This window comes from Serratia sp. 121840015-1 (genome assembly GCF_053627655.1).
Window position 1 is genome coordinate 2,415,872 of record NZ_JBSEYF010000001.1, and the last position, 115,343, is coordinate 2,531,214.

The window sequence follows — 115,343 nt, forward strand, 5'->3', positions numbered from 1 at the left end:
CCCTGTATCGCTCCACCCCTTACCTGCCATGTCCTTATTATCTTCTGAAGGTTCACGATTCAAACGAACGGTAGAGGAGCCAGAGTAGTCAGAGGCAAAGACACTCGCCAGTACACTCTCAAGTCCGTCAGGCATGACGTTTTTTTTAATTGACTCAAGTGTTATTAGTTGCGAGTTTTCGGTAGAAAGACTCTTGGCAAAAGCAAGGGAAAAACGAGCTTCAACTCCAACCCACAAAGCCAACAGACTAACTTCCTTTAAAAAAAAACGTCTATTCATACACGTCTCCTGGTCATTCAATAAGCATTTTTATTAAGAAAGCCACGTGAAATAGTCATAATCAGTATTTTTATATCTAACATCAACGTCCAGTTATTAATGTAGAACAAATCATACTCTATCCTCTTTGTCATCTTTTCTAACGTATCTGTTTCGCCGCGCCAACCACAAATCTGCGCCCATCCAGTAATTCCAGGTTTAACTTTGTGTCTCAACATGTAACCATGAATCAACTTCCGAAACTCCTCGTTATGCGCAATGGCATGGGGTCTGGGGCCAACGAGCGACATCGAGCCGTAGAAGACATTAAAAAGTTGTGGTAATTCATCAAGGGAAGTTTTACGCAAAACACGGCCAATGACGGTCACTCGCCGATCGTCAGGAGTAGCCTGTCTGAAATTTGTATCATCGGATGAGCAATGCATCGTCCTAAACTTCAAAACATTAATTTCTTTACCTTCAAGGCCATAGCGTTTTTGCTTAAAGAGGATAGGCCCAGGTGAGGTCGCCATAACGGATAAAGCAATAAGCACCATTAATGGCGAGAAGAAGATTATTAGTAACATTGAAGCAAATACGTCAAAACAACGCTTAGTTAGCATATTGACACCATTAAATGACGTATCATAAACAGAAATTATTGAAACCCCCTCTATTTCAGTATTGACAGCTCTGAGAAGACCATAAGAAATCGCATTAGGTATATAGTTTACGCTACATGTTGTATTTGATAGTTTTGATAATATCCTTTTGAGCTCTTCGTCATTGTAATAGTCTGTAGCAATATATACGTGATTAACTAGACCTGTCTGAACATCAGCAAACAAGTTATCTTCATTCCCTAAACGATTAATCAGATTATCACCAATGTGTTCAGTCCCTGAGTTATTGTAAAATCCATGAAGAGAGAACCCGAGCCATGGGTAGCTATTAAAGTGCTGAGACAAACGATATGCACTTTCAGACTCACCAAAAATACCGACTTTCTTTATACGCATGCCTTTTTTTCTTAAGAACAAAAAAAGCAATCTAATGAATATAGCCGAAGTCAGAAAAAGCAATAACGAAGTAAAAAACCAAACAAGAGAAAAAGAGACTAGCTTCGGTTTAATATCATAGAAAAAATAGAAACATGTACCACATAAGATTAGCGCCAGTGAAAAATTGACACCAACGCGATAAATGTTTACCAGCAGATGCTCTCCTCTCCATGTGGTGTATGCATTATTTACGTCAGAAATGAATTGGAATGCAATGATAACAAACAAAACAATTAACAGGCTTACATCTTCACTACCAAAAGTGGTTGCAAGCTGCCAGCCCAGAAACACAGAGAATAAATCAAGAAGCCGTTGAAAAACAGAAATAACGGATGTATTAGTCTTTGTTTTTGACTTGGAGTTTGAAAAACTGTCCATAACATACCTTCAATAAGCCACCTTAAAAAGTATAGGAATCATTTTTAGCATTGTCTAACACAAGCTTTTTTTTATGTGACTTTGTCGGTGTTATCAGACAAAAAAAACCACTCAGAGCAACATTCCAGTATAAGCACACAAATTACATGCACTGATAAATAAATATTCTCAGAGTGGTTTTTAAAAAATAAAAAAACAATCAATACCATCAAGCTAGTAGGCGCCATCCCTTTTAAGCACGACAGATATCGTCTTAAAAAGAATTACAACATCATTCCACAAAGCCCAATTTTTTACGTACCAAGCATCGAAGTAAACACGAGTATCATAGTCAATATCATTCCTGCCACTAACTTGCCAAAGGCCAGTCATTCCTGGCTTTGCCATATAGTAATAGTCAACATCGCCAGCATAGCGTTCAAGTTCTTCTTCGACCACAGGTCGGGGTCCTACCAAACTCATTTCTCCAACAAACACATTCCAAAGTTGGGGTAATTCATCCAAACTGGTCTTTCTGAGAAAATGACCTATACGTGTAATTCTTGGATCATTCTTAAGTTTGAAATCCTTTTTCCACTCCGCTTGTGCTTCGGGATCGTTAGCCAATAAATTCTCCAGTACCTCTTGTGAGTTTACCACCATCGAGCGAAACTTCAAACACTTAAACTTCTCCCCATTATGACCAACCCGTTCGTGGCCATATATTGAACGCCCCCCATCCCGAGAAACTTTATATGCAATGAGCAACAGAAGAGGTGACAAAAGTAACATAATTAACAAGGAACCAATGATATCGAAGGTTCTTTTGATAATTCGAGATGTGCGCTTGGCTAAATTATTATTTACTCTGAGAATCATAACCTCATGGCTAAAAATAAATGACATGTCCGTGCCATACAAAGGAACACCTCGTAAAGTAGGGATCACGGAAATTGAACGACAATTGTTTTTAGCTAAGTTTTTTAACCACCAATCACGAAGGAGGTTTTGCTCAAACTCTAGGGCCACAATAAATTGAGTATTGTCAGCATCAGTAATGCTCCAGAGTTCCGATTCACTCTTTATTACGGGTATGCAAAAATACTCGTTATCACAGGACTCATCCACACAGACAAAGCCAACAACATCAAAACCCAGATTGCCCTCACTCTGTAAGGCTGCATAAGCCTCAAATGCATTTTTACCCGAGCCTATAATGATTGTCTGTTTTTTCCATAAACCAATAGCATTAAGCCATTTTTTAACAACCACACGGCCAATGGGTACAAGTATCAGAATGGACACCCACGTGATGAGCCAGAGATATCGAGAAAAATTCCATTTTGAAAATGCAACGAGCGCTAAATCCAGAACCGCAAAAATGATTAGCGTTCTGAATATCTCTTTTAACTCGAACCAAAATGGTTTCCTGTAAGTATAATGCCTCAATCTTGTCCAGAACCATAATACACACAGTATAGAAAAGATGAAATGAGCGAAGACCCTTACTCCCATTTCCCCTTCAGGAACGAACTCATAAAAATTCCCAAAGGTGTTTGCTATAAAATAATAGGCAATTAATATGGAAATATTGAAAAATAAAAGATCTGAGAGCGCTAGTGAAATTTTAGAAATGAAAGCGGAAGCAAAACCATTAGATAATTTCATAGAAAAGCCTACACCAAGCCTGATGAATATTCATATAGATACCCCTTAAATTCATTTAAATGAATGCGCTAAAAATAGCGCACTCCGCAGATTATTTTTTTAAATTTATTAACTACATTTTTGACTGATTTTGCACTCAACAAACTCTTTGAACTGTTTATCAAAAACTGCAGTGGAAAAACGCTCTGCGTTATCACGACACGCGCTTGGAGATATATTCATCGACTCAAATCTATTCACCGCGTCAATGATATCCTCCACGCATTGTTTCTTAAAGAATACCCCCGTCGCATTATCACCATCAGCAATGATTGTTTCCGTTGCGCCGCCCTTTCCATATGCAATAACGGGAGTGCCGCATGCCTGAGCCTCCAATGGGGCAATACCAAAATCTTCTTCAGCAGCAAAAACAAACGCTTTTGCTCTACCCAGGTGATCCTTTAGAACCTCAAAGTTCTGATAGCCCATGATAGTGATATTTTTTCCAGCAATCGATTTGATCAATTTATGCTGTGGACCATCTCCAATCACAATAAGCTTTTTTTCAGGCATCTCATTAAATGCCTTGACAATCAGATCAATTTTTTTATATGGCACCTGCCTAGAAGATGTCATATAGAAATCATCTTTGTTAAAAACTGTTGAGAAATCATCGACAAAAACAGGCGGATAAATAACATCTGAATCACGACGATAGCATTTGTTAATTCTGTGTTTTATAAAGTTTGATATCGCAATGAAATGATCTACACCATAACTGCTTCTAATATCCCAAAGGCGGATTTTGTGCAAAAAATAACGTGCGAAAAACGATTTAACCCCAGATTCTAGATTAGACTCTTTCAAATACTGGTGCTGAAGGTCCCAAGCATATCTAATAGGGCTATAACACATGCAGATATGTAACTGATCTGGGCCGGTTATAACCCCTTTTGCCACAGCATGCGAGCTTGAAATAATGACATCATATTTTGAAAGATCGAATTGCTCAACAGCAAAAGGCATTAACGGTAAATACCCTCTGTATTTTTTCTTCGCAAAAGGAAGTTTTTGCACAAAACTCGTAACAACTTTTTTATTTTGTATGAAGTCCCTTTTTTCTAAAAAATCCACCATAGAGAACACATCAGCATCAGGATACACTTTGAGCATTCTTTCGAGGACTCTTTCCGCACCGGCATAAGTGACTAACCAATCATGGACAATAGCAATTTTCATAGTTTTCACATTTACGAGTTAAACATTTTATCTAACGTATGATGTAATATACCTGAAGGGGCAAAATTAATCATATTTCTAAGTTTTGCATTATCCCCACGCAAAATTTTTATTTCATTGCTACGAACAAACGCAGGGTTAATTCTCACCTCCATACGGTGCCCACTGATAGACTCCATATCCTCGATTATTTTTTTCAAAGAGGTCGAATTACCAGAACATAAATTAACAACCGTAGAGGTATGCTCGCTTTCAAAAAGCTTTAAGTAACAAGTTGCAATTTCTGAAACATCAGAAAAATCCCGTTCAACATCAATATTCCCAAGCTCAATTACATCACAATTCCGTTTGAAATGTGACACAATCTTCGGGACAAGAAAGTTTATTCCCTGACCAACCCCTGTGTAATTAAAAGGCCTGGTGACAATAACAGGGATTTGAGAATACCATCCCTTTAGCATGCTTTCCATCGCAAGTTTACTAGAGGCATAGTGGTTAACGGGAATAGGCTCAATGCTCTCATCAATAGTGGAAACCGTAGGGTTGCCATAGATATTAGCTGAACTTGAAACTATCACTTTCTTTATATCTATACCAGAAAGCTTTATCGCTTCGATAAGATTGAGAGTCCCAACCGTATTATTTAAATAAAAAACGCTGGAGTCACCCTCACCTACAAATGCACTTCCAGCTAAATGAATTATTCCATCAGGTCTGTATTTTAATAAAGTTTCACACAGGCTATCTTTGTTTAGGATATTAAATAAAACTTCTTTATCTAATACAGGGGTGCTGCGCACCCCTACCAATACTTGATAACCCGCCGCTTCAAAAGCCGAGACCACATACTTTCCAGTGAATCCATTACCCCCAGTGACGAGTATTTTCATTTAGCGTACCTTTAGAAAGAATAGCCTTTAGTGTTTCTCTGCAGGTCTGCCTCTACCATCATTTTGGCGAGCTCTTCAAGTGTTGTCTTCGGCTTCCATCCTAAATCATTTTGAGCCTTAACTGGATTACCGATCAAAAGCTCAACTTCAGCAGGACGATAGAATTTAGGATTGATTGTTACTATCGTCTTATCGGTATTCTTATCTACGCCAAACTCATCTTCGCCTTGACCGAACCATTCGATATCCATGCCCGCTGCTTTAGCACACAGTGAAACAAAATCACGAACAGTTTCGGTACGATTAGTGGCAAGCACGTACGTATCAGGCTTGTCAGCCTGCAGCATGAGGTACATACCTTCGACGTAATCTTTAGCGAACCCCCAATCCCTTTTAGCGTCTAGGTTACCTAGTTCAATTTTATCCAATAGTCCCAACTTAATCTTCGCGATGCCATCTGAAATTTTTCTCGTAACAAACTCTTGGCCACGAAGTGGAGATTCATGATTGAACAAAATACCACTTGTCGCGAAGATATCGTAGGACTCTCGGTAGTTAACTGTCATCCAGTGTGCGTACAACTTAGCTACACCGTATGGGCTACGAGGGTAGAACGGTGTAGATTCAACCTGTGGAATTTCTTGCACCTTGCCAAACATTTCTGACGTAGATGCCTGGTAGAAACGGATTTTTGGGTTAACAATCCTAATGGCCTCAAGTAAGTTCAGAGGACCAATCCCTGTAATTTCAGCGGTAGTTACTGGCTGTTGGAAAGAAACACCAACAAAACTCTGGGCAGCCAGATTGTACACCTCGGTAGCGCCCGTTTCCTGTAGTAGACGAATGCTGGCACTAAGATCGGTCAAGTCATACTCAACTAAATGGAGATTCTTATTACTTTCAATGCCAAGCTCTTTTATTCTCCAGAAATTTACTGAGCTCGTTCTTCTATATGTACCGTAAACAGTATATCCCTTGCTCAGAAGTAACTCAGCCAAATATGCGCCATCTTGACCTGTAATACCTGTAACAATAGCTTTCATTTTATTTCCTTAATGATATAAAAAATTGAATTACTTCCTTTGAATTCCACCAGGAAGGATCCAATACTCTGCGTTCCAAAACCTGATATGCACCCCAACCAACAAACAAACAAAAGACGATAGAAAGTCCCACAGAGAGGTAGAAGTTAAGACCTAAAACCATCAAGACTTTAATAATAAAGGGCATAGAGATCGCATGCGATAGATAAATGGAATAAGATGATCCACCAATCTTTTCTAAAATGCTTCCTTCATTGAAGTTCACATGAAGAGATAAAAATATAATAAAAAAGCAAGGAATGCCAAAATTTACAAACCGTAAATTGGTATCGGCTACGCTCATAACACAAATCAGCAATATTAATATGATACAGAATGCATACCAAGGCATCTTAAAACTATGGTGATAACCCTTTGAATAATAAAGATAGAGTAATGCGCCTAGAAGAAACTCAAAAACCACATCATTCTTATAAAAATCATTCAACTCCATAGAGTAAGAAGATAGATATACAAACAAGATTAACACTGAAACGAAAATAAATCTTAGCTTACTCAGTAAAACAATCGAGAAAAAGAATACAATATAAAAATACATTTCGTAGTTCAAAGTCCAACCCAATGATACGAGAGGAGGAATATTATCTTTCATTGGAATAAAAAGGAGAGAATATACAAAATGAGTCACTTCAAATGTCGAGCGGTCAAACTTATCTGGAAATAAAATCAACAACGTAGCAAAAACAAATGTATAAAACCAATAGTTAGGAACTATCCTCAACAAACGGCTTTTCATAAAAGAAATCGCGCCAGGATATCCAACTTTGTTCTTTGCCGAGTAAAATATAATAAATCCACTAATGATAAAGAATAAATCAACACCTGACTGTCCTGCGTTGAATACCGGACCGTTCAAGTTTTTAGCGACAAAATTTTCTGTGGAGTGAAAAAAAAGAACCAGTAATACTGCTACACCACGCATAATTTGTATCGCAGTAAGTTTATTTGATTTCATCATAAATTCACTTTACAGGCGCATCCATTAAAACTGAGTAAAGCTTATTCCTCCTAACCTCCAGCTCAGTTTCCTCATAGTTTTGGCTTTTCTGCAAGTTCTGTTCTGAAAGCAGAACGCAATAATCTGGATTATCAATAAGATTTATTATTCTTTTCGCCAACTCATCAACATTATCCAACCCGAACAATTCAGAAGCATTGACAATCTCCGGTACGCCACCAATAGGTGTTGAAAGACAAGGTAGACCTCTCGCCATGGCTTCAATAACACTTCTAGGCAGCCCCTCTTGGCGAGTCGGAAGTGCAAATATATCAAAACTGTCAAGGTACTTGAACACATCAGATTTAGTAGAGACTGCGCCTGGAAACACGACACGATCGACAATGTCTAATTTCAAAGCGAGTTCTTTAAGAACTGCCAACTCCTTCCCATCTCCGACAATGGTACATTTGAGCTGAGCTCCCGCAGTCAAACACTTCTTCACCGCTCGCAAGAGGACATCTCCACCTTTATGGGGAGTATCTAGCCGTGCGATAAGACCAACGTGCCATATGTCACCACGAGGGAACACACGAATTTCTTGGTCCACAATATCGGATGACTTCAATGAAATGGAAGAGTAATTAGTGCTGAAAGCCGCATTTTTAGCTGGGTATTTATTCTGAAGATAACTCGATGTCACATATGAAATAACATAGGCATTTTTTACAAGCATTTTGAATGTGATATAAGAAAACTGCTGTAGAAAAAACCTTAACTTATGTTTGTAAGAGCCCTTAGCAAAATCATCCCAAGGATCAGAAACAACCTCAATACCATAGGCAGTATCGTTTTTCATGAACCAATCTTGGATCACAGAGGAAAGAATCGTCGGACCACGGACAATGACTTTATCAACTATATTGATCGAATTAAGTAACTCTTTTCTTAAAACACTAAAAACTTTTATCAGTTGCCCAATTCCCTCAAAACCGGTAATAGGGATGGGCTTCACATTTTCAAGTGTAATTTTCACCCAACCATCCGGCACTTTATTAACTTTAGTGACTCGGCATATAGGCCTAACTACGGAAAAAACCGCCAAGTATCGAATCCAAAAACTATCACCGTATGTTTGTTTACTTACCCAATAATCGCCATTCGCATCTGACAGCATTCTGTTATTACAAATCACGCCCAATACCTGGTTACTTTTCATCCTGTTTATACCTAGTTAAGGAAATTGCCATAAATAAAAGCAAAGTCATTGAGTATGGATCATGGAATAGATCGTCATACATCAAGATAAATGAGAATAGTAAGAAGAATGATAAGCCATATTCAGCGAGTATCTTTTTCATTCTATACAGGATAAGAAGAGTAAAGACCAAACCATTCTCTGCCAGAGAACCTAAAATAAATGAATTAGCATGTGTTTTAACTTCTTCTACACCATTGCCTGAGTCGCCCCAGATAAATACATCAGTCAGCACTGGAAACTGTTTAAATCCTTGGCCCAATATTGGAGACTGATAAAACATCTTCAAAGCACTTTCCCACAGTTCCAAGCGCAATGTGAATGATGTATTATCCGTCAGTGAATAGTTTGAATCCAAACGAAGCCAACCAGCTAAACCTGAATAGTCAATATAGCTAGATATTGCTATCACAGCTAAAACTGAAAAAGTAGCTAAAAGTGTTATCTTTATACCGCGCACATATAACATAACAAATGCAATACTTGCTATAGCAAAGTTGCCGCGACTATTCGTTAAAACTAAGGCAAGAGTTATAACTGCAGCCACTAATATTTGAACTCTAGTATTATCCCTCTTCCCATAGAAATACAAAAGCGGGAAGAAAGAAAGGAAAAATGAGTTAATATTAGGATGTAAAAACACACCTGGGGCACGAAAGCCATCGCCATACTTAAAGTTAAATTCCTGCCATGACTCAAGATAGATTGTTGAACCAAAGAACTGCAACACAGAAACAAAAAGAAGGAAGAAATACAGTATCTTAACTTCGATAGGTATCTTTCCAGCATCGTAGTTATGCTGATATTTAATGAAAAAGGCTATACCCCAAATTAAATATTCAAAATACCGAACCATTCCAACTATAGTGGGAAGCTGCACACCATGTCTAATTGAAGAGTTGATCGAAATCAAACAACAAATAAGCACATAACTAATAATAAAAATGAAGGATTTGGTACGAATAGAGTGTGGGATGTTAACCACCACATAAAAGAACGTCATCGCGCTAAATAGATCTATAAAGTAAATATCGCCATTGCCGATATTGATCTTTATGCAACCTAGCACAAACGCAGTAATTACATATATTCCCCACCAAGATATTTTAATGTTCAACATATTTTTTCTTTAGCTTCGACATGTAGACAGATGAGAAAAGGACAAGAAGAAGAGTTTCAGAAAATAACGTTATACCTACGGCCCCAGCCACTCCGTATATTGGTATAAAGACAAGTCCCAATACCGCATTAAGAACTGCAGTTATAATAGACATATAGGCTCTTAACTTCTGGTAACCCATTGCCGTTATCCCATCTGCGAAAACGTAGTGGATACTCATAATTATTGGGGCTGGCAATAACAAATAGACCATGTTTTTAGCATTTGCATATTCATCCCCGAAGAAAGACAGTATAATCGGCAGAAAAATAACTATCCCAATACCAATCAGCGAAGACATTGCTACACAGAGCGCGATAAGTCTTTTAATTTTTTCCCTAAGGGCAGCCTTATTTTCCAAGGAACCCAGATGATATAGCGTAGGAGCTTGAATAGATAAAACCGCAGAAACAGGTACAAACACCAGGCTGATCAACTTATATGCAATATTGTAATTCGCAACGTCTCTCAGGTTGTTAGCAGCCCCCAAAATGACCTTATCCGAATCGGTATAAACTGTTTTAGCCGTTGTTGCCAATGAAAAGTAAACCGCTTCTCTCATCATATGTATAGCTTTCTGGAATTGAAGCTTCAAGTTTGATTTGACGCTTCTTAATTCCTCCCAGCACATCACTGGCAAAATGAAAACTAATGACGAAATAAAATTAACATAAATAAAATCATCAGAACCCCCCCACCAAAATACAACAAAGACAATTAGCAATTTAAAAACAATAAATGCGACCGGGAATAAAGAGAATGCCAGTTTATTTCCCTTCGCCAAATACATTTGTGATAGTAATTCTATTTGCCTGAATACGAACAACTCCGCGATTAGTACCAATGCAACTGTGGAATAGTTGGTTTTATACAACCAGGCAGCAACAGGAGTTAATACCAAGGTGCCAATCGCGAGTAACAAGGCACCTAAATAGTAGTAACTTCTAAACAAACTAAAGTCTTTATCTGAAGCGTGAACTTTTATTATGCAGGGGCCAATACCAAGAATAATAAGCGGACTTAAGATGTTACACAATGCGGACACAGAGGCCCACAAACCAAACTTATCGGCACCGAGCATTTTAGCTGCAATTGTAAAATACAGAAACTGAAAACCTAATTTTACAAATTGGCATACTATATTGACTATACTTCCTTTCATCAGACTACCCGTTGCTACCCTGTTAGGATTATGCGAAAGTTTCCTGAGCGGTTTTTTCCCAGCTATAAGATGCTGCTTTCTTACCGCATGTTTTTTTCAAAGCGGCTAATTTTTCAGCATCGTAATATAGTTGACGAATCGCCATTGCGATTCCCTCGCTTGACTCCTCGACTATTACACCTAACTCCGAGCTTACTACCTCTGGTATCGCACCCACGTTAGTTGCTAAAGAAGGCACTCCACATGCGGCAGCTTCAAGAAAAACGAGACCGAAACCTTCTACCTTTCGAACATCGGTCCGCGCAGCTAAAACAAACAAGTCAGACTCACGATACTTAGACTTAACTTCATCATCATTTAAATTATCGAAAATGTTGATATGGACACGATGTTTCTCTGCCAGTCCATTAAGCTGCTTTTTATAGCTATCGTCTCCTCTTCCGATAATGTTGTAGGTTATTTTCTCTGCCAATTCGGATTGAGAAATAGCCTTAATGATTAGGTCATGCCCTTTCCTCGAGTCCAGTCTGCCGACAGTAACTAAAACAAAATCCCTCGCTGCATCAACCTCATCAATCGATGCTACATGGCCGACCTCAACTTCTTTCCGCCACGACTCATCAATACCCAGCAATACAGTTTTGCATGGTAACACTTCACTTTCAGGGAAGTTCTCAACCATGATCTTTCTTGTATATTCACTGATAGGATACAGAGCCGTGACATCTTTAAATGGCGACAGTATTTTTACAAATGGAGATATGCGGCCATTTTTAAAATTAAGGATCTCACTCCCATAAACCGTGCTCGTGAATTTTATTTTTTCTTTCCAGGGCATAAATTTATTTCTAAAACATACCGCCAGCCAAAAGGGCCAATCGGCCACATGAACTCTGTCATAGTCACTAGGCTGGATTGCTGCTACTTCTCTTATAATCTTAGGAAACTCCTTCCATGTAAATTTCCCACCAGAATATCGATTTATCGTTAGCGTTCCTAGATCTTTTGACTCTTCCTTTTGATAACTTGGCGCGATAAGCTCAACCGAAATATCTCCCGGTTTATGTTGAACAAGCATTTGAGTATAACGAGAAATCCCTCCATTGAAGGGACTGTACTCATTGGTCAAAACTAACACTTTTTTCATTAGTGCTTATCCTTACCTTTGTTGTCACTTTTATATTCATATTGGTAATAACCATAATTTGAATAGTAAGAGCCCAACTTTCTGACCATCGCGTTAAGAATGACGCCTTTGATTTCAACTCCATTTTGCTCAAAACGACGAATACTCACTTCAACTTCTTTGACGGTGTTGACATCAAAACGGGCAACCATTAATGAAGTCCCAACATGGTGCCCAATAATTGCTGCATCAGTTACAGCCAGAATAGGTGGAGTATCGACCAGAACAAAATCATAATTTTCGCTTGCCCAAGCCAATAACTTTTCGAAACGCTCGCTCATCAACAATTCAGATGGATTCGGCGGGACTTTGCCTCGAGGCAAAACATCTAAATTAGCAACAGTAGAATGAACGACAGTTTGAGCAGGGCTGACTTGTCCGGCAAGTATCGTTGAAAGACCATTGTTCGCATTAACGCCAAAGATATCGTGAATATATCCTTTACGCATATCGCTATCGATCACCAGAACTTTCTGACCCGACTGGGCAATAGTTGCAGCTAAGTTTACGCTAACGAAAGTCTTACCAATAGACGGACTCGCACCAGAAATCATTAGAATATTGTTTTTTGCATCGAGCATTGCAAAGTGCAAACTTGTTCTCAAACTCCTGATAGCTTCAACAGCCAAGTCTGCAGGATTCCCTGTCGCCAAAAGCTCATTTGAGCGCGTGTTGAGTTTTTTTCCACGCAACTTCAGCTCTTTATCCCTCGCGCTTTGCCATTCGGACAGTGGAATGCTTGCGTAAACGTTCACTCCATTGCTTTCCAGCTCTTCTGCACTGTCAATGCCTTTATGAAGCAACATTTTGACCAACACCAACGTTATCGAAGAAACAGCTCCCAAAATGATAGCGAACAGGATAACGAAGATTTTCTTTGGTTTTACCGGTTTCAGCTGCGTATCCGCATAGTCAACAATCCTTACGTTGCCTACCGTACTCGCTTTATTGATACTTAGTTCTTGCTGTTTGTTTAACAGCTGCATGTAAACTTCTTGCCCAGCCTGGACATCGCGCGTTAGGCTCAGAATTTCCTGCTGCGTTTTTGGCATATTGCTAACGCGTTTATTCAGCCTAGCCTTTTCTTTTTCTAATGTTGCTCTCTTCTCATTCAGTGCTCTGTATGCCGGGTGTTCTTTCGTATACAACTTAGAGATTTCGGCTTCTTTAAAGGTTAATTCATTTAACTGCGACTCCACCGCCACCATCGTATCCAATACAGACTTGGCTTCTAGAGATAAATCTACAGAGTCGTTCTGCTGACGAAATTGGTTCAGTTTGTTTTCTGCTAAATCGAGGTTTTGTCGAACCTGCGGTAGCTGTGCCTTAAGAAATTCCAGGCTTTTACCCGCTTCTTCGGATTTCCTCTCGACATTCTGTTGCAGATAATTATTGATAATACTGTTTAAAATTTTTCTGATTTGAACGGAATCATCACCCGTTAGACTCAAGGCCAGTATTCCTGTATCTTTCCCTTTATCCGCAACAGTTAATCTATCCACTAAATCATTGATGGCATCCAGGCGAGGTCGTTTTTTAAGCGTGAAGCCAGTACCATCGCTTCCACGGAAATCGCTGACCAGTATGCTCACGCCATGCCCTGTAGCCAATTTTCCCACAACGCCTTCGAGTATCTTATCGCCCGAGTATGATAGTTCATAAGCATCGTGGCTCTTGAACGTAAGATCTAACTTCTCGTCCAGCAAATAATCTGGAACGTGTAAACTGCTTAACGCGACTTGAGGCCTTTCGGAACTACTTTTAGTTAAACGTGAAAAACCTTTCCCAAATACAGGGAAATAGTTTGGTTCAACCTCGGTATCTAAATTCATTTCATCCAGAGTTTTACCGATTACCATCCTTGACTTTATTAATTCAATTTCTGTCGCAGAGACTGGTTGGCTATCAGGAAGGACTTTGGAGATATCATTCAATATTGAGCTACCCATATTTTGCTCAACTTGAACCAGGGCATCGGCCTGATATATCGGAGTGGCGAATACAACATAGATCAACCCGACGACAGCAAATATAGTTGTTATACCTGTAATCAACCAGCGATGGTCAATTAGCGTCCCGATCAAGCGACCTAAATCTATATCTTCGTTCTTCGCTACGTTTGGGGATACCGCCCCCTTATTTTTTTCTAACATCATAGGCCTTATAAATTATTTATTCAGCGCCTGAGCCCACTTTTCAGCAGACTCATCGAGAAGTTTATAAATGTGCTCAAATGCTTCTTTGCTTTGTCGATAGGGGTCGGCAATTTCTTTTTTGCCTATCCAATGGCCAAAAAGCATTGTTTTTCCGCGGACCTCGGGTTGTATATGGCTTACTGCATCAATATGTTTCTTTTCCATCACCAAAATAAGATCATATTGTCTGCATAACGTAGCAGTTAGTTGCTGAGCAACATGTCCCTCTAAGGAGAGATTGTTTTCTGAAGCAACCTCGATGGCCGTATCATCTGCGGAATGCCCCTTCAAAGCACCAAGCCCTGCAGAAGCTATTTTTTTTTGTGGTAACTTTTGCTTAAGAAGCCGCTCCCCAATAGGGGAGCGGCATATGTTGCCAACACATACAACTAAAATAGAATCAAACATATATTAGTTCCATTGTTTGATAAACCGCACCGTTTCGGTCATATCGTGTACGCCAGTGATTGTCGGCACCAATTGCATTACCACACGATTCCAGCGAACGACAGGCGCCGTTGTCACATAGACAATATCGTAGGGTTGCAGCTGGAACTCTGTCCCCATAACAAGCGCAGAAGCATCAGAGGCGTTCAACTGATAAATATTGGCAATCTTCTTCCCTTCACTTCCACGCAAAGGTCGAATTACGAATACGCCTGTTGCATCTGACATTGCCTGATCCATCCCCTCTGCATTACCCAATGCTTCAGTTAAGGTCATCCCGCTACGGTCCATGCGCAGTGTCGACTGCTTTTTCACTTCCCCCATGACGAATACTTTCAGATCGTCATTGCGCGGGATATACAAGATATCGCCCGGGTACAGTAAATGGTTCTGCGTGAGATCACCTTTCTGCATCAATGCCTGCAGGGATATACGGTGTTCTTTGCCATTGTGTGTCAATACCACATTTCGCCAGTCCGCATTAGCGCTCAGCCCCCCCGCAGCATTCACTGCGTCCATAATCGTCAATGGAACGTTAGTGATAGGTTGTTGGCCTGATTTCTCCACTTCACCAGTTACATAAACTTTCTGCGAACGGAATGCGGCGATGCTGACGTCAACTTGCGGGCTCTCGATATACTGAGCGAGACGGCCGGCAATATCACTGCGCACCTGACTGACTGTTTTTCCTGCAACTTTCACTTTGCCAATGTATGGATAGAAAATTGTTCCGTCCGAGTTAACCCAGTTGCCGGTATCACTGGCACTGCGGTATTGCCCCGCAGGCGTCGTCAGCTCTGGGTGATCCCAAACGGTCACCATCAGCACATCGCCAACGCCAATGCGGTATTCGTAATTTTGCAACTCGCGTTCTAACGCGGAATTAGGCTGCGCAACCACGGGTTTCGACCGTAGCTTCTCGATAAGGCCAGGGGTCATCGGGTAAATATTAACCAATTTATCAAGATCAAAATCGCTATCTTGCTGTTTTACGACGTCTTTGCCACTGGTTGAAAGATGAGAGCCCGGCACGATAGTACAGCCGCTGACCACACTGATAGATACCAGAAGCGGTATCAGTTTCCATTGTTTTTTTGCCATCGAGTTATCATCACTTTCAAAGTAAAAAATGCATGTAATGCCAAGTCCCAGGCCAACCCAACCATGGCGCCTACCGCGGCACTCAGCGAAATGAGTTATCAATGCTCACACGAAGACATCCTAAAACGCACTTTCATTGAGCAAGTGTTGAATTCAGATTTGTTAGACTGAAAGCCTAGGAGCATTATTGCATAGTTCTTAAATAAAAAGAGCAGCATAAGCACCGTCGTTTTTGCCTAAACATAGCGGAAGCCGGTCAGATATCGCTCCAAACCAGCCATCATGAGAGTAATTGATAAACGCTACAGAGAGAGTTGTTCAGCCCACTCACGGAAGGCCTTACCCTGCGTTGGATGGCGTAAGCCATATGTCACGAATGCCCGTAAGTAACCCATCTTTTCACCGCAGTTAAACGACTCGCCAACCAACTCTGTGGCTTCTACCGTCTGATGTTTCAGCAATTCGGCAATCGCGTCCGTCAACTGAATGCGTCCCCAGGCACCCGGCTCGGTTTTTTCCAAAATGGGCCAGATAGTGGCTGAAAGCACGTAGCGCCCAACGGCTGAATAGTTGGACTTCAGTTGAACATCACTGTCCGGTTTTTCGATAATCGCGGTAATGGGTGAAGATTCACCTTGTCGCAACGCATTGTTCTGGCACTCCACAACGGAATAGTCGCGCAAAACATGCTCATCCACGGGTTGGATCAATACCTGACTCAAACCCGTCTCTTCGAAGCGGGAAATGAGGTGAGCCAGATTATCTTTTTTCAGATCGGCTTTAGCATCATCAAGCAACACATCCGGCAACAGCACCACGAAAGGAGAGTCTCCGATCAATGGCTTGGCGCAAAGTACCGCATGACCCAGCCCCTTTGGTTGCCCTTGCCTAATATGCATCAACGTTACGCCTTTCGGCGTTATTGATTGGACTTCATCCAACAACTGGCGCTTAACGCGAGCTTCGAGCATCGCTTCCAATTCAAAGGACGTATCGAAATGGTTTTCTATTGCATTTTTAGATGAATGCGTAACCAGAATGATCTCTTTGATACCTGTCGCTACGCACTCATTAACAATATATTGAATCAAAGGCTTATCGACGATCGGCAACATCTCTTTAGGAATCGCTTTGGTCGCCGGTAGCATATGCATGCCCAGACCAGCGACAGGAATGACAGCTTTCAACTTCGTCATGCTCGTCCTCTTCAATCTTGTGAACGTACTCAGCCACATGTTAGTTGTTATTCAAGGCCAGCTTCAACCATTGCGAAAAATCTTCACCTTCTGTGGCATGGCGTAGACCGTATTGCACAAAGGCCTTCATATAGCCAAGTTTATCGCCGCAGTCGTGTGATTTACCGCTCATATGGAAGGCTTCCACTATTTGCTCATCCATCAGCATGGCGATAGCGTCGGTCAACTGGATCTCATCGCCCGCGCCTGGAGGCGTCTTCTCGAGCAACGGCCAAATAGCGGCGGAGAGCACGTAGCGCCCCACAACCGCCAGGTTAGATGGCGCTTCCTCGCGTGCGGGTTTTTCCACCACTACCGACATCGGCGCACTTTCGCCTGCAACCAGTGCTACTCCTGCACAATCCACTACACCATATTTTGACACATCCTGCTCTGGTACCGGTTCAACCATGATTTGGCTGCACCCTGTAGCTTCAAAGCGTTGGATCATTTTAGCCAGGTTTTCTGTACGAAGATCCGCGGTTGCATCATCCAACAACACATCTGGCAGCAAGACGACAAAAGGAGAATCCCCTACCATGGGTTTCGCGCACAATACCGCATGCCCGAGCCCTTTCGCTTGCCCCTGACGCACCTGCATCACGGTCACATCCGGCGGGCAAATGTTTTGCACTTCAGCCAGCAGCTGGCGTTTTACACGCGCTTCCAGCACGGCTTCCAACTCGAAAGAAGTGTCAAAATGGTTTTCAATCGCATTCTTCGAAGAGTGGGTGACCAGCACGATATCCTTAATGCCGGCGGCGACACACTCATCGACAATGTATTGGATAAGTGGCTTATCGACCACCGGCAACATTTCTTTAGGGATCGCCTTGGTTGCCGGCAACATACGAGTTCCTAAACCCGCCACTGGGATCACAGCTTTCAGTCTTTTCTGCATTTCCACTTCCACAAGCAACTTTATGATTTATATAGTATAAATCACACATTTTAGGTAAAGCATAGCAACGCAAACAATTCGATCAGACACGCTACCGCCCTTGGCTTATAGCTACCAAAACGCTGTTATGAAAATCCCTGTGCAATCCAATGAACGCTAAGTACGCTTCTGTACATGACTAAAGTGCACGTATCACACATTGGTATTTCGCAGCTTGAAGAATAACGAGAATCTATGCCCTTATAACCAAAAAACTCGAGTTATCTTCGCTTATATGGCTAAGATTCTTATACTATTGACTTGCTGATACAAGCCTTAGATACCCGTGGTTAGGTGTTTTCAGAATAAGACTACTAACTCGCTGGAGCCATGCAAATAATAGCATAAGAAACCTATTTCAATACTTTGATATTATTGACATTTAAAGCATGTGTCTTTTATGAACAGCCCAGTTAGCATTCTCATGCACCGTTTCTCCGTTATGCCAGCTACACCTGAATGTGCTTTGAAATATTGGGTACTTTTTCTGCCAAAATAACCTGTTTTCATCCCCTTCCTCTGATTAAAGTTGAATTTTGCCGCCCCAGCGCCCATCATTCCCGTGCGGCATAAGCCGTAGAACTTACAGGTGAAATTGGGCGTATGGAATGGATCGCTGATCCAACAATTTGGGCCGGCCTGGCCACATTGGTCGTGCTGGAAATCGTTCTGGGTATAGACAACCTTGTCTTCATCGCCATTCTGGCGGACAAACTACCAAAACAACAAAGAGATAAGGCTCGTGTCGTCGGTCTGTTGCTGGCGCTGGTCATGCGCCTGGCGCTGCTCGCTTCCATCTCGTGGCTGGCGACGCTGACCAAACCGATGTTCATCGTCGCGGAGCACCCCTTCAGCGGCCGCGATCTGATCATGCTGGTCGGCGGGATATTCCTGCTGTTCAAGGCCACCATGGAGCTGAACGAACGGCTGGAGGGCAAGGATGAAGAGCAGCACGGCGCACGCAAAGGCGCGCGTTTCTGGCCGGTGGTGGCGCAGATCGTGGTGCTGGACGCCGTTTTCTCGCTCGACTCGGTGATCACCGCAGTCGGCATGGTCGACCACCTGGCGGTGATGATGATCGCGGTGTGTATCGCCATCGGCCTGATGCTGCTGGCCAGCAAGCCGCTGACGCGCTTCGTCAACGCTCACCCGACTATCGTTATCCTGTGCCTGAGCTTCCTGCTGATGATCGGCTTCAGCCTGGTGGCGGAGGGCTTCGGCTATCATATTCCGAAAGGTTACCTCTACGCGGCGATCGGCTTCTCGGTGATGATCGAAGCATTGAACCAACTGGCACAGTTCAACCGCCGGCGCTTCCTGTCGAAGGTGCGGCCACTGCGCGAGCGCACCGCCGAGGCGGTACTGCGCATGCTGAGTGGTAAACACGAAGAAGCGGAGGTCGACAGCCACTCCGCCAACCTGCTGGCGGACAGCGACAGCGAAAACGGCGAGATCTTCAATCAGCAAGAGCGGCGCATGATCGAACGCGTGCTGGGCATGGCGCAGCGCACGGTCAGCAGCATCATGACTTCGCGTCACGACGTCGAATACCTCGAGCTGAACGATCCGCAGGAGAAACTGACGCAATTGCTGGAGCGTAATCAGCACACGCGCATCGTGGTGGTGGAAAGCAGCGCCAGCGACGAACCGCTGGGCGTTATCCATACTATCGACGTCCTCAAACAGCAGTTGGCGCAGGCGCCGTTGGATCTGCGCGCGCTGATACGCCAACCGCTGATCTTCCCGGAACAGCTCACGCTGTTAAGCGCCCTGGAACAGTTCCGCCAGGCGCAGACGCACTTTGCCTTTGTGGTCGACGAGTTCGGTTCCGTCGAAGGTATCGTCACCCTGACGGACGTGATGGAAACCATCGCCGGCAATCTGCCGGAGGCCGGCGAAGAGGTGGACGCACGCCATGACATTCAGCAAAACGAAGACGGCAGCTGGATTGCCAACGGCTATATGCCGCTGGAAGATCTGGTGCTGTACCTGCCGATGCCGCTGGAAGAAAAACGCGAATACCACACGCTGGCGGGGCTGCTGATGGAACACAGCCAGCGTGTGCCGCAAGAAGGCGAGCAAATCAAGATCGGTGACTATCTGTTCGAACCGCTGGAGGTTAACAGCCACCGCATTCTGAAAGTGAAGATCACCCCGCCTCCCCCACCGGAGGACTACGAGGTTTAGCATTGAGGCCGGGCATCGCCCGGCCTTTCTTTTACTGGGGAACCAACAGCTCGGTCGCCACGATCACCACCACCAACCCGACAATCACCGGCACCGAAGTGCGTTTCACCACCTCGAACGGCGAGATTTTCGCCATGCCGGAAACCGCCACCACCACGCCGGAGACCGGCGACAGCGTGCGGCCAAGGTTAGACGCCTGCAGCATCGGGATCACCAGATAGGCCGGATTCACACCCATCTGCGCCGCCAGTTTCGGGATCAGTTCGACAAACGCATAGAACGGCGCATTGCCGGAACCGGTAGTCATGGCCGCCAGCATGGTGATCACCACCAGCACCAACATCATGATCAAACCGCCGGTGCCGAACGACTGCGCCAGCCCGATCAAGCCGCTGATAAAGCCAACGGTGCTCAGCCCCTGCGCGAATACACCCGCGGCCACCAGCAGCATCACCACGCTGGCGAAAGCGTCCGCCATGCCGCGATAGGCCACTTCCAGGCCGCTGAATACCTGTTTGGCGCTGAAACTGCGCACAAACTCGATCACGGCCGCCAACAGTATGCACCCGACCAGTACAGTAATGATATGCAGCTCCGGCCCCCATTTTCCGTCGAAAATCAGCACGCCGAGGATCGGCGTAAACGGCAAAATCGCATAGAACCCCGGCGCGTGGGTGTTGATTTCGCTGACGTCCATGATGTGATGCTTTTCATTGTTCTTTTTGTCGAGATAGCGCTGCCAGAAAAAGTGCGCCACGGCCATGCAGACGATGGCGGCAATCGAGATCGGCAGCGTGGTTTTGAACGCGAAGTCCACCAGCGGCATCTCCGCCGCCTTGGCCGCCAGCACCACGTCGCCAGAGGTGGGCGCCAGAATAATCGCCGCCGGCGAAGCGCAAATGGCCGCCGCCGCCCCGCGGCTGATGCCAACGTTCACCATCAACGGGAACAGCGTCGCCATCAGCAATACGCCGAGGCCAGTGGCGGAAGAGACCGCCAATGACATCAGGCAAGCGACAAAATAGGCCGCCACCATCAGCAGATAAGGCGAGTTGATCATCTGCAACGGGCGCGAGGCCAGCTTGACGACCACGTCGTTGGCGCCGATATGCGTCATGTAAGCGGCGAAACCACACAGCATCATGATCATCATGCCCAGATCGCCGCCGCGGCTCATCAGCAAGATCTTGACGTATTCGATAATATCGGTCGCGCGCCAGCCGGTAGACGCGGCGCCGGACGGCAACAGCGTTTTCCCCATTAGGGCGCTGATACCGAGCAGCAGTAACCCGCCCACCATCAAGACGCCGGTGGCGGAATACCCCTTGATGATGTAACGGCCCACGCCCGCCGCCACTACGGCGCCAATAAGAAGCTCTATCATGTTTCCTCAACTCGTCATGTTTTCGCGCTCAGGCGCATAGTCATAGCAGAACAGTCCCTTACTCTGCACAAACTGCGCGCGAGTCTTCATGACCTTCATCAAGGTAACGGAGAGAAATTATCGCGGGAAACATCGAGATTTACGCGGGCCACAATGCGACCCGCGTCAGAGGAGATTACAGCTTGTCGAGCAGCTTCTTCAGATCCTGGCCTTCGCGCGAATCCTTGTTCTTTTCAGCCCATTTGTTCAACGCATCCTTGGCCCGATCCTGCAGCGTTTTGCGCAGCACTTGATCGACCTGCAGTTGATAATTCAGCTGTTGCCAAGGCCCATAGACCCGCAGCGGGATCGGCGTTTTTTGCAGTTGCTCAATCAGCTCGCCGCGCCCTTGCCAACCGCCGGTGACGCGCACGTTGAGCGCCATGTCGCACTGTTTGCCCGGCATATCGATGCTGCCGGCGCCGGTCAGCGCCAGCAAAGGCGAATCCGCCGTCAGGCCGCTAAGTTTGACCGTGCCCTGACTCAGGCTGGCCTGCGCCGAGACGCTTTTGACTTCGGTATAGCGCTGATAGCTGTCTTGCCCACGTACGCTGTTATCATTACGCGCCACCGCCTGCTGAATCAGCTGCTGAATATTCAGGCCGTGCAGCTGCGCATCCTGCATCGCCAGCTGCGCCGTACCGCGCCAGCGGCGCTCAAATGCCTGTGAAGAGAGGCGATCGCCGGTCAGATCCCCTTTCATGCTGAACTTGCCGGTGAGCATCTGCGGCATATCGAATGCCTTGAGCACCGTGCCAAGCTCAACCTGATTCAGCACCGGTTGCACGCTTATCACCGGTTTATTGCCGCGCGCGTCGAGCGTTCCCGGCAAGGAGAAATCTCCGCCGGCCAATTGCCCGGCAAGCTTGTGCAACGTCAGCAGGCCGCGTTGGTTGTCCGCCGTAACGGCCAACTGGGCAACGTTCATACCGCGATAGGTTACCTGTGCCGCCTGCAGGTTCAACTGTGCAGTGAAATCGCGCAGCGCCTCCAGGTTTTGCTGCCGATCGTCAACCTGGCTGGCGATCACCGGCGCGGAAGTCACGGCGGGCTGCTCGGCGGTCGTGGTGCTGGATTGCCAGCCGGAAAGCGCGTCGAGATCGAGGTTTGCCGAATTGAGGTTCACCACATAGCCGGGCACTGCCCCCAGCGTGGCGCTGATATCGCCGGTCAACTGACTGTTATTGGCGCTGACGTTCAGCTGGCTGACGGCAATCTGCGCCGGCGTCTGCTGATAGACCACCTGCGCATTACCCTCTCCCTGAATACCGCCGTTCAGAATATCCGCGCCCGCCAGTTGGTAATTGAACTGGGTCACTTTGGCGCCAATCTGGAGTGGGAACTGCTGCAGATCGACATCGGCCGCCATGCTGAAGGTCAGGTCACGCTGATCGCGGTTGACCCGGCTGGAAAGTTCCAGCTGCGCCTGGCGTTTCTCCGTTTGTTGCAGGGTGAGATTGATATCCCGGACATTGATTTGTTCGTTATCGGCACGCTGCCAAATCAGCAGGCTGTCCACCACCCGAAGGTTATCGATATCGAACTTCCAGGCCGCGTCTGCCGCGTCAGTACCGCTACCGGCGGGTGCGATCGGGGCGTCCACCTGCGAGTGCTCTTCGCTGTCGGGCGTGAGGCGGATAACCGCGTTTTTCAACATCACCTGCTTCACAAACAGCTGATGCGACAGCAGCGGCAACAGTTTGACATCGAGGCGCATGTTTTCCGCACTCACCACCGGCGCTTTGGCACCCGGTGCGGTTAGCGTCATGCGGCCGGCCAAAATGCTGAGCTGCGGCCAGATGTGCCACCGCAGGTCGCCTTCGAGCGTCAGCTGGTAGCCGCTCTTCTGCTCGACTTTTTTGACCATGTAGCCGCGAAAATCATTCGGATTGACCAGCAGTACCAGCGCGGACATCCCCGCCACCACGACCACCAGTAAAATCGCCAATGTCGTCAGTAATCTTCTCATGCCACCCTCTTGTCAGCGCCACACCGACGGTGCATCCCGCGCCGTTAGTCCTTGTCGATTCGACTGGCTACTGCGCCCTGCTGATCGCGATATTTTGCGTCCTGGCGGCTGTTGTATGGCCGGGCCGCCGGGCCGGACAACGGCTCAAAGCTCAAGGCGCCAATCAGCATCCCCGGCCGCAGCGCCAGCGGCAGCTTGCCGGAGTTGTAGAACTCCAGCACGATGCGCCCATGCCAGCCCGGATCGATACGGTGCGCGGTCACGTGCACCATCAGCCCCAGGCGCGCCAAAGAAGAACGGCCGTCGAGCCAACCCACCAGATCGTCCGGCAACGTCACGGATTCGAACGTCACCGCCAGGGCCAGCTCGCCGGGATGGAGGAAGAACGCCTCGCCTTCCGGCAGGACAATCTCGTCGCTCATCACGCGATCCAGCGCGGCGCTGACTTCGTCTTTCGGCCCGCTAAGATCGATAAAAGGCGCGGTATGGCCACTGAACACGCGGAACTGATTGCCCAAACGGACATCTACTGTGGCCCCGTTGATGCGTTCGAGCGGCGGGCGCGGGGAAATCACCAGTTTCTCGCTATCCAGCCAGGCTTCTATATCGCGGTCGCACAGTCTCATGTCTTTCTTCTCCATCAAAACGCGTCACTAAACAAAAATTGCCACACAACGGGCGAAAGGTCTACGCCGGGGTGCAAATAGTTGGCCACCGGCCGGAAATGTGCATTTCCGGCCATTAAGCGGCATTATTCAAAGAATTGGCTGATTTTGGCTTTCAGAATATCGATCGCGATGCGGTTCTTGCCGCCGCGCGGGACGATGATATCGGCGTATTGTTTGGAAGGTTCGATAAACTGCAGGAACATCGGGCGCACGGTCTTCTGGTATTGCGCCATCACCGAATCCATCGAGCGGCCGCGCTCGTTGACGTCGCGCTTCATGCGGCGCATCAGGCAGATATCCAGCGGCGTGTCGACGAAGATCGAGAAGTTCATCTCCTGGCGCAGGCGGATATCCGTCAGCAGCAAGATCCCTTCCAGAATAATCACTTTTTTAGGTTCGAGATGGACGGTTTCTTTCTTGCGCGTGTGTTCGGTGTAGCTGTACAGCGGCAGTTCGATCGCCTTGCCGGCCTTCAGCATCTGCAGATGCTGGAACAGCAGATTGTGATCCATGGCGCTCGGGTGGTCATAGTTGGTTTTGACCCGTTCTTCCATGGTCAGGTGAGTCTGGTCTTTATAGTAACTGTCTTCTGGAATAACGCCGATGTGCTCATCGCCGACTTGTTCGCGGAGTTCGCGGTACAACGTGCTGGCAATAAGGCTTTTTCCGGAGGCAGATGCGCCAGCTATACCAATAATGACGCACTGATGCGGATTGTCAGTCATAAAATTAAAGACCTGATTTCGTAATGTGAAGGGGGGAACTAAAACGCGACAATTATAGGGAGTCGTCGGGGTTTGCGCCACTGTATATTGCGCGACGGCGGGCGAATTCGGGCTATCGCGCCGTATCGGCAACGCGCATTTTAAGAATCTCACGGCTAGGGCAATGCCCGGCAACAGGTTAAACTCCAGCGCTGACTTCTGGACCCCGTAGTCTTTCATCGGAGATTGATGTGCTGGATTGGTATTTTTTGACTTTTTTCGGCGACAGCATGCTGCTGCTACCCTGCGCGCTGATTCTGTTTTTGTTGCTGCTCGCGTCTTCCGCCACCCGCGCGGCAGGCTGGCAGTGGGCGTTGATCTTCGGCTTCACCGGCGGGCTGGTCTGCCTGTCCAAACTGGCCTTTATGGGCTGGGGTATTGGTAACGCAAGTTATGATTTCACCGGATTCAGCGGCCATTCGGCCCTCGCAGCCAGCATCTGGCCGCCGCTGCTCTGGGCATTGACCGGCCGATTTTCCCATCCGGTGCGCAGCCTCGCGCTATTGACCGGGTGGATATTGCCTTTCACCATCGGCGTGTCGCGGCTGGAAATTCGCGTTCACTCAGTATCCGAGGTGATCAGCGGATTGATTTTAGGCTACCTGGCCAGCGCACTGTTCCTGTGGCTGCAACGCGCCAAGGCTCGCCCATGCCTTTCCTGGCCACACCTGGCCATCGCGCTGGCCTTGCCGTTGGCACTGATGGGACAGCGTCAGCCGGCCCCCACCCAGGGGTTGCTGGAACATATCGCCAAAACGCTGGCGCAAATCGAACGTCCTTATACCCGCGCGGATTTGCACAACCCTGCTCGCATCCCATAAAAAAACCCGGCGTTTAAGCCGGGCTCTTGCCTTGCCATAGGCAGATTACAGCGCGCGGAAAGCAATCTCCGTCGGGATCGCCTCGCCCTGCCAATACATCTGCGCGGCCACGCGGCCGGCGAGCTGGCGATACATCTCGGCGAATTCGCTGTCCGGGCGGCTGATCACCGTCGGCGTACCGCGATCCAGGTCTTCGCGCAGCGAGATATGCAGCGGCATCTGCCCCAGCAGACGGCTGTGGTATTTCTGCACCAGCTTTTCAGCGCCGCCGGTGCCGAAGATCGGCTCATGGTGACCGCAGTTGCTGCAGATGTGCACGCTCATATTCTCCACGATGCCCAGCACCGGCACATGCACTTTCTCGAACATCACGATGCCCTTGGCGGCATCCAGCAAAGCGATATCCTGCGGGGTGGTAACCACCAGCGCGCCGGTCACCGGAATGTTCTGCGACAGCGTCAGCTGGATGTCGCCGGTGCCCGGCGGCATGTCCAGCACCAGGTAATCCAGATCCGGCCACAGCGTATCCTGCAGCAGCTGCATCAGCGCCTTGCTGGCCATCGGGCCGCGCCACACCATGGCGTTATCGTCGGTCACCAGGTAACCGATGGAGTTGGTCGCCAGGCCGTGCGCCACGATCGGCGCCATGTGCTGACCGTCCGGCGAGGTCGGCCGCTCATGTTCGGTACCCAGCATGTTGGGGATCGACGGGCCGTAAATGTCGGCGTCCAGAATACCGACCTTGGCCCCTTCGGCGGCCAGCGCCAGCGCCAGGTTGACGGCGGTGCTGGATTTCCCCACCCCGCCTTTGCCGGAGCTGACGGCGACGATGTTGCGCACGCCTTTGATGCCGGCCTGGCCGTTGGCGCGTTTCAGCGTCGTGATGTCGTGTTTCAGCTTCCAGTCGATAGCGGAAGCGCCGGTCACGCGCAACAGCTCGGGGCCGACGCTCGCCTGCAGCGCCTCAAAACCGCTCTGCCAGGCAAACGGCATCGTCAGTTCGATATGCAGTACATCGTCCAGCAACGCGCAGTGATGAATGGCCTTCAATGCGGTCAGGTTGTTTTTCAACGTCGGGTGTTCAAAGGCGGCCAGTACACCGGTCACCAGGGCGCGCAGAACTTCGGGGTTGGTCTGCTCAGGGGATTTTGCGTTCATCCCGGCTCCTTGATTTTGAATGAGTAGCTTCCGGCTAAGCATATCAGAACTGCGCTGCCGCTGGCGCATATAACCTGCAAGAAACCGCCCTAGCAGCGAAGGGCGCGATCGGTTAACATCGAAGGCCCTTTTATTCATTACAGAAAGCAAGTTCTCACTATGGCTCAAGTCGCGAAAAAATTATTGGTGACGTGCGCGCTACCGTACGCAAATGGTTCCATCCATCTCGGCCACATGCTCGAGCACATCCAGGCGGATATCTGGGTGCGTTACCAACGAATGCGCGGCCACGAAGTGCATTTCATCTGCGCGGACGACGCGCACGGCACGCCGATCATGCTGAAAGCGCAGCAACTGGGCGTGAAACCAGAAGAAATGATCGCGGAGATGAGCCAGGAGCACCAACAGGATTTCGCCGGCTTTGGCATCAGCTATGACAACTACCATTCGACCCATAGCGATGAAAACCGTGAGCTGTCCACCCTGATTTACAGCCGCCTGAAAGAAAACGGTTTTATCAAGAACCGCACCATTTCTCAGCTGTACGATCCGGAGAAAGGCATGTTCCTGCCGGACCGTTTCGTGAAAGGCACCTGCCCGAAATGCAAATCGCCGGATCAATACGGCGATAACTGCGAAGTGTGTGGCGCCACCTACAGCCCGACGGAACTGATCGATCCGAAGTCCGTGGTTTCCGGCGCGACGCCGGTGATGCGCGACTCCGAGCACTTCTTCTTCGACCTGCCAGCCTTCAGCGAAATGCTGCAGGCGTGGACGCGCTCCGGCGCGCTGCAAGAGCAAGTAGCGAACAAGATGCAGGAGTGGTTCGAATCCGGCCTGCAGCAGTGGGACATCTCCCGCGATGCGCCTTACTTCGGCTTCGAGATCCCGGATGCGCCGGGCAAATACTTCTACGTCTGGCTGGACGCGCCGATCGGCTACATGGGCTCCTTCAAGAACCTGTGCGACAAGCACGGCGATCTGGACTTCGACGAGTTCTGGCGCAAAGATTCCACCACCGAGCTGTATCACTTTATCGGCAAGGACATCGTCTACTTCCACAGCCTGTTCTGGCCGGCGATGCTGGAAGGCAGCAACTTCCGCAAACCGACCAACCTGTTCGTGCACGGCTACGTGACGGTGAACGGCGCCAAAATGTCCAAATCGCGCGGCACCTTCATCAAGGCCGGCACCTACCTGCAGCATCTGGACGCCGACTGCCTGCGCTATTACTACGCCGCCAAGCTCTCTTCACGCATTGATGATATCGATCTCAATCTGGAAGACTTCGTGCAGCGCGTAAACGCCGACATCGTCAACAAGGTGGTGAACCTGGCGTCACGTAACGCCGGCTTTATCAACAAACGCTTCGGCGGCAAGCTGGCCGACAGCCTGGCCGATCCGGCGCTGTACCAGACCTTCGTCGACGCGGCGCAGAGCATCGCCGAAGCTTACGCCGGCCGCGAGTTCAGCCGCGCGATCCGCGAAATCATGGCGCTGGCCGATCTGGCCAACCGCTACGTGGATGAGCAGGCACCTTGGGTGGTGGCGAAGGAAGAAGGCCGCGACGCCGATCTGCAGGCCATCTGCTCGATGGGCATCAACCTGTTCCGCGTGCTGATGACTTACCTGAAGCCGGTGCTGCCTTCGCTGACCGAACGCGCCGAAGCGTTCCTCAACGCCGAGCTGAGCTGGGACGCAATCCCGCAGCCGCTGCTGGGCCACCAGGTGAACGCATTCAAAGCGCTGTTCAACCGCATCGATCTGGACAAGGTCAGCGAAATGGTCAACGCCTCGAAAGAAGACATGGCCGCCGCCAAGCCGGTGACCGGTCCATTGGCCGATGATCCTATTCAGGAAACCATCACCTTCGACGACTTCGCCAAGGTGGACATGCGTATCGCCCTGATCAAGAGCGCCGACTTTGTCGAAGGCTCCGACAAACTGCTGAAGCTGCAGTTGGATCTGGGCGGCGAATCACGCCAGATCTTCTCCGGCATTCGCTCCGCTTACCCGGATCCGAAAGCGCTGGAAGGCCGCCTGACCATCATGGTCGCCAACCTGGCGCCGCGCAAAATGCGCTTCGGCGTTTCGGAAGGCATGGTGATGGCGGCGGGCCCCGGCGGGAAAGAGATCTTCCTGCTGAGCCCGGACAGCGGCGCGCAGCCTGGTATGCAGGTCAAGTAACCGCACCGGCGCGTTACATCAAGGGTCGAGCTTGCTCGGCCCTTTTTTAATGCCTCAAACCCGACGTTATAAGTAGTAAGAAAAAGTCATAACCGCTCTGATTCCCTCGCCTGCCGCATCTCGCTATGATGCTCCGCAACAACAAATAGACGTCCAGACAGAAAGACTGCTGTAACAGATCTTCACCGGGACCGTTTATCCGCTTTTTTGGAGCCTATAATAATGAAAAATCTCAAGACTTCGCTGCTCGCCCTCAGCCTGCTGGCTGCCCTGCCGCTGCAGGCGGCGGAAAACGCCGCCGTGCCGGCCGCCATCGCTCAGCATCAGGGGCCGGTGCGCATCGCGGTAATCCGCAACCTCGGATCCGACGACAACACCACGCAATTTTTGGCGGGCGCCATTCAGGAAGGACGCAAGCTGGGCTTCAAGGTGGACACCTTCCTCAGCAACGGCGACGACGCGCGCTTCCAGGACTTCGTCAACCAGGCTATCAGCCAGAAATATGACGGCATCATTCTCTCGCAGGGGCGAGCCCCCTACTCCACCGAGTTGGTCAAACGTATCGCGGCGGCCGGCATCGCCGTCGCGGCTTTCGATACCGACGTCAGCGGCAGCGTTCCCGGCGTCACCGTCTCGCAGCAGGACGACGCTTCGCTGGCCAACGCCTCCTTCGGCCAGCTGGTGAAGGATTTCAACGGCCAGGCCAACATCATCAAACTCTGGGTAGCCGGCTTCCCGCCAATGGAACGCCGCCAGGCCGCCTATCAGCAGCTGCTGAAACAGCATCCGGGCATTCACGAGCTGGAATCGATCGGTGCGGTCTCATCCGACGTACAGGGCGATACCGCCAATAAAGTGGGCGCGGTGCTGGCGAAATACCCGAAAGGCAAGATCGACGCCATCTGGGGCACCTGGGACGCCTTCACCCAGGGCGCTTACAAGGCATTGAAAGAGAACGGCCGCACCGAGATCAAGCTGTACAGCATCGATATCTCCAACCAGGACTTGCAACTGATGCGCGAAGCCGGCAGCCCGTGGCAGGTCAGCGTGGCGGTGGATCCGAAACTTATCGGCGCAGTCAACCTGCGCCTGGTGGCCAACAAGATCGCCGAGGAAAGCACGCCGGACAGCTATCAGTTCAAAGCGACGGTCATTCCGCAAGCGCTGTTGCTGGCGCAGCCGGGGCCGGTCAACGTCGCCGGGCTGGCGAAGATCATCCCCGGCTGGGGCAGCAGCAGCGACTTCGTGCAGCCGTGGTTCGCCACGCTGCAGGCCGAACACGGTAAATAATGCTGTTTTTCACGAGGCTGCCGACGCAGCCTCTGTTTTTAAACTAATTTTCGGCTTTCCCCTTCCGTCCTCGCCAAAATACGCTATGTTATCTGCATTGCCCAATAACTGTATGCATACACAGGCTTCGAATGAAGGGATTCCCCTCGCTGATTAACATGCTGCTGGCCAGTTCGCTGGTGTTGACCATCGGCCGCGGCGTGACGCTGCCGTTCATTACCATCTATCTCACCGAGCATTTCCATCTGCTGCCGAAGAGCGTGGGCGTGATCCTGGGCGTCAGCCTGACCCTCGGCATCCTTGCCAGCCTGTACGGCGGCTATCTGGTGGACAAATTCAGCAAGAACCGCCTGATCCTGCTGTCGATTTTATTGTTTGCGCTGAGCTTCTTCGCCCTTCCCTGGATCCCGCGCCCCGGCGGCGTGATCGTGGTGCTGGCGATCCTGCATACCTGTTATTCTGTGCTGAGCATCACCATTAAGGCCTGTTTCGCCGACTGGCTGCCGGTCGAGCAGCGCATCAAGGCTTTCTCAATCAACTACACATTGGTCAACGTCGGCTGGGCGATCGGCTCTGCGCTCGGCGTTCTGGTGGCCGGGCTTAGCCCACTGCTGCCGTTTTACCTGTCGGGCGGGTTGGCGCTGGCGACGGTGGCGACGCTAAGCCTGCGCTTGCGCGGTCGGGAACAGCGCGCAACGCCAGCCGCCGCCCCCGCGGCGCTCCCCAACTTCCGCCAGACGGTGACTATCCTGCGCAGCGATCGGCGGCTGATCTACTTCACTCTCGGCAGTACCCTGGGTGCCGTCGTGTTCGGTCAGTTCACCGGCTATCTGTCGCAATACCTGATCACCGTCTCCAGCGCCGAGTTCGCCTACAAAATCATCGGGCTGGTGATGATCGTCAACGCCAGCATCGTCATCGCCCTGCAATACCTGCTCAGCCGCGGCATGCGTCAGGAAAACATGCTGCGCTGGCTGGCGCTGGGCACGCTGTTTTTCATCGTCGGGCTGCTCGGTTTTATGGTGGCCGGCCAGGCGGTCTGGCTGTGGCTGGCGGCGATGGCGGTGTTTACCCTCGGCGAAATCATCGTTATCCCGGTGGAATACATGTTCATCGACTTTATCGCGCCGCCGCACCTGAAAGGCAGCTACTATGGGGTACAGAACCTCAGCGCGCTGGGCGGCGCCATCAACCCGGTGCTGTGCGGGGTGCTGCTCAGCTATGCTGCGCCGCCGTTGATGTTCGTGATGCTGATCGTCGCCGCGCTGCTCAGCCTGCTGTTTTTCTTCCTCGGCCACCGGCTGGCGGAACACGCGGCGACAACCGCCGAAGACACGCGCTGAGCCCGCGCGTAGCAGCCATTGCGGGCTGTCAACCCGCCGATCGGGCATGGCATCCATAGCGAGAATTCATGGTGCGATCTGTGGCATGGCTCACAGTTTAATTGTATGATGAATGCATCAGTTAAATGGGAAAAGACAATGGCCAACGTGCTCACACTGTGCTGGAAATACCTGAGAGCCCTGCTCCTCATCTACCTTTGTCTGTTCGTCGGCAATGCGCTGGCGGCGCTGCTGCCGTTCGCCATTCCCGGCAGCATCCTCGGCATGCTGCTGCTGTTCGCCCTGCTCTCTACCCAGATTCTGCCGGCCAAATGGGTTAAACCCGGCTGCCACTTGCTGATCCGCTACATGGTGCTGCTGTTCGTGCCGATCGGCGTCGGGGTGATGAAATACTATGACCAGATCGTCGCGCATCTGGGCCCACTGGTTATCTCTTGCCTCATCAGCACGCTGATGGTGCTGGTGGTGGTCGGCTATACCTCACACTATTTTCACCGCGAGCGCCGCATCGCCGGTAAGCCCGATGACACGGAGGGCAACCCATGATCCATGAAATCTGGTGGTCGCTGCCGCTGACGCTGGCGGTCTATTTCGCCGCGCGCTGGCTGGCGCGCAAGCTGAACATGCCGCTGCTCAACCCGCTGCTGGTTTCCATGGCGGTGATCATCCCGTTGCTGCTGCTCACCGGCATCCCCTATGAGCGCTACTTTCAGGGCAGCAAAATCCTCAACGATCTGCTGCAGCCGGCGGTCGTCGCGCTGGCCTTCCCGCTGTATGAACAGCTGCACCAGATCCGCGCGCGCTGGAAGTCGATTATCGCGGTGTGCTTCATCGGCAGCCTGACCGCCATGATCAGCGGCGGCGCCATCGCCCTGTGGCTGGGTGCCACCCCGGAAATCGCCGCCTCTATCCTGCCGAAATCGGTCACTACGCCGATCGCGATGGCCGTCGCGGACTCGCTCGGCGGCATTCCGGCGATCAGCGCGGTCTGCGTCATTTTCGTCGGTATCCTTGGCGCCGTGTTCGGCCATACGCTGTTCAACCTGTTGAAAATCACCACCCACTCGGCGCGCGGTCTGGCGATGGGTACCGCATCCCACGCGCTGGGCACCGCACGCTGCGCGGAGATGGACTACCAGGAAGGCGCTTTCGGCTCGTTGGCGCTGGTGATCTGCGGCATCATCACCTCCCTGCTGGCACCGTTCCTGTTCCCGGTGCTGCTGCACCTGTTCGGTTGAACAGGGTGAAACTTGCGATACATCTCGCATTTATGTATCTCATTGCATTAATTTCATCAATTAAGAGACATTAATCACACTTTAATGTCTCTGGCCTGCCTAGAATGTTATCCCGTTAACCTGTAGAGAGACTTTCTATGCATCCGCGTTTTCACACCGCGTTCAGCGCACTGCCCGCGACACTGCAATCCGCCCTGCGGCCCTATCTGGACGCGCCTGACTTTCCGGCGATGTTCACGGCCGAGCAAGCGGCGGCGATCCGCACAGGCTGCGGGTTGGACGATGACGCGCTGGCATTCGCGCTGCTGCCGCTGGCGGCGGCCTGCTCGTTAACCCCGATATCGCACTTCCACGTCGGCGCCATCGCGCGCGGGCAAAGTGGCAACCTCTATTTCGGCGCCAATATGGAATTCAGCGGCGCACCGCTGCAGCAAACCGTGCATGCAGAACAATGTGCGGTTACCCATGCCTGGCTGCGCGGCGAGCCGGCGCTGGCCTCGGTCACCGTCAACTACACGCCGTGCGGCCACTGCCGTCAGTTTATGAATGAACTGAACAGCGGCGGCGAACTGCAGATCCGTCTGCCGGGCCGCGCGCCGGCCACGCTGGCGGACTATCTGCCGGACGCCTTCGGCCCGAAAGATCTGGATATCGCTTCGCTGCTGATGGACAAGGTCGATCACGGCCATCGGTTGGCGCTGGACGATGCGCTGACGCAGGCGGCGCTGGCTGCGGCCAATCAGAGCCACGCACCGTACAGCAACGCCCACAGCGGCGTGGCGCTGGAAACACAGGACGGTAACCTCTACGCCGGCCGCTATGCAGAAAACGCCGCCTTCAACCCGAGCCTGCCGCCGCTGCAGGCCGCGCTGATCCTGCTGAACCTCTCCGGCGGCGATTGCCTGAACATCCGCCGCGCCGTGCTGGTCGAACCGCAAGAGGCAATCCTCAGCCAGTGGGACGCCACCCGCGCCACGCTGGCGGCACTGGGCTGCCAAAACGTCAGCCGCGCCGCGTTCTAAGCGCACCACGGCGGAGCCATCCGGTTCCGCCGCTAACAGCCCCGCCCGCCAAATACAATGCCCCAACGCCGCCAGAGAGACTTTCTTTAGTTAAAAAATCATTTGATTGTCGATAATTACGCCAACCTGGTTCATCATCTGGCAACAAATGCTGTACATCTTCTCTTTATCTCTTAGGATCGTCGGCAATAAAGTTATCTGATACGTGAAGAGTAAAACTGATGGAACTAGAATACGAAAGCAAACGCCCGCTCTACATCCCTTACGCCGGCCCGATTCTGCTGGAATTTCCGCTGCTGAACAAAGGCAGCGCTTTCACCGAGGAAGAACGTAGCCACTTCAACCTGCACGGCCTGCTGCCGGAAGCGGTGGAAACCATCGAAGAACAGGTGGAACGCGCCTACCGTCAGTACCAGGATTTCAAGAACGACAACGACAAGCACATCTACCTGCGCAACATCCAGGACACCAACGAAACCCTGTTCTACCGCCTGCTGGACTCGCACCTGAGCGAGATGATGCCGATCATCTACACCCCGACCGTCGGCGAGGCCTGCGAACACTTCTCCGATATCTATCGCCGCGCGCGCGGGCTGTTCATCTCCTACCCGAACCGCGATCGCATCGATGACATGCTGCAAAACGCCACCAAGCAGAACGTCAAGGTGATCGTGGTCACCGACGGCGAGCGTATCCTCGGCCTGGGCGACCAGGGCATCGGCGGCATGGGCATCCCCATCGGCAAGCTGTCGCTGTACACCGCCTGCGGCGGCATCAGCCCGGCCTACACGCTGCCGGTGGTGCTGGACGTCGGCACCAACAACCCGCAGCGCCTCAACGATCCGCTGTACATGGGCTGGCGCCATCCGCGCATCTCCGGCGAGGAGTACCACGCCTTCGTCGAAGAGTTTATTCAGGCGGTCAAACGCCGCTGGCCGAACGTGCTGCTGCAGTTCGAAGACTTCGCGCAGAACAACGCCACCCCGCTGTTGAACCGCTATCGCGACGAGATCTGCTGCTTCAACGATGACATCCAGGGCACCGCCGCGGTCACCCTCGGCAGCCTGATCGCCGCCAGCCGCGCCGCCGGCAGCCAGCTGCGCGATCAGACCGTCACCTTCCTCGGCGCCGGTTCCGCCGGCTGCGGCATCGCCGAGCAAATCATCGCGCAGATGAAGTCCGAAGGCTTGAGCGAAGACGAAGCGCGCGCCCGCGTATTCATGGTCGACCGCTTCGGCCTGCTGACCGACAAACTGCCGAACCTACTCGATTTCCAGAGCAAGCTGGTACAGAAGAGCGACAACCTGGCCGGTTGGGAAACCGCCAGCGACGCCATCTCGCTGCTGGACGTGGTGCGCAACGCCAAGCCGACCATTTTGATCGGGGTGTCCGGCCAGCCGGGGCTGTTTACCGAAGAGCTGATCCGCGAAATGCACAAGCACTGCGAACGCCCTATCGTGATGCCGCTGTCCAACCCGACCTCGCGCGTGGAAGCCCGTCCGGAAGACATCATCAACTGGACCGACGGCGCCGCCCTGGTGGCAACCGGCAGCCCGTTCGCGCCGGTGAGCTATAAAGAGCAGCTGTACCCGATCGCCCAGTGCAACAACTCCTACATCTTCCCGGGGATTGGCCTCGGCGTGCTGGCCTCCGGCGCCACCCGCGTCACCGACGCCATGCTGATGGCCGCCAGCCGCGCGCTGGCGGACTGTTCGCCGCTGGCCACCGACGGCCACGGCGCACTGCTGCCGAATATCGACGATATTCAGGGTGTGTCGAAGTGCATCGCCATGGAAGTGGGCAAAGCGGCGCAGCTGCAGGGCGTGGCGATCGTCACCTCCGAAGACGCGCTGTCGAAAGCCATCGAGCACAACTTCTGGCGGCCGCAGTACCGCAGCTACAAGCGCACCTCGTTCTAACTGGCGCGCTAAATTGACCCAGCCCGGCTCCGCCGGGCTTTTTTGTGCGGCAAAACCGCCTAAAAATGCGGCGTTGCGCGTGCTTCAGGCGGTTCGCGTCTTGCGTCGATCGGTCAGGTAAAGTAGCCTTGATCCATCTTTTTCAGCCCGGCGCGCGTAAGGCAACAACATGTGGAAACGCCTGATCATCAGCCTGTTCATCATCATTGCGGTGTTGATGGGTTCGGCTATTGCGCTGGATCGCTGGATCAGCTGGAAAACCGCGCCTTACGTCTACGACGAACTGCAGGAATTGCCGCACCGCCAGGTCGGCGTGGTGCTCGGCACCGCCAAGTATTACCGCACCGGGGTGATCAACCAGTACTACCGTTACCGCATTCAGGGGGCGATCAACGCCTATAACAGCGGCAAGGTGAAATACCTGCTGCTGAGCGGCGACAACGCCCAGCAAAGCTATAACGAGCCGATGACCATGCGTCGCGATCTGATCGCCGCCGGCGTGGCGCCGAGCGATATCGTGCTGGACTACGCCGGTTTCCGTACCCTGGACTCCATCGTGCGCACCCGCAAGGTGTTCGACACCAACGATTTCATCATCATCACCCAGCGTTTCCACTGCGAGCGCGCGCTGTTCATCGCCCTGCACATGGGCATTCAGGCGCAGTGCTACGCGGTGCCGTCGCCGAAAGACATGATGACGGTCCGCGCCCGCGAGATCTTCGCTCGCCTGGGCGCGCTGACCGATCTGTACATCCTCAAGCGCGAACCGCGCTTCCTTGGCCCGCTGATCCCGATCTCCGCCATGCACACCGTGCCGGAAGACGCCCAGGGCTATCCCGCAGTTTCACCGGAACAGTTGGTGGAGCTGGAGCACAAGCTGAAAGAAGAGAAGCAGAAAGCCAAACAGCCCTGACGCGGCAAACGCCCAAAACAAAGGCCGGCAATAAGCCGGCCTTGTGGTCTGCGAGGCGATAAATCTACTTCTTCTTGGCGTATTTCAACGAGTCCAGCGCCACGGCGAAGATGATGATGCTGCCCTTGATGATGTACTGCCAGTACGGGTTGATGCCGATATAGGTCAGGCCGTAGTTGATGACGGTGAAGATGATCACCCCGGTCACCACGCCCCACACCGTACCCACCCCGCCGGCGAAGGAGACCCCCCCCACCACGCAGGCGGCGATGGCATCCAGCTCGTACATAAAGCCGAGGTTATTGGTGGCGCTGCCGATGCGCCCCGCTTCCAGCAGGCCGCCGAAGGCGTAGAACACGCCGGACAGCGCATAGATCATGATCAGGTTCAACGGCACGTTGACCCCGGACACCTTGGCCGCTTCCGGGTTGCCGCCGATGGCGAAGATGTTCTTGCCGAAGCGGGTCTTGGTCCACAGGATCCAGACGAATATGATGGCGATCAGCGCATAGAAGGTAATGTACGACAGCTTAAAGTCGCCGAAGCGCAAGAAGCCTTGGGCAAAGGTGGAAAACTTCGGATCGAACCCCGCGACCGGCGAAGCGCCGACCGAATCGTAATACAGCGAGTTGATGCCGTAGACGATGATCATGGTGCCCAGCGTAGTGATGAACGGCGTCACGTTGAGATAGGCGATAATCAGGCCGTTAACCAGGCCGATCACCGCGCCGACCGCACACACCAGCAGGATGACCAGGGGAATCGACCAGGTTTCCATGTGCGGGAACACCTTGTTGACGTTATCCATCGACTGCAGCAGCGTGGCCGCCACCACCGCCGCCAGCCCCACCTGCCGCCCGGCGGACAGGTCGGTGCCCTGGGTCACGATCAGCCCCGCCACGCCCAGCGCGATGATGATGCGCACCGAAGACTGCGTCAGGATGTTACTCAGGTTCATCAGGCTGAGGAAAGTCGGATCCTGAATGATGATGATGGCCAACAGCACCAGCAACACCACGTAAATGCCGCCTTCCTTGAAATAGGTAAATAAGGTTTTTTTATTTAGCGCGTTCATAATTCCGATCCTTAAAGGTGCAGGGAGGCGAGACGTAAGATTTCATTTTGCGAGGTCTGTTTGGTGTTAACGATGCCCGCAACCTGACCATTGCTCATCACCAAAATACGGTCGGTGATCCCCAAAAGCTCCGGCATTTCGGACGAGACGATAATGATCCCCTTGCCCTTCTTCGCCAGTTCGGTCATCAGCTGATAAATCTCGAACTTGGCGCCCACGTCGATGCCGCGCGTCGGTTCATCCAGCATCAGGATCTCCGGCTGCGTCAGCAGCCAGCGGCCGATGATCACCTTCTGCTGATTGCCGCCGGACAGCGAGCCGATATGGGTGTGATGCCCCGGCGTTTTCACCCGCATGGCGTCGATAACCCACTGGGTGTCGCTCTTCATCCGCGCGTTATCCAGCAGGCCGAGCTTGTTTTTATAATTGCGGATATTGGAGATCAGCGAGTTGAAGCCCACGTCGAGGTAGGCATAAATCCCGGTGGAACGGCGTTCTTCGGTCACCAGCGCAAAACCGTGATTGATCGCTTCGTTGGCGCTGTGGTTGTCGATCGCCTTGCCGTGCAGCTTGATGGTGCCCGCCACCTTTTCGCGAATGCCAAACAGCGTCTCGACGATATCGGTGCGCTTGGCGCCCACCAGCCCGGCGATGCCGAGGATCTCGCCTTGGTGCAGATCGAAGGACACGTCGCGGATCGAGGGCTGGCGCAGCGACGTCAGGTTCTTCACCTCGAGGATCACCTCACCCGGCGTGTTCTGCCTGTCGGGGAAGCGCTGGCTGAGCGAACGGCCGACCATCATGGCGATGATCTTGTCCATATCCAGCCCTTCCAGCGGCTGGGTGGCGATCCACTGCCCGTCACGCAGCACCGTTATCTCGTCGCACAGCTGGAAGATCTCTTCCATCTTGTGCGAGATATAGACGATGCCGCAGCCGCGCTCTTTCAGTTTGCGGATGATGGTGAACAGGTGATTGACCTCTTTTTCCGTCAGCGAAGAGGTCGGTTCATCCATGATGACGATTTTGGCGTCGTAGGAGAACGCCTTGGCGATCTCGATCATCTGCATCTGCGACACCGACAGGTTGCCCACCTTTTCACGCGGGTTGATGTCGATATCCAGCTCGTCGAAGATCGCCTGGGTGTCTTTGAGCATTTTTTCCTGATCGACGAACAGGCCTTTGGTCGGGTAGCGCCCCAGCCACATGTTGTCCATCACGGTGCGCTGCAGCACCAGGTTCAGCTCCTGGTGCACCATGGAAACGCCGTGCTCCAGCGCTTCTTTCGAACTCTTGAAATCGATCTCCCGGCCCTGAAACACAATGCTGCCGCTGTCTTTTTTGTAAATGCCGAACAGGCATTTCAGCAACGTCGATTTCCCCGCGCCGTTCTCCCCCATCAGGGCGTGAATCGAGTGCGGGCGGACGCGTAAATTGACATTGTCCAAGGCTTTGACGCCGGGAAATGACTTACAGATATCCGTCATTTCCAGCAGAAATTCGCGTGAGCTATCGGCCATAAATACACCTGGCTTAACGATCTTGCAGTCGTAAACATCCCCGCCAGCGGTATTCCTGGTGTTGGCGCCGCCGGCGGGGTCTTAGCGGGATCTCAATTCTTATTTAACAAACTGAGACAGGTTGTCTTTATCTACGCCGACGTAAGGAATACGCACGACTTTATTTTCGATTTTATATTGGGTGCCTTCGGTGGCCGGCTTGCCCGCCGCCAGGTTCTTCGCCAGCTCGAAGGTGGCTTTCGCCTGGTTGTCGGCATCGTTCAGCACCGTGCCCGCCATCGCGCCGGATTTCACCAGCGCCAGCGCTTCAGGCAACGCATCGACGCCAAACACCGGGATACTGGTCTTGTTGTGCGCTTTCAGCGCTTCCACCGCGCCCATTGCCATGGCGTCGTTGTTGGCGATCACCACTTCGATCTTGTTGGCGTTCGGGCCGGAGAGCCAGGCGTCCATCTTGTCCTTCGCCTGCGCGGTATCCCACATCGCGGTATCCATCTGCAGCTGCTGGGTCTTGATGCCTTTTTCGTTCAGCGTTTTCACCACGTAGGTGGTGCGCGCTTCGGCATCCGGGTGGCCCGGTTCGCCCTTCAGCAGCACATACTGGATCTGGCCGTCTTTGTTCAGATCCCAGGCCGGATTGGCTTTCCAGTGTTTGGCGATCAGCTCGCCCTGGATCACGCCGGATTCTTTGGAATCGGTGCCGACGTAATACGCCTTGTCGTAGCTGTCCAACGCCTTGCGGGAAGGTTCTTTGTTGTAGAACACTACCGGGATATCGTTTGCGCGCGCCTTATCGATAACCACCGGCGCCGCGGCCGGGTCGACCAGGTTGATCGCCAGCGCTTTCACGCCCTTGGCCAGCAGCACGTCGATCTGATCGTTCTGCTTGGACTGGTCGTTCTGCGAGTCATTCATCAGCAGGGTGACGTCCGGTGAAGCCTTGGCGTCTTTCTCAATAGCCTTGCGCACCACCGACATGAAGTTGTCGTCGTACTTGTAAATCGTGACGCCAATACGGGTGTCAGCATGGGCTGCGGCGCCAAACATCATGGCTGCGGCCATGGCGGCCAGGGTGAAAACCTTCTTATTCATTGTCAGTCTCCGGTTCTGTGTAGGGTATTACTCGTCTTTGAGCCAATGGTCACCGGCAGTGCGCACACCCCAGGCCAGGCGATTTCCACTCAACACCTGTCGTCCGTGGATCTTGTTATTTCCGAGAAATGCTGTGTCAGCGCGAGGTAAAGGTTGCAGCGGCAAGGGCCTTTGCGCCGGAAAACGCCTAGAGCATAGACGGCGCGATGTTAATATTCTGTGAATTTTCTCACAGATTGAAAACGGTTACACAAGATTAAATCGTCAGAGAGTGACCGTCGCCTCACTTTGCCAGGGGGCGACAGAATGGCGCCGTACCAGCGTCGGCATGAACAGATGAGCGGCCTGCGGCTCCGCCAGGCCTGCTGCGCCCTGCAACGCCAGCTCGGTCGCCAGCGTGGCCATCGAGACGATCGGATAGCGCACCGTGGTGAGCTTGGGGCTGGTGTAACGCGCGATGGGGATGTCGTCGAAGCCGATCAGCGAGAAATGCTGCGGCACTGTGATACCGTTTTCTTTCAGCACCGCCATGGCGCCGGCGGCCATGGCGTCGTTGTAGGCGAACACCGCGCTCAGCTGCAGGTTACGCCCCAGCAGCTCCACCATCGCCGCCTCGCCGCCCTGCAGATCCGGCGAACCGTAGGCGCGCCAGTTGTCGGGCGTGGCCAGCCCGGCGGCGGCCATCGCCTGCGCATAGCCCTGCTGGCGCAGCGGCCCGTCTTCGATCGGGTGATTGGAGCCCAGATAACCGATGCGCCGATGGCCCTGCGACAGCAAAAGACGCATCGCCATTTCCGCGCCGCAGACGTTATCCAGCCCGACGCAGCGCGGCTCATAGCCGGGGATAATCCGGTTGATCAGCACCATGCCCGGCACCTGCTCCAGAAAGCCGATCAGCTCGGCGTCGCTCAGGGCTTTGGCATGGACAATCAGGGCATTACAGCGCTGGCGGATCAGCACTTCGATCGCGTGGCGCTCTTTGTCCGCCTGATGATAGCTGTTGCCGATCAGCAGGTATTTGTGGTGTTTCTGCGCCACCGTGTCTACCGCTTTCACCAGCGCGCCGAAGAACGGGTCGGAGACGTCCATCACCACCACGCCCAGGGTATCGCTGCTTTGGGTCGCCAGCGCCTGCGCGTTGGCGTTGGGGCGATAGCCCAGCTCCGCCACCGCCTGCAGCACCTGCTCACGCGTCTCCTTGCTGGTCAGCGCGCTGTGGTTCAGCACGCGGGAGACGGTTGCCACGGAGACCCCGGCGCGTTTCGCCACGTCGCGAATGGTGATCGGATGAACTGGAGGCATGCGGGATCCTGAAATCGGGGTAGTGGCCGGTGGCGCTATCCTACCCCGATTGGCCCGCTGCTCGCGTGAATTACGTCACAGGAAAGAAAACGTTTACATACATTTTTTTAACCTGCCGGCTGGCGCTCACTTCTGCGTTTTGGGTTCCGCTGCGCCGGCGGCCAGCTGCGTCAGCTTGCGCCACAGCCATTCCATCGGCCCCTGAGCGAAGTAACGCAGCCACAGTGCGGAAAACGCCAGGTTGGCCAGCCAGACCAGCGGCACGAACGCCAACAGCTGCAGCCGGTCGAACTGCGCATAGAGACCGAAGCGATAAAACAGCGTGGTGCAGATCAGCGTTTGCAGCAGGTAGTTGCTCAGCGCCATGCGCCCCACCAGGGTCAGCCAGTGGGCGATGCGCATGCGCGACAGCGCGGGCCAGAAACCGTAGCACAGCGCCAGATAGCCCATGGCCTGCAGCGGGGCGCCCAGCTCACGCGGCACCTGCAGCAGGAAACCGCTCCAGCGATAGTCCCAGTGGACCTGCCATTGCAGCGCCACCGCCGGCAGCTGGATCAGCACCGAAAGCGGCAGCAGCCACGCCGCCTGCCGCAGGTAATAACCGGAGGAATAACTGCCGCGCAGCCAGCCGCTGCGCATCAGCCCGGCGCCGAACAGCATCAGCCCCGCCAGCTCCCAGCCATACTGCGCGCCGATGGCCAGCAGGCTGGACGAGAGCAGATCGGCGCGGCTGCGCCAGGCTTCGAAACCGCCCTGCAGCTTCCAGAACTTCTCGTACTGCAGCTCCGCCACACCCGGCTGCCAGAAGCTGCCCGGCTCACCGTGCGAGACGAAGCCGAGCAGCAGCAGCACCGCTACGCCGATCAGATAGAGCACCACGCCGGTTTTCAGCAGTTGGAAGGTTTCTTTGGCTTCGCGGATCATGCGCCAGCACACCAGGCCAATCAGCCCATAGGCCAGCAGAATATCGCCGTCCCACAGGAAGATGGCGTGCGCGAGGCCGAACAGCACCAGCCACGACAGCCGCGCGCGGATCCAGCTTTTGCCGCGCCGCAGCAGCATTTGCAGCCCGGCGCCGAACAATAGCGCGAACATCGCCAGGAACTTGGCCTGGGCGAAGAGATCGAGCAGCGCCCAGGTCCAGGCGTCGCGCGACGACGGCATGCCCAGATAGGCCGGGTTGAGATAGGCGGCCTTCGGCAAGCCGAAGGCGCTGATGTTCAGCAATAAAATGCCGAGAATGGCGATGCCGCGCACGCAGTCCAGCGTGGCAATGCGCGGCAGAGGGTGACTGTTCATTTTTTATCGCTGTCTTCCGCTCATGAAAAAGGCGCCCGCAGGCGCCTGTTGTCGTCGTGCGGGTCGCCCCGCAACGCCATCACCCCTGGTGATGACGCACCGCGCGCAGGAACTCCTGGCGGGTATTCTGGCTGGACTTGAACAGCCCCCCCAACGAGGTGGTGGTGGTGGCGCTGGTCGCGTCGCGGATGCCGCGCGCCTTGACACAATAATGGACCGCATCGATCGATACCGCCACGTTATTGGTGCCGAGCAGCGTCTGCAGCGCCACCAGGATCTGCTGGGTCAGGCGCTCTTGCACCTGCGGACGCTGAGAGAAGAACTGCACGATGCGGTTGATCTTCGACAGGCCGATCACCGAGTCTTTCGGGATATAGGCCACGGTGGCCTTGCCGTCGATGGTCACGAAGTGGTGCTCGCAGGTGCTGGTCAGCGTGATATCGCGCACCGTCACCATCTCATCCACCTTCATTTTGTTCTCGATGACGGTGATTTTCGGGAAGTTGGCGTAGTCCAGCCCGGAGAAGATCTCGTCGACATACATTTTGGCGATGCGATGCGGCGTCTCCGCCAGGCTGTCGTCGGACAGATCGAGATTCAGCAGCTGCATGATTTCGGTCATGTGCTCTTTGATGCGGCGCTTGCGCGTTTCGCGATCCAGCACTTCCCCGCGCAGCGGTGTCTCCAGACCACGCTCTTCCAGCGCCGCATGCACCAGCGCGGCTTCTTTACTTAATGATGTCATGTACTTGTTCTCCTGCGGACGGAACCCGCCGGCGGCCTGGTAGGGCGTGCGGCCGGCGAATTGCTTGCTCTCGTGACGGCAGAGTTTTCGTGATGGATAACGTGAACCCGGTCAAGATTTTGCCCCCACTGTAGATGAGAGCGCGGCGATTATCCAGTGATTGTGCTTCATCCGCAGGTGAAATATTCGCATTTAGCACAATCAGGCCGGCTGCGGGATTCCACGCTTTTTGTATGGATTTTAATCAGCGCATCGCCGTTTTTTGCGCCAACCGCCGCGCCGGGGTATTCACCACCAGCGCACCGGCCACCAACAGCGCCGCCACCGCCACGTACAACGCCGGCTCCAGCCGATGGGTCATGGCGGTCGACAGCGCCGACAGCATCGGCCCGACCAGCTGGCCGATCGCATAACCGGTGGTCAGCAATCCGGCCATGTAGCGCGCATGGCGCGGCGCCAGTTCACTGCCGTGCTGAAGGGCGAGCTGCACCACACAGAGAAAACCGCCGCCGGTCAGCAACGCTCCGAGTGCCAGGCCGGCCACGCCCGGCACCACTTCGGCGCTCAGCACGCCCAGCGCCTGTATCCACAGCGTGATCGCCAGTCGGGTCTGGGTGGTCAGCCGATGACGGGTCAAAATGCCGATAACGATCCCCAGCACCGCCGCACCGCCGAACACCGGCCAGACGAACTGCGCGAACAGGCTGCCGGGAAAACGTGCCGCCGCCATCTGCGACAAGAACGTCGCCGGCAGGATGTAGCCGAACCCGGCCAGGCTGTAGCTCCACACCAGGCGTTTGAGCGCCGGCGTCAGCAGCAGCGGCTCCGGGGCCACATCCGGGCGATGCAGCTCGCCGCTGCGCGGCAGAAAGGCGCTAATTCCTCCGACCAACACCAGCGCCAGCCCGCCATACACCAGCCAGGCCTGCGCTGCCGTCAGCCCCAGCGTGTTGATGCCCACCGCCAGCATGCCGCTGAGGAAGATACCGGCGCCTGGCCCGGCGAACACCGCCGCGCTCAGCGCCGGCCGGCCGTAGTGCGCCAACAGCTCGTTGGTCCAGGCCGCCACCAGCACCATCGCCCAGCCGCTGGCCCAGCCGATGACGAAGCGCAGCGCACCGTGCGTCCATTCATCCTGCGCCAGCGCCGACAGCAGCGTCAGCGCCATCGCGCCCCATACGCCCAACCACAGGCGCCGCTCGACGTGGCGCGTGGCGCGCATCGCGTCGTAGGCGCCGCACAGGTAGCCCAAATAGTTGATCGCCGCCACCAGCCCGGCGCCGGTGAGGCTGAACTGGTGCTCCGCGATCATCAGCGGCACCTGGGGAGTGAAAGCGAAGCGGCCAATGCCCATCGCGACGATCAGCGCGGCAAAACCGCTCAAGGCAATACGTAAAGCCATACCGGCATCCAAAAGGTTAAAAGAAAGTTGCCAGTATCATGCCGCAGTATTAAACTCACAAAAACTGAATAATAGTTATCAAGTTCATCACGAAACGAGAATATTATGGACCTGACCCAGCTTCGCATGTTCTGCTGCGTGGCGGAAACCGGCTCGGTCGCCCGCGCCGCCGAGCAGCTGCACCGCGTGCCGTCGAATTTGACCACCCGGCTGCGCCAGCTTGAGCAGGAGCTGGGCGCCGATCTGTTTATCCGCGAAAAACAGCGCCTGCGCCTGTCGCCGATGGGCCATAACTTTCTGTGCTACGCCAACCGCATCCTGGCACTGAGCGATGAGGCGATGAGCATCACCCACGCCGGCGAACCGGCGGGCAACTTCGCCCTCGGCTCGATGGAGAGCACCGCCGCCACCCGCCTGCCCTCGCTGCTGGCGGCTTACCACCAGCGCTTCTCGCAGGTTTCGCTGTCGCTGACCACCGGCACCTCCGGCGAAATCGCCGATCGGGTGCGCGCCGGCACGCTGGCCGCGGCGCTGGTCGACGGCCCGGTACCCTATGACGAGCTGAACGGCTGCATCGCCTATCCTGAACATATGGTGGTGATCTCCTGTCTCGATCACGCGCCGATCCACAGCGCCAAAGACGCCAATGGCGAAACGCTGTTCGCCTTTCGCGCCAGCTGCTCCTACCGCCTGCGGCTGGAGGCCTGGTTCAAGCGCGAAGGCGCGCGGCCGGGGCAAATTATGGAGATCCAGTCCTATCACGCCATGCTGGCCTGCGTCGCCAGCGGTGCCGGGCTGGCGATGATCCCGCATTCGGTGCTGAGCCTGCTGCCGGGCCATGAGCGGGTTCGGGTTCATACCCTGCCGCCGGACGTGGCCGACACCGCCACCTGGTTGCTGTGGCGCCGCGACGCGTTCGGGCCGAACGTGCGCGCGCTGAAAGAGTTGATTATTGAACAGACGGAAACCGCCGCTGTTGATGAAAGCACCCCCAACGATTTATCAGACGTTGTCGATATCGCCTGATTTAAAAAGAAAACCACTGAGGAGACTATGATGGAGATGATCAAAACCCGCGCCGCCGTTGCCTGGGGCCCGAACCAGCCGCTGAAGATCGAAGAAGTCGAGCTGATGCCACCGCAAAAAGGCGAAGTGCTGGTGCGGATCGTCGCCACCGGCGTTTGTCACACCGATGCCTACACCCTGTCCGGCAAAGATCCGGAAGGCGTGTTCCCGGCGATCCTCGGCCACGAGGGCGGCGGCGTGGTGGAAGCGGTCGGTGAAGGCGTCACCAGCGTGGCGGTCGGCGATCACGTGATCCCGCTCTACACCCCGGAGTGCGGCGAGTGCAAATTCTGTAAATCCGGCAAGACCAACCTGTGCCAGGCGATCCGCGCCACCCAGGGCAAAGGGCTGATGCCGGACGGCACCACGCGCTTCTTCAAGGACGGCAAGCCGATCTTCCACTACATGGGCACGTCCACCTTCTCCGAGTACACCGTGGTGCCGGAAATCTCACTGGCGAAAATCAACAAGGAAGCGCCGCTGGAAGAAGTGTGCCTGCTGGGCTGCGGCGTGACCACCGGCATGGGCGCGGTGATGAACACCGCCAAAGTGCAACCGGGCGACACCGTGGCGATCTTCGGCCTGGGCGGCATCGGCCTGTCGGCGATCATCGGCGCGCAGATGGCCGGCGCGGGCCGCATCATCGGCATCGACATCAACACCAGCAAGTTCGATCTGGCCCGCAAGCTGGGCGCCACCGATCTGATCAACCCGAAAGACTATGACAAGCCGATTCAGGAAGTGATCGTCGAGCTGACCGACGGCGGCGTCGATTTCTCCTTCGAGTGCATCGGCAACGTCAACGTGATGCGTTCCGCGCTGGAGTGCTGCCACAAGGGCTGGGGCGAATCGGTGATCATCGGCGTCGCAGGCGCCGGCGAAGAGATCTCGACCCGTCCGTTCCAACTGGTCACCGGCCGCGTCTGGCGTGGTTCGGCGTTCGGCGGCGTCAAGGGCCGTTCGCAGCTGCCGGGCATCGTCGAGCGCTATCTGGACGGCGAATTCGCGCTGAACGACTTTATCACCCACACCATGGGGCTGGAGCAGATCAACGAAGCGTTCGATTTGATGCACGAAGGCAAATCGATCCGTTCCGTCATCCACTTCGACCAATAAGCCAGGAGGCAGAGATGACGTTGTCATTGGAACTTCTCGAAGAGCACCGCATGTTCGGCGGCTGGCAGCAGCGCTATCGCCACGCGGCGCAGAGCCTGAATTGCAACATGACATTCAGCATCTACCTGCCGCCGCCGCGCGATGACAACCCGCCGCCGGTGCTGTACTGGCTGTCGGGGCTGACCTGCAACGACGAGAACTTCACGTTGAAAGCCGGCGCGCAGCGCATCGCCGCCGAGCTGGGTCTGGTGCTGGTGATGCCGGACACCAGCCCGCGTGGCGACGAAGTGCCGAACGACGAAGGCTACGATCTGGGCCAGGGCGCCGGGTTCTACCTGAACGCCACCCAGGCGCCGTGGGATCGCCATTTCCGCATGTACGACTACATCAGCGCCGAACTGCCGGCGCTGATCGAACAGCACTTCAGCGTCAGCGATCGCCAGTCGATCTTCGGCCACTCGATGGGCGGCCACGGCGCGCTGATGATGGCGTTTCGCAATCCGCAGCGCTTCCGCTCGGTATCGGCGTTCGCGCCGATCGTGAACCCGTGCCAGGTGCCGTGGGGCCGCAAGGCGTTCACCGCCTATCTGGGCAGCGACGAAAGCCAGTGGCTGCAGTACGACAGTTGCCATCTGCTGGCCAGCGGCGCGGAAAAAATGCCGGTCCTTATCGACCAGGGCGACGACGACCAGTTCCTGGCCGACCAGCTGCAGCCGGCGCGGTTAGCGGAGCTGGCGCGCCAGCGCGACTGGCCGCTGACGCTGCGCATTCAGCCGGGGTACGATCACAGCTACTTCACCATCGCCACCTTCGTGGAGGATCACCTGCGCTTCCACGCCGAGCACCTGTTCCGCTGATAAAAAAATCCGGGCGGTTAAACCGCCCGGATTTCTTCAAAAGCCATCATTGCCATATCCATACCTCATCCCTGTAATATACGCGGGTCAAATTTTCATCAATTATACTCGTAAACAGGGGTATGCCAATTCAGCGATACCCTCACCCCTTCAGTTTCGGATCGAGCGCATCGCGCAATCCGTCGCCCAACAGGTTGAAGGCCAGCACGGTGATGAATATCGCCAGGCTGGGGAAGATCGCCACGTGCGGCGCGATCACCATATCGGCGCGCGCCTCGTTGAGCATCGCCCCCCACTCCGGCGTCGGCGGCTGGGCGCCCAGGCCCAGAAACGACAGGCTGGCGGCGGTGATGATCGAGGTGCCGATGCGCAGGGTGAAATAGACCACGATCGAAGACAGGGTGCCCGGCAGAATGTGCCGCAGGATGATGGTCCAGTCCGAGGCGCCGATGCTGCGCGCCGATTCGATATAGGTCAGGTGCTTCAGCACCAGCGTATTGCCACGCACCAGGCGGGCGAAGGCCGGAATGCTGAAGATCGCCACCGCAACGATCACGTTGGCCATGCCGCTGCCCATGATCGCCACCACGCCGATCGCCAGCAGAATGCCGGGAAACGCAAACAGCACGTCGCAGACGCGCATGGTGAGGCGATCCCACCAGCCCTCATAGTAGCCGGCCAGCAACCCCAGCAGGGTGCCGATCGCCCCGCCCGCCAGCACCGAGAACACCCCGGCCGCCAGCGAAATGCGCGTGCCCATCAGGATGCGGCTGAAGATATCGCGCCCGAGGGAGTCGACGCCCAGCCAGTGCATCAGCGAAGGCCCTTCGTTCAGCCGGTCGTAATCGAAATAGTTTTCCGCATCGAACGGTGCCAGATAAGGCGCCAGCAGCGCCGCCGCAATCAGCAGCAGCACCAGCAGGCCGGCGACCAGCGCCGCCCGCTGGCGACGAAAACGCCGCCAAAACTCGCCCCACGGCGTGCGTACCGCGTTGGGGTCGATAAGCGGCATCGCCTTCAGTGCGGCGTTGCGCCGCCAATGCTTAATCATGCCGCGCCCTCATTGATAACGAATCGCCGGGTTGATCGCCGCGTACAGCATATCCACCAGCAGGTTGATCAGGATGAACTCCAGCGAGAACAGCAGCACCTCAGCCTGGATCACCGGGTAATCGCGCATCTCCACCGAGTCCACCAGCAACCGCCCCAACCCCGGCCAGTTGAACACCTTCTCCACCACGATCGAACCGCCTAGCAGGAAGCCGAACTGCAACCCCATCATGGTCACCACCGGGATCATCGCGTTGCGCAGGCCGTGTTTCATCACCACCACGCTTTCCCGCACGCCCTTGGCGCGCGCGGTGCGCATGTAGTCCTCCTGCAGCACCTCGACGAACGAAGCGCGGGTGAAGCGCGCCATCACCGCCGCCACCGCCGCCCCCAGGGTGATCGAAGGCAGAATGTAGTGCCGCCAGCTGTCGGCGCCCACCGTCGGCAGCCACCCCAGCTCGACCGAGAACACCTGCATCAGCAGCATGCCGAGCGCAAAGGCCGGGAACGAGATCCCCGACACCGCCAGCGTCATGCCGAGGCGATCCGGCCAGCGGTTGCGCCACACCGCCGACACCACGCCGATCGCCAGGCCGAACGCCACCGCCCACAGCATGCTGGTGACGGTCAGCCAGAAGGTCGGCATAAAGCGCGAGGCGATCTCTTCGCTCACCGGGCGTTTGGACACCATCGAGATGCCGAAGTCGCCCCGCAGCGCGTTGACGAAGAAGTGCGCGAACTGCTGCGGCAGCGGCTTATCCAGCCCCAAATCCTTGCGCACCAGCTGCACCACCGCCTCGTCGGCCTCCGGCCCCGCCGCCAGCCGCGCCGGATCGCCCGGCAACAGGTGGACGAACAGGAACACCAGCACCGCCACGATCAGCAGCGTCGGGATCAGGCCCAGCAGTCGTTTCAGAAAATAATTGAGCATCTCATTCCTTCCCCCGCCCGCCGCCGCTTGGCCGCAGGCGGGGATGGGCGCCTTATTTCAGATCGGCGTTATCAAAGTTGAACGAGGTATCCGGCATCACGTAGAAGCCGCTCAGCTGTTTGCTGTTGGCCGACAACAGACGTTCGGTCGCCAGGAAGATCCAGGGCGCGTCGGTCCAGATGCGATCCTGCGCGTCCTGATACAGTTTCTGCTTCTCGGCGCGATCGGTGGTCGCCAGCGCGTCGGTCAGATCCTTGTCCACCTGCGGATTGCTGTAGAACGCGGTGTTAAACTGCTTCGGCGGCGCCGCCTGGGTAGAGAACAGCGGCGACAGCGCCCAGTCCGCTTCCCCGGTCGAGGCCGACCAGCCGGTGTAGAACAGCCGCACGCCGGTGTCCTTCACCCCGACGCTCTCCACCTGCGCCGCACGCTGCCCGGCATCCATCGCCGTCACCGTCACTTTCACCCCCACCTGCGCCAGCTGCTGCTGGGTGAACTGCAGCACCTTCTGCGCGGTGCTGTGGTTGTGGGAAGACCATAGCGTGGTGGTGAAGCCGTTCGGGTAGCCGGCCTCTTTCAGCAGCTCGCGCGCCTTGGCCGGATCGTACGGCCACGGCTTATAGCGGGCGGCGAAGTCAATGGCCGGCGGCACCGGCCCTTCCGCCGGCACCGCGTAACCGGCGAACGCTACCTTGATCAGCGCGTCCTTGTTGATGGCGTAGTTCAGCGCCTGGCGTACCTTCGGGTTGTCGAACGGCTTTTGGGTGACGTTCATGCTGATGTAACGCTGCAGGATAGACGGGGCGGCCACCACGTCCAGCTTGGCGTTGCCCTCCAGCACCTTGGCCTGCTCGTAGGGGATCGGGAAGGCGAAGGTCGCCTCGCCGGTCTGCAGCATCGCCGCGCGGGTGTTGTTATCCACCACCGGGCGCCAGGTGATGCTGTCGAGCTTCGGCAGCCCCGGCTGCCAGTAGCCGTCGAACTTCTTCACCTTGACGAAATCGGTCTGGTTCCAGGTCACGAACTGATACGGCCCGGTACCGACCGGGTGGAAACCGATCTCTTTGCCGTATTGCTTCAGCGCCGCCGGCGAGATGATCGCCGCCGCCGGGTGCGCCAGGTTGTTGACGAACGCCGAGAACGGCGCCTTCAGCACGATCTTCACCGTATCGGCGTCCACCGCCTCGATTTTGTCGATCATCTTGAACAGGTTGTAGCGCTTGAGGTGGCTGTCCGGGCTGCTGGCGCGATCGAGGTTTACCTTCACCGCCTCGGAGTTGAACGCGGTGCCGTCGTGGAATTTAATCCCCTGGCGCAGTTTGACCGTGTAGGTCAGGCCGTCTTTGCTGACCTCATAGCTGTCCGCCAACACGTTCACCAGCTTCATGTCCTTGTCGAAGCCGAACAGCCCCTGATAGAAAGACTTGGCCACCGCCTGCGACAGCGTGTCGTTGGCGTCGTAAGGATCGAGGGTGGTGAAATTGGAGGCCACGGCGATCACCGCGTCCTTCGCCGCCCAGACCGGGCCGGTTCCCGCCGCCAGCAGTACGGCGGCCAACAGCGCATTGCGTTTGAATGTGTGCTTCATGTCGCTTGTCTCTCCTGAGGTCTTTAAAAAGCACCGGCGATCGGGTGGCGGGCGACAAAGTGCCCGGCGCCAACCTGCACCAGCGGTGCGGTAACGGGTTCATCGCCCAGCGCGCGCACCGGGCTCGGGATCTCATCGGCCGGCAGCGGCTGCCGTTTGTGGGCATGAGCGGGATCGGCCACCGGCACCGCCGCCATCAGCTTGCGGGTGTAGGGGTGTTGCGGATTGTCGAACACCGCCTGCCGTGGGCCAATCTCGACGATCTGCCCGAGGTACATCACCGCCACCCGGTGGCTGATGCGCTCCACCACCGCCATGTCGTGTGAAATAAACAGAAAAGCGATGCCGAACTCGCGCTGCAGATCGAGCAACAGATTGACGATCTGCGCCTGAATCGACACGTCCAGCGCCGAGACCGCCTCGTCGGCGATCACCACTTTCGGGTTCAGCGCCAGCGCACGCGCGATGCAGATACGCTGGCGCTGGCCGCCGGAAAATTCGTGCGGGTAGCGGCGCGCATGCTCCGGCAGCAGGCCGACGCGCTCCAGCAGCCAGGCCACCCGTTGCTCCGCCTCCCGGCCGCGCATCACGTTGTGCACCAGCAGCGGCTCCATGATGGAAAAACCGACCGTCAGGCGCGGATCGAGCGAGGCGTAGGGATCTTGAAAGATGAACTGAATATCGCGCCGCAGGTGCTGCAGCGCCGGCCCCTTCAATTGGTCTATCCGCCGCCCGGCGAAGGTGATGGTGCCGCTCTGGCTGTCCACCAGCTTCAGCAGAGAGCGCCCGGTGGTGGACTTGCCGCAGCCGGACTCGCCCACCAGCCCCAGCGTCTCGCCGGGGTAAAGATCGAAACTGACGTTTTCCACCGCGTGCACCCGGCGAGTGACCCGATTGAACAGTCCACCGCGCAGATCAAAGCGCGTAACCAGATGCTCCACTCGCAGGATCGGCGTAGCGTCTGGCGGTACGGTATCCTGCGGCGCCGTATCCTCCTCGCTGCCCGGCAGCGGAAACTTCGCCGGCAGCGGCCGATCGGCCATCGCCCCCAGCTTCGGCACCGCCGCCAACAGCGCCCGGGTATAGGCCTGTTGCGGCGCGGCAAACAGCTCGCGCACCCGATTCTGTTCCACCTGTTCGCCGCGGCGCATCACCAGCACCCGATCGGCGATCTCCGCCACCACGCCCATGTCGTGAGTGATGAAGATCACCCCCATCTGCATCTCATGTTGCAGCACGCGGATCAGCTGCAGGATCTGCGCCTGAATGGTGACGTCGAGGGCGGTGGTGGGCTCATCGGCGATCAGCAACGCCGGCTTGCAGGAGAGCGCCATGGCGATCATTACCCGCTGGCGCATGCCGCCAGAAAGCTGGTGCGGGTAGCGCCCCAGCACCTCTTTGGCCTCCGGAATACGCACCAGATCGAGCATGCGCAGCGCCTCCTGGCGCGCGCTGCGGTGGTCCATGCCCTGATGCAGGCGCAGCGATTCGGCGATCTGCTCGCCGACCGGAAATACCGGGTTGAGCGAGGTCATCGGCTCCTGGAAGATCATCGCCATGTCGGCGCCGCGCACCGTGCGCAGCGTGCTCTGCGAGGCGCGCGCCAGATCAAGCAGCGCGCCGTCGCGCCGGCGCAGCGTCATGGCGCCGCCGACGATGCGCCCGCCGCCCTGCTCCACCAGCCGCATCAGCCCCAGCGAAGTCACCGATTTGCCGGAGCCGGACTCACCGACGATCGCCAGCGTCTCGCCGCGATCGAGATCGAACGACAGGTTACGCACCGCTGCCACGGCGCCGTCCGGTTGAGGAAAGCTGATGCTCAGATCGCGCACCGTCAGCACCCGCTGCGGCGGCAATGACAACCCGTTGCCGGCGGGCTGGAGTGAAACGTCGGTCATGCACCCTCCCGGTGAACGCTTAGCGGTAAATCCCGACGGACGGCGCATCGCCGACATAGCCAAAACCGCGATACATCCCCTCGCAGTTGAACGGCAGCGCGATATTGCCGTGGCGATCGACGGCGATCATGCCGCCGCTGCCACCGAGCGCCGGCAGCTTCTCCATCACCACCCGATCGCTGGCGGCCTGCAGGCTCAGATCGCCGTATTCGATCAGGGCGGAGACGTCATAGGCCGCCACGCCGCGCATGAAGATTTCACCGGTGCCGGTGCTGGAGACCGCCACCGTGGCGTTGTTGGCATAGCAGCCGGCGCCGATGATCGGCGTGTCGCCTACCCGCCCGGCCTGCTTGTTGGTCATGCCGCCGGTGGAGGTGGCGGCGGCGAGGTTGCCCAACGCATCCAGCGCCACCGCACCGACGGTGCCGAATTTCCGATCGGGATCGAGCGGCTCGCCGGCCTGCGCCGCACCGTCGTGATCGAGCAATACCCGGCCCTGCTCCGCCTGGGCCCGGTGCAGCTGATCGAAACGTTCCTGGGTAAAGAAGAAATCGGGGGTGACCAGTTCCAGGCCGTGGGCCGCGGCAAACTTCTCGGCGCCTTCAGCGGCAAACAGCACGTGTTCGCTGTTTTCCAGCACCGCGCGCGCCGCCAGCACCGGGTTGCGGATGCGGCTGACGCCGGCGACGGCGCCGGCATCGCAGGTGCGGCCGTCCATCACGCAGGCGTCCAGCTCGTGGGTGCCCTGATGGGTGAACACCGATCCTTTACCGGCGTTGAACAGCGGGCACTCTTCGAGTAGCCGCACCGCTTCGGTCACCGCGTCCAGCGCGCTGCCGCCCTGCGCCAATATCGCCTGCCCGGCGGCCACGATCTCGGACAGCGCCTGAATATACTGCCGTTCTTTTTCCGCACTCAGCGCCGCCCGGGTAATTGCGCCCGCGCCGCCATGAATGGCAATCACTGGTTTGCTCATTTGCCTGACACCCTGTGTTAATCCCGCCGTTGCGCAGCGAATAAGCTGAGCGCGGTATCATTATTATTCAGTCTTTTTCGACTCTATTTAACCCGACAGTGGAAGTACAGCATAACGTCCACGCCCCGCTTTTAGCGTAGCGCGCTTAGACCGTTTCGCACCTTGAAATAGCTTATTGGAATAAAAACAGCAGGTTATAAAAAACGGCAAATCGCCGATCCTGCGGCTGAGATTATTGGTAATTTCGCGTGCGGAAATAGCGGCATGGCGTAAGGAAATAAACGTTCGCGCTGAATAACGCTTATTGCGGCGCCCGGCCTGCTGTTTTTTCCCCGGCCGGGCGCAGATGATCCAACGATTAAAAGCCTGATCCAGGCTGTTGTAAAAAGGCCTCTTCTTCCGGCGTGCTGGTGCGCCCCAATATCGCATTGCGATGCGGGTAGCGGCCGAAACGATCGATGATCGCTTTATGCCGCAGCTCGAACTCCAGCTGGTCGCCGTTGTTGAGCTCGGTATACAGCACCAGCGCCTGCTGGTGGATCAGCGGCGATTCCGAATGCATGAACGGCAGATAGAGGAAGCCACGCTGCTCGCGGCTCAGCCGTTCGCACTCGCCGCTGCGGATCGCCTCCTGCGCCAGGATCAGCGCCATGCCGTCGCAGGCGAACGACTGTGGCGTGCCGCGGAACAGGTTGCGGCTGAACTGATCGAGCACGATCACCTCCGCCAGGCGCCCTTCGATGGTATCGCGCCAGTGTGCCAGCTCGCCCGCCGCCGCTGCCCGCCAGATTTCGCCGAAACGGCTGTGCAGCAGACGATCGAAATCGTCGTCCTTTTTAAACCACATGATCGGTTCGATCTCCTCGAACCAGAACTCGATAACCTGTTTATGCATCATGATTCTCCTCTGTTTTGCGCAGTTTATACCCGTTCGCCCCGGCGCCGCAGTACGAAAGATGGCAAGCATAACCCGTTCTCCCCCCCGGCGTTCTCTGCCATAATACCCGCACTTTGTCGCTAATTTAGCGCACCCTGATTACGGAGTTCCCTTTATGGATCATTGCCATACTTCCGATCTCATCTCCCTGGAGCAAGCGCTGGAAAAAATGCTCGGGCAGATCGCCCCGCTGCAGCAGACCGAATCCGTTGCCCTGACCGCCGCCGCCGGCCGCATCACCGCCGCGCCGGTGGTCTCGCCGCTCGACGTGCCGCCGTTCGCCAACTCGGCGATGGACGGCTATGCGCTGCGCCTCGCCGATCTGGCGGCCAATGCGCCGCTGCCGGTCGCCGGGAAGGCCTTCGCCGGTGCGCCGTTCGACGGCCAATGGCCGGCTAACAGCTGCGTACGCATCATGACCGGCGCCCCGATCCCGGCCGGGGCGGACGCGGTGGTCATGCAGGAACAGGCCGAGGTGAGCGACCAGGGCGTGCGTTTTACCGCGCCGGTTGAAGCCGGCCAGAATATCCGTCTGGCGGGTGAAGACATTCGCCGGGGCGCGAGCGTGTTGCCGGCCGGCGTGAAGCTGGGCGCCGCGCAGCTGCCGCTGCTGGCTTCGCTTGGCGTCGCCGAGGTGCAGGTAATGCGTAAGCTGAAGGTGGCGGTGTTCTCTACCGGCGACGAACTGCAGCCGGTCGGCCAGCCGCTGCAGGCGGGCCAAATCTACGACACCAACCGTTTCGCGGTGCGCCTGATGCTGGAACAGCTGGGCTGCGAGGTGCTCGATCTCGGCATTATCCGCGACGATCGCGATGCGCTGCGCGCCGCCTTCGAACGGGCGGACAGCCAGGCCGACGTGGTGATCAGCAGCGGCGGCGTCTCGGTCGGCGAGGCCGACTACACCAAACAGATGCTCGACGAGCTGGGCCAGGTTAGCTTCTGGAAGCTGGCGATCAAACCCGGCAAACCCTTCGCCTTCGGCAAGCTGGGCCACGCCTGGTTCTGCGGCCTGCCGGGCAACCCGGTTTCCGCCGCCCTGACCTTCTACCAGCTGGTGCAGCCGCTGCTGGCGAAGCTGGCCGGCCACAGCGACTGGCGCCTGCCGCCGCGCCTGCGGGCGCGCGCATTGACGCCGCTGAAGAAATCGCCGGGCCGCCTCGATTTCCAGCGCGGCGTGTTCAGCAGCAACGCCGCGGGCGAACTGGAGGTCAGCACCACCGGCCACCAGGGCTCACACGTCTTCAGCTCCTACAGCCAGGGCAACTGTTTCATCGTGCTGGAGCGCGAACGCGGTTCGGTGGCGGTAGGCGAAACGGTGGAGATCGAGCCGTTCAACGCCCTGCTGAGGAGCTGAGCATGCTGCCGGAATTGACCGACGCCGAAGCGCTGCGCTACAACCGCCAGATCGTGCTGCGCGGCTTTGACTTCGACGGCCAGGAGAAGCTGAAGGCCGCCCGCGTGCTGATCGCCGGGCTGGGCGGGCTGGGCTGCGCCGCCGCGCCTTACCTGGCGGCGGCCGGCGTCGGCCATCTGGTACTGGTGGATTTCGACACCGTCTCGCTCTCCAACCTGCAGCGCCAGATCCTGCACCGCGACGCTCGCATCGGCCAGAGCAAAGTCGCCTCCGCCAGGCAGGAACTGAGCGCCATCAATCCACATATCCGCATCGACGCGATCGACGGCCGTTTGGAAGATGAGGCGGTTGCGGCAGAGATCGCCGCCTGCGATCTGGTGCTGGACTGCACCGACAACGTGGCGGCGCGCGACACCCTGAACCGCCTGTGCCACGCGCAGCAGAGGCCGCTGGTTTCCGGCGCGGCGATCCGCATGGAAGGCCAGCTCAGCGTGTTCACCTATCAACCGGGCGAGCCCTGCTACCGCTGCCTGAGCCGGCTGTTCGGCGACAGCGCTCTCACCTGCGTCGAAGCGGGCGTGATGGCGCCGCTGGTCGGCACTATCGGCACCCTGCAGGCGATGGAAGCCATCAAGCTGTTGGCCGACTATGGTCAGCCGCTGCGCGGCAAGCTGTTGATGTTCGATGCGATGAGCATGCAGTTCCGCGAGATGAAACTGCCGAAGGATCCGCACTGCGAGGTGTGCGGCGGGGAATGACGGATAAAAAAAGGGCGGGATAATTCCCGCCCTGATGCGTTGCCGCGAGGGTTACACGATGCCCTGGCTGCGCAGATAGTCTTCGTAGTTGCCGGTAAAGTCGATCACCTTGTTCGGGGTGATTTCCAGAATGCGCGTCGCCAGCGAGCTGACGAACTCACGGTCGTGGGAGACGAAGATCAGCGTGCCTTCGTACATCTCCAGCGCCATGTTCAGCGATTCGATGGATTCCATATCCAGGTGGTTGGTCGGTTCGTCCATCACCAGAATATTCGGGCGCTGCATCATCAGCTTGCCGAACAGCATGCGGCCCTTCTCGCCACCGGACAGCACCTTCACTTTCTTCTTGATGTCGTCCTGGCTGAACAGCAAACGGCCCAGCACGCTGCGCACCGCCTGCTCGTCGTCTTTTTCCTGCTTCCACTGGCTCATCCAGTCGAACACGGTCAGGGTATCGTCGAACTCGTATTCGTGATCCTGCGCGTAGTAACCGATGCGGGCGTTTTCCGACCACTTCACGGTGCCGCTGTCCGGCTGCGCGTCGCCCACCAGCGTTTTCAGCAAGGTGGTTTTACCGATGCCGTTGGCGCCCAGCACCGCAACCTTCTCACCCACTTCCACCATCAGGTTCAGCTTGCTGAACAGCGGGCCGTTGTCGAAGCCCTTGGTGAGCGCTTCCACTTCCAGCGCGTTACGGAACAGCTTCTTGTCCTGATCGAAACGGATGAACGGGTTCTGGCGGCTGGAGGCCTTCACTTCTTCCAGCTGGATCTTGTCGATCTGGCGGGCGCGCGAGGTGGCCTGCTTGGATTTGGAGGCGTTGGCGCTGAAGCGGCTGACGAACGATTGCAGCTCGTTGATCTGCGCCTTCTTCTTGGCGTTGTCGGCCAGCAGACGTTCACGCGCCTGGGTGGCGGCGGTCATGTATTCGTCGTAGTTGCCCGGGTAAACGCGCAGTTCGCCGTAGTCCAGATCCGCCATGTGGGTGCAGACCATGTTCAGGAAGTGACGGTCGTGCGAGATGATGATCATGGTGCTGTTACGTTCGTTCAGCACCTGCTCCAGCCAGCGAATGGTATCGATGTCCAGGTTGTTCGTCGGTTCGTCGAGCAGCAGGATTTCCGGATCGGAGAACAGCGCCTGCGCCAGCAATACGCGCAGCTTCCAGCCCGGCGCGATTTCGCTCATCGGGCCGTAGTGCTGTTCCACCGGAATACCGACGCCAAGCAGCAGTTCGCCGGCGCGCGCTTCGGCGGTGTAACCGTCCATCTCGCCGTAGGCGACTTCCAGATCGGCCACTTTATAGCCGTCTTCCTCGCTCATCTCCGCCATGGCGTAGATGCGGTCGCGCTCTTCCTTCACCGCCCACAGCTCGGTGTGGCCCATGATCACGGTGTCCAGCACGCTGTATTGTTCGAAGGCAAACTGATCCTGACGCAGTTTACCCAGGCGCTCGTTCGGATCGAGGAACACGTTGCCGCCGGTCGGCGCCAAATCGCCGCCGAGGATTTTCATAAAGGTGGACTTGCCGCAGCCGTTGGCGCCGATCAGGCCGTAACGGTTGCCGCCGCCGAATTTAACAGAGATGTTTTCAAACAACGGCTTGCTGCCGAACTGCATGGTGATGTTGTTGGTGCTTAACACAGCGCTCGCTCTTTATACATAGGGAATGTGATTTGGCGCGCATTATGCCACAACGGGGTGCAGAGATCGCGGGAAGTTTTGGTGACATTTTGAGCGGCGCCGACGGATGAATCATACCTGCGTTGGATAATACCGATGAAAGTCACGGGGAGGCTTCGCTCAGCAAACCGTACAATAGCTCGAACAAATTCACAAAACATATTAATTATCGGTATTAATTAAAATAAAAAATGAAATACATTCTCGCCAGATACCGCACCAGGTAAGAATAAATCGCACCTGAATACCTCTTGAGAATCATTGATACAGTCAACACACTTCTATTTAATTCTATTTCTTGCCGACTATCGCCACATATTCTGCTATACGCGACATTTTGTGACCCCCTTCTTAAATGCCAGGATTTTTTCGATTATTAATGCGCTACAGCTCACTAAATCGGCACTAAATCACCTCACTGCCACACGTTATAAATTCAAAAAAAACATATAAATACAAAATCTTAAAAAAATCAAACCCGCGTTATCCCGTTAACCGCCCTCATATTGCACAGGGTTGTACATACAAGTATATGTAAAGGAGACGTTGCCATTCTGTTGCCGCTTCGGGCGGCGGTTATCGCCGTCCCGGATAATGCCACCACGGCCAGAAAATAATAACAACACACCGTCCACCTATCGCGAGAGATAACGATGAACACTGCTGAAAAAACCTTGCCCAAAAGCCAAACGGCAGAGAAAGGCGCGGTAAATTACAAAGTCATTGTCGGCGCCAGCCTGGGCAACGGCCTGGAGATTTTCGACTTCACCGTATACAGCTTCTTTGCCGCCATCATCGGCAAACTCTATTTTCCCAGCGACAGCGCCTACGGCTCTTTGTTGATGTCGGTGGCGGTGTTCGGCGTCGGCTTTATCATGCGCCCGCTGGGCAGCATGGTGCTGGGCGCCTATGCCGACCGGGTCGGCCGCAAGGCCGCCATGCTGATGACCATCGTGCTGATGGGCGTCGGCACCGCCCTGATTGCCTTCGCGCCAACCCATGCGCAAATCGGCGTTCTGGCGCCGGTGCTGATCGTAGTCGGTCGCCTGATTCAGGGCTTCGCCGCCGGCGGTGAAGTGGGCTCAGCGACCACGCTACTGCTGGAGTCCGCCGGGGCCAATCAGCGCGGCTTTTTCGTCAGTTGGCAGGCGATCAGCCAGGGCGTCAGCGCCCTGCTCGGCGCCTCTTGCGGGCTGGCGCTCACCTATTTTCTGTCGGAAGAGGCGCTGTATGCCTGGGGCTGGCGCGTGCCGTTCATCATCGGCCTGCTGATCATTCCGGTCGGCGTCTATATCCGTAAGCACCTGGAAGAGACCTACAGCGGCGAACAGCCGGATCGTGCGCGGGTACCGCTGAATCCGGTATGGGATCTGGTGAGCAACCATGCTAAAGACCTATTGCTGGGTGTGCTGGTCATCATGTCCGGCACCGTGATGGTTTATGTGGTGCTGCTTTACATGCCGACCTACATGATGCAGACCTACCGCATCGCCGGCCCGACCGCCTATCTGTTCAGTTGCATCGCCTCCGTGGTGCAAATCGTGGCGGTCTATTACGCCGGGCGCTATGTCGATCGGATCCAGAATTACAAAAGGCCGCTGCTGTTCTCGATCTTTGCGGCACTGATCCTGATTTACCCAACCTTCTGGTTCCTCAGCGCCACGCAAACCCTGTGGCTGGCGATCGTCTTCCGCATCCTGCTGATCGGCGCGCTGGGCATCAACATGCTGTCCAGCACCATGCTGATCGTCTCGGCGCTGCCGCGCCACGTGCGCGCCACCGGCACCTCGATGATCTACGCCTTCGGCGTGACGCTGTTCGGCGGCTCGGCGCAGCTGATCGTTACCTGGTTGCTGGATGTCAGCGACAACCCGCTGGCGCCGGCGTGGTACGTGACCGGCATGCTGACCGTCAGCCTGATAGCCACTCTGCTGTTCCGGGAGCGCCACACCGAGTAAGGCCCATGGGTGGCCGGTCAGCGCAGCTGCTTCTCCAGCCACGCGCGCATGTCCGCCACCACCCGCGCCATCTCGCTGGCGCCATTTTCACGCCGCATCACATGGTCCAATCCAGCGTAATTGACATAGGTAATGTTCGTTTTGCCGGCGGCCCGCAATTCGTCGATCATATTGTCGACCGCCCCCGGCGAAACGGCGCGATCCTGGTCGCCCTGCACGATCAGCACCGGCGTCTTGATGCTGCGCAGGGTGGCGAGCTGATCGATGTTCAGCATGCCATGCCACCAGGCATAGCCATGATCGCTGGCGTTCAGGGGGAACGGCGGCGCCGTCATCACCTGCTGCAAAAATGCGTTCAGCCCGGCCACCTCTTCCTTCGGCGCGTCGGCAGCGCTGTGGCGCACGTCGTCGATAAACCAGCGCCCGCCACCGCTGAACGCGAGGGTGGCATCAATCCGGCCCGAGGAGGCCGTCACCAGATTGGCGATCACCGCCCCTTCGCTGCCTCCCAGCACCGCGACCTTTTGATAGCCGTTGCGCGCAATCACCGCCTGCAGCACCTGGGTGACATCGCTCACCCGCCGCTGCGGCGTGTCATGCTGCACAAAAGCGTCCGGGCAATCCTGCCGCGGGACTTCTTCGCGGTACGGCAACCGGTCGTCGATGCCGTATTTCTCCACCGTCAGCAGGTCTGCGGCGGGGAACACCTGCCGCAACGGCGCCAGCAGGCGGATATGCCGTACGCTGTTGCAATCCGATCCTTGCAGGATCACCAACAGCGCCGCCGACGATTGCCCGGGCACCGCGGCGTCCAGATAGTAATGAATACTCGAACCGTCTTCCCTGGGCAGCGTCAGCGCCGCAGGTTGCGCCATCGCCAGCCCGCTCCACAGCGCCAATGCGCTCAGCATACCCGTCGCCAGTCTCATTACTTGCTCCTCTTCCCTGTTACGTTCGGTTAATTCGCCTTTTCTGGTCTACGCTTCATGCCAACCACTTTTCTGACAGGGAAGCGCTACCATGCCGCACCTCTATAACACCGCGCTGCTGATCGGCGCCGCGCTGAGCGCCATCGCCGCGCTGCTGCATATCTGGGTGATCGCCGCCGGGCCGCGCGGCTACCGGCTATGCGGCGCCGGCGATCGCTTCATTAAGGCGGCGGAAGCGGGTAAAAAGTTCCCGGCCGTCGTCACCGCCGGTATCGCGCTGGTGCTGTTTATTTGGTCGCTGTATGCGCTTTCCGGCGCGGGCCTGATCGCGCCGCTGCCGCTGCTGCGGCCCGCGCTGTTTATCATTACCTTCATCTACCTGCTGCGCGGCGTCGCCGGCCCCTTCGCCCTTCGCGATACCGGCCGCAGCCAGCGCTTTATCGTCGTCAGCTCGCTGATTTGCCTCGGCTTCGGGCTGGTGCATCTGCTGGGGATGACGCAGCGCTGGGGGGCGTTGGCGTAACGCCCTGTTCCTGCAAGACGGCAATAAACGCCTGCGCGGCGGCGCTGCGGTAAGCGCCTTTGCGCTGCAGCCACACCGCCTGCCGCACCGGCATGGCGTTGGCCAATGCCACTTTTTTCAACTGCCGATTCTCGCGCGCAATGGCGGCCGGCAGCAGCGTGGCGAGCTGCCCGCGCCGCACGATCTCGACGATGGCGCCCAGCGCGTTGGCCTCCACCGCCACCTGCGGCCGAAATCCCAGCTGCGTGCAGTAGCGATCGATAAACTGCCGCGTGGCGAAGTCGCCGCTCAGCAAGGCCAGCGGCAGATGTTGCCACTCCGCCAGCGTCAGCGGCCGGCGATGAGACGCCAGGGGATGGTCGGCGCCGACCATCAGCTCCAGCGTCTCGCTGAACAACGCCGCCGCTTCCACCTCCGCCGACTGCGCCATCTCGAAGGCGATGCCCAGATCCAGCCTATCCTGCGCCAGCAGCGCCTCAATTCGCTCTTGCGCCATCTCCTCGATGCTCAGGGTAATCCCCGGGTAGCGGCGGTAGAACGCATCGATCGTCGGCCCCACCAGATAGGCGGTGAAGGTCGGCGTCATCGCCAGCCGCAAATGGCCGCGCGCCAGCGTCGCCACGTCATGGATCGCCCGCGCGCCGGCGTCCAGATCTTGCAGCGCCAAGCGCGCATAGCGCATCCACGCCTCACCGGCGTCGGTCAGGCGCACGGCTCTGCCGCTGCGATCGAACAGCGGCGCCCCCAGTGTGTCTTCCAGCTGCTTGATCTGTTGAGACAGCGTCGGTTGCGAGACGTGCAGCGCTTCGGCGGCGCGGGTGAAGTTGCCCTGTTCGGCAACGGCCAGAAAATAACGGATGTGTCGCAGCAGCATAGCGCCCCAGCTATTAGTAAAACCTATAGCTGGCATTATAAATGGGTCTTAGACCCTATAGCCAGAAGCGTTCATCATGCCGCCATCGCATAACGACACCCAATGGAGAAACGGATGAAAGAGGTGATTGAAGGCTTCCTGAAGTTCCAGCGCGAAGCCTTTGTTGAACGCACGGCGCTGTTTCAGCAGTTGGCGACCCGCCAAAACCCGCGCACCCTGTTTATCTCATGTTCCGACAGCCGCCTGGTACCGGAGCTGGTCACCCAGCGCGAGCCGGGGGATCTGTTCGTGATCCGCAACGCCGGTAACATCGTGCCTTCTTTCGGCCCCGAACCCGGCGGGGTTACCGCCTCGGTCGAGTACGCCGTCGCCGCGCTGGGCGTGGAGGATATCGTGATCTGCGGCCATTCCGACTGCGGCGCGATGACCGCCATCGCCACCTGCCAGTGCCTGGAGCACCTGCCGACGGTCGCAGGCTGGCTGCGTTACGCCGATTCCGCGAAGGCGGTCAATCAGGCTTATCCGCACGCCTCCGACGAGGCCCGGGTCGCGTCGATGGTGCGCGAAAACGTCATCGCCCAGCTCAACAACATCAAAACGCACCCTTCCGTCGCCCTGGCGCTGGATCAGGGCCGCCTGACGCTGCACGGCTGGGTCTATGACATCGCCAGCGGCGCTATCGAGGCGCTGGACGGCGAAACCCGCCGCTTCGTGCCGCTCGCCACCCATCCCGACGTGACCGCCACCCCGGCGATCGCCCGTTTTTAAGCCAACAAAAGGAGCTAACATGACACACTCTCTGCACAACGCCGCCCCGCGCGAAGAGCTCACTGACACCATTATGGCCGCCAAGATCCGCCATAACCTGACTTTCGACGCGCTGGCCGAGGGCACCGGTCTCAGCCTGGCGTTCGTCACCGCCGCGCTGCTGGGGCAGCATGCGCTGCCGGAACCGGCGGCGCGCACGGTAGCGGCCAAGCTGGGGCTGGACGAAGAGGCGGTGCTGCTGCTGCAAACCATCCCGCTGCGCGGCAGCATTCCCGGCGGCGTGCCGACCGATCCGACCATTTATCGCTTCTATGAAATGCTGCAGGTTTACGGCTCCACGCTGAAAGCGCTGGTGCACGAGCAGTTCGGCGACGGCATCATCAGCGCCATCAACTTCAAGCTGGATATCAAAAAGGTCGCCGATCCGGACGGTGGCGAACGCGCAGTGATCACCCTGGACGGCAAATACCTGCCGACCAAGCCTTTCTGATTGGCCTTGCGCCGGCGGCCCGCGCCGCCGGCAAATTGACAGCCAACCGGCCATTGGCTACATTAACTGCGCTGAAACGCCGTCCTGGCGTTTTTCACTGCCCGAGGCCTGTATGTTGGAGATTGTAACCACCCGATAGTCGCTTCCTTGCCGTATGGCGAGGGACTCTGACGTATCCGACGCGCGTTTGCGCGGGGATGCGCGTATCTGGGGTTATTACAGGATCTCCCAACATGAACATTTCCAAAGCGGAACAACGCGTGCTGCACGTGTTGGCCAAAGGCGGCTATATCGCCTTCACCCGCAACGACGCCGGTCGCGTCACCCACGTCGAATGCTACACCCGCGAAGGGCTCGGCCTGGCCGACTGCTCACTGGCCGTCTTCACCAAACTCAAAACCAAACGCCTGATCCTCTCTCGCCAGGGGCGCCCTTATCGCGTCACCTTCGCCGGGCTCAAGGCCGTGCGTGCGCAGCTGGATAACCGTTAATCATCGATACCGGCCGGGCAGGTAGCCCGGTCGGCTCAGCCTTATTTAATCAGGATACAACCATGAACATCACTTTACGCCACGAAACGCCGGCCGACGTCGACGCCATCGCCACCCTGACCGCCGCCGCGTTCCTGCATGCCGAACACAGCAGCCACACCGAGCAGTTTATCGTCAACGCGCTGCGTGCGGCAGGCGCTCTCACCCTGTCGCTGGTCGCTGAGCACAATGGCACACCGATCGGGCACGCGTCCGTCTCGCCGGTCACACTCAGCAACGGCACCGCCGGTTGGTACGGGCTGGCGCCGGTGTCGGTGCTGCCGGCCAGTCAGAACCGGGGGATCGGCAGCCGGCTGATCCGCCAGCTATTGGCCGAGCTGCAGGAACGGCACGCCGCAGGCTGCGTGGTGCTGGGCGATCCGAACTATTACGGCCGTTTCGGCTTCCAGGCGCAGACCGCGCTGACCCTGCCGGACGTGCCGCAAGACTACTTCCGCGCCATCGCCTTCCAGGGCGCGCTGCCGTGTGCGGAAGTCGCCTTCCACAACGCGTTTAACGCCGAATCCTAACCTTGTTGCCGGCGCCGTCATGGCGCCGGTTTTCAGTTCTGTTCGCCATAACGCAAAACGGTCATCCCTTCCTCTTCCGTCGGGGAAACAAAGTACTGTGCCAGGCGCTCAAACTCCGCTTCGCTCAGTGTAAACGGATGCTCGCCGCGCGCGTTTCTCAGTGTTATCCGGCTCAGGCACTGCGCATGGCTGACGTCGAGAAAATGCAGGCAGTGCGCGACGCCGGCTTCCTCCGCCAACGCTTTGGCCCAGCGCCGCCTGTCCGGCGTATTCATCGGGAAATCGAGCGCCACGGACCAGCCGCCGCGCAGCAACTGAACGAGGTGCCCGCCCAGCGCCCGCCGTAACCGTTCGGAACAGCGCGCATAGTCTTGCAAGCTGGCCATCTCCTGTTCATACAGCGTCGCCAGCCACGCATCTTCGACCAGCAACAGCGTTTGCGGTTGCTGCGCCAAACGCTGCGCCAGCGTCGATTTGCCTGCGCCGGCCTTGCCGCACATCAGGTGTAAAACTGCAGGGTAGGTTTTCATGCCGTTCTCCGGTCGTTGCCGGAAGGGGATAAAAAAACCCGCCTTGCCGGCGGGTTTTTTATTGGCGACACACGCGCTATCCCACCACACGAAGCATGGTGATAATAATTTGCGCGAATGGGCGATAGGATCTTTTCATAACTAAGGAATATGACAACCGTGCGCCGTTGTCAATTCGCCGTCATCAATCCCTGTTCTCGCACAAACTCGGTGAATAAACTCACTTTCTGCTGCACATGCCGGCGCGTCGGGTAAACAGCGAAGACCTGATGCGCTTCGGCAATCTGTTCAGGGAACAGCCGCACCAGCCTGCCGGCGGCGATTTCGGGATCCGCCACGAACGACGGCAGCGAACCGATGCCCAGTCCCGCCACCAGCATGTCCCGCAGCATCAGGCTGTTGTTGGCGATCAATCGGGGAGTGAACGTCACGCTCAGGCCCTCCTCGCCGGCGGTGAACTGCCACTGCCCCGGCCTTTCCGCCAGGGAATAGGCCAGACAGCTGTGACGCGGCAAGTCATTCGGCGTTTGCGGCACGCCGTGCTGCGCCAAATAGCCGGGTGCGGCGCAAATTCGCTGGTGCACTTCACCCAGTGCCCGGGCACTGAGGGAAGAATCCGGCAGCCGTCGGCGAATGCGCAAGGAAATGTCGAAACCGGCCGCCACCACGTCCAATACCCTGTCGTCCAGCGTCAGTTCCACCTGCAGCTGCGGGTAGCGTTGCATAAACGGCGGCAGCAGCGGCGACAGCACCGTCAGGCCGAACGAGAGCGGCGCATTGACCCGCAGCGTGCCGGAGACCTGCTGCGCACTGGCTGCAACCGTCTGCTCCAGCGCGTCAAACTCGCCAAGCAACCGACAGGCTTCCTGGTAATAGAGCTGCCCGGCTTCGGTCAGGCTCATGCTGCGGGTGGTGCGCACCAGCAACAATGTCCCCAACCGGTTCTCCAACTGCTTAATCTGCTTGCTCAACGCCGCCGGCGTGATCGCCAAATCCTCCGCCGCCTTATAAAAACTGTTGCGCTCAACCACGCGGCGAAAGGCGCGCATCGTCAGTAACACGTTCACATTATGTCCCATTGGTTAATTATGAATTCAATAAAACACAGATTATTAACCTCAACAACCTCAGTAGACTTTATTCAACCGCTTCCCTGAGTGGGAAGTGAATTTAATCTACTGATAATCATGGAGTTAATAATGAAAAAGACCCTGTTCGCCCTGATGCTCGGCCTGAGCGCCGCCGCCGCCCCCGTCGCCGCGTTGGCGCAATCCCCCGCCGCCGACAGCCGCCAGGCGGGTTATGTGCAGCCGCTGACGGCCGAGAACAGTCTGCTGCTGCTGGTCGATCTACAGGACATGTTCGGCATGACCATTTCCTCTATCGACCAAACCAACCTGGTCAATAACGCCGCCGGCATCGCCAAGGCCGCCAAGGTGTTTAACGTGCCGACCATTCTGGCCTCGGCCAACGCCAAAAGCTTCGCCGGGCCGGTATTCCAGCAGGTGACGCAGGCACGCCCGGACCTGCAGGTGTACGATCGCACCGCCATCAACGTCTGGCAGGATCGGCGCGTGGTGGATCTGATCAAACAATCCGGCCGCAAGAAAATCATCATCGGCGGGCTGTGGACCGCCAGCTGCGTGATGCTGCCGGCGCTGTCCGCCCTGGGCGAGGGATATGAGGTTTATATTCTGTCGGACGTCACCGGCGACATTACGCCAGACAGCCAAAACAACGCCATGCAGCGCCTGATACAGGCGGGCGCCACGCCCATCAACTGGGTGGCGTTGATGCTGGAATGGCAGCAGGACTGGAGCCGCAAAGCCACGGCGGGAGGCGTATTGCAGATCGCCCGCGACCACGGCGCTGCCTGGGGGATGGGCGCCAGCTACGCCGGGGCGATGAAGGTGGGCAGCGAAGCGAAATAACGGGCGAAGAAAGCCCGCCGGCGGCGGGCTTTCTTCAGGTGCGGTGATAGCCACGGCTATCCTGCGGCGCCTGGTCGCGTCTCTCCAGCCCGTAGTCCCGCACCACCTCCGCCACCCGCAGCCGATACTGCGCCAGCACCTCGCCACGGCCGCGCGCCTGCGCCGCCCGGTGCTGCTCGAGATTGCGCCACTGCTGCACCGCCGCCTCGTCGCGCCAGAAGGAGAGCGACAGCAGGCGCGCAGGATCGGCCAGGCTTTGAAAACGCTCGATGGAAATGAATCCATCGATCTGCGCCAGCAGCGGCTTCAGCTCCGCCGCCAGCGCCAGATAGGTATCACGCTGCCCGTCGGCGGCCTGCAGTTCAAAAATCACGGCGATCATTATCGTTTCCTCTCAACGGTAAAATTCCGGTACGCGCGCATTGTAGGAATGGCGCCACCGCACCGATTCCAACGCCCGCTCATCAATATTCAGCGAACACAGATGCGCCACGCCGCAGCGCGCGATAATCCTCGCCCAGCGTTCGCCCGGGCAGCGGTGTGCCCCTGCGCCGAAGGCCAGTTCGCCGTCGGTGCCGAGCAACAGCAAGACGGTCTGCCCCACGCGCAGCGTACAACCGGCAAGCTGCGTCTCGCGTAAGACGAAACGGCGCGTGTTTTGGATAGGTGGCGTCAGCGCCCGCACCCGATCCAGCGCGGTGTCCACTTCGCCGTTCTGCCGTGCCAGCAAATACGCCTGCCCGAGCCAGCCCGCCGTCGCCTCACAGGCCTGAAACAGCAGGCCGAGCGCATTGGCCGACACAAGCCGGGCGTCGCCGATCTCCCGCACCAGGGCCTGGCGCAGCACGCCATTCCCCGTCGCCAGCCGGGCACAGAGCCGCTGCGCCGCCGCAATGCCGCGTGCCAGCTGCTGCTGCGTGCCGCCGGGCGCGATACAGCGGACAAAGTCCAGGCTGTCGTCGATAAGATGTTGCCACTGCGCTTCAGGCACGCCCAACAATGCGCCGAGGGTGCAGACCGGCAACCCGTAGTTAAAGCGGGTGATCGCCGCCGCCTCGGGGGCCTTTGACGCTAACCGCGCCGCGCACAGTGCCGCGGTTTGCTGAATCAGAGTATCGTCGCAGGAAGCTAACGCCCGCTGCAGCGCCGCCTTAAGCGTGCGATGCTCCTCGCCGTCGCGCATTCGCGCCAGCCCGGCGAAAAGCGGCGCCATCGGCGTCTCCAGCAAGGCCGCCGGCACCGGCTCATCGGCCGGCCGCACGCCGAGATCGGCATTGAGCAGCGCTTCCCTCACCCACTGCGGCGTAGTGGCCACCCAACATTGCCATGCGCTATCCCAGCTCAGGGGCGGCAAGGCGCGATAGTGCATCTGCGGCTCGGCGGCGAGCGCGGCGGCATAAGGACATACGGACATGGTTTTCTCCCTCGGTACCAGATGGCGATAACCACAGGCTAGCGCTGGACGCGCAGTCATACTTCGCCTAACCTCGAAGTATGCATAACATCGACATAGAAGATCGTTTAGCGGCGTTGAGCGCCGCCATCGCCGACCGCACCCGGGCACGCATGCTGTGCCTGTTGATGGATGGGCGCGCCTACACCGCCACCGAGCTCAGCGCGGCGGTCGAGGTCGCCCCGTCCACCGCCAGCGCGCATCTGGCGAAACTGCTGGAGCAGCGGCTGATCGCCTGCGTCAAACAGGGGCGCTATCGCTATTTCCGGCTGGCCGGTCAGCCGGTGGCCGAAGCGCTGGAAGGCCTGATGGCGCTGGCGGGCGTACCGCGCCCGTCGGTGAAAAGCAGCACGCCCACCACGCTGCAATATGCCCGCACCTGCTACGACCACATGGCGGGCGAGGTGGCGGTGAAGCTGCACGATCGGCTGCATGCGCTGAGCTGGCTGAGCGGTGAGGAAGACTACCGGTTAAGCGACGTCGGTCAGGCCGCGCTGGCGCGGCTGGGCGTCGATTGCTCCCCCGCCCCCACCCGCCGCCGCTTCGCCTGCGGCTGCCTGGACTGGAGCGAACGCCGATCTCACCTCGGTGGCGCACTGGGCGCCGCGCTGCTGGCCGCCTTTATTCAACGCGGCTGGATCGTCCGCCGGCTCGACAGCCGCGAGCTGCAGCTGACCCCCGCCGGTAAAAAAGCGCTGGCCGCACATTTTGAGCTCACGGTGTAACCCGGCGGCGGGGTAGTTTTACTGCAATACTCAAGGGGTACGCTTAAGTGACCCCGCCAACCCGAGGAGTTTCCATGCTCGATTCCACCCAATTCCCGATCGTCAAACGCTGGCCGACTCAGCACCCGGAACGGCTGCAGCTCTATTCCCTGCCGACGCCGAACGGCGTCAAAGTGTCCATCATGCTGGAAGAGATCGGCCTGCCTTATGAAGCGCACCTGATCGACATCGGCAACAACGAAACCTGGACGCCGGAATTTCTGGCGCTGAACCCGAACGGCAAGATCCCGGCGATCATCGATCCCGATGGCCCCGGCGGCCGACCGCTGCCGCTGTTCGAATCCGGCGCCATTCTGCTCTACCTGGCGGAAAAGAGCGGCCGTTTCCTGCCGCAGGATCCGGCGCAGCGTTATGAAACCATTCAGTGGGTGTTCTTCCAGATGGCCGCCGTCGGCCCAATGTTCGGCCAGCTCGGTTTCTTTCACAAATTCGCCGGGCGCGAGTATGAAGACAAACGGCCGCTGGAGCGCTACAAGAACGAATCGAAACGCCTGCTCGGCGTGCTGGAAACGCGCCTTGAAGGCCGCGACTGGATCATGGGCGCGGACTACACCATCGCCGATATCTCGCTGCTGGGCTGGGTGCGTAACCTGATCGGCTTTTATGAGGCGCGCGAGCTGGTGGCGTTCGACAGTTTCCCGCGCGTCGCGCAGTGGCTGGAGCGAGGTCTGGCGCGGCCGGCGGTGCAGCGCGGGCTGTCTATCCCGGCGCGCGCGGCCTGACGCCAAACGGGGTGGCCGCCGGGCCATCCCGTCTTTCGCTGTCATAAAATTGTCATCCCTCTGCTCTACTCTCCTTACGTAACAATTTGATGTTATTTACATTGTTGTATTACGACAAGGAGCTTACCCCATGCAACCTGCTGTATCCCTGATCGCCGGCGCCGTGCTGTCCGCCCTGCTCTGTTCTTCCGCCATCGCGGCGGAAACCTCGGCCAATGCCGATGGCCTGACCGAGCGCGCCGCGCGCGGCACCCTCACCGAGCCGGGCGGTGCCCGTCGTCTGGCCGGCGATCAGACCGCCGCGCTGAAGGCGTCGCTGTCGGACAAAACGGTGAAAAACGTGATCCTGCTGATCGGCGACGGCATGGGGGATTCCGAGATCACCGCCGCGCGTAACTACGCCGAAGGCGCAGGCGGTTACTTCAAGGGCATCGACGCTCTGCCGCTGACCGGGCAATACACCCACTACTCGCTGGACAAGAAAACCCACAAACCGGATTACGTAACCGACTCCGCCGCTTCCGCCACCGCCTGGGCCACCGGGGTAAAAACCTATAACGGCGCGCTCGGCGTGGACGTGAACGGCAAAGACCAACCAACGCTGCTGGAGATCGCCAAAGCGGCCGGCAAGGCCACCGGCAACGTCTCCACCGCCGAACTGCAGGACGCCACGCCGGCGGCGCTGGTGTCGCACGTCACCTCGCGCAAATGCTACGGCCCGGAGGAAACCAGCGACAAATGCGCCGCTAACGCGCTGGAAAACGGCGGCCGCGGCTCCATCACCGAGCAGCTGCTGAAAACCCGCGCCGACGTCACGCTGGGCGGCGGCGCGAAATCCTTCAACCAACTGGCGAAAAGCGGCGAATGGCAAGGAAAATCTCTGAAGGACCAGGCGGCAGCGCAGGGTTACCAGTGGGTGAGCAATGCGGATGAACTGCAGGCCGTTACCCTGGCCAATCAGCAAAAACCGCTGCTGGGCCTGTTCGCCGACGGCAACATGCCGGTGCGCTGGCTGGGGCCGAAAGCCAGCTATCACGGCAACCTCGACAAGCCGGCGGTAACCTGCGAAAACAACCCGGCGCGCACCGCGGCCACGCCAACGCTGGCGGCGATGACCGAAAAAGCGATCGCGCTGCTGAAAGACAACCCGAACGGTTTCTTCCTGCAGGTAGAGGGCGCGTCGATCGATAAGCAGGATCACGCCGCCAACCCGTGCGGGCAGATTGGTGAAACCGTCGATCTGGACGAAGCGGTGCAAAAAGCGCTGGCCTTCGCCCGCGCCGACGGCAACACGCTGGTGATCGTCACCGCCGACCACGCGCACTCCAGCCAGATCGTCGCCGCCGACGCCAAAGCGCCGGGCCTGACCCAGACCTTGACCACCAAAGACGGCGCGCCGATGACCCTCAGCTACGGCAACTCGGAAGAAGAATCGCAGGGGCACACCGGCACCCAGCTGCGCGTCGCGGCCTATGGCCCGCACGCCGCCAATGTGGTGGGGTTGACCGATCAGACCGATCTGTTCTTCACCATGCGCGATGCGATGGGCATCAAGTAACCGCCTTGTGAATCCTGGCCGCCCGCAACGGCGGCCATTTATTATTGGTTACCGATGCGTATTTGCAATTTAACCGCAATTATTGTGTGATAACGAAATAACGTTTAATTGCGCGACAATTAACCCCTAAAAATAACGCGGTTATACGGCCTTTCTCCCCTCTCTGTTTATTCCTGCGACAGCAACCGGCCGTTTTTTGCTTATATTCATTTTTTTTAGTTACAAAAGTAGTTTTTAACATTCTCGCAAACAATAATACCCCGCCAGTAACGTGAACCGATCAATTTGCATCCGGACGGCCTGCAATAGTTCACTTTTCGTTAAAAACCCTATTAACAAAAAGGCATTATCGCTGCCTATCGGCTCACGCCGGGCGGTCGGCTTCATTATTTTCCAGGGTAACTCCCGCTAAATTCTTTCACCTGCAATGAGTAGAATTTACACACAAGAGATTTAATTCAATGAGAAAATTACTCGTCCTGATTTTCAGTCTCAGCCTGTTTAGCGTTACGCAGCAGGCAGCGGCTGAAGAGAAGAATAAAACCGTCGACGTGGTGTTGATCGGCGGCGGCATCATGAGCGCGACCTTGGGTACCTATCTGCATGAGCTGGAGCCGACCTGGACCATCGACATGTACGAGCGCATGAACGGCGTGGCGGAAGAGAGCTCCAACGGCTGGAACAACGCCGGTACCGGCCACTCCGCCTTCAGCGAAATGAACTACACGCCGGAAAAAGCCGATGGCACCATCGACATCAGCAAGGCGGTGAAGGTCAACGAGTCTTTCGAAATCTCCCGCCAGTTCTGGTCTTATCAGGTGAAGAACGCTGTCCTGAAAGATCCGAAATCCTTCATTAACAGCGTGCCGCACATGAGCTTCGTGTGGGGTGACGACAACGTCAACTTCCTGCGTAAACGCTACGCGGCGCTGCAGCACAGCACCCTGTTCCGCGGCATGGAATACTCCGAAGATCCTGCGCAAATCAAACAGTGGGCGCCACTGGTGATGAACGGCCGCGATCCGGCGCAGAAAATCGCCGCGACCCGCATGCCGCTGGGTACCGACGTTAACTTCGGCGTGATCACCCACCAGCTGGTTGACGCGCTGAGCACCAGCGACAAGTTCAAGCTGAACCTGAGCCACGAAGTGCGCGACATCAAGCGCAACGCCGACCAGACCTGGAGCGTGACCGTTGCCGATCTGAACCGCGACGGTAAAGAAACCACCGTTAACGCCAAGTTCGTGTTCATCGGCGCCGGCGGCGCGTCCCTGACCCTGCTGCAGAAATCCGGCATCCCAGAAGCCGACGGCTACGGCGGCTTCCCGGTCGGCGGCCAGTTCCTGGTCACCACCAACCCGGCGATCGCCAACCAGCACCTGGCCAAAGTGTATGGCCTGGCCAGCGTAGGTTCGCCGCCGATGTCCGTGCCGCACCTGGATACCCGCATGCTGGACGGCAAGCGCGTGCTGCTGTTCGGGCCGTTCGCCACCTTCTCCAGCAAGTTCCTGAAGAACGGTTCGCTGTTCGATCTGATGCACTCGCTGAGCACCTCGAACCTGATGCCGATGACCCACGTTGGTCTGGATAACTTCGATCTGGTGAAATACCTGGTCGGCCAGCTGATGATGAACGACGACGATCGCTTCGCCGCGCTGAAAGAGTACTTCCCGGACGCCAAGCAGGAAGACTGGAAGCTGTGGACCGCAGGCCAGCGCGTACAGATCATCAAGAAAGACGCAGATAAAGGCGGCGTGCTGCAGTTCGGCACCGAAGTCGTCAGCTCTGAAGACGGCAGCATCGCCGCTCTGCTGGGCGCTTCGCCGGGCGCTTCCACCGCTGCGCCAATCATGCTGCACCTGATGGAAACCGTGTTCAAAGACAAAGTGGCGACGCCGGAATGGCAGAGCAAGCTGAAAGAGATCATCCCGTCCTACGGCCACAAGCTGAACGGCGATATCGAGATGACCAACAAGATCCGCGGCTACACCAGCAGCGTACTGGGTCTGAACTACATTGAAGTGAAGCCGGAAACTAACTGATTTTCCACTCGTTTCCTGCTGAAAAGGCCGCTTTATGCGGCCTTTCTTTTATCCCCCTGCCGTTCAAAGAGCATTTTTGGCCACCTTTTTACCCCCGGTTTACCCTTGCGTAACGGCGCACTCACGCCTATTATCAAAGAATATTCTTGGATAATTAAGCTAAGTCACTGTGACCTGAATGTCGTTTTTGCGGGAGAACTAAAACCATGGATCGCGTCAATATCATTCACGATTTACTAGACTGGATTGAAACTCATCTGGACCAGCCGCTGCTGCTGGATAACGTCGCCGCCAAATCGGGCTACTCCAAATGGCACCTGCAGCGCATGTTCCGCAGCACCACCGGCCACGCGCTCGGCAGCTATATCCGCGAGCGGCGTCTTTCGCAGGCGGCGCAGGCGCTGCGTTCCAGCCCACGCCCGATCCTGGATATCGCCCTGCAATATCATTTCGACTCTCAGCCTTCGTTCTCACGCGCCTTCAAGAAACAGTTTGGCAAAACCCCGGCAGTCTATCGCCGCACCACCCGCTGGGACGTCGCGGAATGGCCGGCGCAGCCGGTAGAGGCGGAGGCCGAACCGCGCCACGATGCCCCTACGCTGCCTCGTTGGTATGCGGGCAAGCCGCCGGAAGGCGTCTGCACCAGCTGGATGGGGCTGCGTTAATCGGCACGGCATAAGGCACAAAAAAAGGGTCAGTTCGCGAGAACTGACCCCTTTTTTATTGAAGCGACACCGGATTATTTGAAGGTGACGTCGACGTTGGCAGTGGCATTGAACACCCCGGTCTTCGGCGTATTGGTCAACCACTTCAGGTTCGCGATAAAGGTCTCTTTCACTTCGTTCTGCTTATCCTGCAGCACGCCGCCGAAATCCACGTTGGTTTGCAGTGGGATCGGTTTTTTACTGGTGTCGCGCTGCTGCGTCAGGAAGATCGCCACGCCCGGTTGGGTGGTTGGCAGGATCTGCGTGTTGTCTGACGGATCGGCGTTGGTGCTGCTGAAACTGGCCTGCAGAGATTGGCCGGCACATTCGCCGCCGCTCAAGGTAGCCTTGATATCGAACGGCACCTGCTTGGCGATAGTGCCGGTTTTGGCGCTGGAGCTGGTTAGTACGCCGAAATCGACGCTGGCACCGTTGTTAGCCAATACGGTGATCTGCGGGTTGCACTGGATCACGCGGATCTTGTCCAACCCCTTGATGTAGGCGTTAAAGTTGCTGTCTTTGGTCGCGTTCAGCCCCAACTCACCATCGATCTGGAACAGCGACGCGCGCGCCAATGGCGGGAAGTTACCCGCCGGCGGTTTCACCCCGGTGGCTTTGATATACACCGAATAGGTGGCAGTCACCGCCTGAGGATCGGCTTTTCTTCTGTTACTACCCGGCTTGGTACCCGGCCCCAAATCAGGGCCCGTCGGCCGGTTGGAGCTTTGCTTCAGGTTGATCGCATCATAATCACGCCCGTTGATCGATACCCCAATCTCCAACGACTTATCCAGTGCGCCGAACGAGTTCTGCGGGTTCCAATAGATGTAAGCGTTCTCTCCGCGCGGGTAGTTATCCGTATCCCAGCAGGTAAAGGTGGAGGTAAAGTTCTGCGAACGCCAAATCAGGTTGCCTTTGACGAAGTCGCTGGCGGCCAGCACGATCGGGCGGCCGACGTCGATATCCTGCGTTACGCTGCCAACCGGGTTTTTTGAACCCGTCGAGTTGCCGAAGCGGCACTGCATCGCCGCCGCCTGTTGCGCCATCGCCAACCCCGCCAGCCCCACCACCGACAGAAGTGTGTTACGTGCTAATTTGCTCAAGTTCATGGTGTACCTTACAGTTTTTGGCATTGCAGGGTCAGTTCCTGATATCCCATGGCCGCTTGTTTGTCGCCCACGTCCGCCGGAATCGGCAGTACGCATTGCTGATCGGCTTTCGGACCCCATTTGATCGTCAGTTTCTCACCCGCTTTCACGCCGGAAACATAGGTTGCGCCTTCCAGACCCACGGTGCCGCTGTTGCGGCCGGACTCGTTGAACACGCCGGCGCCGATGGCCGGATAACCGTTGTCACCCAGACGAGCGTGAATCAGCAGGCTGACGCCCTTGAAGGTATCGAAGCTCACCTTCACCACCGATTTCTCGGTCGGCACCACTTGTTTACTGGCCACCGGCACATCCAGGCCCGGGCCGAAGTCTTCGGTGCGCAGCGCCACATAGTTGTAGCGGTACGGGTTGGCCGACGGCACCACCGCATAACCGAAGCGATCGATGGTCACGCCCGGCTGGTTTTCCAGACGCACGCCTTTGGCATCTTTCGCTTCCACCAGCAAGATGGTGTTCTGCAACGGCTGAGTCAGGGTCGCGCCGCCGGAGTGCACCAGCAGACCACCGGAGAGGCCCAGTCCTTCCTGGCGGTATTTCGAACTGTAGGCATAGCTACCGTCGATGTTACCGATGCTGCTGCTGTAGCCCAGGTTCAGGTTGCTGCTCTGACCGGAGGACTGCGTATGCCCGGTGGAAACCGAGTAGTTCATGCGACGGTCGTCCAGCATGGTGCCGCTGATGCCGGTCGAGTAGCTGTCGCCGCTCTGTTTGCTGTGCGCCGCGCTGAAGTTGGCGGTGGTCGAGTTGTTGCTCTGGCCCCAATCCAACGGGATCGACATCGTGAAGTTCACGCTGCGATCGGAATAACCGTACTGGCCGCGCGTATCCTGCAGATAAACACCGTAGGAAATGCGCTTGAAGCCGTCGTTGTAACCCAGTTGAATCGTGCGGTCGTTGCCGGACACGCCCCAGTAATTCTGGTGGCTCACGTTGGCGTACAGGCTGGCACCCGCCCACAGCTGCTGGCTGAGCGACAGCTCGACGCGTTCACGCTTGTTGCCGTAACGCGCAGTGTATCGGGTACGTTTCTGGTTGTTGCTCCAGGAAGGCTGGCCCGGCTGCAGATCGTTCGGATCCCAGTAATCATTGGCATAAATGCCGTTGCGCCAGCTGTTGCGCTCCTGGACCGCATCGCTGAGATCATAGTAACCGGAAGTCGCATAGCGATAGCCCGCCAACTGGAAGTTGGTGCCCATCTGGTTAAGCGACTTGGAGTACAGGAAACGGAAGCTCTGCCCCTGCTTGCGATCGCCGTTCGCCAGCTCGGTATCGGAGATCGAACCGTCCACGGAGATGGCACCCCATGACCCCAGGCTCTTACCGATACCCACGGCAGCGGAACGGTAGTGCTCCGCGATGATGGCGCCGCCGAACGGCGTCAGGCCATAGTTCATGCCGTATGCCGCGGTGCCCTGAATCAGTTTCGGCTGATAGCCGCCGTTACCGTTGTGGTATTTACCGGCGGTCAGCTGGAAGTTCCAAATGCCTTCTCGCAGCATGTTGGCCACGGAAGAGTAGGCGACGCTGAACGTTTTATGCGAACCGTCGGCCTCGTTCACGGTGACCTGCAGGTCACCGTTGTTGGTATGCGGATAGACGTCGTGGATCTCGAAAGGACCCGGCGCGACGTTGGTGCTGTAGATGACGTAACCGTTCTGGCGAATTTCGACGCGGGCGTTGGTCGCCGCCACGCCGCGCACCACCGGCGCATAACCGCGCAGGCTGTCCGGCAGCATGTCGTCAACGCTGGAGAGTTGCACCCCACGGAACTGGAAGCTGTTGAACACGCTGTTGTTGGTGCTCGCCTGGCCCATCACCAAACGGCTGCGCCATGGCACGATATCGGTTTCGGCCCAGGAAGAGACGTTGGTCCAGTTGCTGCTGCTGCCACTCTGCTTATCCCAAGTGGAGTTGTTGCGCAGGCGCCATCTGCCCAGGTTGAGGCCGCTGTTCAGCGCGAGGAACATGTACTCGCTGTCGTCGGCGTCATCTCGGCGATAGCTGTTCTTGTTGTAGTTGAAGTTATAGTTGGCGAACAGCGCGTTGATGCCTTCATCGTACATGCTTGGCGGGATCGCCCCGATCGCGCTCAGATCCATCATGGTCTGCGGCACGGAAATGTTGATCTGCTGCACCGCCGCGTCATAGCTGACGGTGGCGTCTTTAATCAACTCAGACACATCAACACAGCTGCCGGCCTGCAGCGTTTCCGGCAGTTTGATGCCGTAGTTGCGCAGGTCTTCAACTTTCAGGCAGGGTTGAGACGCGGTCTGGCCTTTAACCTGACGAAAAGTAACATCCTTATGATCGACCTGAGTCAGGTTGACATAGATGTCGAATGGGTAAACGCCCGGTTGCAAAGCATCGCCCTGAGCGACCGCTTCCGCGTTGCTCAGGTTTTCATCGCCGTGAATAAACGACATGTTAAACTCTGCCAGCGCCGCTTCACTCCATAACATCGGCGCACTGGCGGCAATGATTGCAATTCGGATCAGCTGTGTCAGCCGCGTCGTTCCGCCTGCTACTTTTCGTTGATTTGCCATTCCCTGTCTCTCTTATTGTACTGGAACGTCCTTGACTTCCGTTCTACCGCCAAAATCGTTGATATAACTGAAAGCAATCTTGTTGCCGACGCTGACGCCCGCCGGGATGTTGATCGATAAGCGATCTTTCGGGCTCACCATGTTGGCGTCCACATCCACGGTCTTGCCCGCGCTGTTTTTCAAATGCAGCGCCCCAAAGGTGATATGCAGCGGGCCATCGTTAATCACTTGCAGACGTGAACCTTCACGCTGCCAACGCAAGTTTTGTACTTGCTCGTCCAGCGTCGTTTTCAACGCCACCGGCCGGTAAAAAAGTTTGATTCGGGTACGCACCGCAACCTGCAGCACGTTTTCCTGCTTCGGCGCCGGTGGAATTTCCTGCACGTTAATCCACAACAGGGTTTCTTTATCCTGAGGTAAGCCATTACCGGAATAGATAAAGCGCAGAACGGCAGTTTTAGCAGCGTCCAATTTCAGAATCGGTGGAACGACAACGACAGGCAGATTTTTCGGCACTTGGTTTCTGTCACCGGTGTCCAGCCAGGTCTGCACCATATAAGCTTCTGAAGCATCGTTATGAATCGGCAGAGAGGCGGATTTGTCATCGCCTTTATAGATCACGCGAGTGGCATCTACCTGGATACCGGCGTAGCTGTTAAAGGCGCCCAGCATCAGCAGAGCAGCAAAGAACTTTTTCATCGGTTTCCTCTACGGGCCATCCTTGGCCGTGTGTGTCCTGAAAGACGATTATTTGTATTCGATAGTGAACGGGCTGGTAGCGTTAGCCAGACCTGCAGTTACGTTGCTATCGAATGAACGGTAACGAGCCTGCAGGTTGAAGGTCGCTTTACCGTCAGCAGCGATGGTGACTTTCGCTACGTCGTCTTTGATGTTGGAACCGTCGCCGATAGCGAATGGCTTGCCGTTGTTATCGGTGATTTCGATACCCACGCCGGTAGCTGCAGCGCCAGTGCCGCCAACGTTGCTTACGGACAGCAGGTCTGGGTTACCAGCAACGGTGTTACCGTCGAAGCGCAGGCTGTAATCGCCGGCATCACATTTTTCCAGAGAGATCTGGAAAGCTTTAGAAGCGGATTTAGAACCCACGGTTGGGAACGCAGAAGTTGGGTAAGTACCCAGGTAAACTTCTTTATTCTGAGTATCGCTAGTTACCTGGCAGGTAGACTGTTTGATTTCACCGGTGAATTTAACAGTGCCGTTTGCTGCCATTGCGTTGGAAGCAGTTGCAGACAATACCAGGGCAGCCAAAGGCAATAATACTTTTTTCATTTCCAGCTCCATAGAACAATAAAATAATCGATTCAGTGGCGGGCTTATATATATATTGCCGCCACTGAGCATACACTCAGCGATAGCACTCCCTTGCTGAAAAGGAGCGTTGCCTCGATGAACTCATTGCCGGACGAAATATAGACTAAGCATATTCTTAATGTTAAATCGTTTAAAACATTCATAAGGCCCCTCTTGATAGGAATAAACTATCGGCGGATACCTATCGATCGATGTTGACGATTCATATGAATAGGAATAATCTGTGTTTGGGAAAGCTGCAGAGTTCAAGATTTTGCATTAAGGCCTGAAAATCAGAATATTATCCCGAATATTTACATTTAGTAACAGATTGCGACGTTTGGACTTTGGCACAAATTACGCGTTAAATGGTCTGTCGACACGCTTCGGCCATCCTGACGCTTTAAATAAGAAATTTACCAATAAGCCTGGAGTAACTTTCTTTTTAACCATTTAAAATCAACAAGTTAAATATCAATCCAAGGATTGGGAAATGAGCAGTTCTTTCAGAGAGAAAAATAACGGCATTAATTATGTTTTTCAGCCAATGTTCGCGAAATCGGGACAATTGCTGGCCGTTGAATGTCTGTCTCGCTTTACGTTTAATAGCGAATATGCCCATTTTTCTCCTGAACAGTTCTTTCGCCACGCCGACAGCGCCACCCGGATTGAGATTTTGATGGATCAGATCAATCTGATCGATAAATACAAACACTGGTTTCATGAAAACCAAGTGATAGCCACTTTGAATGTTGACGATTATTCCCTGCAATCGCTGGCGAATACTCACTTTGCCGAAAGAATTAATGCTATGCGCTGTATTCATTTCGAGATCAGCGAGAATTCAACCCGGCTGGTGAAAGATCGCGTGCACGGCGATCCGTCATTGAATAGTTATTCATTTTGGCTCGATGATTTTGGTTCTGGCTATGCGGGTTTTTCCGCGTTGTACAACAGCCAGTTCCGCTTCGTTAAGCTCGACCGTTTTCTGCTTTGGGACTTCATGAAAAAGTCCGGCGGTGAGGGCTTGATGCGCGCGTTACTGCGCTTCTTTTACCTTAATCATTACAAGGTAATTATCGAAGGAGTTGAAACTCCCGAACACAAGAAATGGCTGGATGAAATGCCATATTACGCACTGCAGGGAAAGCTGTGGAAGGAATCCAGCATCAAGGATTTGAACTCGCTTCTTACAGCTGAATACTTTTAACTCGGTATTGGTGTTTGCCCTATGTCTAAAAACAACGTTCTTGTGATTAGTGAGTGTAAGTACAGCTATGTTGGCCTGTCGGTGCTGCTGAAGAAACACTACGGCGCGTACGATATCCGCCTGTTTTCCGATTTCATGCACGGTGGCGCCAAAGCAGAGAAGATCACCAAGCACGATATCGCGCTGATTTTCACCTCGCAAAACCTCGAACAGAGCGTCAACGTGATCGAAAGCCTGGTGTCCCTGCACCAGCAGTACAACAGCAAAACGCGCCTGTTGGTGTTCTATGACGACGAGCGCGTAGTGAAACTGTTGTCGATCCTGGGGATTTCCGTCGAGTTGGTCTCCACCCGCATTCCGCTTTATTCGCTGCAGGAAAAAATCCAGCGGCTGCTGGAAAGCAAAGAACCGGGCGGCATCAGAGTGCAGAAAACCCGCGAGCTCAGCCCGGCGGAAAGCGACGTGATCTTCAATCTGCTGCGCGGCGACAGCCTGCTGCACATTGCGGAAAAGCGCGGTACGCACCCAAAAACCATCTTCTCGCAGAAATACAGCGCGATGAAAAAGCTGCGGCTGCGCAGCATGAGCACCATCTTCGTCGCCGGCAAATAACCGGCTCTGGCTTGTTGCGCGGTACGCCGCGCGGCAACCGGCCCTCCCCCGCCAAGTTAAATTAATGTAACAACCGGCGACAAAGCAGCAACAGACACACAACATCCTTTCCTGTTGGCTACGATTTGCACACGGATTATCCGTGAGTCATGTCGTGTGGATTAAAATAAACATCAGGAGATGTTATGAAGTCGTCCTTATTCAGCCGCTACACCTGCTTTGTGCTGAGCATCTTGCTCACCCTGGTTTTCTTAATCATGATGCGCAACCATCCGTGGTTCTGGCTGCCGGCCCTGGCCTGCGGTGGCTTGATGGTGCTGGGTATCTACGATCTCACGCAGCAACGCCACGCCATCTGCCGCAACTACCCGATCATCGGCCGCCTGCGCTTCTTCTTCGAATTCATCCGCCCGGAACTGCGCCAATATTTCCTCGAGCAGGATAATGAAGAGATCCCGTTTTCACGCACCCAGCGCACGCTGGTGTATCGCCGGGCGAAAAACGAGATGGGCGACAAGCCGTTCGGCACCCTGCTGGATGTGTACCAAACCGGCTATGAGTGCATCGGCCACTCCATGCGGCCGGTGGAAGCCGCCGATCCGACCAGTTTTCGCATCACCATCGGCGGCGCCGACTGCCGCCAGCCCTACTCCGCGTCGATCTTCAACATTTCGGCCATGAGCTTCGGCGCGCTCTCCGCCAATGCCATCCGCGCGCTCAACCTGGGTGCAGCCAAGGGCAATTTCTACCACGACACCGGCGAGGGCAGCATCAGCCGCTATCACCGGGAAAACAACGGCGATCTGGTGTGGGAGCTGGGCAGCGGCTATTTCGGCTGCCGCACCGCCGACGGCCATTTCGATCCGCGGCGCTTTGCCGAACAGGCACAAAGCCCGCAGGTGAAAATGATTGAAATCAAGCTCAGCCAGGGCGCCAAACCCGGCCACGGCGGCATTCTGCCGGCGAAGAAGGTGGATGCGGAAATCGCCGCCACCCGCGGCGTGCCGGAAGGGGTCGATTGCATTTCGCCGGCCTCGCACAGCGCCTTCACCACTCCACTGGAAATGATGCATTTCATCCAGCAGCTGCGCGAGCTGTCAGGTGGCAAGCCGGTCGGTTTCAAGCTGTGCATCGGCCATCCGTGGGAGTTTGTCGCCATCGTCAAGGCGATGCTGCACACCCGCATCCTGCCGGATTTCATCGTGGTAGACGGCAAGGAAGGCGGCACCGGCGCCGCGCCGCTCGAGCTTTCCAACTATATGGGCATGCCGCTGCGCGAAGGGCTGCTGTTCGTGCATAACACGCTGGTAGGCTGCGGCCTGCGCGACCAGATCAAGGTAGGCGCCAGCGGCAAGATCATCAGCGCCTTCGACATCGCCAGCGTGCTGGTGCTCGGCGCCGACTGGGTGAACTCGGCGCGCGGCTTTATGTTCGCCGTCGGCTGCATCCAGTCGCAAAGCTGCCACACCAACCACTGCCCGACCGGCGTGGCGACGCAAGATCCGCTGCGGCAGAAGGCGCTGGTGGTGCCGAACAAGGCGGAGCGCGTCTACCACTTCCATCAAAATACGGTGAAAGCGCTGGCAGACATGCTGGCGGCGGCCGGCGTCAGCCGCCCGGAACAGCTGACCTCGCACCATATGCTGCGCCGCATCACGCCGACCGAGATCAAAGTGTACGCCGATATCTATTACTACCTGGAGCCGGGCGCGCTGCTGCAACCGGAGATCAAAAGCGAGTTCTACGCCCGCATGTGGCGTATGGCGACGCCCACCAGTTTCGATCAGGCGATCTCGCTGCCGGCGGCATGAAGGGATAAAAAAGAGTTGCCCCCTCGCCTTGGGGAAGAGCATATGGAGAGGGGTTGCTTGCTACGGCGGCCCTCCCCCTCAACGGCGAGAGGGCGTGTCGGTTACTGCTTGCGCACCGGCGCATCGCCGGCGACGTAATAGTCGGCGGTGCTGCGCGGCAATGGCGCGCGCTGGCGAATGCGATCGGCTAACTTCTCGGCGATCATGATGGTGGTGGCGTTCAGGTTGCCGGTGATGATCAGCGGCATGATCGACGCATCCACCACCCGCAATCCCTCCATGCCGTGCACCCGGCCCTGGCCGTCGACCACTGCCATCTCATCCTCGCCCATCTTGCACGAGCAGGACGGGTGGAACGCGGTTTCGGCATGCTCGCGCACGAAGGCATCCAACTGCTCATCGGTCTGCACGTCCGGCCCTGGGCTTATCTCGCGGCCACGGTATTCGTCCAGGGCCGGCTGCGCCATGATCTCGCGCGTGATGCGAATAGCGTCGCGGAACTCCTGCCAGTCCTGCTCGGTCGCCATGTAGTTGAACAGAATGCTCGGGTGCTGGCGCGGATCTTTCGATTTCACCTGTACCCGGCCGCGGCTCGGCGAACGCATCGAGCCGACGTGCGCCTGGAAGCCGTGCTCTTTCACCGCGTTGCTGCCGTTGTAGTTAATCGCCACCGGCAGGAAATGATACTGAATATTCGGCCAGGCGAACTCTGCGCGGCTGCGGATGAAGCCACCGGCCTCGAACTGGTTGCTGGCGCCGACGCCGGTGCCGTTGAACAGCCATTCCGCGCCGATCTTCGGCTGGTTGAACCATTGCAGCGCCGGGTACAGCGATACCGGTTTCTTACAGGCGTATTGCAGGTACATCTCCAGGTGGTCCTGCAGGTTTTCCCCGACGCCCGGCAGATCGTGTACCACATTAATATCCAGACTTTTCAGCAGCGCAGCCGGGCCAACGCCCGAACGCTGCAGGATCTGCGGCGAGGCGATGGCGCCGGCGCACAGCAGCACTTCGCGCCGTGCTGTGGCGTGAGTCAGCTGATTGCTGTCGCCCTGCAAATACTTGACGCCTACCGCACGCTTGCCGTCGAACACGATATGGTCGGTCAGCGCATGGGTGACGATTTTCAGGTTCGGCCGCGAACGCGCCTGATCCAGATAACCGCGGGCGGTGCTGGCGCGGCGCCCTTTCGGCGTCACGGTGCGATCCATCGGACCGAAGCCTTCTTGTTGGTAACCGTTCAGATCGTCGGTACGCGGGTAACCCGCCTGCACGCCGGCTTCCACCATCGCGTGGAACAGTTCGTTGTTACCGGCTTTCGGCGTGGTGACGCTCACTGGGCCCTCGCCGCCGTGGTAATCGTTCGGGCCGATATCGCGGGTTTCCGCCTTGCGGAAATACGGCAGGCAGTCCAGATAGGTCCAGTCTTCCAGACCCGGCGCCTTGGCCCAGTTATCGAAGTCCATCGCGTTGCCGCGAATGTAACACATGCCGTTAATCAGGGACGAACCGCCCAGCCCTTTGCCGCGGCCGCATTCCATCCGACGGTTGTTCATGTGCGGCTCAGGATCGGTTTCATATGCCCAGTTATAGCGGCGACCCTGCAGCGGAAACGCCAGCGCGGCCGGCATCTGGGTACGGAAATCCATCCGGTAGTCCGGGCCGCCGGCTTCCAGCAGCAGGACGCTGACGTCGGCGTCCTCGGTCAATCGGGTGGCTAACACGTTGCCGGCGGAACCGGCACCGATAATGATGTAGTCAAATTCCATTCATTATCTCCTAAATATTCGTATGCCTGGATGATGCGAATGGCTTGAATTCCGCATGCTGAATATATCAAGGCAGTTTTGGATGCAAAAAAGATATATCCCCTATGGATTTCGAGTTACAGCTAGGCGGCAAGGGCGCAGAGCCCCAGGAGCTTACTCAAGTAAGTGACTGGGGTCTGCGCTCGCAGCCAACAACGCTGTAGCTTGAAAGACGACGGGGATAGTTAAAATACCGAGGCGTATTCGCCCAGCTCAACCTGCACCGATTTGATCTGGGTGTAGTGCTCCAGCGTCGTCAGGCCGTTCTCGCGGCCGACGCCGGACTGCTTGTAGCCGCCGACCGGCATTTCCGCCGCCGACTCGCCCCAGGTATTGATCCAGCAAATGCCGGCTTCCAGCTGATGGATCACGCGGTGCGCGCGGGCCAGATCGTTGGTCACCACACCGGCGGCCAGGCCGAAGGTGGTATCATTGGCGCGGCGCACCACTTCCTCTTCGCTCTGGTAGCTGAGAATGCTCATCACCGGCCCGAAGATCTCCTCACGCACGATTTCCATGTCGTCGCGACAGTCGCTGAATACCGTCGGCGCCACGTAAGCGCCCTTGCCGAATTCGCCGTGGGTGACGCGTTCGCCGCCGCACAGCAGGCGCGCGCCGCTGTTCTTGCCGCTCTCGATAAAGCGCAGCACCGACTCCATGTGCGCGAAGCTGACCAGCGGCCCGAAGTTGGTCTGCGGATCGGTCGGATCGCCGAGGCGAATGCGCTTCACGCGCTCGAGGATCTTCGCCTCAAACTGTGCCTGCAGCGCCGCCGGCACGAAGACGCGGGTACCGTTGGTGCACACCTGCCCGGAGCTGTAGAAGTTGGCCATCATGGCGATATCGGCAGCGCGATCCAGATCGGCATCGTCGAAGATAATCAGCGGCGACTTGCCGCCCAGCTCCATGGTGACTTCTTTCAGCGTCGATCCCGACGCGTTGGCCATCACCTTCTTGCCGGTTTTCACCCCGCCGGTGAAAGAGACTTTGGCAATGCCCGGATGATCGGTCAGGTACTGCCCCACCTCCGCGCCGCTGCCGGTCACCACGTTGAATACGCCGTCCGGCAGGCCGGCTTCGGTGTAAATTTCCGCCAGCTTCAGCGCCGTCAACGACGTGACTTCACTCGGCTTGAAGATCATCGCGTTGCCCGCCGCCAGCGCCGGCGCGGACTTCCACAGCGCGATTTGAATCGGGTAGTTCCAGGCGCCGATGCCGGCCACCACGCCCAGCGGTTCGCGGCGGGTGTAGACGAACGAGGTATCGCGCAGCGGGATCTGTTCGCCTTCAATGGCCGGGATCAGGCCGGCGTAATACTCCAGCACGTCGGCGCCGGTGACGATGTCCACCGCGGTGGTTTCCGACATCGCTTTGCCGGTATCCAGCGTTTCCAGCGCCGCCAGCTCATCGTTGCGCTCGCGCAGAATATCCACCGCGCGACGCAGGATGCGCGAACGCGCCATCGCCGTCATCGCCGCCCACACCTTCTGCCCGCTGGCCGCGCTGGCCACCGCACGATCGACGTCTTCAGCGCCGGCGGACTGGACTTCAGCCAGAACTTCGCCGTTCGCCGGGTTAATGGCGTTGAAGGTTTTTCCAGCGGTGCTGTCTACATAGGCGCCATGAATATAGAGCTTCTGCAAGCCAAAACGGGACATAGGATCTCCTTGGGTTATCCTCCGGGCGGCGTTTGCCCCTGGAGTTGGAACGTGATGTATTCGGTCGTGAGCGCCAACGCCTGCGACTGATTGAACGCTGAGCCGCGCAGCGCGCTGCGCAGCCACAGTCCGTCGATCAGTGCCGCCAGCCCCTTGGCCGCCAACCGCGCCTGCGGCTGCGGCATAACGCGACGAAACTCGGCGCACAGGTTGGAATAAAGCCGGCGGCCGTTCACCTGCTGCAGCCGGTTGAGCTGCGGCTGGTGCAGACTGCTGGCCCAAAAGGCCAGCCAGGTCTTCATCGCCGCGCTGTTGATCTGGCTGTCGTCGAAGTTGCCGGCGACGATCGCCTGCAGCCGCGCCGCCGGGCTGTTATCGGTCAGCGCCTGCAAGCGCAGCTTCACCGCCTCGCCCAGATGGCTGATCAGATAGCGCATCGTGGCTTCCAGCAGGCCATTCTTATCCTTGAAATAATGGCTGATGATGCCGTTGGAAACGCCGGCCCGCCGCGCGATCTGCGCGATGGTGGCGTCATGCATTCCCACTTCGTTTACCGCGGCGAGCGTGGCATCAATCAACTGCTGCCTTCTGATTGGCTGCATTCCTACCTTTGGCATATTTCGACTCTCACAAAACCGACTTCGGCCTTATCTCAGCGGGCAAATTTCACTGCCGTTTCGCCCGTGATTCAGGTCATCATGAGGACTATTAAACTTTTTTTTGATTGAACGTTCAATAAAAATTGCATATATTTTATTGCCGCCTGGTTAAAAATTTGTACTATCTGGTTGTGGAACTGGCTGATTTTTGTGAGGTAATTAACGAATCTGACCAAAATCAGTGGCTGTAAGCGGTTCCCGCCGCGAAGTGCTCCGGCGCTTCAGCAACAGGCGAAAGCGGCATCATTCAGGCCCTCCTCTGCGGAGACGGCCGCCGCCTTCATTCGCCCGTTTTTCAGAGGCCAACGCGCCCCGGAATACGGAGCGGCACGATTTTCTCAGTTCAGAGGATGACGATGACAACCCACGAAACCTCCTCCAAACCGCAGCAGGACCGCCTCAACCCTGTGGTTTTCTTCACCTCGGCGGGGCTGATCCTGGCCTTCTCGCTGATGACCATCTTTTTCACCGACTTCTCCGGGCAGTGGATCACCCGCACGCTGAATTGGGTGTCAGCCACCTTCGGTTGGTACTACCTGCTGGCGGCGACGCTGTACATCGTGTTCGTGGTGTTTATCGCCGCTTCGCGCTTCGGTTCGATCAAGCTCGGGCCGGAGCAGTCCAAGCCGGAATTCAGCCTGATGAGCTGGGCGGCGATGCTGTTCGCCGCCGGCATCGGCATCGACCTGATGTTCTTCTCGGTCGCCGAGCCGGTAACCCAGTACATGATGCCGCCGGAAGGTGACGCGCAAACGCTGGAAGCCGCGCGCCAGGCGATGGTCTGGACGCTGTTCCACTACGGCCTGACCGGCTGGTCGATGTATGCGCTGATGGGCATCGCCCTCGGCTACTTCAGCTATCGCTACAATCTGCCGTTGACCATCCGCTCGGCGCTGTACCCGATCTTCGGTAAGCGCATCAACGGCCCGATCGGCCACAGCGTGGACATCGCCGCGGTGCTCGGCACCATCTTCGGCATCGCCACCACGCTGGGCATCGGCGTGGTGCAGCTCAACTACGGCCTCAAGGTGCTGTTCGAGATCCCGGAAAACCTGACGGTGCAGGGCTCGCTGATCCTGCTGTCGGTGATCATGGCCACCATCTCGGTCACCTCGGGCGTCAACAAGGGCATCCGCATCCTGTCCGAGCTGAACGTGCTGCTGGCGCTGGGCCTGATCCTGTTCGTGCTGTTCTTCGGTGACACCGAGTTCCTGCTCAACGCGCTGGTGCTCAACGTCGGCGATTACGTCAATCGCTTTATGGGCATGACGCTCAACAGCTTCGCCTTCGATCGGCCGGTGGAGTGGATGAACAACTGGACGCTGTTCTTCTGGGCCTGGTGGGTGGCGTGGTCGCCGTTCGTCGGCCTGTTCCTGGCGCGCATCTCGCGCGGGCGCACCATTCGCCAGTTCGTGGTCGGCACGCTGATCATACCGTTCGTGTTCACCCTGCTGTGGCTGTCTATCTTCGGCAACAGCGCGCTGTACCAGATCATTCACGGCAACGCCGAGTTTGCGCAGGAAGTGATGCAGTTCCCGGAGCGCGGCTTCTACAGTCTGCTGGCGCAATACCCCGGCTTCACCTTCAGCGCCTCGGTGGCCACCATCACCGGCCTGCTGTTCTACGTCACCTCGGCGGACTCCGGCTCGCTGGTGCTGGGCAACTTCACCTCGCGCCTGGCCGACATCAATAATGATGCGCCGAACTGGCTGCGGATTTTCTGGTCGGTGGCCATCGGCCTGCTGACCATCGGCATGCTGATGACCGACGGCGTGCCGGCGCTGCAGAAAACCACGGTAATCATGGGCCTGCCGTTCAGCTTCGTGATCTTCTTCGTGATGGCCGGGCTGTACAAATCGCTGCGGGTGGAAGACTACCGCAAGGCCAGCGCGCTCAGCACCCTGGCGCCGGTGCCGGTCTCCAGCCACGACGTGCTCAACTGGAAACAGCGTCTGTCGCGGGTGATGAACTACCCGGGCACCCAGTACACGCAGAAAATGTTGGATAAAGTCTGCCGTCCGGCGATGCAGGACGTGGCGCGCGAGCTGGAGTTGCGCGGCGCGAAAGTGGAGTTCAGCGAAGTGCCGCCGACCGAAGACGAGCGTCTGAACCACCTGGAGCTGCTGGTGCGCCTGGGCGAGGAACAGAACTTTATCTATCAGATCTGGCCGATGCGCTACTCGGTGCCGGGCTTCACCTACCGCGCCCGCTCCGGCAAGTCGCACTACTACCGGCTGGAAACCTTCCTGATGGAAGGCACCCAGGGCAACGACCTGATGGACTACAGCAAGGAACAGGTGATTGGCGATATCCTCGACCAGTACGAGAAGCACCTGAACTTCCTGCACATTCATCGCGAAGCGCCGGGGGGCACCCTGACCTTCCCGGATATGTGACGATCGATAAATCACGAGAGGGCGTAGCCAGGCTACGCCCTTTTTTATGCCTGCTCGGCCGGCAAGTCGGCTTTCAGCAGCACCAGGGAACCGGCCAGCAACACCAGATCCTTGATTAAAAAGCTGGTGGCGCCGGCCATGGCCGGAAAACCGCCGGCGGAAGGCTCCCAGGCCCCCGGCGTGGAAAAGATCAGCGTCAGCGTAGTCAGGTAGGTTACCGTCGAACCGATCGCCCCCAGCAACCCCAGCCGCCGCGACCAGAATCCCGCCAGCAGCAGCAAGCCGAAGCTCCACTCGGCGACGCCCAGCGCATAGCTGGCGCCGCGGATGCCGAACGCCTGATGCATCCAGCTCAGCAGCGGGCTGTTGCCGATCAGCGGCACCAGCCCCTGCGCCTCGTAATCAAACCACTTGGCGTAACCGAAGGCGGCGAAGATCACCACCAGCGCCGCGCGCATAAAGATAACGTCCCCGTTCGAGCGCTGAAAGCGCCGCAGCCATGTCGCCAGCATCATCCTCTCTCCTTATGTTGCCCACGGCCGCAGCGGATCGCCCGCTTGCGGCCGCGGGGTGCGGCGGCTTAGTGCCCCATCGCGTCCTTCTTCATTTCGTCTTTCTTCATGCCGTCTTTGGCCATACCGTCTTTCGCCATGCCATCCTTTTTCATCGCGTCTTTGCCCATCTTGTCTTTCTTCATGCACTCCTTGCCCATGCACGCTTTCTTCATGCCGTCTTTGGCCATGCCGTCGTGCGACATCTGGCTCATACCGTCCTTTTTCATCGCGTCTTTGCTCATGCCATCGGCGGCGTTGGCGCCGGCCACGCCCAGCATCAACGCGCTGCACATCATCATTGCGAATAACTTTTTCATGGTATTTCCTTCCGTCATGTCAAAGGCACCGGGGTGCCGGAGAATGGCAGGCGGCCGCCTCAGCTGCCGCCAAACCAGTTGTAACCCTGGTCTTCCCAGTAACCGCCCGGGAAGCGGTTGGTGACCTCGATCACCTGAATGTGTTTCGGGTTCTTGTAACCCAGCTTGGTCGGCATGCGCAGTTTCATCGGGTAGCCGTACTTGCGCGGCAAGATCTGGCCGTCATAGGTCAGCGCAATAATCGTCTGCGGGTGCAGCGCGGTGGCCATGTCGATGCTGGTGTAGTAATCGTCGGCGCATTTGAAGCTGACGTAGCGGGCGCTCAGATCCGCGCCGATCGCCTTGAGAAAGGTCGCGAACGGCACGCCGCCCCACTTGCCGATGGCGCTCCAGCCCTCGACGCAAATATGGCGCGTCACCTGGCTAACCTGCGCCATCCGGTGCAGCTGCGGCAGGCTCCAGGCGCGTTTGTCCTGCACCAGTCCCGCCACTTCCAGCCGGTAATCGTCGCCGTTGATGTCCGGCGCGTCCTCCTCGGCGTAGAAAGCGTTGAACGGGAACGGCCGGGTGATCATCGATTCCGGGTAGACCGGCGCCAGGCGATCGTCATTGAACAGCCAGCCCTGTACCCGATCGTTGAAGCGCGAGATGCGGTTCAGCGCCTGTTCGACGTTGGCGTTATCGCTGAGATCGCAGCCGGTGAGCATGGCGATGCCGCCCAGCGTCAGGCCGTTGCGCAGAAAGCGGCGGCGCGAAGGCGCGCTCAACAGCCGCTGCGCTTCTTTGACGATCGCCTGCCCTTCAATGATCGTCATGATCTGTTTATCCTTTTCCATCATTCACTCCTTAGCGTCCGCGCAGCATGGCCAGCAGCGTCCGCGGCACCAGCGCCACCATCACCAGGTGAATCGCGGCGAAGGCCACCAGCGCCGACATGGCGAAAAAGTGGATATAGCGCGCCGCCTCATAACCGCCGAGCAGCGTGCGCAGCAGCGGAAACTGCACCGATTTCCACAGCACCAGCCCGGACAGCGCGCTCATCACGCCGAGGATCATCACCGACAGATAGGCCACGCGTTGCACCATGTTGTAGTGGCGCAGGTCGGCGTGTTGCAGCCTGCCGCGCAGCGCGGCACCTATATCGGCGAGAAACTGCCGTGGGCTGAGCGGCCAATACTTGCGTTTGAAACGCCCGCTGGCCAGGTTGATCAGCAGGTAGCACAGCCCGTTGACGCCGAACAGCCACATGCCGGCGAAGTGCCACTGCAGCGCGCCGCCCAGCCAGCCGCCGAGCGTCAGCTCATTGAGAAAGCTGAAGTTGAACAGCGGCGAGGCGTTGTAGATGCGCCAGCCGCTGGTCACCATGATCAGCATCGCCAGCGCATTCAGCCAGTGCGTCAACCGCAGCCACAGCGGATGCACCGTCTGGCGTTGTTCCGGGGTGAGAGTGAGGCTCATGCGAACTCCTGGCGACCAATGAGGCGATGAGCCGAGTATTCCCCGGATTTGTTCCCCAAGACCTCACGCAAAGTTAAATAAAATGTGATAACTCCGCCGGTGGGGGTTGTGTAGACTTCAGAGAGAAACGGGCAATCAGCGGTAATGAGAATGGACAAGCCAAAACGAATTTTGATCGTCGAGGACGACGGCGACATCGCCGAACTGCTGCAGCTGCATCTGCGCGACGAGGGTTACGCCATCAGCCACGCCGCCGACGGCAACCGGGGCATGGCGATGCTGGAACAGGGCGGCTGGGACGCCCTCATCCTCGATCTGATGCTGCCGGGCGTGGACGGATTGGAGATTTGCCGCCGGGCGCGCACCATGACGCGTTACACGCCAATCATCATCACCAGCGCGCGCTCCAGCGAGGTGCACCGCGTGCTGGGGCTGGAACTGGGCGCCGACGACTATCTGGCCAAGCCCTTCTCCATGCTGGAGCTGGTGGCGCGGGTCAAGGCGCTGTTTCGCCGCCAGGAAGCGATGAGCCGCAACCTGCGCATGGACGCCGGCGTGCTCAGCTTCAGCGATTTGACCATCGATCCGATCGCCCGCGAGGTGCACCTGCACCAGCAGCCGGTCGAGCTGACGCCGCGCGAATTCGATCTGCTGTACTTTTTCGCCCGCCACCCGGGCCAGGTGTTCTCGCGCCTCAGCCTGTTGAATCAGGTCTGGGGCTATCAGCACGAAGGGTATGAGCACACCGTCAACACCCATATCAACCGGCTGCGCATCAAGATCGAGCGCAACCCGGCGGAACCCGAGCGCATCCTCACGGTGTGGGGCATGGGCTATAAATTCGCGGCCGCGCCGCAAGAGTGAGCCATGAAAAACCTTACGTTAGCGCAACGCCTCACGCTGATCTTCGCGCTGCTGATCGTCATCGGCTGCGCCTTTTCCGGCTGGATGCAGGTGCGCAGCAGCACCCAGTACAGCCAGGCGGTGATCCAGCGCCTGTCCGGCAACCTGGCGCAGCATATCGCCGACAGCAACCCGCTGCTGGGGGTGAACGGGCCGGATCCGCAGGCGGTGCATACCCTGTTCGATCAGCTGATGGCGGTGAATCCCAGCGTTGAGGTTTACCTGCTCGACAAACAGGGCGCGATTATCGGCAACGCCGCGCCGGCCGGGCATCTGAAGCGGCAGCGGGTCGCGTTGCCGCCGCTGCAGGCGCTGCTCGGTGGCGCGCCGATGCCGGTGTATGGCGACGATCCGCGCAGCGTGGACGGGCGTAAGGTGTTCAGCGTCGCGCCGCTTAAGGTCGATGGCCGGATCGAAGGCTATCTGTACGTGGTGCTGCTCGGCGAAGAGTACACGGCGCTGGCCAGCAACGCCCAGTTCAACTCGGCGGTCAGGATGGCGCTGTGGACCTCCGGGCTGATGGTGCTGTTCAGCCTGCTGGCCGGCGGCTTCGCGTTTTATTGGGTAACGCGTCCTATCCGTCGCCTGACCCGGCAGGTCAGCGCGCTGGACAGCGGCGGCATCGAGGCGGTGCAGGCCTACGCGGCGCTGCCGGCGGTACGGGCCGGGCGCGACGAAGTCAGCCAGCTGCAGCAGGCCTTCCACCGTATGGCGCAGCGCCTTGCCGAACAGTGGCAAACGCTGGCGCAGCAGGATCGGCTGCGGCGTGAATTCATCGCTAACGTCTCGCACGATCTGCGCACCCCGCTCACCTCGCTGCACGGCTATCTGGAGACGCTGTCGGTCAAGGCCGCCACCCTGAGCGAAGCCGATCGGCGTCGCTATCTGGAGATCGCGCTGGCGCAGAGCCGCAAAGTGGGCAAGCTGGCACAGGAGCTGTTCGAGCTGGCGCGGCTGGAGTACGGCGTGGTGAAACCGCAGAAAGAGCCTTTTTCCCTCAGCGAGCTGTTGCAGGACGTGTTCCAAAAGTTCGAGCTGGCGGCGGAGGCGCGCTACCAGCGGCTGCATGCCGACATTCCCCCCGGCATTCCGCCGGTGTTCGCCGATCTCAGCATGATTGAGCGGGTGCTGACCAACCTGTTGGACAACGCCATTCGCCATACGCCGCCCGGCGGCGACATCGGCGTGCGGCTGTGGCGGCAGGACGATCGGGTGATGGTGCAGGTCAGCGACAGCGGCCCCGGCATTCCCCAGACGCTGCGCGCCGATCTGTTCGTGCGCCCGTCTGTCCTGAGCGGCGCCCGGCGCCCTTCCGGCGGACTGGGCCTGATGATCGTGCGGCGCATTCTGCAGCTGCACGACAGCGATATTCAGCTGATCGAACAAGCGCAAAGCGGCGCTTGCTTCCGCTTTGCCATTCCGCCGCGTTAATCGAGGCAGCTGCGATCGACGCTGATAAATTTGTCGTTATAGATAATGAATTTCTGCCCCTTCAGCCGAATACCGGCATGGGTCAGCGTATCGCCGGGGCGCAGGTATTCGGTGACGCCCTCTTCATCCGTGCTGTTGCAGCCCGGCTTGAGCAGGAACTTGAAGTAGGTGTTGCCGGTGTTGGTGAGCGTACCGCGCTGGGTATCGAGCCGATAGGCAAAGTTTACCTGACGCGGGCGCACCACCAGAATGGTGTCCATCACCACGATCGGCTCCAGGTTGACGCCGGCGCCCCGACGCGGCCCCGGCTCGAACAATCGGGTCGGCACTTCGCGAAATGACACCCGGTAATAACGCTCGCGATTATCCTGCGGCCCGCGGTAGAAAAACTTATAGTACTCCGCCTGCCCGGCCTGCAGCGTCAGCTGGCGCGGCGCGAACAGCAGCTCGCCGTCCGCCGGCCGGCTGCGCACCTCGCGCTCTCCCGGCCGATCGATGGCGCGAATGCTCACCTGATACAGGCGCGCACTGCGGTTGTTATTCAACACCCGCTTGGCGGTGAATGAGCGATCCTGATCCATGGCAAACGTCAGGGTACCGACATTGATCGCGGCGGCGGTAAAGGGGAAGGACAAACACAGCAACCCTATCAGTACAAGTTTCACGCCCTGCCCTCAATTGATGTTGCGCCAGGTGGCTTCGACATGAATTTCACCGGCGGCGCTGACGTCGCCATACCAACCGTTGCCGTCGACGGTTCTCAGCGAGATCGGATTGTTCATCGGAATGCTAAAGGTCACGTGGGTCTTGTTCAGCACCCCCACTTCACCGGAGATATCATTCCACGGCGTGCTGCTCCAGAGCGCATTGGTCATGTCGTGCCACTGGCCATCGCAGCCGGCGGCGAAGCTCTGCTGGCCGTTGGTGCTGGTGGTGATGCCGAGGGTGGCGGGGAACGGCACCTGGGTAGTGTTATCCGCAGAAGAAAAGAGGCAATAGTTCACCCCGTTGATCACCTGAGTCGGCCCGGTCGCCATCACCCTCACCTGATCGGCGGCGGTTTTGCCGCTGGTGGTCACGAAGTAGCCGAACTCCAGCGCCGGCTCCGCCGGGCCGACATAGCCTTCACGGTGTGGGCTGTTGTCGTAATCATCGGAAATAATGCTGATGCTGAAATCGCGCGGCTTGATAATCAGCTGGTTTGAAGTGGAAAACTCATACCATCCCGACTCCGGCGAGGTGGTGTTCTGAAAACGGAAATTGATCAGATCGCGGGTGCCGCTGTCGGAAATCCCCAGCGCGACCATCTGTTTGAAGAAGTTACTGGAGAAGAACACATAGACGGCGTTGCTGCTCTTCAGCTCGTTAAACGTATAGTAGCTGCCGGTGCCCGACGTGTTTTTCCAGGTGTTGCCGTTCAGACTGAACTGCAGATCGGCGGCGTTCACCGCTGAGGACAGCGCCGCATGGTTAATCGCCGGGAAAATATGAATCGAGGTATTGCTCACGCTGCCGTCGGTCTGCAAATCGTAGCTGACCATCTTGCACATGATGCCTGAGCGAGCGCCGATGGTCTGGTTCTTGCAATCGGCATTGCCCTCGCCGATGATCGGCACCCCATCGCTGTTGACGAACACTTCCGATACGGCGTTGGTATTGATAAAGCGCAGGTGGGCCGCCTTGCTGTGCGTGACGGTCCGCTTGTACCAGCTGCCGCTGGCCTGATCCCGACAGCGGCCGCCGGCCGCGGCGTCATAAGCCACCGACGTTTGGCAGCCGTTGATCTGCATGCTGAAAGCTTCGCCCGCCGCCATCTGCTTCAGATACTGATAGAAGCTCGGCGACATCATGCCGTGCATCCATTTTGCGCCGCCGGGCGTAACCACGGCGCCGTAAAATCCCTTTTCGTCGGTGGTCTGCGGCAGAATCAAGCTGGTATCCATATTGCAACCGGCATACCAGTTGATGCAGCGCAGGCCGAGGAACGGATTCTTTATCGGCGCATTTTCCAGCCACATGTCATAGCGCCAGTTGGCATTCAGCCCCGTGTTATAACCATTATCCACGTACCCCAGGCTCTGCTGATAGACAGTGCCGGAACCGCCGTATTTCAGCCCGGTCCACTTATTGGCGCCGGTCATGCGCGGATCCAGCCCGCCGGCCGGCGTGACGAAAAAGTTGTCGTCGGCGTTGTTCTCCACGAAGACAAATTTCATGACCGCCGCATCCGGCCAGTTGGTCTGGCTGACCGCCGCCTGCAGCGCGGGGGCGACCAGCGCCAACAACAACAGCGCAACGTTAGCTCTCATGGTCAGACTCCCCGGATGACATATTGCCTGCATAGGTTTTCAGCCCGGTGCAGATCACGTCGCCGACCCACACGGCGCCTTGCGCCTTGCTGAGATCCAAATCCACTTCGCATGTCTGATTGCCGCCGTGGGTAAAATCGATAACCGGGAATTTCTTGTCGACGTCCATGATAAATTCGCCTTTCTCATCGGTGCGGGTGCGGCCGATATGGTTCTTGATATAGGCGTTGGCCAGCAGCGTGCCGTCCTCCGCTTTGATGCGGCCAAACACCGTCACCATCTGTTTTATCTCCGGCGAGATCACCGCCACGTTGCCCGGATACAGGGTGAGCTTGCTCTTGCGCCTGGTGACGATGTCGAAGCTCTCCGCCGAGTTTTTGTTGTTCATCAGCTCAACGTCGTACTGACCGTAAGGCGACAAAGGCAGGTAATTCTTATTGCCGCTCAGCTTCACCATCCGGCCGTCAACCCGTGCGGTCAGCAGGCCGTCGTTTTCAATGCCGGTATTGAAGATAATCCCGGCGTTGCCTTCGTTGCGGCCGCTGATGGCAATATCACGCCCTTGCCAACCCATGCTGCCGCTCGCGGTCAGGCTGCTGTTAACGTAGCCGTCGGCGGAGCTGCTGACGTTGAGCGTGCCGGCCGAATACTTGGTGTCGAAGCGCGCATAGCCACCACCGTTGAAGCGATTGTCGCCGCGGGTATCACCGGAAATCGCCCGCGACAGGTTGGCGCCCAGGGTGCGGATCGGCCCGTCCTTGATGTCCTTGCGCGCCGCCAGGTTGGCGGTGGTGTAACCGTTTTGATTGGAAACGCCGGCGCTGAGCCAGTTGCCCATCGGCAGTGAAAAATCGAGCGCGATGTACTTGCCGGTATTGGCGTTGCTGCTGCCGTTGTTGTAGCGTTGCACGCCCGCCCGGACGCCCAGCGTGCCGAAGCGGCCGGTAAAGATGTTCTGGTAATAGTCGGCGTTGTAATAGTGACTGTCGTTCTTCTTATCGTCGTTGTAGCTGGCGCTCAGGGTGCCCAGCGGAGACCACAGCGCCCCCAGATTAAGGCTGCCGCCAACGGCGCGGTTATAGGCGTCATTTTGCAACAGACGATCGCCAATCTGCGTTTTCTCCTGATTGATCCATACGCTGCTGAAGCCGCCGGGCAACGCGGCGCTGACGCTGTTGACCAGGCTCCAGGAGCGATCGGAGGCCGCCATGTTTTGCAGGTTGATCTGAATCGACTCGGTCACCGGCAGGCTGACGCGGCTCTCGCCGACGGCATTGCCGTCAAACGAATACCCCGACAGCGCCCAATTAAGCGTTTGCAGATTGCCGGTAGCCGAAGCGCCAAGCAAATAAGAGTCCTTTGCCGGGCGGTGGCGTTCCCGTTCACCTCGCCAGTCGTCCATGCGCAGCATCCCGCCCCAGAATTGCCAGGCCAGCGGCGCATTCGCACCGCGATTGGGGCTGAACAATTTATTCACTCGCTGCATGCGTTTATCGACCACTTTGCCGTTGACCACGATCTCCACCTCTACGTCATAGATACCGTAGGGCAAACTGCCGGTGTCCACTTCATGGTTGCCCATCGCGAAGTTTTGTACGCTGAGCAGCCGCCCGTCGCGCGACAGATGCACCTCGCCGGCCGAGGGGAAAAAAACCACGATCGGCGTCAGCGATTGGGAATTATCGAATACCGTCGAGTTGGCGCGGTTGCCGTAGGACAGGCCATAAATCTTGCTCGAGTTGATGGTCGTGACCGGCCCCAGCGACTGCAGGTTCCAGCTGTCCAGCATGCCGGCGGCGAAACGGCGGCCGGCGAAATCACGCTCGTACATTGCTTTGTACAGCGTGGCGTTTTCATCGCCGCTGCCGATACCGTAGATGGAACCGTTCAACTCCACGTGGTGTTCGCGCAACGCCGTGACGCTGTTGAGCGATAAATAACTGGAGGTATTGCCTTCGCTGGCGCGGGCCCGGTTATCGTAGACCCCGAGGTTATAATCCAGCGTGCTGCTTACGGCATCCACGCTGGACGCGCCGATGTCGCTGGAGCGGGCGCGCAGCACCGTCCCCAACGCGGATTCCTTCACCACCAGCTGCAGGTTGAGCTGCCGGAAATCCAGCGCCAGCCAGGCGTCGTCCGCGATCCGAATATGCTGCTGCCGATCGAATGGCGCATCCTGCAAAGCCTGCAGCTGGCCGGCAATCGCCGCCGTCAGCCGGGCGCCGTCGTCGTTATCCTCCAGCGTCACCCGACGAATCTTTAGCCGGTCCTGATCCAGGTAGAGAAAGGCATGGCCGATGCGGCTGTCGTCTTTGACGCCATCGCTCTTTTCATAATGCAACAACAGCGGAATACTCATCCCCTCGCGCAACGCCAGGCTGAAAGTGTGCGGGATCAGCACGCCGTTAATCTGCGTCAAACCGGCCGCCATCGCCATCCGGCCAGGCAACAGCGTCGGGAGCGCCAGCGCACCGGCAGCCAAAAGCGTTCTCAACAGCACAGCGTTCACATGCCACTCCTTGCGTGATTGTTTTGCATCCATCGTGGATAACGCGCGCATTACTTCACCGGGATAAACTGTTCGCCGTGCCACAGCGCGACGCGTCCTTTTTTATCGTTGACGTCAACCTTGCTGAAGGCGCGATCCTTCCCCGGCATCACAAAATAGTTTTCCTTGCAGTCGCTGCCGTCTTGCTTGTTCCTGCAATTGCCGTAGGCCACCACTTTGAACGTGGCGTTGCCGGTGTTTTTGATCCGTCCGTTGGCGAACTGATAGGCGAAGCGATCCTGCCGAGGCGCCACCACCAAAATGGTGCCGATGCGCGCCGACGTGGTGGCCACGGCATTACGCCGAGCCGAGTTTTGCCCCGCCTCGCTCAACGCCTGATCGAACCAAACGATGCGGTAGTAACGCTCCTGGGCATCATTCGGCCCCTTGTAGTAAAAGCGGATCACATCGCTGGCGTTGGCCGGCAAGATCAGGCTGGCGGGCGACAGCAGCATTTCATCCCGACTGCTCATCGGGATCACCGTGCCGGAGGCCAGGGGACTGGAAATGCGTTCGATCTTGATGGTCACCAGCCGGCCGCTGTCGGTGGTGTTTTTGATTTCCTTGCTCAGGCGCGCGCTGTCGCCAGGCATGAAGGCGCTGATCTCACCCACATCGAGCGCCAAAGCCGGCCGCAGCAGCATTAACATCAGGGTGACGGCGAGAGAAAAGCGTGTCATTGCGGTATTCCACTGGCGTTGATGAGCGATAAATAGCAGGAGGTCTCCCCCCTGCCAGATGCAGATCGTTCGAGGGATTAGGAAGTCCAGGTCGCGTTGAACTCGACGCTGACGTCACCGCTCCAGATACCTTCCGGCAGCGTGCTGAAATCCGTGACGGCGGTGGTGCCGTTTGACGTCGCGCCGATGATGCTGAAGGTGAACTGATCCTGCGCGCTGGTGCGGCCGGCCTGGTTGTAGGCGTTGGACAGGGCGCTCAGATTGCCGCCCAAAATGCCGGCGGTGGTGTCGATCATGGTGGTTTCAGCCGTTTTCCCGACCACCGCACCGTTATAGTTCACCCCGACTTCCAGCGTAGAACCGGAAGTATCCAGCTGAGTCAGCGTATTGGAGACCAGTTTTGAGGTCAGTTTGAAAGCGGTGGCCGTGGTATCGCCTTCCACGGTGACGTCAAACAGGCCTTTCTGGCTGTTGAAACCCTTAATGCCTTCTGCATAGTTGAAGGCCAGGCTGCCAATCGGCGTCACAACCAGTTTGCTGGTGGTGTCTTTCTTGGCAGTCGCAGACCAGGTTGCCAGCGCCTGAGCGGTAACGTCGGCGGCTTGAGCAGTGCTGACCGCTGCAAAGGCGGAAACGATCGCCAAAGCCAGTGTCATTTTCTTCATGGTATAACTCCCTTCAATGTTGAATATGTTTTCTTTCTTTCGTCCATTCTCAGCCAGCCGTTTGCATCACTGCGTTTAGCCAGTCTGCTTGACGCCACAAGAATATCCCTGGCCGATCAAAAAAGAATCATTAACTATTAAAGTTCAAATATTTAGATTTAAATCCCGCAATTAATGTTTTAACCCCCATCAATCACATTAAAAAGCGGGTTAAGCCTTTAATGAAAGCACAATCACATTGTGGTTTAACCCCGGCAAGGCGGGTATTGTTTAACCACAAGTACGCTCTGTTCGCCCTTCCCATGGCCGTGCAAAATTTCAGCGCCGGCGTTGTTCGGTGAGGGAAAAGATTGATTGGATTTACGCAGGGGGCAGCAGCCAATCCAGATCGGCCGCTGTAGAGAAAAAGGGGGCTTCTCGCCCTGTGTCAGGAAGGGTATCGGGTTCTCAGGGAAAGAATAAGCCGCATAAAGCCGGCCTGATTGAGGCCCAGTTTTCGCATAATATTCAGTTTATGGGAGCTTATGGTTTTGTAACTTCTCCGGGTCACGTTGGCGATGCTGCCTGGAGATGCGCCGGCAACCATCATGGCCAAAACTCGCCATTCACTGTCAGATAATGCGGCTGCCGGATGCACCAGCCGGGCGCGAATATGCGGGGAACGATAGCCGGAGAACTCACCCGCAGCCGCAATGGCGTCACTCAGGCAATGCAATGGCTCCCCCTTTGCCACGATAGCTATGCGCGCATCCGCGGCCAACAACGCTAATATACCGGGGTGTTCTACCGCGGTGAAAATCACCAAGGGAATTTCCGGCCAAACATTTTTTGCCGTCAGAACGAACCGTAATACATCATACAAATATTCTCTCTGATGATATAACTCCATAATAAGCGCGCGAGGCTTTCCCTCTTTCAATACCCCCTCCAGCTCCCTCAAGGTGTCGATAAAATAGCTGTCACTTGATTGGGTAACGAGAAATGCTTCCATTCCTCTTCTCACTAAATAGCTGGGTTCAAAAAATAGCAGCGCATCACCGAAATCGGCTTTAACCATACATAATCACCATAATGAGGTAGAAAGCGGTAGAGAAAGGGAAATACCTCTCGTAAGCGCCACACGGCAACCCGCCAAATGAAAGTCGAACGTTCTATTTCAACACTGTAATATTTTTGTCATATCCACCGCCCTTCAATCGCGTTGGGCAGCGGCTATCAATGGTCAATTAATAAACTCAGCATTGTCGCTTTCCAATCCTGAACAGATCTCCATTTTATGTTCGCGCAAGATCTTGCAGCGCAGCAGGAATAAGCGGGAAATGCCGGAAATGTAAGCCCTGACCTGATTGCTGCGCACCACCAGCAAAAACTCATCGCCGCTGCATTCTCCCGTTTGGTGCGCGGCGTAAGCCAGAATGTCCCGATTCAGGCTGGCGTTGACCGTCGCCGAGGCATCAGGCAACGACATGAAAACCTTACAGTTGCCCGACTTTCCCAGGTAGCTCTCCTGCCGGGCCCCCGAGCCGCTGAAATAGGCCGTGACAGCAATAGCCATGAGGATCCCCCCCAGAACCATCGCGCTGAACATCAGCCACCCGCGGCGGGAATAACCAAGATGAGAAGAGGCCCCGTCGATGACGATGTCGGACGCCGGATTGACCGCCGCTGCGGGCGCAGATCCCGGCACAGCCGCGGCAGGTTCCGCGTCGTGAATATCTTCCGCGTCCTCATAAGACTCGATGGTAATCTCATCACGCAACATAAAACCCACTTTAGGAACCGTAACAATGACCTCATCCTCGACGCCGAGGTTTTTAATCACCCGACGCAATTTGCTGACGCACTGATTAAGATTATTATTGCTGGACACCATGCCGTAATCATCCCAGACCTTCTTGAATATCAGTTCACGCCCTACGGCCTCGCCATGGTGGGCAATCAACAGCAGCAACAACCGTTTGGAAGGACTGGATATGGATATGGGATCGTCAGAAAAATCTGTTGGGCTAAGGGTTCTGGTGTCTGCGTCAAAGAGAATATGGTCATTAAATCTATATTTCATTTTATTCACATGTTTTCACTATAGCGATCATTTATAGTTTGGCGTCAAATGTTAATGAAATATTAAATAAATATTTAATCAGGTAATTCGCGAAAATACCCAAGCACAGGCAAGAAAAACCACTCAATTAACGCCACGAAATACGCTTTGTCACCTCACCATCGTTTATATAGGATTTTTCTTGCAAACCATAACCAAAGGTTAACCAATCACCTCATTCATTGATATATTGACGCGACAAAAACCACAAAGTTAGTTTTTTGTGTCGCAAATTATCCATTTTAAGGAAAATCATCTCAAAAAAAGACCGCAGAACTAAATTTTAATAAAAAAATAATAACACGTGAATGTTGAGCGTAATCACAGACCGCAGTCCATCCGCATTAGCCCGATGAATTAACGCGTTTGCCGCGTCGCAAATGTTAAATTTTGGGTTCAGCCAAGGCGGTGGGAAACAATAATGAAAGGAAAAACTTACGAATGGCGCCTGTCGCGTTTTCCGCAACAGGCGAAAACATTCGCGGTAGCTCATTGAACTGATGAGGGGAATATCAGGCTAAAGGTCAAGCAAGCAGAACCCCGGCCATCGGAACACTGCGCGCGAACTTCACCGCCGTGCAGCGTCATGATGGCGCGCACGATAGACAGCCCCAGCCCACTGGCATGATTGCCGGCGCTGCGCGCGGGATCGGCGCGATAGAAGCGATCGAACAGCTTTTCCAGCTGTGCCGGCGCGATCGACGGCCCCTGATTGATAACCTGTACCCACCAGGCATCGGCGCGCCGTTCAGCCCGCAGGACGATCCGGCTGTTTTCGTCGGCATAACGCACTGCGTTAGCCACCAGGTTGCTCAACGCGCGCTGGAACAGCATCGCGTCCGCCTTCAGCGTTCCCTCACCTTCGCAGCTCAGCGCGATGCCGCGTTCTTCCGCCAGCCCCTCGAAGTAATCCGCCACCCGCCGCAGCTCCAGCGCCACATCCAGCCGACTGTAGTTCAGCGCAGACTGCGCCTCGCCGGCACGCGCCAGGAACAGGATATTTTCCACCATGCGGGAAATGCGCTCCAGCTCATCCATATTGTTCGACAGCAGGGTTTCGTACTCCTCCACGCTGCGGGGCTGGTAAAGCGCCACCTGACACTGGCCCATCAACGCCCCTACCGGAGTGCGGATCTCATGGGCCAGATCGGCGGAAAACTGCGTCAGCCGCTGATAGCCTTCATTCAACCGATCGAGCATCGCATTGAACGAACGGGTCAGCTGCTGCAACTCCTTCGGCGCCCCCTGCTCGCTGAGGCGTGTCGACAGCGTATTGGGCGCAATCTGCGCCGCCTGCGCCGCCATGCGCCATAACGGTTTCAATCCTCGGCGCATGACCCCATACCCCAGGAGCGCAATCAGCAGGAAAGCCACCGCCACCGCCGCGACGATGCGCCACAGGTAGCGCGCCAGCATCTTCTGTTCGTTGACCATCACGTGCGCGGCGGAGATCTGCAACAGGCTGCCGTCTTCCAGGCGCACCATCGCTGAAGCCGCGCGCAGCGGCACCCCCTGCGCCGTTTCCCCGCCGCGCACGGCGGCCAACGTCTGCGCCTGACCGGCCGGCGTCGGCGCGATCGGCGGCAATGCCACCCCAGCCGGGTTCACGTTGATGAGCGGTTTTTGTCCCGGGATTTGGAAAATCAGCACGTCCTGTTCATTGCCCAGCATGTTTTCAAACAGGCCGTTATTGGCGGTCAGGCGAGCCAAAGGAAAGCGCTGCCCCAGCAGATGGCGGAAATACTCTACGCGCCCCGTCACCTGCAGATCGCTGCGCAGCGTCATTTCCTGGCGCATGGCGCTAAACAGATACCCGCCCGTCCCGCTCACCACCAACGCGGCCACCAGTGCGAACAGCGTGGCGGTGCGCAGCGTCAGCGATACCGGCCGACGTGACGTGCGCCCGCTCACGAGCGTGGCTCGCAGACATAGCCGATGCCGCGCACGCTGTGGATCAGCTTGACGTCGAACGGCCGGTCGATTTTGGCGCGCAGGCGTTTGATCGCCACGTCAACCACATTGGTGTCGCTGTCAAAATTCATGTCCCACACCTGAGAGGCTATTTGCGTGCGCGACAGCACTTCGCCCTCGCGCCGCACCAGCAGGTGCAGCAGCATGAACTCCTTGTTGGTCAACGGGATCACCTGATCCTGACGCACCGCCCGGCGGCGCAGCACGTCCAGCTGCAGATCGGCGATAGCGTAATGATCGGCTTCGCGCGCCGGCCCGCGGCGCAGCAAGGTGCGCAAACGCAGTACCAGCTCGGTGAACGAGAACGGCTTGATAAGATAGTCGTCCGCGCCCAGCTCCAGACCGTGAATGCGATCCTGTACGCCATCGCGGGCGGTGAGAAACAGAATCGGCACGTCGCTTTTCTTGCGCAGCACCTCGATAATCTGCCAACCATCCAGCCCCGGCAGCATTACATCAAGCACGATCGCATCGTAGTCCTGCTCCAACGCGCGAAACAATCCGTCGGTGCCGGTGCGCGCCAAATCGACGCCGTACCCCGCCTCACCCAGCCCTTTCTTCAGGTAATCCCCTGTGCCGATATCGTCTTCAACTACCAGTATTCGCATGCTCACCACCTCGTTACGTCTGCAAAAAATACTAGCAGTTTCGGCGGACAAACTTGATGACATTAATGTCATCAAACGGCCATGGCGCTGACCCCATCGCTCAACCATGCTTAACCGGCAAACTCATTTCAGGAGAACGTTATGATTACCCGTCATCGTATAGCCGGTTTACTGTTATCCACGTTACTGCTGTCCAGCGGCTTGGCCGCCGCTGCCCAAACGCCGGGCAAGGTTATCGCGCCGCTGCGCGGCACCATCAGCCAGGTTGCCGACGGCAATCTGCGACTGACCGACCGCAAGGGCGAGACACTCAGCGTCAAGCTGAACGATCAGACCAAAGTGCTCAGCGTTTCCAAAGCCACGCTGGACGACATCAAACCGGACAGCTTTATCGGCACCGCCGCCGTGCCGCAGCCGGACGGCACGCTCAAAGCGCTGGAAGTGCACGTGTTCGCCGCCAGCCTGCGCGGCACCGGCGAAGGACATTCGGCCTGGGAATCCGCCGACGGCAAAGTGGACACCATGACCAACGGCACCGTCGGCAAACTGGTGAAATCCAACGGCCGCACCCTGACCGTCACCTACGGCAACCAGCAAAAAACCGTCGTCGTGCCGGAAGACGTGCCGATCGTAACGCTGGATCCGGGCGATTTGAGCCTGCTGAAGCCGGGCGTGCACATCGTGCTGTTCTCCACCGTCAACGATAAGGGCGAGCGCATCGCCACCCGCATTTCCGCCGGCAAAGACGGCACCGTGCCGCCGATGTAACGGAGGGAAGCCATGAAGACCAACGCGTCGCGGCCGGTGCATCGCTGGCCGGTTCGAATCACTCATTGGATCAACCTGTTCGCCATGGTGTGCATGTTCATGAGCGGTTGGGAAATCTACAACGCCTCGCCGCTGTTCGATTTCCGCTTTCCGCCGCAGATGACGCTGGGCGGTTGGCTGGGCGGCGCGATTGGTTGGCATTTGGCGGTGATGTGGCTATTGGCGCTCAACGCCGTCTGCTATCTGCTGTGGAGCCTGTTCAGCGGCCATTTTCGCCGCGATCTGTTGCCGCTGCGCGTCGGCGCGCTGCGGCAGGATATCTGGCTGGCCTTGACGCTGCGCCTGCGCCACCGGCATGGCCACTACAACGCCATTCAGAAGCTGATGTACCTCGGCGTACTGGCGCTGGGGCTATTACTGGTGCTGTCCGGCCTGGCGATTTGGAAGCCGGTTCAGCTGCAGGGATTGGTCGCCCTGTTTGGCGGCTTCGATTTCGCGCGCTACGTGCATTTCTTCGCCATGGCCGGCATCGGCCTGTTCGTGGCGATCCACGTCTTTATGGTGATCATCGTGCCCAAAACGCTGTGGGCGATGATAACGGGTGGCAAACATGAATGAGAAAAAGCCGCGGGCAACCGCGCCAAAACTGGAACCGGACCAAAAAAAGCAGTTGGTCAATCTGCAACGCCGCCTGATGCTGCGTTCCGGCCTGACGCTGGGTGGTATCGCCATGCTCACCGGTTGCAACCTGCAAGACGGCGATCGGGTGGATAAGGTGCTGTGGGCCATGTCGCGCTGGAACGACCGGGTGCAGGCCTGGCTGTTCAGCGGCCAGCGGCTGGCGCAAACTTACCGGCCCGATCAGATTACCCACCCTTTCCCCTTCAACGCGTTTTACCCGGAATACAACGTCCCCGAGATCGATCTCGCCGGCTACCGGCTTGAGGTCGCCGGGAAAGTGGAGAAAAAAGCCCCCTGGACGCTGGAACAGCTGCAGCGGCTGCCGCAGCAAAGCCAGATCACGCGTCTGATCTGCATTGAGGGCTGGAGCGCGATCGGCCAATGGGGCGGCGTGCCGCTACGCACCTTTCTGCAGCACGTCGGCGCGGATCTCAATGCCGGTTACGTCGGCTTCAAATGCGCCGATCGCTACTACTCCAGCCTCGACATGGCCACCGCGCTGCACCCGCAGACCATCCTGGCGCTGGATTTCGGCGGCAAGGCGCTGCCGGCGGACTATGGCTACCCGCTGCGGCTGCGGGTGCCAACCAAACTGGGGTTCAAAAACGCCAAACATATCGCCGCGATCTTCGTCAGCGACGTCAATCCGGGCGGGTATTGGGAAGATCAGGGCTACAACTGGTTCAGCGGCATTTAGTTTTGCGCGGCGCTGCGCATAAGCCTCATCGGCGGCTGGCGGATCTTCTCCGCCGCGGTTAATAATCTGTTCGTCACAACGGGGGTAACTATAGGAAAAATAATAGTAAAAAGGATTTTTATCATGGAGATTGATGTGAGGGAGATCAATGCACGACCTGTCACGGAATATAGGTACCGAATAACGGTTTTTAAAAAAGCCAGCAGCGTTGCTGCGTATTACCTTGATTTTAAAAAAGCGACGTTAAGGATGCGTCAATGGCTTATTGGGGCTTATCCTGCCTCGGAAGTATTGGACAATGCTTACGTCATGGAACTGTACGATGTAAGGGCGTTGGAAACCCGCGCCGAAGTAACCAAATCCTTATTTGATACCTATACCAGAATGGCATACACCCGAGATGAAGGAGAACAGCTATTCATTAATGGCATCGGCCAGGCGATCGTCACTTTTGTGGCGCAATACCAAGCGAGATTGCTTTTCAGCGTACCGCTCAGGCCAGCGTTAGCCAGAATTTATGACTCGCTCTTGAAAAAACATGCGCATCGCGTACATTATTTGTACAGCCAAGGGCTTATTGAGGACGGATTATATGTCATCGAAATACCGCCTGTTAACGGCAGAATCCCACCCAACTCCTATGAGCATAAAGGAACGGCACCAAAGAGAAATGCAAACCTTCCACGAAGAATGGGCTGAACAAAGGCGCCGCGAATGGCGTGAACGCGGCGGTGCTGAAGCCAGTGAAGCGCCCGCCAGTGGCATCGATAGCGAACTTTCATCCTGATTCCGGTTCGTATTTCCTCTTCCCCTACCGTCAGCAACCCAAGCCCCGCCTGCTCGATGGCCTCTTGTGCGGCGGAGGCTGGCCTCAAGACCAAGACGAAGCTGACCACCCTGCTCGGCCTGAGCGGCTTTCTGTTCACCCGGCCGTTGTGGCTGGCGATGTGATTTCTCTGGCATACTGAACTCCGTTGTTTTTCATCGCCTTTCACCCTGTGCAGGAGCAGCAACATGACCGTAATCAACACCGCGCCAACGCTTATCACCGAACGTCTGCGGCTGGACGCGCACACGCTGGACGACTTCGAGTCGCTGGCCGCATTGTGGGCCGATCCGCAGGTGGTGCGCTATATCGGCGGCACGCCGCGCGACCGGGAGGACTCCTGGGGGCGCCTGATGCGCTACGTCGGCCACTGGGCGCTGTTGGGATACGGGTATTGGGCGGTGCGTGACAAACTGAGCGGCGAGTACCTCGGCAGCATCGGCTTTTCCAACTTCCTGCGCGATATCACCCCGGCGCTCGACGCACCGGAAATGGGCTGGACGCTGGTGAGCTCGGCGCAGGGCAAAGGCTACGCCACCGAGGCACTGCGGGCGGCGCTGGCCTGGGGTAAAACGCACCTGCCGGGCGAGAAAACCGTCTGCATCATCTCGCCGGAAAACCAGGCTTCGCTGGCGCTGGCGAAAAAGGTCGGTTTCTGCGAAAGCCACCGCAGCGAGTATCACCAGAGCCCGATCGTCGTGATGCACTGCCCGCTTTGAATGCCTAAGCGCGTTGCACCGCCAACGCCGTCTGAATGAAGTTGTCCCGCAGCACGTCCGCGCGCTGCGGATCCCAGGCGATACCGACCTGCCACTCCGTCTCTTCGCCGCTCAGCGGCAGAATGTCGATGCCGGCCGGCGCGATGTGCGTGATGCTGTGCGGCAGCAGCGCGACGCCAACGCCGGCGGCGACCAGCGCCAGCAGCGTCTGGATATCGCCGGCCTGCTGCACCACGTTCGGCGTCAACCGGTGAGCGGCGATAAACCGCAGCGACTGATCGCTCAGCCCGCGCCCGCGTTTCGGTGTCAGCTGCAACAGCGGCAGCTGATTGAAACGCGCCATCAGGTCGTCGGCCCGCAGCGCCAGCGCGCCCGGCGCGGCCAGCACCAGCCGGTCGCTCAGCAATGCCACACAGCACAGCGGCGTAGTGACCGGTAAGCGCACGAATCCCGCCTGCAACTCGCCCTGCAGCAACAGCTGATACTGCCGCTCCGACGGCATGTCCTCCAGCCCAATGACCACCTCGGGAAAACGCTGGCGAAAGGCGGCCACCAGCTGCGGCGCCAGATGAAAACTGGAGAGGCCAAATCCCAGCGCCAGCCGCCCCGCTTCCCCGAGCGCTACCCGCCGGGCGCGCCGCTGAAACTGCTGGTACTGTTCCACCAGCGCCTGCGCCTCCGGGTAGAGCCGCTGCCCACCGGCGGTGAGCACCGCCCCCTGTCGGCCACGCTCGAACAGCCGAACGCCGAGCTGGGTTTCCAGCGCTTGAATCTGCTTGCTCAGCGCCGGTTGGCTGATGCACAGCAGGCTCGCCGCCTGCCGATAGTTGCCCTGTTCGGCCAGCGCCACCAGGGCGCGCAGTTGTTTTATATCCATTCCATCAGGTTATCGAATAGGGAATTTAATTGATTATACAGTAATCAATCCACCTGCTGTAATCAACGCAGACCCCAACCGGAGAGACACCATGACCCCTTCACTTCGCGCCGCCACGGTGCAATTCCAGCATCGCGCCAACGATAAGAATTACAACCTGTCGACCATGGAACGCTTTATCACGGAGGCGGCCGAGCAGCAGATACAGCTGCTGGCCTTCCCGGAAATGTGCATCACCGGCTATTGGCACGTGCGCCATCTGTCCGACGCCGAGGTGCGCGCGCTGGCGGAGCCGATCGCGAGCAGCCCTTCTCTGGCGCGCATTCGCCCGCTGGCGGAGCGTTACAACATGGCGATCGGCGTCGGGCTGATCGAGCTGGGCGACGACGGCCGTTGCTACAACGCCTATGCCGTTTGTCTGCCGGACGGCGAGCTGCATGTGCACCGTAAACTGCACGCCTTCGAACACCCGGCTATCGCCAGCGGCGACCGCTACACGGTGTTCGATACCCCCTGGGGCGTGCGCGTGGGCGTCTTGATCTGCTGGGACAACAATCTGGTGGAGAATGTGCGCGCCACGGCGCTGCTGGGTGCGGAGGTGTTGATCGCCCCGCACCAGACCGGCGGCACCCATTCGCGCAGCCCGCACGGCATGAAGCCGATCCCGCAGGCGCTGTGGCAACGGCGTGCGGAAGATCCGCAGGCGATAGAAGCCGCCTTTCGCGGCGAACACGGCCGCGGCTGGCTGATGCGCTGGCTACCGTCGCGCGCTCACGACAACGGGCTGTTCTTGCTGTTCAGCAACGGCGTGGGCCGCGATGACGATGAGATACGCACCGGCAACGCGATGATCCTCGATCCTTACGGCCGCATCGTGGCAGAGACCTGGGCGGCGGAAGACCGGATGGTCAGCGCCGAACTCGATCTGACGCTGATCCCGCTCAGCACTGGCCGTCGCTGGATTTACGGACGCCGCCCCGAGCTGTACGGGCTATTGACCGAACCACAAGGCTATGAGCGCGATGCCCGCAGCGCACGCTTTTCAACGCAGCCGACGGGGCGCGGCGGCCGATAACAGATAAAAAAAATCCGCCCGGAGGCGGATTTTTTATCGGTGCGGCAAAATCTGCCGCAGGTTCATGCCCGCAGGCACGAACACACTTAGAAGCGGTAGCCTACGCCAACGTTCCAGGTGCCAACGTCAACGCTACGAATGCGGTTCTGCTCGTAACCGACATCCAGGGCAACGTTCTCGATTGGGTTGAACTGCAGACCGGCACCGTAGGTGAAGCCGTAGTCAGCGGTGTCGTGACGAGAAGTACCGTTCTGAGCGTTGGTAGTGAATTTACCGTAACCCAGGCCAACCAGACCGTAGATGCTCGCCCAGTCATTGATGCGGTATGCTGGACCGGCAGAGATAGAGTTGTACTGAGCTTTGTTGTAGAAACCGTCCTGAGAACCGTCCTTTTCCAGGTGGGTAAAGGAACCGATTACGCCCAGTGGGTTGTTGTCGAACTCGTAACGGTATTTCAGGTTGAAACCGTCGGCCTTGTTAGCAACGCCTTGGAAATCACCCTGCGCATAGCCAGCGGATACGGTGCTCTGACCAGCGAATGCGGTACCTGCGCTAACTGCTAATACGCAAGCTGCTACTGCGGAAAGACATGCAATTTTTTTCATAACCACCTCAAACGCGTTTTATTATTAAGTACATCCATTTGTTCATGCTTTGAAAATATAACAAAAATTAGCGTGAAACTCTGCCTTGAAATGAGTGTCTAATGCTTTATATCGTGTAACAGAAGATTTCAAGAACAGTGTATCTTCTTCTTTTCGCTCTATTTTCGGCCGTATTCTACGGCTTTCTGTGACAAAAATCACCTATTTAATATCCAGATAATTCTTAAGAAAAAGCGCACTTTTTGACCAAATCCGCCACATCTCATCCGAGGATCGGCGGATTTCACCGCGATGCGCGCTTTTCTCAGACAGATTTTCGCATTTCATTTACACTGCTCGCATCCCCGTTTCGACCGTTTTCTCAAGGCTGAGGAACGGCGCATAAAAGGCCCGTTAAGGATGTCGTTACCTACTTCCGGCAGAGCGCCCTCCGCGCTGCTGCCTATCTGTCTGTTAATCATCGCCATGGTGTCTATCCAGAGCGGTGCCTCGTTGGCCAAAAGTCTGTTCCCGATCGTGGGCGCGGAAGGCATCACCACGCTGCGCCTTTTCATCGGCACCCTGATTTTGTTCATCATCTTCCGCCCGTGGCGCATGCGCCTCGCCGCCGGCAGCCGCTTGCCGCTGCTGATTTACGGCCTGTCGCTCGGCGCGATGAACTACCTGTTTTACCTGTCGCTGCGCACCGTGCCGCTCGGCATCGCCGTGGCGCTGGAGTTTACCGGCCCGCTGGCGGTGGCCATGTTCTCCTCGCGGCGGCCGATCGACTTCCTCTGGGTGGCATTGGCGATCGCCGGGCTGTGGTTCCTGCTGCCGCTCGGCCACGGCGTGGGGGGGATCGATCCGTTCGGTGCCGCCTGCGCGCTCGGCGCCGGCGCCTGCTGGGCGGTCTATATCATCTTCGGCCAGAAGGCCGGCGGCGATCACGGCCCCGGCACGGTGGCACTCGGTTCGCTGATCGCCGCGCTGGTGTTCTGCCCGATCGGCGCCTGGCAAACCGGCAGCGTGCTGTTCAACCTCGATATTCTGCCGGTGGCGCTGGCAGTAGCGATCCTTTCCACCGCGCTGCCTTATTCACTGGAGATCATCGCGCTGCCCAAAATCCCGGCGCGCACCTTCGGCACCTTAATGAGCCTGGAACCGGCCATGGCGGCGCTATCAGGCATGCTGTTCCTCGGCGAACACCTGAGCGGCGTGCAATGGCTGGCGCTGGCGGCCATCATCGCCGCCTCCATGGGCTCCGCCCTGACCATCCGCCCTAAACCGCGCCTCGAAAGCCTTTCCTGATCGCTAACCCGCCTGCCGACCGCAACGCCGGAATGCAGGCGGGTTAACTGTTTTCCTCGTGACAAGTCGGCATACTTCCCCTTAGCCTGTACCGCAGGCACTTTGGACTTTCGCTCACATGGAGAATAACAGTGATTCACAACAGCCTGTTCAACCCACGCTTCGGCCGCGGACTCGCGCCGGCGCTGGTTTCAACCCTGACCGAGTTGCGTCGATGCGACCTGCCCGAACTGGCCCCGGGCCATCACCCGATCGACGGCGATAACATCTTTATGGATGTCATGACGCTGACCACTACGCCGGCGGCGCAGAAGCGCGCCGAGATGCATCAGGAGTACATCGCGCTCCATCTGCTGATCAGCGGTGAAGAGCGCATCGAATACGGTCTGGCGGGCGACGGGCATCGCGAACAGCCCCACGCAGAAAATAGCGACCTTCTGCTGCTGGACATCAAACGCCATCCGCAAACGCTGCACATGACGCACGGCATGTTCGCGATCTTTTTCCAAATGGAGCCGCACAAAACCGGCTGCCTGTGGCAGCGGCCGCAGCACATCAAGAAAGCGGTGGTGAGGATCCATCACCGCCTGCTGCTGTGACCCTGCGGCAACGCCCGTAAAAAATCGGCGGCCTGGCGGGGAGAGCGCAAGCGTATGAAGCAGCGCCCGGCGCCGGCCATTTCCGCTAGGTATTTTCGCCGATTTTTGGCGTAGGTGCGGATCGTCCACAGTACGATCGACTCGCGGCTGAAGAAAGAACGGCGAAAACTTTCCCGGTTGCCGGTGCCCGGCCACAGCTCACGTTTGCTGGCCGCGCGTCGGCACGCGCGGCGCACGGCTTGCCACAGCGTGCGCCCGAAACCGTAGTCCAGCCACAGGATATAGTCGACCTCGCGCCACTTGATCGGCTGCGTGCGGCTGTAGTTGCCGTCCAGCACCCAGCCTTCGCCCGCTTCGGCCAGCGCCTGCTCAAGCCGCGCCAGGAATGCGTCATCGGGCGTTCCCTGCCACTCGGGCCGCCAATAGAGCCTGTCC

The 115,343-nt window shown here is 57.1% G+C and carries 105 protein-coding genes (2 of these 105 running past the window's edge); 41 read left to right on the forward strand and 64 right to left on the reverse strand.

Annotated features, from left to right (window positions below):
• The 16 genes from ACUXAC_RS11730 to galU all read right to left on the reverse strand — a co-directional run.
• Positions 1–279: the start of a right-handed parallel beta-helix repeat-containing protein gene (locus ACUXAC_RS11730; RefSeq protein WP_387444490.1), read on the reverse strand. Its footprint begins 1,593 nt before the window's first position; the window shows 279 of its 1,872 coding nt (coding positions 1–279); its start codon is at positions 277–279; its stop codon lies beyond the left edge, outside the window.
• A gap of 17 nt (positions 280–296) precedes the next feature.
• The gene (locus tag ACUXAC_RS11735) at positions 297–1,697 is read right to left on the reverse strand and encodes an undecaprenyl-phosphate glucose phosphotransferase (RefSeq protein WP_387444487.1); all 1,401 of its coding nucleotides are present in this window, start codon (positions 1,695–1,697) and stop codon (positions 297–299) included.
• Between the two features lie 213 nt (positions 1,698–1,910).
• Positions 1,911–3,344: an undecaprenyl-phosphate galactose phosphotransferase WbaP gene (gene wbaP, locus ACUXAC_RS11740; protein WP_084826543.1), complete on the reverse strand. Its 1,434-nt coding sequence runs from the start codon at positions 3,342–3,344 to the stop codon at positions 1,911–1,913.
• 108 nt (positions 3,345–3,452) lie between these two features.
• Positions 3,453–4,562, reverse strand: coding sequence for a glycosyltransferase family 4 protein (locus ACUXAC_RS11745; protein WP_187322176.1), 1,110 nt, complete (start codon positions 4,560–4,562; stop codon positions 3,453–3,455).
• An 11-nt stretch (positions 4,563–4,573) separates the two neighbouring features.
• Positions 4,574–5,452, reverse strand: a complete 879-nt coding sequence (locus ACUXAC_RS11750; protein WP_071991638.1) for a GDP-mannose 4,6-dehydratase — start codon at positions 5,450–5,452, stop codon at positions 4,574–4,576.
• An 11-nt stretch (positions 5,453–5,463) separates the two neighbouring features.
• Entirely contained in the window at positions 5,464–6,495 is a 1,032-nt protein-coding gene (gmd, locus tag ACUXAC_RS11755) for a GDP-mannose 4,6-dehydratase (RefSeq protein WP_033642465.1), read from the reverse strand.
• 1 nt (position 6,496) lies between these two features.
• Entirely contained in the window at positions 6,497–7,513 is a 1,017-nt protein-coding gene (locus ACUXAC_RS11760; protein ID WP_387444483.1) for an acyltransferase family protein, read from the reverse strand.
• Between the two features lie 4 nt (positions 7,514–7,517).
• A complete protein-coding gene (locus ACUXAC_RS11765) occupies positions 7,518–8,711 on the reverse strand; it encodes a glycosyltransferase family 4 protein (RefSeq protein ID WP_084826545.1) in 1,194 nt (397 codons plus the stop codon).
• Positions 8,701–9,870 (reverse strand): O-antigen ligase family protein, encoded by a 1,170-nt coding sequence (locus ACUXAC_RS11770; RefSeq protein ID WP_421115053.1) that lies wholly within the window; start codon positions 9,868–9,870, stop codon positions 8,701–8,703. Before ACUXAC_RS11770 ends, ACUXAC_RS11765 begins: the two co-directional genes overlap by 11 nt.
• Positions 9,857–11,071, reverse strand: a complete 1,215-nt coding sequence (locus ACUXAC_RS11775; RefSeq protein ID WP_454266668.1) for a lipopolysaccharide biosynthesis protein — start codon at positions 11,069–11,071, stop codon at positions 9,857–9,859. Before ACUXAC_RS11775 ends, ACUXAC_RS11770 begins: the two co-directional genes overlap by 14 nt.
• A 28-nt stretch (positions 11,072–11,099) precedes the next feature.
• Positions 11,100–12,218 carry a glycosyltransferase family 4 protein gene (locus ACUXAC_RS11780; RefSeq protein ID WP_187322173.1) on the reverse strand — a complete coding sequence of 373 codons (1,119 nt, stop codon included), beginning with the start codon at positions 12,216–12,218 and terminating at the stop codon, positions 11,100–11,102.
• On the reverse strand, positions 12,218–14,410 hold the full coding sequence (gene wzc, locus ACUXAC_RS11785; RefSeq protein ID WP_033644232.1) for a tyrosine-protein kinase Wzc: 2,193 nt from the start codon (positions 14,408–14,410) through the stop codon (positions 12,218–12,220). Before wzc ends, ACUXAC_RS11780 begins: the two co-directional genes overlap by 1 nt.
• A gap of 15 nt (positions 14,411–14,425) precedes the next feature.
• On the reverse strand, positions 14,426–14,860 hold the full coding sequence (locus ACUXAC_RS11790; protein WP_041034202.1) for an arsenate reductase/protein-tyrosine-phosphatase family protein: 435 nt from the start codon (positions 14,858–14,860) through the stop codon (positions 14,426–14,428).
• A gap of 3 nt (positions 14,861–14,863) precedes the next feature.
• The gene (locus tag ACUXAC_RS11795; protein WP_033644231.1) at positions 14,864–16,000 is read right to left on the reverse strand and encodes a polysaccharide export protein; all 1,137 of its coding nucleotides are present in this window, start codon (positions 15,998–16,000) and stop codon (positions 14,864–14,866) included.
• 302 nt (positions 16,001–16,302) lie between these two features.
• Positions 16,303–17,196 carry a sugar phosphate nucleotidyltransferase gene (locus ACUXAC_RS11800; RefSeq protein ID WP_387444473.1) on the reverse strand — a complete coding sequence of 298 codons (894 nt, stop codon included), beginning with the start codon at positions 17,194–17,196 and terminating at the stop codon, positions 16,303–16,305.
• A gap of 40 nt (positions 17,197–17,236) precedes the next feature.
• Positions 17,237–18,136: a UTP--glucose-1-phosphate uridylyltransferase GalU gene (gene galU, locus ACUXAC_RS11805; protein ID WP_387444470.1), complete on the reverse strand. Its 900-nt coding sequence runs from the start codon at positions 18,134–18,136 to the stop codon at positions 17,237–17,239.
• 642 nt (positions 18,137–18,778) lie between these two features.
• Between galU and ACUXAC_RS11810 the strand changes: the two genes are divergently transcribed.
• Positions 18,779–20,362, forward strand: coding sequence for a TerC family protein (locus ACUXAC_RS11810; RefSeq protein WP_060440356.1), 1,584 nt, complete (start codon positions 18,779–18,781; stop codon positions 20,360–20,362).
• A 31-nt stretch (positions 20,363–20,393) separates the two neighbouring features.
• On the opposite strand, the gene dcuC is transcribed toward ACUXAC_RS11810, so the two are convergent.
• The 4 genes from dcuC to udk all read right to left on the reverse strand — a co-directional run bounded on the left by dcuC (position 20,394) and on the right by udk (position 25,147).
• Entirely contained in the window at positions 20,394–21,746 is a 1,353-nt protein-coding gene (gene dcuC / locus ACUXAC_RS11815; protein WP_102984984.1) for an anaerobic C4-dicarboxylate transporter DcuC, read from the reverse strand.
• Between the two features lie 175 nt (positions 21,747–21,921).
• A complete protein-coding gene (gene asmA, locus ACUXAC_RS11820; RefSeq protein WP_421115058.1) occupies positions 21,922–23,754 on the reverse strand; it encodes an outer membrane assembly protein AsmA in 1,833 nt (610 codons plus the stop codon).
• Positions 23,755–23,798: 44 nt separating this feature from the next.
• Positions 23,799–24,380, reverse strand: a complete 582-nt coding sequence (gene dcd / locus ACUXAC_RS11825) for a dCTP deaminase (RefSeq protein ID WP_019454407.1) — start codon at positions 24,378–24,380, stop codon at positions 23,799–23,801.
• A gap of 125 nt (positions 24,381–24,505) precedes the next feature.
• Positions 24,506–25,147, reverse strand: a complete 642-nt coding sequence (udk, locus tag ACUXAC_RS11830) for a uridine kinase (protein ID WP_004938922.1) — start codon at positions 25,145–25,147, stop codon at positions 24,506–24,508.
• A gap of 230 nt (positions 25,148–25,377) precedes the next feature.
• On the opposite strand from udk, the gene ACUXAC_RS11835 reads away from it, so the two are divergent.
• Positions 25,378–26,007, forward strand: coding sequence for a phosphatase PAP2 family protein (locus tag ACUXAC_RS11835; protein ID WP_084826552.1), 630 nt, complete (start codon positions 25,378–25,380; stop codon positions 26,005–26,007).
• A 45-nt stretch (positions 26,008–26,052) separates the two neighbouring features.
• Here the strand turns inward: ACUXAC_RS11835 and apbC are convergent, their stop codons facing one another.
• Positions 26,053–27,165 (reverse strand): iron-sulfur cluster carrier protein ApbC, encoded by a 1,113-nt coding sequence (apbC, locus tag ACUXAC_RS11840; RefSeq protein WP_038880999.1) that lies wholly within the window; start codon positions 27,163–27,165, stop codon positions 26,053–26,055.
• A 159-nt stretch (positions 27,166–27,324) separates the two neighbouring features.
• On the opposite strand from apbC, the gene metG reads away from it, so the two are divergent.
• The 8 genes from metG to sanA all read left to right on the forward strand — a co-directional run bounded on the left by metG (position 27,325) and on the right by sanA (position 37,077).
• The gene (metG, locus tag ACUXAC_RS11845) at positions 27,325–29,352 is read left to right on the forward strand and encodes a methionine--tRNA ligase (RefSeq protein WP_421115059.1); all 2,028 of its coding nucleotides are present in this window, start codon (positions 27,325–27,327) and stop codon (positions 29,350–29,352) included.
• 222 nt (positions 29,353–29,574) lie between these two features.
• Positions 29,575–30,642 carry a sugar ABC transporter substrate-binding protein gene (locus ACUXAC_RS11850; RefSeq protein WP_421115060.1) on the forward strand — a complete coding sequence of 356 codons (1,068 nt, stop codon included), beginning with the start codon at positions 29,575–29,577 and terminating at the stop codon, positions 30,640–30,642.
• 131 nt (positions 30,643–30,773) lie between these two features.
• Positions 30,774–31,985, forward strand: a complete 1,212-nt coding sequence (locus ACUXAC_RS11855; protein ID WP_187322169.1) for an MFS transporter — start codon at positions 30,774–30,776, stop codon at positions 31,983–31,985.
• Between the two features lie 138 nt (positions 31,986–32,123).
• Positions 32,124–32,531 (forward strand): CidA/LrgA family protein, encoded by a 408-nt coding sequence (locus ACUXAC_RS11860; RefSeq protein WP_038880991.1) that lies wholly within the window; start codon positions 32,124–32,126, stop codon positions 32,529–32,531.
• Positions 32,528–33,223: a CidB/LrgB family autolysis modulator gene (locus ACUXAC_RS11865; protein WP_019454415.1), complete on the forward strand. Its 696-nt coding sequence runs from the start codon at positions 32,528–32,530 to the stop codon at positions 33,221–33,223. The genes ACUXAC_RS11860 and ACUXAC_RS11865 overlap by 4 nt, the downstream gene beginning before the upstream one ends.
• A gap of 137 nt (positions 33,224–33,360) precedes the next feature.
• Entirely contained in the window at positions 33,361–34,245 is an 885-nt protein-coding gene (gene cdd, locus ACUXAC_RS11870; protein ID WP_060421403.1) for a cytidine deaminase, read from the forward strand.
• A 221-nt stretch (positions 34,246–34,466) separates the two neighbouring features.
• Entirely contained in the window at positions 34,467–36,164 is a 1,698-nt protein-coding gene (locus ACUXAC_RS11875; protein WP_004938945.1) for an NAD-dependent malic enzyme, read from the forward strand.
• Positions 36,165–36,333: 169 nt separating this feature from the next.
• Positions 36,334–37,077 (forward strand): outer membrane permeability protein SanA, encoded by a 744-nt coding sequence (gene sanA / locus ACUXAC_RS11880; protein ID WP_004938948.1) that lies wholly within the window; start codon positions 36,334–36,336, stop codon positions 37,075–37,077.
• Positions 37,078–37,141: 64 nt separating this feature from the next.
• Here sanA and mglC read toward each other — a convergent pair whose 3' ends face one another.
• From mglC to ACUXAC_RS11915, 7 genes are all read right to left on the reverse strand, one after another.
• Positions 37,142–38,152: a galactose/methyl galactoside ABC transporter permease MglC gene (mglC, locus tag ACUXAC_RS11885; RefSeq protein ID WP_004938953.1), complete on the reverse strand. Its 1,011-nt coding sequence runs from the start codon at positions 38,150–38,152 to the stop codon at positions 37,142–37,144.
• A gap of 11 nt (positions 38,153–38,163) precedes the next feature.
• A complete protein-coding gene (gene mglA / locus ACUXAC_RS11890) occupies positions 38,164–39,672 on the reverse strand; it encodes a galactose/methyl galactoside ABC transporter ATP-binding protein MglA (protein WP_033637724.1) in 1,509 nt (502 codons plus the stop codon).
• 99 nt (positions 39,673–39,771) lie between these two features.
• Entirely contained in the window at positions 39,772–40,764 is a 993-nt protein-coding gene (mglB, locus tag ACUXAC_RS11895; RefSeq protein WP_038880978.1) for a galactose/glucose ABC transporter substrate-binding protein MglB, read from the reverse strand.
• 264 nt (positions 40,765–41,028) lie between these two features.
• On the reverse strand, positions 41,029–42,066 hold the full coding sequence (gene galS, locus ACUXAC_RS11900) for an HTH-type transcriptional regulator GalS (protein WP_038880975.1): 1,038 nt from the start codon (positions 42,064–42,066) through the stop codon (positions 41,029–41,031).
• A 126-nt stretch (positions 42,067–42,192) separates the two neighbouring features.
• A complete protein-coding gene (gene yeiB, locus ACUXAC_RS11905) occupies positions 42,193–43,365 on the reverse strand; it encodes a DUF418 domain-containing protein YeiB (RefSeq protein WP_102984996.1) in 1,173 nt (390 codons plus the stop codon).
• Positions 43,366–43,444: 79 nt separating this feature from the next.
• Entirely contained in the window at positions 43,445–44,110 is a 666-nt protein-coding gene (gene folE, locus ACUXAC_RS11910) for a GTP cyclohydrolase I FolE (protein WP_004938969.1), read from the reverse strand.
• A 244-nt stretch (positions 44,111–44,354) separates the two neighbouring features.
• Positions 44,355–45,512: a YbfB/YjiJ family MFS transporter gene (locus tag ACUXAC_RS11915; protein ID WP_421115198.1), complete on the reverse strand. Its 1,158-nt coding sequence runs from the start codon at positions 45,510–45,512 to the stop codon at positions 44,355–44,357.
• A 105-nt stretch (positions 45,513–45,617) separates the two neighbouring features.
• Here ACUXAC_RS11915 and ptrR point away from each other — a divergent pair, with 105 nt between their 5' ends.
• The 3 genes from ptrR to fghA are packed head-to-tail and all read left to right on the forward strand — an operon-like array spanning position 45,618 to position 48,550.
• Positions 45,618–46,538: a putrescine utilization regulator PtrR gene (gene ptrR / locus ACUXAC_RS11920; RefSeq protein ID WP_016928453.1), complete on the forward strand. Its 921-nt coding sequence runs from the start codon at positions 45,618–45,620 to the stop codon at positions 46,536–46,538.
• A 30-nt stretch (positions 46,539–46,568) separates the two neighbouring features.
• Positions 46,569–47,693 carry an S-(hydroxymethyl)glutathione dehydrogenase/class III alcohol dehydrogenase gene (locus tag ACUXAC_RS11925; RefSeq protein WP_038880962.1) on the forward strand — a complete coding sequence of 375 codons (1,125 nt, stop codon included), beginning with the start codon at positions 46,569–46,571 and terminating at the stop codon, positions 47,691–47,693.
• 14 nt (positions 47,694–47,707) lie between these two features.
• Positions 47,708–48,550 (forward strand): S-formylglutathione hydrolase, encoded by an 843-nt coding sequence (gene fghA, locus ACUXAC_RS11930; protein ID WP_015377214.1) that lies wholly within the window; start codon positions 47,708–47,710, stop codon positions 48,548–48,550.
• Positions 48,551–48,692: 142 nt separating this feature from the next.
• Here the strand turns inward: fghA and gsiD are convergent, their stop codons facing one another.
• The 6 genes from gsiD to ACUXAC_RS11960 form a co-directional block, all read right to left on the reverse strand.
• Positions 48,693–49,601 carry a glutathione ABC transporter permease GsiD gene (gene gsiD, locus ACUXAC_RS11935; protein WP_019454428.1) on the reverse strand — a complete coding sequence of 303 codons (909 nt, stop codon included), beginning with the start codon at positions 49,599–49,601 and terminating at the stop codon, positions 48,693–48,695.
• Positions 49,602–49,610: 9 nt separating this feature from the next.
• A complete protein-coding gene (gsiC, locus tag ACUXAC_RS11940) occupies positions 49,611–50,531 on the reverse strand; it encodes a glutathione ABC transporter permease GsiC (RefSeq protein ID WP_038880960.1) in 921 nt (306 codons plus the stop codon).
• 52 nt (positions 50,532–50,583) lie between these two features.
• Complete coding sequence (gene gsiB, locus ACUXAC_RS11945) at positions 50,584–52,119, reverse strand: glutathione ABC transporter substrate-binding protein GsiB (RefSeq protein ID WP_387444438.1); 1,536 nt, start codon at positions 52,117–52,119, stop codon at positions 50,584–50,586.
• A gap of 23 nt (positions 52,120–52,142) precedes the next feature.
• Positions 52,143–54,017 (reverse strand): dipeptide ABC transporter ATP-binding protein, encoded by a 1,875-nt coding sequence (locus ACUXAC_RS11950; protein ID WP_454266669.1) that lies wholly within the window; start codon positions 54,015–54,017, stop codon positions 52,143–52,145.
• Positions 54,018–54,036: 19 nt separating this feature from the next.
• A complete protein-coding gene (locus ACUXAC_RS11955; protein WP_169318187.1) occupies positions 54,037–54,993 on the reverse strand; it encodes an isoaspartyl peptidase/L-asparaginase family protein in 957 nt (318 codons plus the stop codon).
• A 358-nt stretch (positions 54,994–55,351) separates the two neighbouring features.
• Positions 55,352–55,888 carry a DUF924 family protein gene (locus ACUXAC_RS11960; RefSeq protein WP_063988863.1) on the reverse strand — a complete coding sequence of 179 codons (537 nt, stop codon included), beginning with the start codon at positions 55,886–55,888 and terminating at the stop codon, positions 55,352–55,354.
• Positions 55,889–56,045: 157 nt separating this feature from the next.
• Between ACUXAC_RS11960 and moeA the strand changes: the two genes are divergently transcribed.
• A complete protein-coding gene (moeA, locus tag ACUXAC_RS11965) occupies positions 56,046–57,284 on the forward strand; it encodes a molybdopterin molybdotransferase MoeA (RefSeq protein ID WP_047728154.1) in 1,239 nt (412 codons plus the stop codon).
• A 2-nt stretch (positions 57,285–57,286) separates the two neighbouring features.
• Positions 57,287–58,042 carry a molybdopterin-synthase adenylyltransferase MoeB gene (moeB, locus tag ACUXAC_RS11970; RefSeq protein ID WP_070913996.1) on the forward strand — a complete coding sequence of 252 codons (756 nt, stop codon included), beginning with the start codon at positions 57,287–57,289 and terminating at the stop codon, positions 58,040–58,042.
• A gap of 51 nt (positions 58,043–58,093) precedes the next feature.
• On the opposite strand, the gene ACUXAC_RS11975 is transcribed toward moeB, so the two are convergent.
• Entirely contained in the window at positions 58,094–59,686 is a 1,593-nt protein-coding gene (locus ACUXAC_RS11975) for an ABC-F family ATPase (protein ID WP_033637709.1), read from the reverse strand.
• Between the two features lie 692 nt (positions 59,687–60,378).
• On the opposite strand from ACUXAC_RS11975, the gene ACUXAC_RS11980 reads away from it, so the two are divergent.
• Positions 60,379–61,683, forward strand: coding sequence for an MFS transporter (locus tag ACUXAC_RS11980; RefSeq protein WP_060421373.1), 1,305 nt, complete (start codon positions 60,379–60,381; stop codon positions 61,681–61,683).
• Between the two features lie 17 nt (positions 61,684–61,700).
• On the opposite strand, the gene ACUXAC_RS11985 is transcribed toward ACUXAC_RS11980, so the two are convergent.
• Entirely contained in the window at positions 61,701–62,612 is a 912-nt protein-coding gene (locus ACUXAC_RS11985) for an alpha/beta hydrolase family protein (RefSeq protein ID WP_159317828.1), read from the reverse strand.
• Positions 62,613–62,703: 91 nt separating this feature from the next.
• Between ACUXAC_RS11985 and ACUXAC_RS11990 the strand changes: the two genes are divergently transcribed.
• Positions 62,704–63,135 (forward strand): hypothetical protein, encoded by a 432-nt coding sequence (locus ACUXAC_RS11990; RefSeq protein ID WP_033637706.1) that lies wholly within the window; start codon positions 62,704–62,706, stop codon positions 63,133–63,135.
• Here ACUXAC_RS11990 and cynR read toward each other — a convergent pair.
• The gene (gene cynR, locus ACUXAC_RS11995) at positions 63,059–64,009 is read right to left on the reverse strand and encodes a transcriptional regulator CynR (RefSeq protein ID WP_060421369.1); all 951 of its coding nucleotides are present in this window, start codon (positions 64,007–64,009) and stop codon (positions 63,059–63,061) included. The genes ACUXAC_RS11990 and cynR overlap by 77 nt on opposite strands.
• Before the next feature lie 114 nt (positions 64,010–64,123).
• On the opposite strand from cynR, the gene ACUXAC_RS12000 reads away from it, so the two are divergent.
• From ACUXAC_RS12000 to ACUXAC_RS12015, 4 genes are all read left to right on the forward strand, one after another.
• On the forward strand, positions 64,124–64,777 hold the full coding sequence (locus ACUXAC_RS12000) for a carbonic anhydrase (protein WP_048233124.1): 654 nt from the start codon (positions 64,124–64,126) through the stop codon (positions 64,775–64,777).
• A gap of 19 nt (positions 64,778–64,796) precedes the next feature.
• Positions 64,797–65,267 carry a cyanase gene (gene cynS / locus ACUXAC_RS12005; protein WP_225528996.1) on the forward strand — a complete coding sequence of 157 codons (471 nt, stop codon included), beginning with the start codon at positions 64,797–64,799 and terminating at the stop codon, positions 65,265–65,267.
• 233 nt (positions 65,268–65,500) lie between these two features.
• Positions 65,501–65,758, forward strand: a complete 258-nt coding sequence (locus ACUXAC_RS12010) for a YjhX family toxin (RefSeq protein WP_004939031.1) — start codon at positions 65,501–65,503, stop codon at positions 65,756–65,758.
• 62 nt (positions 65,759–65,820) lie between these two features.
• Positions 65,821–66,327, forward strand: coding sequence for a GNAT family N-acetyltransferase (locus ACUXAC_RS12015; RefSeq protein WP_225528997.1), 507 nt, complete (start codon positions 65,821–65,823; stop codon positions 66,325–66,327).
• A gap of 32 nt (positions 66,328–66,359) precedes the next feature.
• On the opposite strand, the gene ACUXAC_RS12020 is transcribed toward ACUXAC_RS12015, so the two are convergent.
• On the reverse strand, positions 66,360–66,857 hold the full coding sequence (locus ACUXAC_RS12020; protein WP_225528998.1) for an AAA family ATPase: 498 nt from the start codon (positions 66,855–66,857) through the stop codon (positions 66,360–66,362).
• Between the two features lie 170 nt (positions 66,858–67,027).
• Positions 67,028–67,924, reverse strand: coding sequence for a LysR substrate-binding domain-containing protein (locus tag ACUXAC_RS12025; RefSeq protein ID WP_454266670.1), 897 nt, complete (start codon positions 67,922–67,924; stop codon positions 67,028–67,030).
• A gap of 132 nt (positions 67,925–68,056) precedes the next feature.
• Between ACUXAC_RS12025 and ACUXAC_RS12030 the strand changes: the two genes are divergently transcribed.
• Positions 68,057–68,788 carry an isochorismatase family protein gene (locus tag ACUXAC_RS12030; protein ID WP_079656354.1) on the forward strand — a complete coding sequence of 244 codons (732 nt, stop codon included), beginning with the start codon at positions 68,057–68,059 and terminating at the stop codon, positions 68,786–68,788.
• A gap of 34 nt (positions 68,789–68,822) precedes the next feature.
• On the opposite strand, the gene ACUXAC_RS12035 is transcribed toward ACUXAC_RS12030, so the two are convergent.
• Positions 68,823–69,170, reverse strand: a complete 348-nt coding sequence (locus ACUXAC_RS12035; RefSeq protein ID WP_060440380.1) for an antibiotic biosynthesis monooxygenase family protein — start codon at positions 69,168–69,170, stop codon at positions 68,823–68,825.
• A 12-nt stretch (positions 69,171–69,182) separates the two neighbouring features.
• Positions 69,183–70,202, reverse strand: coding sequence for a cytochrome P450 (locus tag ACUXAC_RS12040; RefSeq protein ID WP_169318180.1), 1,020 nt, complete (start codon positions 70,200–70,202; stop codon positions 69,183–69,185).
• An 80-nt stretch (positions 70,203–70,282) separates the two neighbouring features.
• Between ACUXAC_RS12040 and ACUXAC_RS12045 the strand changes: the two genes are divergently transcribed.
• The 5 genes from ACUXAC_RS12045 to ACUXAC_RS12065 all read left to right on the forward strand — a co-directional run bounded on the left by ACUXAC_RS12045 (position 70,283) and on the right by ACUXAC_RS12065 (position 76,013).
• Positions 70,283–70,966: an ArsR/SmtB family transcription factor gene (locus ACUXAC_RS12045; RefSeq protein WP_421115199.1), complete on the forward strand. Its 684-nt coding sequence runs from the start codon at positions 70,283–70,285 to the stop codon at positions 70,964–70,966.
• Positions 70,967–71,040: 74 nt separating this feature from the next.
• Complete coding sequence (locus ACUXAC_RS12050; protein WP_387444417.1) at positions 71,041–71,748, forward strand: glutathione S-transferase N-terminal domain-containing protein; 708 nt, start codon at positions 71,041–71,043, stop codon at positions 71,746–71,748.
• 130 nt (positions 71,749–71,878) lie between these two features.
• Positions 71,879–73,306, forward strand: a complete 1,428-nt coding sequence (phoA, locus tag ACUXAC_RS12055; protein WP_159317824.1) for an alkaline phosphatase — start codon at positions 71,879–71,881, stop codon at positions 73,304–73,306.
• 461 nt (positions 73,307–73,767) lie between these two features.
• Entirely contained in the window at positions 73,768–75,348 is a 1,581-nt protein-coding gene (locus ACUXAC_RS12060) for a malate:quinone oxidoreductase (RefSeq protein WP_047728189.1), read from the forward strand.
• Positions 75,349–75,554: 206 nt separating this feature from the next.
• Positions 75,555–76,013, forward strand: a complete 459-nt coding sequence (locus ACUXAC_RS12065; RefSeq protein WP_019454454.1) for a helix-turn-helix domain-containing protein — start codon at positions 75,555–75,557, stop codon at positions 76,011–76,013.
• A gap of 74 nt (positions 76,014–76,087) precedes the next feature.
• On the opposite strand, the gene ACUXAC_RS12070 is transcribed toward ACUXAC_RS12065, so the two are convergent.
• From ACUXAC_RS12070 to ACUXAC_RS12085, 4 genes are read right to left on the reverse strand one after another with little or no spacing between them, the layout of a single operon-like run.
• Positions 76,088–77,155 (reverse strand): fimbrial protein, encoded by a 1,068-nt coding sequence (locus tag ACUXAC_RS12070; protein ID WP_204275812.1) that lies wholly within the window; start codon positions 77,153–77,155, stop codon positions 76,088–76,090.
• A gap of 14 nt (positions 77,156–77,169) precedes the next feature.
• Positions 77,170–79,764 carry a fimbria/pilus outer membrane usher protein gene (locus ACUXAC_RS12075; protein WP_084826566.1) on the reverse strand — a complete coding sequence of 865 codons (2,595 nt, stop codon included), beginning with the start codon at positions 79,762–79,764 and terminating at the stop codon, positions 77,170–77,172.
• Positions 79,765–79,776: 12 nt separating this feature from the next.
• Positions 79,777–80,463, reverse strand: coding sequence for a fimbrial biogenesis chaperone (locus ACUXAC_RS12080; protein WP_084826567.1), 687 nt, complete (start codon positions 80,461–80,463; stop codon positions 79,777–79,779).
• Positions 80,464–80,511: 48 nt separating this feature from the next.
• Positions 80,512–81,054: a fimbrial protein gene (locus ACUXAC_RS12085; RefSeq protein WP_225529003.1), complete on the reverse strand. Its 543-nt coding sequence runs from the start codon at positions 81,052–81,054 to the stop codon at positions 80,512–80,514.
• 514 nt (positions 81,055–81,568) lie between these two features.
• Between ACUXAC_RS12085 and ACUXAC_RS12090 the strand changes: the two genes are divergently transcribed.
• The 3 genes from ACUXAC_RS12090 to ACUXAC_RS12100 all read left to right on the forward strand — a co-directional run bounded on the left by ACUXAC_RS12090 (position 81,569) and on the right by ACUXAC_RS12100 (position 84,708).
• Positions 81,569–82,285, forward strand: coding sequence for an EAL domain-containing protein (locus ACUXAC_RS12090; protein ID WP_079656351.1), 717 nt, complete (start codon positions 81,569–81,571; stop codon positions 82,283–82,285).
• 21 nt (positions 82,286–82,306) lie between these two features.
• Positions 82,307–82,897, forward strand: a complete 591-nt coding sequence (locus ACUXAC_RS12095; RefSeq protein ID WP_004939094.1) for a LuxR family transcriptional regulator — start codon at positions 82,307–82,309, stop codon at positions 82,895–82,897.
• A gap of 185 nt (positions 82,898–83,082) precedes the next feature.
• Positions 83,083–84,708: an FMN-binding glutamate synthase family protein gene (locus tag ACUXAC_RS12100; RefSeq protein ID WP_060421327.1), complete on the forward strand. Its 1,626-nt coding sequence runs from the start codon at positions 83,083–83,085 to the stop codon at positions 84,706–84,708.
• A 101-nt stretch (positions 84,709–84,809) separates the two neighbouring features.
• On the opposite strand, the gene betA is transcribed toward ACUXAC_RS12100, so the two are convergent.
• From betA to betI, 3 genes are all read right to left on the reverse strand, one after another.
• Entirely contained in the window at positions 84,810–86,477 is a 1,668-nt protein-coding gene (gene betA / locus ACUXAC_RS12105) for a choline dehydrogenase (protein ID WP_141970004.1), read from the reverse strand.
• Positions 86,478–86,701: 224 nt separating this feature from the next.
• Positions 86,702–88,174 (reverse strand): betaine-aldehyde dehydrogenase, encoded by a 1,473-nt coding sequence (gene betB / locus ACUXAC_RS12110; RefSeq protein WP_387444406.1) that lies wholly within the window; start codon positions 88,172–88,174, stop codon positions 86,702–86,704.
• Between the two features lie 14 nt (positions 88,175–88,188).
• Complete coding sequence (gene betI / locus ACUXAC_RS12115; RefSeq protein ID WP_387444404.1) at positions 88,189–88,791, reverse strand: transcriptional regulator BetI; 603 nt, start codon at positions 88,789–88,791, stop codon at positions 88,189–88,191.
• Between the two features lie 398 nt (positions 88,792–89,189).
• Here betI and ACUXAC_RS12120 point away from each other — a divergent pair, with 398 nt between their 5' ends.
• A complete protein-coding gene (locus ACUXAC_RS12120; protein ID WP_060421320.1) occupies positions 89,190–91,229 on the forward strand; it encodes a choline transporter in 2,040 nt (679 codons plus the stop codon).
• Positions 91,230–91,273: 44 nt separating this feature from the next.
• Here the strand turns inward: ACUXAC_RS12120 and ACUXAC_RS12125 are convergent, their stop codons facing one another.
• The 4 genes from ACUXAC_RS12125 to ACUXAC_RS12140 all read right to left on the reverse strand — a co-directional run bounded on the left by ACUXAC_RS12125 (position 91,274) and on the right by ACUXAC_RS12140 (position 93,558).
• Positions 91,274–91,744 (reverse strand): YkgB family protein, encoded by a 471-nt coding sequence (locus ACUXAC_RS12125; protein ID WP_033637683.1) that lies wholly within the window; start codon positions 91,742–91,744, stop codon positions 91,274–91,276.
• A 65-nt stretch (positions 91,745–91,809) separates the two neighbouring features.
• The gene (locus tag ACUXAC_RS12130) at positions 91,810–92,100 is read right to left on the reverse strand and encodes a pentapeptide MXKDX repeat protein (RefSeq protein ID WP_049272450.1); all 291 of its coding nucleotides are present in this window, start codon (positions 92,098–92,100) and stop codon (positions 91,810–91,812) included.
• A gap of 59 nt (positions 92,101–92,159) precedes the next feature.
• Positions 92,160–92,936, reverse strand: a complete 777-nt coding sequence (locus ACUXAC_RS12135; protein ID WP_159317818.1) for a molybdopterin-dependent oxidoreductase — start codon at positions 92,934–92,936, stop codon at positions 92,160–92,162.
• A 10-nt stretch (positions 92,937–92,946) separates the two neighbouring features.
• The gene (locus ACUXAC_RS12140) at positions 92,947–93,558 is read right to left on the reverse strand and encodes a cytochrome b/b6 domain-containing protein (RefSeq protein ID WP_454266671.1); all 612 of its coding nucleotides are present in this window, start codon (positions 93,556–93,558) and stop codon (positions 92,947–92,949) included.
• A 150-nt stretch (positions 93,559–93,708) separates the two neighbouring features.
• Between ACUXAC_RS12140 and ACUXAC_RS12145 the strand changes: the two genes are divergently transcribed.
• A complete protein-coding gene (locus ACUXAC_RS12145; protein WP_387444398.1) occupies positions 93,709–94,422 on the forward strand; it encodes a winged helix-turn-helix domain-containing protein in 714 nt (237 codons plus the stop codon).
• Positions 94,423–94,425: 3 nt separating this feature from the next.
• Positions 94,426–95,892: a sensor histidine kinase gene (locus ACUXAC_RS12150; RefSeq protein WP_308342969.1), complete on the forward strand. Its 1,467-nt coding sequence runs from the start codon at positions 94,426–94,428 to the stop codon at positions 95,890–95,892.
• Here ACUXAC_RS12150 and ACUXAC_RS12155 read toward each other — a convergent pair.
• The 9 genes from ACUXAC_RS12155 to ACUXAC_RS12195 form a co-directional block, all read right to left on the reverse strand.
• Positions 95,889–96,557, reverse strand: a complete 669-nt coding sequence (locus ACUXAC_RS12155; protein WP_060438937.1) for a fimbrial biogenesis chaperone — start codon at positions 96,555–96,557, stop codon at positions 95,889–95,891. The genes ACUXAC_RS12150 and ACUXAC_RS12155 overlap by 4 nt on opposite strands.
• A 9-nt stretch (positions 96,558–96,566) precedes the next feature.
• Positions 96,567–98,201 (reverse strand): fimbrial adhesin EcpD, encoded by a 1,635-nt coding sequence (gene ecpD, locus ACUXAC_RS12160; RefSeq protein ID WP_387444393.1) that lies wholly within the window; start codon positions 98,199–98,201, stop codon positions 96,567–96,569.
• Positions 98,191–100,710: a fimbrial biogenesis outer membrane usher protein gene (locus ACUXAC_RS12165; RefSeq protein ID WP_421115200.1), complete on the reverse strand. Its 2,520-nt coding sequence runs from the start codon at positions 100,708–100,710 to the stop codon at positions 98,191–98,193. Before ACUXAC_RS12165 ends, ecpD begins: the two co-directional genes overlap by 11 nt.
• A 50-nt stretch (positions 100,711–100,760) precedes the next feature.
• Complete coding sequence (locus tag ACUXAC_RS12170) at positions 100,761–101,429, reverse strand: EcpB family pilus assembly chaperone (protein WP_038880871.1); 669 nt, start codon at positions 101,427–101,429, stop codon at positions 100,761–100,763.
• Between the two features lie 77 nt (positions 101,430–101,506).
• Complete coding sequence (ecpA, locus tag ACUXAC_RS12175; protein ID WP_004939148.1) at positions 101,507–102,094, reverse strand: common pilus major fimbrillin subunit EcpA; 588 nt, start codon at positions 102,092–102,094, stop codon at positions 101,507–101,509.
• A gap of 427 nt (positions 102,095–102,521) precedes the next feature.
• The gene (locus ACUXAC_RS12180) at positions 102,522–103,151 is read right to left on the reverse strand and encodes a helix-turn-helix transcriptional regulator (protein WP_387444386.1); all 630 of its coding nucleotides are present in this window, start codon (positions 103,149–103,151) and stop codon (positions 102,522–102,524) included.
• A gap of 165 nt (positions 103,152–103,316) precedes the next feature.
• The gene (locus tag ACUXAC_RS12185) at positions 103,317–104,156 is read right to left on the reverse strand and encodes a winged helix-turn-helix domain-containing protein (protein ID WP_084826572.1); all 840 of its coding nucleotides are present in this window, start codon (positions 104,154–104,156) and stop codon (positions 103,317–103,319) included.
• Positions 104,157–104,684: 528 nt separating this feature from the next.
• On the reverse strand, positions 104,685–106,106 hold the full coding sequence (locus ACUXAC_RS12190) for a heavy metal sensor histidine kinase (protein WP_141958518.1): 1,422 nt from the start codon (positions 106,104–106,106) through the stop codon (positions 104,685–104,687).
• Entirely contained in the window at positions 106,103–106,774 is a 672-nt protein-coding gene (locus tag ACUXAC_RS12195; protein ID WP_021504273.1) for a heavy metal response regulator transcription factor, read from the reverse strand. The genes ACUXAC_RS12190 and ACUXAC_RS12195 overlap by 4 nt, the downstream gene beginning before the upstream one ends.
• Positions 106,775–106,915: 141 nt before the next feature.
• Between ACUXAC_RS12195 and ACUXAC_RS12200 the strand changes: the two genes are divergently transcribed.
• From ACUXAC_RS12200 to ACUXAC_RS12220, 5 genes are all read left to right on the forward strand, one after another.
• Positions 106,916–107,542, forward strand: a complete 627-nt coding sequence (locus ACUXAC_RS12200) for a hypothetical protein (RefSeq protein WP_454266672.1) — start codon at positions 106,916–106,918, stop codon at positions 107,540–107,542.
• Between the two features lie 12 nt (positions 107,543–107,554).
• Positions 107,555–108,160, forward strand: coding sequence for a cytochrome b/b6 domain-containing protein (locus ACUXAC_RS12205; protein WP_084826574.1), 606 nt, complete (start codon positions 107,555–107,557; stop codon positions 108,158–108,160).
• Positions 108,153–108,920 carry a molybdopterin-dependent oxidoreductase gene (locus tag ACUXAC_RS12210; RefSeq protein WP_004939173.1) on the forward strand — a complete coding sequence of 256 codons (768 nt, stop codon included), beginning with the start codon at positions 108,153–108,155 and terminating at the stop codon, positions 108,918–108,920. The genes ACUXAC_RS12205 and ACUXAC_RS12210 overlap by 8 nt, the downstream gene beginning before the upstream one ends.
• A 123-nt stretch (positions 108,921–109,043) precedes the next feature.
• A complete protein-coding gene (locus ACUXAC_RS12215) occupies positions 109,044–109,619 on the forward strand; it encodes a hypothetical protein (protein WP_308342975.1) in 576 nt (191 codons plus the stop codon).
• Positions 109,620–109,934: 315 nt separating this feature from the next.
• Positions 109,935–110,465: a GNAT family N-acetyltransferase gene (locus ACUXAC_RS12220; protein WP_060421279.1), complete on the forward strand. Its 531-nt coding sequence runs from the start codon at positions 109,935–109,937 to the stop codon at positions 110,463–110,465.
• 4 nt (positions 110,466–110,469) lie between these two features.
• Here ACUXAC_RS12220 and ACUXAC_RS12225 read toward each other — a convergent pair whose 3' ends face one another.
• Complete coding sequence (locus ACUXAC_RS12225; protein ID WP_180548283.1) at positions 110,470–111,342, reverse strand: LysR family transcriptional regulator; 873 nt, start codon at positions 111,340–111,342, stop codon at positions 110,470–110,472.
• Between the two features lie 91 nt (positions 111,343–111,433).
• Here ACUXAC_RS12225 and ACUXAC_RS12230 point away from each other — a divergent pair, with 91 nt between their 5' ends.
• A complete protein-coding gene (locus ACUXAC_RS12230) occupies positions 111,434–112,417 on the forward strand; it encodes a nitrilase family protein (RefSeq protein ID WP_047728214.1) in 984 nt (327 codons plus the stop codon).
• A gap of 86 nt (positions 112,418–112,503) precedes the next feature.
• Here the strand turns inward: ACUXAC_RS12230 and ompX are convergent, their stop codons facing one another.
• Complete coding sequence (ompX, locus tag ACUXAC_RS12235) at positions 112,504–113,022, reverse strand: outer membrane protein OmpX (RefSeq protein WP_019454480.1); 519 nt, start codon at positions 113,020–113,022, stop codon at positions 112,504–112,506.
• Positions 113,023–113,421: 399 nt separating this feature from the next.
• On the opposite strand from ompX, the gene rhtA reads away from it, so the two are divergent.
• Positions 113,422–114,309 (forward strand): threonine/homoserine exporter RhtA, encoded by an 888-nt coding sequence (rhtA, locus tag ACUXAC_RS12240; RefSeq protein WP_038880488.1) that lies wholly within the window; start codon positions 113,422–113,424, stop codon positions 114,307–114,309.
• Positions 114,310–114,440: 131 nt separating this feature from the next.
• Positions 114,441–114,908 carry an N-acetylneuraminate anomerase gene (gene nanQ / locus ACUXAC_RS12245; protein ID WP_047728217.1) on the forward strand — a complete coding sequence of 156 codons (468 nt, stop codon included), beginning with the start codon at positions 114,441–114,443 and terminating at the stop codon, positions 114,906–114,908.
• Here nanQ and ACUXAC_RS12250 read toward each other — a convergent pair.
• Positions 114,890–115,343 carry the 3' portion of an AAA family ATPase gene (locus tag ACUXAC_RS12250; RefSeq protein WP_060421270.1) on the reverse strand. 92 nt of this gene lie beyond the right edge of the window, so only the last 454 of its 546 coding nucleotides appear in the window; the start codon falls outside the window, past its right edge; the stop codon is at positions 114,890–114,892. The genes nanQ and ACUXAC_RS12250 overlap by 19 nt on opposite strands.

What these genes read in the sequence shown, in the direction of transcription:
- galS (WP_038880975.1), bottom strand. Translation starts at nt 42,066, where the DNA reads ATGCCTCCAGTTCATCCGATCACCATTCGCGACGTGGCGAAACGCGCC.
- gsiD (WP_019454428.1), bottom strand. Translation starts at nt 49,601, where the DNA reads ATGATTAAGCATTGGCGGCGCAACGCCGCACTGAAGGCGATGCCGCTT.
- ACUXAC_RS12140 (WP_454266671.1), bottom strand. Translation starts at nt 93,558, where the DNA reads ATGAGCCTCACTCTCACCCCGGAACAACGCCAGACGGTGCATCCGCTG.
- wzc (WP_033644232.1), bottom strand. Translation starts at nt 14,410, where the DNA reads ATGTTAGAAAAAAATAAGGGGGCGGTATCCCCAAACGTAGCGAAGAAC.
- gsiB (WP_387444438.1), bottom strand. Translation starts at nt 52,119, where the DNA reads ATGAAGCACACATTCAAACGCAATGCGCTGTTGGCCGCCGTACTGCTG.
- ACUXAC_RS12210 (WP_004939173.1), top strand. Translation starts at nt 108,153, where the DNA reads ATGAATGAGAAAAAGCCGCGGGCAACCGCGCCAAAACTGGAACCGGAC.
- ACUXAC_RS12120 (WP_060421320.1), top strand. Translation starts at nt 89,190, where the DNA reads ATGACAACCCACGAAACCTCCTCCAAACCGCAGCAGGACCGCCTCAAC.
- ACUXAC_RS12130 (WP_049272450.1), bottom strand. Translation starts at nt 92,100, where the DNA reads ATGAAAAAGTTATTCGCAATGATGATGTGCAGCGCGTTGATGCTGGGC.
- ACUXAC_RS11810 (WP_060440356.1), top strand. Translation starts at nt 18,779, where the DNA reads ATGGAATGGATCGCTGATCCAACAATTTGGGCCGGCCTGGCCACATTG.
- ACUXAC_RS12220 (WP_060421279.1), top strand. Translation starts at nt 109,935, where the DNA reads ATGACCGTAATCAACACCGCGCCAACGCTTATCACCGAACGTCTGCGG.
- ACUXAC_RS11790 (WP_041034202.1), bottom strand. Translation starts at nt 14,860, where the DNA reads ATGTTTGATTCTATTTTAGTTGTATGTGTTGGCAACATATGCCGCTCC.
- mglC (WP_004938953.1), bottom strand. Translation starts at nt 38,152, where the DNA reads ATGAACGCGCTAAATAAAAAAACCTTATTTACCTATTTCAAGGAAGGC.
- ompX (WP_019454480.1), bottom strand. Translation starts at nt 113,022, where the DNA reads ATGAAAAAAATTGCATGTCTTTCCGCAGTAGCAGCTTGCGTATTAGCA.
- cynR (WP_060421369.1), bottom strand. Translation starts at nt 64,009, where the DNA reads ATGCTGCTGCGACACATCCGTTATTTTCTGGCCGTTGCCGAACAGGGC.
- metG (WP_421115059.1), top strand. Translation starts at nt 27,325, where the DNA reads ATGGCTCAAGTCGCGAAAAAATTATTGGTGACGTGCGCGCTACCGTAC.
- ACUXAC_RS12135 (WP_159317818.1), bottom strand. Translation starts at nt 92,936, where the DNA reads ATGGAAAAGGATAAACAGATCATGACGATCATTGAAGGGCAGGCGATC.
- mglB (WP_038880978.1), bottom strand. Translation starts at nt 40,764, where the DNA reads ATGAATAAGAAGGTTTTCACCCTGGCCGCCATGGCCGCAGCCATGATG.
- cdd (WP_060421403.1), top strand. Translation starts at nt 33,361, where the DNA reads ATGCATCCGCGTTTTCACACCGCGTTCAGCGCACTGCCCGCGACACTG.
- ACUXAC_RS11775 (WP_454266668.1), bottom strand. Translation starts at nt 11,071, where the DNA reads ATGAAAGGAAGTATAGTCAATATAGTATGCCAATTTGTAAAATTAGGT.
- mglA (WP_033637724.1), bottom strand. Translation starts at nt 39,672, where the DNA reads ATGGCCGATAGCTCACGCGAATTTCTGCTGGAAATGACGGATATCTGT.
- ACUXAC_RS12075 (WP_084826566.1), bottom strand. Translation starts at nt 79,764, where the DNA reads ATGGCAAATCAACGAAAAGTAGCAGGCGGAACGACGCGGCTGACACAG.
- sanA (WP_004938948.1), top strand. Translation starts at nt 36,334, where the DNA reads ATGTGGAAACGCCTGATCATCAGCCTGTTCATCATCATTGCGGTGTTG.
- ACUXAC_RS12215 (WP_308342975.1), top strand. Translation starts at nt 109,044, where the DNA reads ATGGAGATTGATGTGAGGGAGATCAATGCACGACCTGTCACGGAATAT.
- ACUXAC_RS12065 (WP_019454454.1), top strand. Translation starts at nt 75,555, where the DNA reads ATGGATCGCGTCAATATCATTCACGATTTACTAGACTGGATTGAAACT.
- ACUXAC_RS12045 (WP_421115199.1), top strand. Translation starts at nt 70,283, where the DNA reads ATGCATAACATCGACATAGAAGATCGTTTAGCGGCGTTGAGCGCCGCC.
- ACUXAC_RS12040 (WP_169318180.1), bottom strand. Translation starts at nt 70,202, where the DNA reads ATGTCCGTATGTCCTTATGCCGCCGCGCTCGCCGCCGAGCCGCAGATG.
- betI (WP_387444404.1), bottom strand. Translation starts at nt 88,791, where the DNA reads ATGCCAAAGGTAGGAATGCAGCCAATCAGAAGGCAGCAGTTGATTGAT.
- wbaP (WP_084826543.1), bottom strand. Translation starts at nt 3,344, where the DNA reads ATGAAATTATCTAATGGTTTTGCTTCCGCTTTCATTTCTAAAATTTCA.
- gmd (WP_033642465.1), bottom strand. Translation starts at nt 6,495, where the DNA reads ATGAAAGCTATTGTTACAGGTATTACAGGTCAAGATGGCGCATATTTG.
- ACUXAC_RS12230 (WP_047728214.1), top strand. Translation starts at nt 111,434, where the DNA reads ATGACCCCTTCACTTCGCGCCGCCACGGTGCAATTCCAGCATCGCGCC.
- ACUXAC_RS12090 (WP_079656351.1), top strand. Translation starts at nt 81,569, where the DNA reads ATGAGCAGTTCTTTCAGAGAGAAAAATAACGGCATTAATTATGTTTTT.
- gsiC (WP_038880960.1), bottom strand. Translation starts at nt 50,531, where the DNA reads ATGCTCAATTATTTTCTGAAACGACTGCTGGGCCTGATCCCGACGCTG.
- ACUXAC_RS11860 (WP_038880991.1), top strand. Translation starts at nt 32,124, where the DNA reads ATGGCCAACGTGCTCACACTGTGCTGGAAATACCTGAGAGCCCTGCTC.
- ACUXAC_RS11985 (WP_159317828.1), bottom strand. Translation starts at nt 62,612, where the DNA reads ATGAGACTGGCGACGGGTATGCTGAGCGCATTGGCGCTGTGGAGCGGG.
- galU (WP_387444470.1), bottom strand. Translation starts at nt 18,136, where the DNA reads ATGCAGAAAAGACTGAAAGCTGTGATCCCAGTGGCGGGTTTAGGAACT.
- ACUXAC_RS11865 (WP_019454415.1), top strand. Translation starts at nt 32,528, where the DNA reads ATGATCCATGAAATCTGGTGGTCGCTGCCGCTGACGCTGGCGGTCTAT.
- ACUXAC_RS12150 (WP_308342969.1), top strand. Translation starts at nt 94,426, where the DNA reads ATGAAAAACCTTACGTTAGCGCAACGCCTCACGCTGATCTTCGCGCTG.
- ACUXAC_RS12085 (WP_225529003.1), bottom strand. Translation starts at nt 81,054, where the DNA reads ATGAAAAAAGTATTATTGCCTTTGGCTGCCCTGGTATTGTCTGCAACT.
- ACUXAC_RS12170 (WP_038880871.1), bottom strand. Translation starts at nt 101,429, where the DNA reads ATGACACGCTTTTCTCTCGCCGTCACCCTGATGTTAATGCTGCTGCGG.
- phoA (WP_159317824.1), top strand. Translation starts at nt 71,879, where the DNA reads ATGCAACCTGCTGTATCCCTGATCGCCGGCGCCGTGCTGTCCGCCCTG.
- ACUXAC_RS12185 (WP_084826572.1), bottom strand. Translation starts at nt 104,156, where the DNA reads ATGAAATATAGATTTAATGACCATATTCTCTTTGACGCAGACACCAGA.
- ecpD (WP_387444393.1), bottom strand. Translation starts at nt 98,201, where the DNA reads ATGAGAGCTAACGTTGCGCTGTTGTTGTTGGCGCTGGTCGCCCCCGCG.
- ACUXAC_RS11800 (WP_387444473.1), bottom strand. Translation starts at nt 17,196, where the DNA reads ATGACGAAGTTGAAAGCTGTCATTCCTGTCGCTGGTCTGGGCATGCAT.
- ACUXAC_RS11855 (WP_187322169.1), top strand. Translation starts at nt 30,774, where the DNA reads ATGAAGGGATTCCCCTCGCTGATTAACATGCTGCTGGCCAGTTCGCTG.
- ACUXAC_RS12095 (WP_004939094.1), top strand. Translation starts at nt 82,307, where the DNA reads ATGTCTAAAAACAACGTTCTTGTGATTAGTGAGTGTAAGTACAGCTAT.
- ACUXAC_RS11850 (WP_421115060.1), top strand. Translation starts at nt 29,575, where the DNA reads ATGAAAAATCTCAAGACTTCGCTGCTCGCCCTCAGCCTGCTGGCTGCC.
- rhtA (WP_038880488.1), top strand. Translation starts at nt 113,422, where the DNA reads ATGTCGTTACCTACTTCCGGCAGAGCGCCCTCCGCGCTGCTGCCTATC.
- fghA (WP_015377214.1), top strand. Translation starts at nt 47,708, where the DNA reads ATGACGTTGTCATTGGAACTTCTCGAAGAGCACCGCATGTTCGGCGGC.
- moeA (WP_047728154.1), top strand. Translation starts at nt 56,046, where the DNA reads ATGGATCATTGCCATACTTCCGATCTCATCTCCCTGGAGCAAGCGCTG.
- ACUXAC_RS11765 (WP_084826545.1), bottom strand. Translation starts at nt 8,711, where the DNA reads ATGAAAAGTAACCAGGTATTGGGCGTGATTTGTAATAACAGAATGCTG.
- ACUXAC_RS12080 (WP_084826567.1), bottom strand. Translation starts at nt 80,463, where the DNA reads ATGAAAAAGTTCTTTGCTGCTCTGCTGATGCTGGGCGCCTTTAACAGC.
- betA (WP_141970004.1), bottom strand. Translation starts at nt 86,477, where the DNA reads ATGGAATTTGACTACATCATTATCGGTGCCGGTTCCGCCGGCAACGTG.
- yeiB (WP_102984996.1), bottom strand. Translation starts at nt 43,365, where the DNA reads ATGAACAGTCACCCTCTGCCGCGCATTGCCACGCTGGACTGCGTGCGC.
- ACUXAC_RS11745 (WP_187322176.1), bottom strand. Translation starts at nt 4,562, where the DNA reads ATGAAAATTGCTATTGTCCATGATTGGTTAGTCACTTATGCCGGTGCG.
- ACUXAC_RS12000 (WP_048233124.1), top strand. Translation starts at nt 64,124, where the DNA reads ATGAAAGAGGTGATTGAAGGCTTCCTGAAGTTCCAGCGCGAAGCCTTT.
- ACUXAC_RS12125 (WP_033637683.1), bottom strand. Translation starts at nt 91,744, where the DNA reads ATGATGCTGGCGACATGGCTGCGGCGCTTTCAGCGCTCGAACGGGGAC.
- ACUXAC_RS11780 (WP_187322173.1), bottom strand. Translation starts at nt 12,218, where the DNA reads ATGAAAAAAGTGTTAGTTTTGACCAATGAGTACAGTCCCTTCAATGGA.
- folE (WP_004938969.1), bottom strand. Translation starts at nt 44,110, where the DNA reads ATGACATCATTAAGTAAAGAAGCCGCGCTGGTGCATGCGGCGCTGGAA.
- dcuC (WP_102984984.1), bottom strand. Translation starts at nt 21,746, where the DNA reads ATGATAGAGCTTCTTATTGGCGCCGTAGTGGCGGCGGGCGTGGGCCGT.
- ACUXAC_RS11915 (WP_421115198.1), bottom strand. Translation starts at nt 45,512, where the DNA reads ATGGCTTTACGTATTGCCTTGAGCGGTTTTGCCGCGCTGATCGTCGCG.
- ACUXAC_RS12195 (WP_021504273.1), bottom strand. Translation starts at nt 106,774, where the DNA reads ATGCGAATACTGGTAGTTGAAGACGATATCGGCACAGGGGATTACCTG.
- ACUXAC_RS12225 (WP_180548283.1), bottom strand. Translation starts at nt 111,342, where the DNA reads ATGGATATAAAACAACTGCGCGCCCTGGTGGCGCTGGCCGAACAGGGC.
- ACUXAC_RS12020 (WP_225528998.1), bottom strand. Translation starts at nt 66,857, where the DNA reads ATGAAAACCTACCCTGCAGTTTTACACCTGATGTGCGGCAAGGCCGGC.
- ACUXAC_RS12180 (WP_387444386.1), bottom strand. Translation starts at nt 103,151, where the DNA reads ATGGTTAAAGCCGATTTCGGTGATGCGCTGCTATTTTTTGAACCCAGC.
- ACUXAC_RS11960 (WP_063988863.1), bottom strand. Translation starts at nt 55,888, where the DNA reads ATGCATAAACAGGTTATCGAGTTCTGGTTCGAGGAGATCGAACCGATC.
- betB (WP_387444406.1), bottom strand. Translation starts at nt 88,174, where the DNA reads ATGTCCCGTTTTGGCTTGCAGAAGCTCTATATTCATGGCGCCTATGTA.
- ACUXAC_RS12145 (WP_387444398.1), top strand. Translation starts at nt 93,709, where the DNA reads ATGGACAAGCCAAAACGAATTTTGATCGTCGAGGACGACGGCGACATC.
- ACUXAC_RS11735 (WP_387444487.1), bottom strand. Translation starts at nt 1,697, where the DNA reads ATGGACAGTTTTTCAAACTCCAAGTCAAAAACAAAGACTAATACATCC.
- ACUXAC_RS12050 (WP_387444417.1), top strand. Translation starts at nt 71,041, where the DNA reads ATGCTCGATTCCACCCAATTCCCGATCGTCAAACGCTGGCCGACTCAG.
- cynS (WP_225528996.1), top strand. Translation starts at nt 64,797, where the DNA reads ATGACACACTCTCTGCACAACGCCGCCCCGCGCGAAGAGCTCACTGAC.
- dcd (WP_019454407.1), bottom strand. Translation starts at nt 24,380, where the DNA reads ATGAGACTGTGCGACCGCGATATAGAAGCCTGGCTGGATAGCGAGAAA.
- apbC (WP_038880999.1), bottom strand. Translation starts at nt 27,165, where the DNA reads ATGAACGCAAAATCCCCTGAGCAGACCAACCCCGAAGTTCTGCGCGCC.
- ACUXAC_RS12010 (WP_004939031.1), top strand. Translation starts at nt 65,501, where the DNA reads ATGAACATTTCCAAAGCGGAACAACGCGTGCTGCACGTGTTGGCCAAA.
- ACUXAC_RS12015 (WP_225528997.1), top strand. Translation starts at nt 65,821, where the DNA reads ATGAACATCACTTTACGCCACGAAACGCCGGCCGACGTCGACGCCATC.
- ACUXAC_RS11980 (WP_060421373.1), top strand. Translation starts at nt 60,379, where the DNA reads ATGAACACTGCTGAAAAAACCTTGCCCAAAAGCCAAACGGCAGAGAAA.
- ACUXAC_RS12100 (WP_060421327.1), top strand. Translation starts at nt 83,083, where the DNA reads ATGAAGTCGTCCTTATTCAGCCGCTACACCTGCTTTGTGCTGAGCATC.
- udk (WP_004938922.1), bottom strand. Translation starts at nt 25,147, where the DNA reads ATGACTGACAATCCGCATCAGTGCGTCATTATTGGTATAGCTGGCGCA.
- ACUXAC_RS12030 (WP_079656354.1), top strand. Translation starts at nt 68,057, where the DNA reads ATGAAAAAGACCCTGTTCGCCCTGATGCTCGGCCTGAGCGCCGCCGCC.
- ACUXAC_RS11955 (WP_169318187.1), bottom strand. Translation starts at nt 54,993, where the DNA reads ATGAGCAAACCAGTGATTGCCATTCATGGCGGCGCGGGCGCAATTACC.
- ACUXAC_RS11795 (WP_033644231.1), bottom strand. Translation starts at nt 16,000, where the DNA reads ATGGCAAAAAAACAATGGAAACTGATACCGCTTCTGGTATCTATCAGT.
- ACUXAC_RS11925 (WP_038880962.1), top strand. Translation starts at nt 46,569, where the DNA reads ATGGAGATGATCAAAACCCGCGCCGCCGTTGCCTGGGGCCCGAACCAG.
- asmA (WP_421115058.1), bottom strand. Translation starts at nt 23,754, where the DNA reads ATGAGAAGATTACTGACGACATTGGCGATTTTACTGGTGGTCGTGGTG.
- ACUXAC_RS11990 (WP_033637706.1), top strand. Translation starts at nt 62,704, where the DNA reads ATGCCGCACCTCTATAACACCGCGCTGCTGATCGGCGCCGCGCTGAGC.
- ACUXAC_RS12200 (WP_454266672.1), top strand. Translation starts at nt 106,916, where the DNA reads ATGATTACCCGTCATCGTATAGCCGGTTTACTGTTATCCACGTTACTG.
- ACUXAC_RS12205 (WP_084826574.1), top strand. Translation starts at nt 107,555, where the DNA reads ATGAAGACCAACGCGTCGCGGCCGGTGCATCGCTGGCCGGTTCGAATC.
- ACUXAC_RS11875 (WP_004938945.1), top strand. Translation starts at nt 34,467, where the DNA reads ATGGAACTAGAATACGAAAGCAAACGCCCGCTCTACATCCCTTACGCC.
- ACUXAC_RS11950 (WP_454266669.1), bottom strand. Translation starts at nt 54,017, where the DNA reads ATGACCGACGTTTCACTCCAGCCCGCCGGCAACGGGTTGTCATTGCCG.
- ACUXAC_RS12035 (WP_060440380.1), bottom strand. Translation starts at nt 69,170, where the DNA reads ATGATCGCCGTGATTTTTGAACTGCAGGCCGCCGACGGGCAGCGTGAT.
- ecpA (WP_004939148.1), bottom strand. Translation starts at nt 102,094, where the DNA reads ATGAAGAAAATGACACTGGCTTTGGCGATCGTTTCCGCCTTTGCAGCG.
- moeB (WP_070913996.1), top strand. Translation starts at nt 57,287, where the DNA reads ATGCTGCCGGAATTGACCGACGCCGAAGCGCTGCGCTACAACCGCCAG.
- ACUXAC_RS12060 (WP_047728189.1), top strand. Translation starts at nt 73,768, where the DNA reads ATGAGAAAATTACTCGTCCTGATTTTCAGTCTCAGCCTGTTTAGCGTT.
- ptrR (WP_016928453.1), top strand. Translation starts at nt 45,618, where the DNA reads ATGGACCTGACCCAGCTTCGCATGTTCTGCTGCGTGGCGGAAACCGGC.
- ACUXAC_RS11760 (WP_387444483.1), bottom strand. Translation starts at nt 7,513, where the DNA reads ATGATGAAATCAAATAAACTTACTGCGATACAAATTATGCGTGGTGTA.
- ACUXAC_RS11750 (WP_071991638.1), bottom strand. Translation starts at nt 5,452, where the DNA reads ATGAAAATACTCGTCACTGGGGGTAATGGATTCACTGGAAAGTATGTG.
- ACUXAC_RS11770 (WP_421115053.1), bottom strand. Translation starts at nt 9,870, where the DNA reads ATGTTGAACATTAAAATATCTTGGTGGGGAATATATGTAATTACTGCG.